This window comes from Mesorhizobium sp. M4B.F.Ca.ET.214.01.1.1 (assembly GCF_004791545.1).
GTDB lineage: Bacteria > Pseudomonadota > Alphaproteobacteria > Rhizobiales > Rhizobiaceae > Mesorhizobium > Mesorhizobium abyssinicae.
Map to the genome: position 1 here is coordinate 115,343 of NZ_SRUX01000004.1, position 113,914 is coordinate 229,256.

The following is a 113,914-nucleotide window of genomic DNA, read 5'->3' on the forward strand; positions in this document are numbered from 1 at the left end:
CTGAGCAGATTCCGAAAGATGTACCGGCTGGTCCGACCTGAGCGAGCCTAGCATCAGCCTTGTGGTCCCGATTGCTCCGCAGCCCACGAAGACCCGGTCGGCCGTGAATCGCTGGATATGGCCGCTCGACAGTTCCCGGGCGTGCACGACGGCCGTGTCGCCATCCTGTTCGACTCGCACCGCGAGCAACCCGCTGCGGTAGTCGATCCTCCCGTTTCGCCGGAAGCGATCGAAGCTGTGCGAGGCCGAGAAGATCAGCGACCGTGGGCACCCGGTCATGCACAGGCCGCAGGGCTGGCATTCGGGGGCAGCGAAGGCGAGCCGGGCGCGGCCTATCGTTATGCCGGTGGAGCGCACTCGCTCGCGGTGCCGGTGGTAATTGGCCAGGACCATCTGTGTCCGCGGCGCCAGCGGCGGAAGCGGGTCCGGGGATCCGATGAGCGGAAACCACTCCTCGAGATCGTCGGACTCTCCAGCGAAAGGAATGTGACCCAGGATCGTCCGATAGTGCTCTTCCATATCCGAGAAGTCGACCGGCCATCCCTTGAACGTGGCGGCGCTGAAGGGCATGATTTGGGCCCCCCAGACATTGCTAAACCCGCCGTAGGCGCTCGATATGACCGCCGGGTTCACTCTGCCCACGGAATGGACGCGGTCGAGCTGGCCCTTGTTGGCAAACGGGAAATCGGATCCGTAGCTTCTCTTTTCAGGCAGCGAGTCGGACTGGACCCGCTTGGGCTGCAGGCTGACCCGGCGGACGTCCTCCTCATCCCAGTCGTCGACACGCAGCCTGGACAGCCTGGCTATTACCTCCTGGGTCTCCGCGTCCAGCACGGTGCCCGGATCGAACACGGTTATCTTCTCGTCCGGTTTTTCGGACAGCGCCAACACGGCGGCGGCTGCAGCCGGACCCGACCCGATGATTAGCGAAGACGGCATCTACTTCCCACGTCTAATACCTTGCGCGGCTGCGTCCAGTATCTGCTTGTTGGCCTGACGCAGCCGGCGCAGGCGGCGCAGCAGCGCGATCCGGCCGGTGACATGGCCTGCCGCGGCAAGACCCACGCCAACGATTATTGCCGCGCATCGCGCCAGCCCGTGGGCGTCGCCCTTGGCCGCTTGCAAAATCTCGCGCGGAACGCCCCTGGTCAGCGCGTGCCAGACGAAGCGGGTCTCGGCACCCAGTGTGGCGGCGTCGCCCATCTGGGCAAAGGCCTCGACTTTCCCCTTGTTGACGAAGAAGCAGCGGCGCCAGAAGTACTTCCAGGTCGGCCGTGAGGCGGGCACAAAGTGGCGGACGGTCGCCGCCGGTTCATAGATGACTGCCTCGCTGCCCTTGATGTGCGCCACGCGGTGGCACATGTCCATGTCGTCGTGATGGTCGGAATGGAACCCTCCCACCTGCTCGAGGAGGGTCCGCCGCACCGACATGTTGGCTCCGATGAGGTGGGCCGAAGGGCCTCGGCTGGTCGGAAGGCCATCGTAAGCACATCCGAACACCCAGTCGAACTGTAGAGGGAACCAGGCCGGGCGGCCAACCTCGAACACCGGAATGGGACGCCCGCCGACGGCGCCGATGCGCGCGTCCTGGTACGGGGCGGTGAGAACCTCGAGCCAGTCCTTGTCGGCCGCCGCATCGTCATCCAGGAACGCCAGGATCTCTCCGGCAGCCGTCTCGGCTGCCGTGTTTCGGGCCGACCCGAGATGCCCGTCCCATTTGTTCTGGATCACCCGTATCGGGGGGGTGGATGCAGCGAAGTCAGCCCATTGGACGGCACAACGGCGGAACAGGGGCTGGTCGACGCATACGATGATCTCGCAGGGCTGCAATGTCTGCTCCTGAGCCGAGGCCACCGACTTCAGCAGCAGTGCCCACCTGTCCGCAGTGTAGGCACAAATAATTACTGAGATCGTAGGGGGGCGGCGTTCGCTGCTGACGCCATCCTCGGACTGCCCGGTTTTCGATCGCGGCTGACCGGTTGTGACAACGTCAGCGCCGCAAGCGAGACCGATATTCGGGTTCCGGACGTGGCCCTCTTGGCCAACGCCAGTCGAAGCATAGGATTGCGCAAGCTTCAGAATACGCATCTAGGATTTCTCCCGACTTGAGCTGCCAGTGTCTGTCCAAACTCTTGGATAAAGGTGCGATGGTCCTGGTTTGAAACGCCAGGCCTCACGCACTGGATCCGGCCTGCCCGGAGGGCGGTTCTCGCCACGGAAGATCACCAGGGCCCGCGTGCGCGGCGGGTCTGGCGGCGCACCGGCGTGACGCAAACCACCTCGCGTTACGCAGTCCGTATTTTGTCCGTTTCCGGTCGACAATCATCCCTCCACGTGACTCCTGTCGCAGGCACAGCGCAAGCGCCCCGAAGGACTACCCCTTCTGACCTCGCACAGGCGAGCGTCGATCGGGCATAGTAGTGCCTGGCCGCTTCCAGCCGCTCGAGTGGGGACCCGTGCTGTCAGCCATCTCCCAAATCAAATGTTCGGCGAGTGTCCGAAACCGCAGCGGGTGGAAACCATCCTCGCGCTGCGGGGCGCGCTGCTGCTTTGTCATCGTGGAGTTGTGAGCTGGCGTCCTTTTGAAATCGGCTGCGAGAACAACAATGCGTATCTGCCTCAATCTCGATCCGTCCCGGCTACTGCGATGGCACCTCTGGCTGGCAGAAGCGCTTGCTGAAGTGCCTGGCAACGAAGTCTCCTGCGCTTTGGTGGCCGGCCGCCGGCCGCTGCCGTTAGTCTGCCGTCTGCTCCTCGAACTCGAAAGACTGGTCTATGGCCTTCGCGGGAAGAGCGCCGTCGACCCGGTAGACGCGGCGCTGCGGCGCCTGCCGCCGCCTCCGGCCGACCGGGTGGATGTGGTGATCGATGTGAGCGGGCTGGGATCGCTCCCGGCGGCGCGGCGCGTGCTCACTCCGGTATTCAACGGCGCACCCGGCGAGATCGGAGTCATGGCGGCCTGGGTGAACAATCAGGATCTTGTCGTCGAGCTGCACGACACGGCTCGCCCGTTGTGGCCGTGGACGGCGCGCCTGGCCAGCGCGGACCATGAAGTGCTGGCAATGAGGCTCGACAGCGCCCTTTCCTGCGCTGTGCCACTAATCCTCAAAGCCCTGCGCGAGGAAACCGGTTCAACTACGCACGGTATCTCCGGTCCACGGAAGGCAGTACCTTCATTTGGCGCGCTTTCGGCTCTGGCAAGGGCGACCGGCACGGTTGCATCGAAGGCGATCGGGGCTTTGGACATTCTGGCGAGGGGCGGTAGGATGTGGGGGATCGGCTGGCGCTTCGATGAGTCGGCGAGCCTGCTCGACAAAGGCGAAGCAGGCTTTCGGGTGCTCACGGGAAATGCCGACAGCTACCTTGCCGACCCGTTCCCGTTCCGGCACCAGGGGCAGGCTTTCATCTTTGTTGAGCAGTTCCTCTACTCGAGGAACCGGGGGTGCATTGCGGTCGTGGCAGTGAACCGGGATGGGACAGCCGGCGCCCCCCGGATCGTTGTGGAGGAACCGCATCACCTCTCGTACCCGTTCGTGTTCGAGCAGGATGGTCAGATCTGGATGATCCCTGAATCGGGGGCGGCCAGGAATGTCAGCCTCTACAGGGCAGTGGAATTTCCCTACCGGTGGACACGGGAGGCCTGCCTCATGGAAGGCATTGAGGGCTACGATACCACGCCGCTCTGCCACGAAGGGGGTTTTTGGTTTTTCGTCAGCCCAAGGCTGTGGAGGTCCACCGCCTGGGATACTCTCAGCCTCTACCATGCCGAGAGCCTGGCCGGGTCTTGGACGCCCCATGCTGCCAATCCCATTGTGATCGATGCCGGGCTCAGCCGCCCCGCCGGCGCCGTAATCCGACACGGCGGACGCGCGATGCGCCCAGTCCAAGACTGCGCGCGCGGCTATGGCGGCGCGGTGACATTCTGTCAGATCGATGCGCTCGGCGCGTCGGAATTTGCCCAGACCCCGGTCGGTCGCATTTGGTCCGGAGCCTTCGGGTGTCACACCTACAACCGCCGGTCCGGCTTGGAGGTGATCGACCTGTTCGGACATGTCCGGGGGTTGCGAGAGGTCACGACCGCTTATCGAGTGCTGGTACCGAACGCGCCGGTCTCCGGAGCGCGCGGAATCTCGGAGCCGTATGGGCAACTCGTTTCCCTGCCGGTCTCACGTCCGGATTAGCCACCCGCTGCAAAAGCGGTCGAGCGCATGGGATAGCCCAAAAGAGCTAATCATCTATTGTCTCTTTCTAACCATCCATCGTCCTTCCATTTCAGATCTTCGCCGGTAATGCTCGTATGCTCGTACAGCAACCAAAGCTTTAGGGGGCCACAAGCGCTCCAATAGGCGCACCAATCTTCTTTCAGCTCATCTTCATATTCGTTGTGGCCGGGGAGTCCGCATATGGTTGGATCAAACACATCCGTGTATGTGGCGCTCATTGGAGATGGCCCCTGCGGCTTGTCGCTGGCCGCGCACTTGCCTGCGCGTGGTGTGGCGCGCTTCCAGCGCGCCCTCTGGGTCCCGTCCTCGACCTCGCAGCACTGCCATGAATGAGCGCCTCGCCAGCAATCTCGCCCACGTCGGTGCCGTATCGCCGGCCGACCCGATTGATTTTGCCCTTCAGCCGGCACTGGCACTGCCTCGGGTGAGCTTCATCGTCCCGACGCTCAATGAAGCCGAGAACCTCCCCTGGCTTCTGCCGCGCATCCCCAACTGGGCGCATGAGGTCATTATCGTGGACGGTCGTTCGACTGACGACACGGTCGCGGTCGCGCGCCGCCTGCGCGAGGACGTGAAGGTCGTCATGGAGCCCCGGCGGGGCAAGGGCGCTGCATTGCAAGCGGGATTCCGGGCCGCCACAGGTGAGATCATCATCATGCTGGACGCCGACGGCTCCATGGTCCCGGAGGAGGCGATCGTCTTTGTCAGTGCGCTGATGGCTGGCGCAGATCTCGTTAAGGGTTCACGGTTTATCCAGGGCGCCGGCACCGACGACATGTCGCTATTCCGGATGTTCGGCAACAGGGGGCTGACCCTGTTCGTGCGGTTGCTCTATGGCGGTTGGTTCTCCGATCTATGCTACGGATACATAGCCTTCTGGACCAAGCACCTCGGCACGCTGAATTGCGACTGCGATGGGTTCGAGATAGAGACCCTCATCAACGTACGGGCCTTGAAGAGCCATCTCAACATCGTCGAGGTGCCGAGTTTCGAGGCTCCGCGCATCAGCGGTGTGAGCCATCTGCGCGCCCTCCCGGACGGCTGGCGCGTCCTCAAGACCATCCTGCGTGAGAGGGTGCACCAACAGCGGGGCGCGACAGCCCGTGCTGAGGGCGGGTAAGCCTGATGCGAATCTTGATGGTTGCCGCTCGCTGCTACCCCTTTATGGGCGGAACCGAAACTCACATCCAGGAGGTCGGTCCCCGCTTGGTGGCGCGTGGCCACGCGGTCGACGTGCTCACGACCGATCCCTCGGGGGAGCTGCCAGTCGAGGAGGAGGTGCGCGGCATGCATGTGCAGCGCGTACCGGCCTGGCCAAGGGAGCTGGATCTCTATGTGGCGCCGGGCATTTACACAGCGATCCGGCGCGGGACTTGGGATCTGATCCACTTCCAGGGCTACAGTTCTTTCGTGGTGCCGATCGGACTGCTCGCGGCCGTCCGCGGGCACGTGCCGTTCGTCCTGACCTTCCACAGCGGCGGGCATTCCTCCCGGTTGCGCAACGCAGTGCGCAGCACCCAGCACATGCTGCTCCGGCCGCTGGTCGCCCGGGCGGCGCGCCTGATCGGCGTCTCCGAATTCGAAGCCGACTTCTTCAGCGGGAGGATGGGCGTGCCGCGGGAGCGGTTTGTCGTCATCCCGAACGGCGCCGCAATGCCGGCTCCGAGCCCAGGCGTCAAGGTCGATCCGCACCTGATCGTCTCGGGCGGCAGGCTGGAGCGCTACAAGGGCCATCACCGGGCGATCGCGGCCTTGCCCGAACTGATCCGCCGGTTACCGGACGTGCGACTGCACATCGTCGGTACAGGCCCGTACGAGGGAGAATTGCGGCGCTTTGTCGGGACGCTCGGCCTCGAGAAGCGGGTCACGATTGCGGGTATTCCCGGGTCACAGCGGCAGAGAATGGCAGACCTCCTGGCAAGTGCCGGGCTATTCGTGCTGTTCAGCGAATACGAAGCCCACCCGGTCGCCGTGATGGAAGCCCTGTCGCTGCGCCGTCCGGTCCTCGTCACCGACACGTCCGGTCTGCGGGAACTGGCCGCCAATGGCCTGTGCCGGGCGATTGCGTGCAACGCCGGTCCGGCGGAGCTGGCCGTCGCCATGGCCGAGGAACTGGAGGCCCATCGGGAGGTCCCGGATTTGGCGCTGCCCGACTGGGATGCCTGCGCGCAAGCGCTGAGCGACGTCTATCGTGATGTGCTGAGCAGCCGATCCACGGTCCGCTTGCCACCCGGACGCGTGACATCGTGGCCTCCCGCGACGATGGCATGATGCTGATGATGGCGGCTCATTTCACCGCGGGAACCAGGATTAGCCCGCTCAAGGCCGGGATACGGTTCATCTCGGCCATTATCGGTCCCGACCTTCGCGGCGGCAGCGCCGATGCCCCGCCGCAACGGGCTAGCTGCGGATGGATCGCGATTCTGGGCCTGACGGTCGCCACGGCTCTGCTCCTGGTCGTGGCCGGGCACGGAGCCGGGCGCCGGGGTTATGAGATGGCGCCGCTGCTCTTCTGCTCCGGTGTCATCCTCCTGGTCGTTCCGACCAGCCTCCGCATCGCCTGGCCGACGACAGCCCGGGGGGAGCGTCTGTGCCTCCTGTTCCTGCTTAGCGAAGCCTTGTTCTACTGCAAGAAGGTCTATTCCCCGACGAGCTTCAGCGGTTACGACGAGTACCTGCACTGGATCGCAACCCAGGATCTGATCACGGCCCGCCGTCTGTTCCTGTCCAATCCGCTTTTCCCGATTGGGCCAACGTATCCCGCCCTGGAGATCCTGACGACGGCGATCGTCGATCTGACGGGACTGTCCTTGGTTGTGGCGGGGACGCTCTTGCTTGTCATCCTCAAGGGCACGTTCATCGGTGCCCTGTTTCTGTTCCTCGAAAGCATCACCGGATCGCCGCGTATCTCGGCAATCGCCTGTCTGGTCTATATGGGCTGCTCAACCTTCTTCCTGTTCGACTCAAGTTTCTCCTACCAGAGCCTCGGCATCGTGCTTTGCGTGCTGACGTTTGCGGTCGAAGCAGCCCCTAATAATCTCGTCGGGCTATCGAGGCTGAAGTCGCTCGGGCTGGTTGGCTTGCTGTTGGCAAGCCTCGCGGTCACGCATCACCTCTCGGCCGCCTTCGCCGCCATCTATTTTGGAGCGCTGGCGGGCCTCGAGGCTTTGCGCCGGCACGACCCCCTGCGGTTCGAGGCCAGGATCGTCGTGAGCTTCACGGCGATCCTGGCCATCGCTCTGCCGTTCCTGTGGATGCAGTGGCGTGGCATCCCTCTCGCAGCCTATCTCGGCCCGGTTATCGGGGCCGGCCTCAACGCATTGCTCGCGAAGATCCTGGGCGCGGCCAGCCCAATGTCGGAACACCTCGGAGCGCCGGATAAGGCCCTCTACTTGCGGCTGACTACCTTGACGGCACTCCTGCTGTTGGCACTCGGCCTGGCAACGGGCTTCTTCCGGTCGTTGGCCATGGCGGCTCCGAGTGGTGGGCGGTCGGATTGGCGTCCGATTCAGGAGATTTTCCAACGCCGCTGGCGCGACAGTCGGCTCGTGCTCCTCACCTTGCTGGCCTTCGGGCTCCCCGTCTCAGTCGCCTTCCGACTGACCTCCGCCGGATGGGAAATCGGCAACCGCATGGCAACGTTCGTGTTCATCGGCGTCGGGCTGGTCGTCGCGGTGAGCATTGTCCACTTCTGGCAAGGCCGCACACCGCGCGGGTGGCGCCGCATCGCGCCGGCCCTCGCTGTAGCGGTTATCGTCCTGGGCGGCGTCGCAAGCGCTGCGATCAATCCGATCCATGGGCGCTACAGGGTGGCGGCAGATCAGGAATCAATCGAGCCCATGGGGATCGAAACGGCACGCTGGGTTAGGGAATGGCTCGGTGCCGGCAACCGCTTCACATCCGACCGCATCAACCGCCTTCTCCTTGCGGCCTACGGCCGGCAGGACGTCAGGGTCAGGATCAAAACGGGCGTCGATGCCGCGCGCATATTCGAGGCCGAGAATTTGGGGGCCGACGAGTTTTGGGCCTTGGCGGGGAGCGACATCGATTTCCTGCTGGTGGACCTGCGCCTGACCACGGCTCCGCCGGTGCTCGGCTCTAACTTTCAGCCGTGGCAACGGCACCAGGAAAAGCCGCTCTCGGGTGCAGCGCTGCTCAAGTTCAATCATATCCAGGGCGTCGCCCGCATCTACGACAACGGCTGGATCATGATCTATGACGTGAGGGGATTGCATGGGAATCCCTAGCAAGCGGGACCTTTGGGTCGCCTTTCTGTGGGCAGCAGCGACGGTGGCGGCCGTAGCGCTCAGCGACAATGTGTTCCTGCGTACCCTCCTGGGCGCGCCCATGGTGTTCCTCGTCTCGGGCCACTCGATTCTGCGGGCCATTGGCGTCCGGACCACCTCAGTGTTGCAACACCTCGCTTACGCGGTCGGGGCAAGCTTCGCCGCCGGCATCGCCGGGGGGTTTGCCCTCAACGCCGCAGACTACCTTACGCCGCTCGGCTGGGCGGCGTGGTTCTGGGCCGTGACAGCCGCCGCGGCACTGGTGGCCGCCATCCGCCGCGACACTCCCGACCTGCCAGCTTGGCCGGCTCGCACGCGGTTCCGGCTTTGGCAGGGGGCCGCGATCCTGTTGGCAATGTTTGTGGCAACCGGAGCCTATGCGCTGGCCGTCAGCGACGAAGCGGCCTACCGGGAATTCAAATACACCGAGTTCTGGTTGTTGCCGTCGATCAGTGGCGAGTCCGGCCGGATCACCGTCGGCATCAGGAGCGCCGAGACACAACCTCAAAACTTCGACGTCGAAATCACTCTTGATGGGCAACCGTTGGCGGTTCTCCGATCGATCGCCATCGCGCCGGGCGACACCTGGACGCGAGAAGTCCCGGTGCCGGCCCTGGCGACTCGCCAGACCGCCGAAGCCCGGCTCTATCGACCGGGGGACAACCGACTCTATCGCAGCGTTTCGACGCTGGTGCCGCGCATCTGAAACGAGGCTCGATCATGCGCATCCTGCTGCTATCGCAGTTCTATCCTCCGGTGATCGGCGGAGAGGAGCGGCACGTCCGCAATCTGGGCGCAGCGCTGGCGCGGCGGGGCCATCAGGTCAGCGTCGGGACCTTGATGCATCCTGGATCGCCCGAAACCGAACTGGACGGCGAGGTACGCGTCCATCGCCTGCGCGGCACGCTCCAGCGTCTGTCGGGCCTCCACGCCGATCCCGATCGCCGCCACGCACCGCCCTTCCCGGATCCCCATCTGGTGCTTGCCCTGCAGCGGCTGGTCGCCCGGGAGCAGCCGGACATCGTTCACGCCCATAACTGGATCTACGCGTCCTTCCTGCCGCTCAAAGGTCTGAGCGGGGCACGCCTCGTGGTTACGCTCCACGATTACGGCCTTGTCTGCGCCAAAAAGAATTTCATGCACTTGGGCGCCCAACTCTGCAGCGGCCCGGCGACGGCAAAGTGCCTGCCCTGTGCCACACGGCATTACGGAGCGGTGAAGGCAACCGCGACTACCTTGGGTAACTGGGCGACGAGCTTTGCCGCTCGGCGCGTGGTGGACCGCTTCATCGCGGTGAGCCACGCGGTCGCCGGTCACACCGGACTCACCCAAGGCCGCGCCCCCTACGACGTCATCCCCAACTTCGTGCCCGACGATGTCGAAGTGCTCGGCCCGGAAGATGCCTGCCTGCAGGGGCTTCCCGAGGATGGATTCATCCTGTTCGTCGGCGACCTGACACGCCTCAAGGGCATTGAAGTTCTCCTGCAAGCCTATGCCAGCCTGAAGCGGGCGCCGCAACTGGTGCTGGTCGGGCGCCGGGTCGCCGATACGCCAACCGAATTTCCGCCGAACGTTCGAATATTCAACATGTGGCCGCATTCCGCCATCATGCATGCATGGCGGCGCTCACTGTTCGGCGTGCTGCCGTCGGTGGGGCCAGAAGCCTGCGCGACAGTGATCATGGAAGCGATGGCGTCCGGAAAGGCAGTTGTTGCAACCGACATCGGCGGCATGCCGGATATCGTCAATCATGGCGAAACAGGCCTTCTCGTGCCGAGCGGCGACGCGCACGCCCTCGCCAGCGCGATGCAGACACTTCTCGATGACCGCGCCTTGCTCGCCCGCCTGGAGGCGACAGGCCTCGCCAGGATCGAGCGCCTCAAGGCCGGAGCGGTCGTGACCCGTATCGAGCAGGTGTACCGGGACGTCCTGCGCCCAGCCCCCGGAAGGTCCGCGGTGCCGGCACAGCAAGGTTCGGGATAGCAATGATGTCGGTAGACCAATCCGGGGCGGCCATTGCTCGCGTGCGCCGAGAGCTTCGAAAGAGCGCCGCGTTCGTGATGAATTCCGGCGCCATGGCAACCGGAACGGTTGCAGCGGCCGGTCTCGGATTCGTCTATTGGTGGCTCGCGGCGCGGCTGTTTCCACCGGAGGTGATCGGCAACACCTCTGCTCTACTGTCCGTGATGGGACTTATCGGCACGCTGGGGGAGGCGGGGCTCGGAACGATGCTGGTGGGCGAGATCGTCCGGAATCCCGGCAGGGAGCGCGGCCTGGTGGCCGCAGCACTGTGCTTCGGGCTGGCGCTGGGGGTCGGGCTGGCCTTCTTGTTCGTCTTCGGGCACGCGTATTTCAGCAGCTCTACCGAGCTGATCGGCGGCTGGTTCGTGGGCGTTGCGTTCGTCCTCGGCTGCGGTCTGACCGTTTTCGCCATCTTGGCCGACCAGGCGTTCCTGGGCAACCTGCGCGCCACCGGCAGGATGATCCGGCAAGTGCTTTTCTGCACGTTGAAGCTGATGTTCATCGCCACCGCCGCGATTGGCGGCTACACCTCCCATACCGCGCTTATTCTGAGCTGGGTGGCCGGACTTCTGGCGTCCATCATCGGCGTGGACCTGTTGACCCGGGGCGGTGCGCGTCGCCTCGTTGGGCCTCCCGATTTCCAGCTGCTCCGCACGCTGCGGGGCAAGGTCTTCGACCACTACGTGCTCGACGTGGCCTTGCAGGCTCCCGGCATCATCATGCCCTACGTCGTGCTCGTTCTCCTGTCTCCGGCCATCAATGCCGCTTTCGTATCCCTATGGATGCTGGTCACCATCGCCTCGTTGATTCCCGCGGCCATGGCCACGGTCCTGTTCCCCGTGGTGAGAGCGAGCCCGAAACAATCCAGACACGACATCCTTCTATCGGTGATGGCGTCATTGCTCTTTTCGCTGGTCTGCGCCGTTTTCATCTTCACCTATTCACAGAAGATCCTTGCGGTCTTCAATCCGGCCTATGCTGAGATCGCCGGTTCGAGCCTGCGCTTCCTTGGCTTCAGCCTGCTGGGAACAACGCTTAAATTTCATGCCTGCACGCTGGCGCGGTTGGGCGACAGGATGCGCAAGGCATCTCGCTGGTTCGCGCTTGGCGGATTGCTGGAGCTGGGCTTGGTGATAGCTGGAGCGAGGCTCGGTGGACTTGAAGGCCTAGTCCTGGGCTGGACGCTCGCCACCAGCATCGAGGGCGTGTGCGCGGCCCTGACTTTGGCCTTCGCAATAAAATTTGATTCTGCCGCAGGCCCCGTGCACGAAGAGTCGCCCCCGTCGCCGCTCCAGACTTGAAAGACGGGATCGCGTTGTCAGGACCCGCTTGAGATGCTCGAACGCGCAAGCCTGAGCGCCGCGGCCGAAGCCTCAATTGCCGAAAGTGATGTCATGACGCTGCCGGCGCGAAGGGCTGCGGTCCGCAAGCAGCTCGATGTGATGCTGGATGGCGTCAAGTCGGTGCGCGCCGCGCTTGAGGATTTCTATGCCAAGGCGCTGCCGAGGCGGCCATGGAAGTCGCGATGAAATTCTCGGACGCTGATGCGCGATTCCTCCGTCACTCAGAAGTACGATGAAGGGGAAGAAACAGCACATCGGCAGATTTGGTACCGGTTGTTCTGGCCTCAATCTCGGATTGGCTTGCCTTTCGGCGCCCGGTCCGGGTCAGCCAGTATGCCTCGTATCCGTTATCCGACAAGAGGCGCAGGACTACCAAAACCGACGCCCCGAACTTGTTCAATCCCTGGTCGGAAAGTTCGACGAACAGGGCCGGCCGGGCGAACCTCAGGATCTCGATCATGCCCTGAAGCGCCAGCAGTTCGGCGCCCTGCACATCGATTTTCACGAGCGCCGGGCGCCGGGGTCCCTTGTCCGCGAGCAGCCCGTCGAGCGTCACGGCGGTGACCGGCACGCCGGTGCCGTTCCGGGAAAGCTTGTGGTCGGACGGGTAAAGCGGGTTGATTTCGAGAAAGGTCGTGCCGGGCTCAGCGGCGGCGACCACCCTCAGCGCCTCAACGCGGCCAAGGAAACCCGCGCGCTCGAGCGCGGAAATCAGGCCGCTGTAATTCTGATCCTCCGGCTCGATGGCGATCACTTTTCCGCCATCGCCGACCCATTCAGCAAAACGGAGCGTGAAGAAGCCGACATTGGCGCCGACATCGATGACCAGCGATCCGCCTGGCACGAATTCCCTGAGCTGATCGATCGGGCCTGCTTCAAAATACCTTTTGTAGAGGGGATAAAGCGCAAGATAGGCGCGGTGGAAAATCGGAAGACCCTGCAGGCCGAGCTTGGCGGTCAGCACATACAGCTTGATAGCCGAATCTCTTAGTAAAGCTATGAGCATTCAGGAACCATCCAATGACACCGATGCAGGATTTGTTGGCTGTGGCTTGTCGAGGGGCCCGCTCGGAGAGAGGGGGCCCGCTCGGACGGCGGCATCGCAACGATCATCGTTCAGTTCTGCAAACTTTATCACTCGATCAAGGTCTGATCGCGGGGATAAAGAGGTACCACTCGAGGATCAGCATCGACACGCCGCCCCAAGACCACCTGGCTGGATAATGCCGCCACCGCCACAAGCAGGAGGTTTCCCAACTACAAACATCATCAGGAGCATTTCCTCCCATCACCGGCTGGCGTGGCACAGCTCGGAAAACCATTGCTTGGTCCCGGCGAACAGCTTCGCTGAGTGCGCTTCCGAGCGGAGCCCAGTGACCAAAAAAACGCGGTCTGGTTCGCCCGCAAATGAGGCATGTGGCGACATTCAACGGCGACCGACGGACGGACCGCTACGTTTATGGCTTCCTCACAACGGCGCCGAACGAGCCGTTTCATCCCAAGGCTATGCCGTGATCACACCGCGGATGAGGAGTGCGACGCTTGGATGTGCCGTGCGACATGGGATGAGGCGAAGGCGTTGCAGCGGTCGGATAATGCGCGGCGAAGACCAAGAGGGTAGGGCAGTAGCGTTAAAGCGACTGATACCTCTATAACCTCGTGCCCTATGGTCGCATCGAGGCCCACCTGCCGCGCCGCAATATAGTCGGGGTATCCTCTCATTGTCGACTATCCAGTCCTTGTCGTTTCGCTTTAAGATTGGCTGTGACATCGATGAGCGGTGGCGACCATTGCAATCGCATCTTGGTCAAGCCCTCGTTACGAGAGGGCAATATGAAGAGTATATCGAAGTACATTTCTGTCACAACGCTCATGATCGTCTCGTGCGACACCAGTGGTGGAGGCGGTGGGTCGTCGCTGCCACCGCCAACTGGGTACACTACCAGTCAGCTGATATTCGAGGACACCTTCGCCGGGCATTCGCTCGACTCCACGAAGTGGATACCGGCGATCGCGGACCAGAACGGTATCTGGCAGCAGAGCGTGCCATCGCCGTACTCCGCGATGAACGCTGGTGGGTTCGACGCCGAGTACTTCGACCCGGCTCAGATCAGCACTGGCCCATCAGGCTTGAAGATCGTTGCGACGAGAAGCAACCGGTTCGCCGGGTACGCGTGGAAGTCCGGCGCTATCTGCACGCACGGCAAGTTTTCGTTTGCCGGTGGCTACGCCCAGATACGCATGAAGCAACCGGACGTCAGCACTGGCGGATGGCCAGGCTTCTGGCATCTCGAGGGCGGGGCCGAGATCGACACGCAGGAGGGCGGGTTCCTCCACGGCTCCGGGTCGGCCAACGGAGTGCTGGCAAAGTCGGCCAACCGAGTGCTGGCAAACGCTTTGTTGGCTGCCACCAACGAGCAGCGGTTCTTCGATGCTGGTGTGGACCTGTCGGCCGACTACCACGTCTGGGGCATGGAGTACAAACCGGGCGTGTCGATCAAGTTCTTTTTCGATGGTGTGCTCAAGCGAACCGTCACTACGAACGTGCCGACCGGTGCCATGACCCTGCTCATCAGTCTGAGTATTGCCAACAGCAGCGCGTCTGGCTGGCACACGGCCTACGACAGTTCGACCCCGGCAACGCTCGAACTGGAGGTGACCGACGTTCAGGTCTACCGCCTGAGCATGAACTGACAGCATTGTGGGGTGACGACACGAAAGTGAGCGTTACGCACCGCACGATAGAACGGAGCAGGAAACTAAGAGGCGAGCAGCGAGACGGGCCGGCGCAGCGGCCGCAAGCCGTCGGTGGGCGCCGGATCGGCGCCCCAGGCGTGACGTCGTAGTCCGCTCCTGGCGGGGCCTGCATCGACAGGCGCTCATGACAATGACCGCTTATCCTTTCCTCCAGCGCCGCCTGAGTGCGGGTGGGGGAAAAAAGAACAGCCGAAAGACCCCATCAGCCAACCCTACCCGCCGTTCCGAAGAGCCCTTAACGCGGCCATCTTACAATCAACGCCAGGGAGCGATGTCCTCACTGCCGCATTGGGCTCACGACAACGATGCGACCACCTCCAGCATTACCTCCGTGGCGCCGCCGCTGATGGATATGGCGCGGGCGTCACGCGCCATGCGCTCGATCGGGCTCTCGCGCATGAGGCCCATGGCGCCGTGGAACTGCACGCAGGTGTACATGACCTCGTTGACGAGTTCGCCGCAGATGGCCTTCACCATCGAGACCTCGCGCAGGCAATCTTCGTCCGCCGCCATGCGCCAAGCGGTGGCATAGAGAAACTGGCGGCTCGCCTCTACTTTCGCAGACAGCATCGCGAGGCGTTCACGGATCGCCTGCATGTCCCATAGCACGCCCCCGAATGCGCGGCGCGCTTTTACCCAGGCGAGGGTCATATCGATCGCCGCATCGGCCGCGCCTATCGCCATGCCGCCGAGGACAAGGCGCTCGTTCTGGAGGTTGCTGATGATGGAGTAGAAGCCCTGTCCCTCCGCGCCAAGCACGTTCTCGGCGGGGACAAGGCAACCGTCGAAGACGAGCTCGGCAGTGTCGGATGAGCGCCAGCCGTGCTTGTCCATCTCGCGGGCAACGCTAAAGCCAGGCGTGCCCTTCTCGACGAGGAACATCGTGATCCCGTGCATTCCCGCCGAGGGATCGGTCTTGGCGGCGACGCAGTAGAGATCCGCGTGGACGCCGTTCGTGATGTAGAGCTTCGTGCCGTCGAGGACGTAAAAGTCCCCCTCTCGGCGGGCACGCGTGCGGATTTCCTTCACATCCGAGCCCGCATCTGGCTCAGTGATGGCGAGCGCGGTGATCACCTCGCCGCTGACAATGCCTGGCATCCAGCGGGTCCGCTGGGCTTTGGTCCCATCGCGAAAGACATGCACGGAAGCCATGTCGGTATGGACCAGTGTCGCGTCGGCGAAGCCGCCATAGGTCGAGCGCCCGAGTTCCTCGGCGAAGATCGTCGATGCGACCGCGTCCATCTCCGCACCACCGTACTCGGCCGGGTAGCGGATGCCGAGGAAGCCGAGTTCGCCCATGCGTCGCAGGATCGGACGGGGAATGAACCCGTCTTCCTCCCAGCGATCTGCAACGGGTTTGATCTCCTCCTCGACGAACCGGCGCACCTGGTCACGTAAGAGTTCGTACTCCCCCGCCGCCCAAGGCAGGCCCGGCCCGCGCCCCGGTTCCCATCCTTTGTCCATCGTCTTCATCCGCTCTGCCATGCCAGCGCAAGAACTTCCGTGGGATTGGTCCCCCAGCCATTCGGAGGCCTTGCGGCAAGCTAGAATTCGATTTCCTCTCTCGGTCCTTCCGAGACTAAAGGGGCTCTCGACTCGGCCACCCAATGCATTCCGTCGATCACTTCCGCCAGTCCGGTCACGGTCGGGCGCTCGAAGAGGTTGCGAAGCTGCACGTCGACGCCGAAGGTCTCTCGCATGCGCGCCACCGCCCGCATCACCAGGAGCGAGTGCACGCCCAGGCCGAAGAAGTTGTCGTCACGGCCGATCGACTCGACCTTCAGAAGATCGCACCACAGCGCGGCCAGCCTCTTTTCGGTCTCCGTCGAGGGGGCAGCGAAATCTTGTGCAGGCTGGATGTTTTTCGCCGTCGGCTCGGGAAGCGCCGAGCGGTCGATCTTGCCGTTGGATGTGAGCGGCATCCGTTCGAGGCGAACATAGTGCGTCGGAATCATGGACTCCAGGAGTTGCTCGGCGAGGTGGGCGCGCAGCTCCGCCACCGTCAGGGGTTTCGACGATACATAGTAGGCCACAAGCCGTGCGATGCCGTCTGTCGCTGGTGTCACCACCGTGGCGGCGATGGCAGCGACAGCGCATTCCTGGACGTGCGGGTGCTTCAGAAGACGAGCTTCAATCTCGCCCAGTTCGACACGCGCGCCACCAACCTTCACCTGATGATCGGCGCGGCCGAGAAAGTCCAGGCGCCCTTCCGAATTCCAGCGGGCGAGATCGCCCGTCTTGTACAGCCGCAGCCTCGAAAACCCATCTTGGGGATCGGCGACCGTGAGGAAACGTGCGTCGGTGAGGTCGGGGCGATTGAAATAACCTCTTGCGAGACCGTCGCCGGCGATGAACATCTCGCCGATAATGCCGGAGGCGGTGGGCTGATGTGCGTTGTCGAGGACATAGATGCCTGCATTGGCGGCCGGGACGCCGATCGGCACCGATGCGGAATGATCCCGGTCGATGTCGAAACGGTGGATCATGCAGCCCACAGTGGCTTCGGTTGGTCCGTACTCGTTGTAGATCTCGACAGGACCGGGGATGGCCTTCGTGATAGAGCGAGCCAATTCGGTCTTGAAGTCCTCGCCACCCACGATGAACTTGCGCAGCCTTGTGGTCTCGAGATTGCGGTCGCGGACCATCGCGAGGTGCGCCGGCGTCAGCTTCATGATGTCGACGGCATTGTCGTCGATGACCTTGAGCACGACCATGCTCTGGATTCCGGGATCACCCAGATAGACCACGATTCGGCCGCCGGTGATGAGTGGCGTGAAGAGCGTTGTGACGGTCAGGTCGAAGGCCAGGGATGAGAAAAGGGGCCATGCGAGACGTTCACCGGAACTGTACACCCGAGCGGCCCACCAGATATAGTTCACCAGGTTCCGGTGCTCGATCACGACGCCCTTAGGCGTGCCGGTCGAGCCGGAGGTGAAGATGATATAGGCGGCGCCGTCCGGAGTGGCCGCGGACGGCCGGGCCGAGTCCGGCTGATTCAAAATCGATCCGAAATCGGCGTCGAGCACGAAAATGTCGGCAATGTTCGGGGAAATGACCGACTGCAGGCGCGTCTGAGTGATCGCCACCGGCGCCCGCCCGTCGGTCCCGTCGGCAATGTCCTTCAGGATTGTCGCGAGACGCCCCTTCGGTGTTGCCGCGTCCACCGGCACATAGGCTGCGCCTGACTTCAAGACGCCTAAGATCGCGACGACGACTTCAATGGAGTGCTCCATGAACACAACGGCAATCCGACCCGGTCCCACGCCGATCGAGCTCAGATGCGTGGCCATCTGGTCAGATCGTTCGTCGAGTTGCCGGTACGTCAGCGTTGCGTCGCCGAAGCGGATCGCTTCAGCGTCAGGACTGCGCGTCGCCTGGTCGCGGAAGAGATCAATGATCGTCCTGTCCGACGGGTAAGGCGCTGCCGTGGCGTTGTACTCGACAACCAGCGCCCGACGATCGGGACCTTTCAACAAGGGGCGCGCAACGCCCTCCGCCGCGATAGGTAGGACTTCATTCATGAGATACGCTCCCCATTGCAGAAATCAAAAATCAATCACGTCAATCGCTCAGCCTTTCGGGTTGCCTTGCGATAAAGCTCTGCGATGGCAGATGCGTCCGGCTCCTCCAGCATATGGCTATCGTTGCAGTCGTCGGGCCCGAAATAAAACTCGGCTTGGGGCATCACTCGAAGCCATTGGCGCGGTGCCGCACCCGATCGCATCCAGGCCTTGTTTGGAAGGAATATGCATACTCGACCCGAATACGGGGTGGGGATGTACCGCCGCAAAGCCGTGATCGCCGTGGATTTGAGTCGAGCTCTGCTCGCTAGCACCGGATCTGACGTGACAGGCTCTTTGCTTTTGCGGACGGGGAGCACTAGGGCGCCGACGCGCCCGCCAAGGTTCCGGAGACGCCTGCCGAAATACCGGAGACGAGCGCCGAATGTCGGCAGCTTTGCTATCTCTCGCAGGGACGAATCGGCGGTGCGACTGGCAAAGAAATACAGCTGATGCAGCAATTGCTTAAAGATGATGGGATGAAGGGGGCCAAAGAGCGCCATGCACGGGACCTCCGCTCCGCGTTGATGCAGGATTTTCGCCAGCTCGAGAGCGGTTGCGGCGCCGGAGCAGTAGCCGGCGATGATGTACGGACCGGTGGGCTGATATGCGACGATCTGGCGGGCGAAATACTCGGCGATATCTTCGACGCGTTCCATCGGTTCGCTCTGCCCGTCGAAGCCAGACGGTTGGAGTGCGTAGAACGGTTGATCGCCACCCAGGTGCTTCGACAGGTCCGAGAATGAGAAGGGCGCCCCGATATGCCCGGGCACGGCATAAATGGGCGTGCGTGTTCCGCGAGACTGCAGGGGAATGATTGCTGGCTGTTGCCGGGCTGCCGCAGTGGCCATGTTCAGAAACGCGATGATTTCGCCCTTCCGGTCACGCAACTGGTCGGAAGACTCGGCAGTCAGTGCGCCAGCTGGCGCGTTGCACCGCAGCCGGCCGCCCTCTACCCAGACCTTGATGTCCTTGACCGCGAGGTCTGCGAGAAGCTCTGGGATCTGCATCACGTCCGCCGACATAGGGCCTCTCGAGTTGGTTGACCTCATCGCTCATCCGCATTGCATCGTAAGTGAATGATGGCATCGCGGGCACTTCAATTTCGGACTACCAATTCTGGACTACTACCGTCCCCACGTAGCCAGGTTTCGGCACGAAGCTATGGACAGCCCAATCCCTTTCAACCCAGGAAAGGGGCTGTCCTAAGCCGCACCCCAGAGCCTTGGAGATAGCCTCCAGCCGGGTCCAGCGCCGGAGGAAACCTTCCAACCGGTCTTCCGGACCGAGGGCGGTGTAGGACCCATACTCGGAGGCGGAGAAGCAGAGCGCTGCGATCTCGTCCGCTTCGGGCACGGGGAGAACGGCCTCGATGTCCACCCCGATATCCTGCCTGGTCGAGAGGGCGACGACCGCGAGATCTCCGGATCGTGAGACGCTGAAGCGCAGATCGCGAGCAGGCATGCGGTGCGAGAGGTGTGGCTTGCCTTGGCGTCCATATTCCAGTTCGACGTCGGACGGCGCGATTCCCAGCCTGGAAGCGAGGATCCGGCGCAGCTGCCCACGGGTCGCGACAAAGCGGCGGCGGTCCCGCTCCAGCCTCAACCCCTCGGCGCGCCGGCGTTCCTCTTCGCTGAGCCAAATGCCTATCTCGCGGATGACGATCTGCTCAGCATCGAGGATGAACGCCAGGAGCTGCAAACCATCATTCTCGAGAATCGGCACTATGATCTCGGATCCCAGCTTGGCCGAGACAGCAGGAAAACGGTTCGCGCCCAATGCGCCATGGCGATCGTCCCCGCCCGCGCCAGGAAATTGTATCAAGTTGAGCTCAGGGCAGCAGTCAGAAGACATAGGTGGATGCCGATCGCTTGGAGCGCTCACGCGCACAAGTGCAACTCTTTCCAAACGGGAGCCGAAAGGCCCCTGTTCAACGACTTGATATGCTGCCTCTAGATCTATGGCTCCAGCGGTAGGGGTCGAACCTACAAGCCTCGCGGCGTCGCATTAACTGTGCGGTGCGTCTACCAATTCCGCCACGCTGAAACATAGATTAGAGAGCCTATCGCGCGAACAGGTGCTCTGATACCGAGTTGAACCGGATACGCGCTGTGCTTCAAACAGCCGCTCTTTCATGTTCGTAGCTACGGTCCCCAGCACCCGCCTGGCACCGCGCAGCTTTGCCTCGATGCGGCGCTCCGGACCGTCCCTGCCTATTGCGATCCACTTCAAAGGATGTTCCGCATTGGCCAGGCGGGACTTGTGCCCCGAGAAGCCTGCCAGAAAATCGTAGCCGCACTCCCCGCGCCCGATGCTGTCCTCGATGGCCAGAACATGGCTGACAAGCCCGGGCTTGAGCCGGCCGTCGCGCTCATAGAGAAAACCGCTTTGGTAGTTGTAGACACGGCCGTCATGCACGAAATTGTAGAGGATCCCGATTGTCTGGTCCCCAGCCAAAGTCCGTGAGATGCGGACGGCCCCGGTGGGAACTCCGCGTGCAATGAGCTCCTCGTGAAATCGACGGAAGCTCGGATGGGCGAAGGCTCCCTTGCGTCCCCACCGCACCTGATGAAGCTCGGCGAGCAAATCAAACGCGGCGAGCGCCTCCGATGTGGCTTCCATGGTCCGGAACGAAATGGGGCCGCGTTCAGCATACAGCCGCATGGCGCGGCTTACCGCTTGCCGAGTATTGCGGCCCAATGTGGCGCGGAAATTTCCGCCTTTCTGGCGGACTTTGGCGAAATCGATCCACCGCGCCATATCGTCCGCCCTCACATCGGCAAGCAGCCCGGCTCGGCCCGCGGTGCGACAGGCGGCCAACTCAAAGTCCGGATCAATTCCGGAGAGCACCAATTGGTCAGAGTGGCGCAAGTGATGCGCCAGGGCCTCAAGGCACGCCAACCTCGTGGCATCGGCCAGGGATCGCTCCGCAAGAATATTGTTGTACTCGATGAATAATCGATCGAAACGAACGTCTCCGGTTTCATTGAGTAGCCAACGCGCCCGCGCATGCAGCCCGAAACTCCAGGTCTTGCGCCGGCAAATAATCGCCAATCCAACGGTCCTGCTTGACGTCCGAGCGACCAGAACATGTGGTTGCGCGCCGCGCGGCAGATGACGTAGCCAAGTACCGATCCAGAGCCAGGACAGGTAGAATGAGTGACTTGCCCGCGCTTCGAGCTCCGTCCAAATGGTCTCGAGCCTCGCGATGTCCCGCATCGTCTCCACTGTCACGTCAATAGCTGTATCCTGGCTCATGGCCGGTTCTACTGAAGTTTGTGGCAATGATGCCAAGGATATCCCCATTGCGCCCTGCTGCTCAGCCATGGAGTACTCGGAGTCTGTCTTGTTTGGCGAAGTCTCGTATCGCCAGCGCGAGAAGTGAAGTCCCTATTCCTGACTACTCAAGGCGGGCACTGCGCGGTCAGCACCTCCATCTTTGGAAGCGCTCGCGGCGACCGGCGAGCTCGCGGCGGTCGGCGACGAGCCCAAAACCGTCAGTTCCTCTTCGCCCACGAGGATATTGACGAGGTCGCCTGGCTGCAACAGGGTCATGCCGACCGACTTGATGCTGACCGGCCCGGATGCCGATTGCCGCACGATTTGATAGGTTACGCTGCTCGCGTCCGTCGCCAACTGGGCGCTGCTCCCCGGCAACGCGTAGAGGACGCCTTCGCTGGAGTTCAACTCGCGCAAATTGGTCGCGATCTGGCTCTCCGTGGACTCGATCTCAACCTCCAGATCGTTCGCAAGGTCGGCCCGGGTCCTTAGCGCCTCGGCCTCAAGTGAGGCGAGGCGCTGCTTGGCCATCGCGTACTGGTTGAGGGCGTCCTGCCGACGCTGTTCCGCGTCGGAGAGTTCGCTCCGGACCTGATCCATCACCGTCATGCTGACGACGTTGCGGTCCACGAGCGTGCGCATGCTGTTGACGCGGTCCTGGCGCAGCTTGACGAGTTCGTCGAGCGACTCCATGTGCCCATACGTGGTAACATCCTGCTTTGCCGCCTCCAGCGCACCCCTAATCGTGCGCTCGCGCTCTTTGCGGGCGGTGGCAATGGCCTTGCGCCGGTCGCTCTGCTCGTTGACGAGGTTGGCGGCTTCGGTCTCGCCAGCCAACTCCAGCAACTGGCGCGGGATCTTGGGTTCCGTACCGTCGCGCTCGGCTTTCAGAACCGCCGTGCGGGCGAGCAACTTCGACATTTGATCGATCGCCCCGCTCCGCTTCTGGGTTTCGCGCACGGCTTCGATCTTCTGCCACGGCTGGCTGTCGCCCCGGTCGAGTCCGCCGGCCAGCGCGATGGCGTGCAGGATCGTCATGCCGGGCGCGTACTTAAACGAGCCTGGATTCTTGACCGGCCCCAGTACGTAGATGGGCGAGCGCTCCAGTGGCAGGATGTCGACCAACCCCTTGCGGCCCAGCAATTGGCCGAAGATTTCCGCTGAGTCAGCCTGTACTTGTCGCGTCGACCGATTGGCGACCGGAATGGAGCCAAGCAAGGGCACGGAAATCGTGCCGTCCTCTTGGACAACATACTCGCCGCTCAGTTCCGGACGCTGCACGATGCCGCGCAGGGCAGAGGCCGAGGACCCGTCCCCCCATTTGTCTTCCTCGACGTCGACGCGCTCGTAGAACACAACCTTGAGACGATCGCCGACGCTGAACAGACTTCCGGTTGGCAGGTCTGGCGCCGTGCTGACCGCTTTGGGGCGCGCGGCACTGGTGGGGACGGCAGGTACGACGCTCCCTTCGACCAAAGTCGCCTTCGGCGCATCCGGTCCCGACACGATTGCGCGGGAAGGTTCGGAGGTGGTTTGAACCGGTTGATCTTGGGGTTCATCTTTCCAGCTGTCGATAGCAGCTGACGCCTTCTGCACAAGGGCTCCGGAGACATCCCCAACCCTCTGCGCCAACGCTTCGGAGACAGCCCCGGCCTTCTGCACCAGCGCAACCGAGACATCCTCGACCTTCTGTGTCACGCCTCCGGAAGCAACCTGGATGGCCTCCCAGTGTCTGACTGCGCCTCCTCCCAGGACGGTGACTCCGGAGAGCCCAACGACAAGCAGGATGGCCTTCACTCCCATGCGGCCAGCCGCCGGTGACAAGGGAGAGACAGGTTCGGAATTGTCATCTTTGGCCATGGCGCGTGGCTTTCACCTTTTCAATGGTGGCAATCCCCTCCCGAACTGGTCGAGGCACGGGTCGTCGACGAGCAAGGCTCTCTGTTATCGTGATCCTTCACCGCCTGCGGCACAACTATCCCTTTGTGGGCACTCCTTCCGGATAAGCACCACTTTTGGCGAACTCGTCCAATGAGCAGATTGCTGCGAGGGATCACTCCTGCCGCTTATGGGCCGCGGCTCCCGCTCGGCACGCGGCAGCCGCACCGTGGGAAAACCAAGCCCGGCAAGCACTGCCGCGCGTCGAAAACCGCGATGGTGCAGGTCCGCTGCCCGCTCTATATGCCCTGTGCCAAGCCACTGGTTTCAGAAACCCGGGCAGGCTCGACAAGCGGCCCTACGCCTAATGAGGGTATTTTGGGGTAGGGTTTCCCTAGCGTACCTTCAAAAAATGGGCGGTTGGCGCATCGAGCGCTTACCCGACGTGTTGGGGAAGTTACGATGACAAAACAATCTTGTATGACAGTGCTTGTCGGGCCAAGCGAGTTACTCCGAGAAGGCCTTAGTAGAATCCTCGATGAAGCAAAATTTCGTATCATTTTCTCCGTGGCTTGCGTTCACGATCTTCTGCAGAAGCCACTACCCCAACACAGGCCCATCCTGCTCGTCATGGATGTCGGCGGTACCGATGCAGATGCTGAATTCGCACAAATTACTGATTTTAAAGCGATTTATCCGAACAGCCACGTCGTTGCGCTAGCCGACCACTCTCGATCGAGCGATATAGTTTCAGCTTTTCGTGCGGGGGCTGACGCATATTTGACAAAGGCCGCTGCTGCCGACACTTTCGTCAAAGCGCTCGAATTGGTTATGCTTGGTCAGACGGTTCTACCGGTGGAACCCTCGTCGTTTATTCGAGATATCAGGCAAGACGTGAAATATGATGCGTTGACTAATGATTTGACCGGCGTGGATATAAAAATTGAGAATGTAGAACGAGAACTATCAATTTTATCAACCAGGGAAAAATGTATTCTGCGCTGCTTAATCGAAGGGGAGTCTAACAAGACAATCGCGCGCGAGATTAGAATTGCCGAAGCTACGGTGAAAGTGCATGTCAAAGCAATCCTTCGCAAGATTCGGGTTCGCAACCGTACGCAGGCTGCGGTTTGGGCGATGAACCATGGTGTGCTCACTCCCGCGTCGTCAGGCAACGAAAAGATGGAAACTCAGCCCTCTCGCTATCCGCAAGATCTATTTGAAGCACAAAAGGGGTACCGCTTTATCGAGAACGCTCATCCCGTGTAACCCGCTATATTCGGGTTGATGCATTCCCCCTCAAAAAGATGCGGTGGAGACGGATCGCGATGGTGCGCATTTAACCCTCTCCAGGTTCGATGCCAGCGGAGGTCAACCAACTGGCCTGGAATGTCTTCCGCGATCATCTATGCTCGAATTGGGACGGCAACCTCCGCCAGCCGAATGCATACGTGCCGCTCACGGCCAGCGTGCGGGAACGCAAGATCGGACGCAGCGCGCCAAGGACTGGCTCGACCGCCAGACCTTCGTCGGGCTTGCGAGATTGCGCGACGCAGCCGAGCATTTCGCCGGGGCTTTCACGCTTCGGAAAGCCAGAATTCTTTGCGGGTTTCGCGCCAGAAACTAACAGTGGATCATGGAGTGAAAGGGCTTTGAACGTATCCGGCGATCTGCTAACAAACTTGCCTGTCGTCGTCCGGCGAAACAGTCATTTACAGGTAAGATAGGCACGGAATCAGCGATCCAAGCCAACGTATTTTTGCCGATGCGTTCTGAGGGAATTGACTAAGGTGGGCCAAGCTGCACTTGCACCTGGATTTTCGCTCAACGAAGCTCGAATCGGAACGGTCGAGGGGGGAGAATCCGGCCTTCTTGTTTGGAAATTTGGCCAGTTGGTTGCTGTCCTCACCCGGATCGACGAGGAAGCCTATTCCACGAAGGGAAAATGGTTCCTCGAGACGGGCTTCGGATTGCTGAGCGGGCAGCACAAGAACTTCGACACGATCGAGGAAGCCGTAAGCTGGGTCGGCAAGTACACCTTCCCTAGCGCCGCCAACTCTGCAGATTGATCGGCGGATTCCAAAACACCAGGCCTCCAGGCTCTCAGGAGCCCTCAAGACTCCGGCGCAATGTCAGCCGCGGCCGAGCTCGGCGTGCGGCCCACGGACGTTACCCGTAGCGTTCCGGGGTCAGATGATTTTTGAGCTGGACGCGCGGACGCTCCGTTCCAGCGGCAACCCTGCATGTCGGCTCAGGGTCCACTGGAACGGGAGGTTGTTCTATCCAACACGGTCACTTCTCGGCCAGCGTTCCTTCCGCGAAGAGATCGTTGACCTTGTAGGCGACTTCCGTGCGGTTGGTCGCCTTCAGTTTCTTCATGATATTTCGGATATGCACCTTCACGGTGCTTTCGCGCAGGTTCAGTTCGTAGGCGATGATCTTGTTCGCCTTACCGCGCCGGAGCGCCTGCGCTACTTCGGCCTGCCTGAGCGTGAACATTCCGGTAAAAGGCTGCGTGTCGCGGCTGCCTGAATCTATCAGATGCCGCATGGAGAGAACGCTGCTCGCCGGAACGAAGATGCCTCCGGCTGCCGCAAGGTTGATCGCCTCGACGCAGACATCGATCCCCACGGAGGTCGGAATGTAACCTCGCGCGCCGCATTCGAGAGCCGTCAGGATCTGTGTCAGCTCTTCGTTGTCGGCCAGGATGACCAAGGGGATTGATTTGAACTCGGACGATATGTGCCTGATCTCGTCCGCTATACCACGATCGGTGACCTTCCGGCCGCCGAGGTTGAAGAGTATGGCGACAAGCGGAGGGGCCGAGCCCTTCTTCGTACGCCATTCTTCGATTGAACCCATGGCGGCGACCGCCATGCCGAGTTCGTGCTCTACAAGGGCCGATGCTAGACACTCGCGGTCTAAGGCCCTGCCATCCAAGATGAGCAGGCATTCCCTGCTGGAGGCATTTTCGGTTCCGTTGGCTGGAACTCGCGGCTGATTGGCCGAAGCATAATTAGACAGTCCTACTGCGGTACTCATACTACCCACCCTTTCCCACACCGAGCCGCCTTCCGGCGGCCGACATAAACTCCTTGTCCTCTAGATTTGGAAGGTGATCCCCAACCCTACGCCAAAAGTTGACGCTCTTTTGCCCTAAGCCCTGGCGTCCTTGGCAGTTTCCCGGTTTGCCCCCGAAGAAACGGCTTGGGTAGTTTAGAACCAAATTATTAGGGGTCTCTAACATAGGTTAATTTTTAGTAAATTTCTGGTCGAAAGGCCTGCGCTGAGATGGGCTCTCGATGCATCGCAATTTGCTGCAAAAGGGGAGACATGGTCAGCCCGATGCACTGTGGCCTGGCGCCACGGGGAGGCAAGCCACGAGAATAAGACTAGGCCGTAGCGGGAGAGAAACCCTACCGCAGGTACTCATTGTCGAACCCGGCAACCTTGACCAGATTCTTGCGGTTGAGGATTTCCACATGGCCTGCCTTGAAAGAGACGAGATCGGCCTTGCGAAGTTCGCTCAATGTCCGGTTCACATGAACCGTGGTCATTCCGAGGATGTCTGCCAGCTCGTGCTGAGTGAGGGGGCACTCGTATCTGCCATGGGCAGATAGGCCAACGGAGGACAGCCTCTCTTCCAATTCGAGCAGGAAATGAGCAGTGCGGCTCATCGCATTGCGCCGCCCGACATTCACCAGATGTTCGGCAAGGATGGCATTCAGGCGAGCGAGCGAGCAAGCGATCTTGTTGCCGAAGCTGCCCCCCGACAGAATGCGCTCGACGAGCACCTTCCTGGAAACCTCATGAACCGCCAGTTCCGTTATCGACGCCAGCGATGCGAAACGGGGTCCGTCGACGGAACGGAAGCCGACAACGTCTCCCCACAGCGGAGTGTCGATGATCTGCCGTTCTCCGTCCAGCAGCCCGCGGTAGAGCAGGGCCCAACCCGATTTCACGATGAATATTGTGTCGTCGTCATCATCCTGGCGGCACAGGACCGAGTGGGGTTTGTAGATCTTGGCGGTGCCGAGAAAATCATTGTTCGCCCACTCGTTCTTGGACGATGTTTCCCCCGAATGATGTGACCCTATGAACTGCGACAGCGTCTGCATGGAGACCCGCGAGTTTGTTTCAATTTATGCACAACCTACAATAGTTGCTTTCAAAAGGCCAGCTGTACACAACTTTGTGTGTTCTGGCCTTGCCGATGCATCGTGCCCCACCCGCCGCGCAAATCAGCCAATTGCATCAACGCTGCGCCGAACTTCAAAGTTCCGCATCCGGCATGGATGCGGGTCGAAAATGACTTTTTCCGCTTTGGCGATTGCGCGGCCCATCCGAGGAAGGCGGTGACTACCCGGCGCGCGGGCGCCGCGCGGCGAACACGCCGCGGCCTGTTCCCGGATAAGTTGAGAGGCAAGCGGGCTCCGCCTTAGGGCAGGCGTCGATGGCATCGACGGGACAGCAGGGTCACCTCGTCCGCCGGCTTCGCGGACGCCGCCCGTGAAGTCCAAGTCTCAGGCGTTTCCTTTGGGATTGGCGTCACGCAGCCACTGCGTCTCCAGGGCCGTTCCGTCGGCCCGGATCACCGTTTCGAAGGCGTCGATCAGTCTTTTGGCGGCTCTGCTTGCAATGTGTGACTCCGGGTATCTGGCCTTCACCTCCCGGGCGCGGTCGTAGACTTCCTTGAGCTGCCGGAGTTGCTTGGCTCGCAGCGCACCCTGCATGACCTGGCCGGTCATATCGTTTCTCCTCCTCCTCTCGGAACGCGAAGCAACCCGTCGACCGCCCGTGTGCTTGTGTCCTCCCAGCCGGCATCCAGCCAGCAAGGCAGCTTACATCGTGCCGAGGTCTCCAGCACATTGACCCCGCTTAAGCTTTAGTACGTATCGTCAGCCCGGCCGTGCGCAGGCTCATTCGGAAGGAGTATCGGCTGCCATCCTACTGCCGTGGGATGTCCAGCTACGTCCTTTGGCTTCCTTGTCCGGGCCCCTGGTCTGCCGAAGTAGGGGGGTGTGAAACACAGGCAGCCTGACGACATCCAACCCGCGACTTGTGCGAGAAAGGCCGAGCGACCATGCAGGTCTCGATTCCGGGACTGACAGGGTGCGCTGCCATCTTGATTGTCGCTTACTATTCCCGCGGCATGTTGGTCATCGGACTGATTGCATCCATGGCATTCGGCGCCACGGCTGCCATGATCCTTACGGCGCTCGAACGCGGCCCTGGCCGGCATAGTGGCGAGCTCGGTGTCGGCCGGCGGCGCCGGTCCAGGCATTCTCTTCTTCATAGCATTTGCTGTCGTTGCCACCGCGAGGGTTCGCGCCCGGCGCGCGATGGCTGCATTTGAACAGACTTGGCATCGGCTGGTCACGCAGCCAATATGAGCGGCTCGCCGACGGCGAAAATGGTGCGAAATTCGATCGCAGACGGCAGGGCAGGAGCGAGCCTCGATCATGCCAGCAATCGCGCCGGCACGCCGAGCAAGGACCGACCTCGGCAAGCCTCTGGTCGTTTGTACTCTGGCGCCATGTTATGACGCCGTTACGAGGCGCAGGGCATCGCCGGCGCGCAGGCCGCGCCGGAGCTTACTTGCGCCCGTCCTTGCGGGCCGACGCCTGCTAGACCAGCGAGGTCCAGCTGTTGCTCGAGGCGAGGTGGCAATAGAGCATTCCCAGCGCGCCCGATTTCCTGAGGTCGAAGAAGGCCTCGTCGCTCAGTTTGTTGAACGCGACCTCGTCGATCACCTGGAAATCGGTGAGGTTCAGCACCTCGCCGCCCTCCAGTGTCACCTTGCTCTGGCGCGGCGCGAACAGGCCGTGCGCGTCGATCTTCTCGATCATGGCCCGCGTCGCGTTGAAGTCGGGCTGGAACTGGTTGCAGAAGGCCAGCGCCTGCCGGGTCGCCTCGGTCGGCTTGGTGCCGTTGAAGAAGGGCGCGATCTGGCCGCCATCCTCGCGGAACGGCGCCAGCAGCTGGTCGATGACGCGCTCGCTGGCGCGGTCGATGCCGGCCGGCCGTCTTGGTCTCGTCGGCGAGGATGAAGGGATAGCGCCGCACATAGGCCGGAATGTAGTGCGGCTCGCTCCAGCGGCCGTCGGCATCGACGAACAGGTTCTCGTTCTGGCGCACGCCGGTGATGATCACTGGCGCCTTGGCGACGCCGATGAAGACGATCGGATAGGAGCGCATCGCCGCCGGCATTTCCGAGGCCACCACGGGGATGGCATGGGCGGACAGGGCGAAGGAGAAGTCGGCACGCGCCGTCAGCCCGAGCGAGCCGTGCCGTATCGGGTTGAGCGCCTCGGGCTTCGAATAGAACAGCGGCAGCCCGGTATCCGCCGCGGCCGGTGCCGTCTGCGTCTTCAAATCACTCATCCGTATCCTCCTCTGGCGCCATCTGGGTTTAGAGCAATTCCAGGAAAAGTGTGTAACGGTTTTCCGTCCGGGATTGCGGCAAGGCAAGAAATAGAACGGCTCAACGTTTCCGCCAAACGATGAACCGCTCCGGTGACCCGCAAGCCGGTGACCATTCCGATCTCGCTGGCCGGCTTCACCGCCGCGATCGACAAGCTCGCAGCCGTGAAGTGATCAGGGAAGCCCGAACGGCTCCGAGTGCAATTGACCCCACCGCGATGATCGAGGCCGCTTGCGAAGAGTGGAGCGAACGGCGTCGATCGACTAGCTTCATGGTCCTCGGTCGCTTTCGAGCGAGCGCATCACGGAGGATCGGATGGTGACGGGTGGCTGTCTTTGCCGGCGGCGTGCGTTACGAGATCGCGGGCGAGCTCTTCCAGCCGATCGCATGCCACTGCTCGCAATGCGCGCGCACCAGCGGCAATTTTGCCGTCATGACGGCATGCCGGTCGTCGGATATCAGGCTGCTGACCTCGTCGACGTTCAGCTGGTACCGCTCGTCGCCCAAGGTCGAGCGCGGCTTCTGCTCGCGCTGCGGCGGCAACCTGTTCTGGAAGGCGGAACCCGGCGCCGAGACCTATGTCACGGCCGGCACCCTCGACCGGCCGACCGGCCTTCGCCTTGGCGAGCACATCTTCGTCGGCTCGAAATCCGACTTCTACGAGCTGACCCTGCCCCAGAAGCATGAATGGTAGGTTGCAAGAGCCTATCGTTCCCGGAAGCCGCGATTGAATGAGTCGCGAACCGAGGCCAGTGTCCGGCGGCTATTTTTCCCGCATCGCCCGGCGGAAGTTCTGCGTGATCGGCTCGGCGATGTAGGAAAGCACGGTGCGGGCGCCTGTCCGGATCATCGTCTCGCTCGACATGCCGGGCAGCAGCTTGCGGCCCTCCAACTTCGCGAGTTCGGTCTTGTCGATCAACACGGTCGCCGCGAAATACGGTGCCCCGCTGCGCTCCTCCGTCATGCGGTCGGCCGACACGACCTCGACGACGCCGTCGAGCGGCGGCAGGTTGTAGCGGGCGAAAGCCGGGAAGCTGACGCGCGCGGGCTGTCCGGGGGCGATCGTCTCGACATCCTCCGGTTTGACCATCGCCTCGACCACGAGCTGTTGCCCGAGCGGCACGACTGTCATCATTGTCTCGCCGGGTTTCACGACACCGCCGGCCGTGTGGACCTTCAGATCCATGACGATCCCGTCGACCGGTGCGACGACATTGGTGCGGGCAAGCACGTCCCTGGCGGAACGCTCCCCCTGTCTGAGGTCGAACAACTCCGCCTCGACCTTGCTCAACTCCTCGACAGCCTCGTTCAGCCGCACAGTGTTGAGGTTCAGGGTCTGCATGTCGATCTCGGCCATGGCGCTTTTGGCGCGCGCGATCGCCGCGACGTTGGTGGCGCGCTCGCCTTCGATCTCGCGTTGTTGCTGCCTGAGCGACAGATTCCGTTCGCGGGTGGTCAGCCCCTTCTTGAGCAGGCCCTCAAGGTCCTTGGTCTCGGCCTCGAGCGCCTCGATCTGCCTGTCCTCGGTGGCGACAAGCTCCTGCAGTCCCGTTATCTCTTCCTCGGTCTGGTGACGGCGCTGGGCGAGAATTCCCCGCTCGTCCTCGAGATTATGATGCTTGGCCGCGAACACGTCGCGCTGCGCGGCCACCGCGTCCCTCGCGGCGGTAGTGGGATTGGCGAGCAGCGTCGGATCGAACTCGATCTCGGCCTTGCCGTCGCGCTCGGCCCGCAGACGCGCCGCCAGCGCCTCTCGCGTCGCTATCCGGTTCTGGACCAGGTCGAGCTGCGCCTTCGCCTGCGTGTCGTCGAGCCGGAGGAGGACCTTGCCCGCCTTGACGATATCGCCGTTGGCGGCGTTCAGGTCCGCGATGATGCCGCCCTCAAGGTGCTGGATGAGCTTGCGGTCGCCGGCGACCTTGATAACGCCCGGCGCCACCGCGGCGCTGTCCAACGGTGCCAGCGCCGCCCAGCCCCCGGCGACGCCGAAGAACAGGAACATGATCGCGAACCCGGTGGATGTCACGCCGGCGAGACGCAGTGGCACCGGCTCCAGCCGCGACGGTGGCGGCGCGGGTAACTCGACGACGTTCATATCCGCCCCCGTGTCCTTGGTTGCGCGGCACCGGCCTCACCCTCTCGAACGCTGCCCTGTCGCGCGGGAACGAGGTTGAGGCTCGGACGCAATTTTCGTTCCGCGTATCGGCGCGCCGGAGGTGGGGCGCTGTCCTGGTTCGCCGGCACGGCCTGGTTCGCCCCTATGGCCTGGTTCGCTATGGCCGGCACCTGACTGATCTGTCGGATGCGCGCGGCGAGTTCGCCGAAGACATAATCGCGCGGACCGTAGAGGTCCTGCTGGCCCCGGTTGAGCACCAGGATCTTGTCGACCTTCTCCAACATGTTCGATCGGTGCGCGATCAGGATAATGGTCGTGCCCGCCGCCTTGACGGCGCCCAGGGCAGCGACCAGGGCATCCTCTCCCTCGCGATCGAGGTTGGAATTGGGCTCGTCCAGGATGAGCAGCGGCGGGTCGCCGTAGAGCGCGCGCGCCAGCCCGATGCGTTGGCGCTGCCCGCCTGACAGCACCGCTCCGGATTCGCCGATCTCGGTGGCGTAGCCTTTCGGCAGCCCTTTGATCAGTTCGTGGACTCCCGCCAGTTGCGCGGCCTTGACCACGTTGTTGAACACCGTCGGGTTGAGCTGCGCGAAGCGGCAGATGTTCTCGGAAATGGTGCCGGCGAAGAGCTCGATGTCCTGCGGCAGGTAACCGACATAATGGCCGCGGTCCTCCGCCGCCCATTGGGCGACATCCATGCCGTCGAGCAGCGCGCGCCCGCCGGATGGACGCCAGGCGCCGGCCAGTATGCGCGCCAGGCTCGTCTTGCCGGCCGCGCTCGGGCCGATCAGCGCCATTGCCTCGCCTGGATTGAGCCGGAAGCTGATGCCTTTCAGGATAGGTTCGCCGCCCGGTCGGCCAAGCACGAGATTGTCGGCCTCGAACTTGCCTTTCGGCCGAGGCAGCGGCAGCACCGGCGTGGCCTCAGGATGTTGTCCGGCAACCGCGGTGAGGCGCCGGTAGGCGGCGCGTGCTCCGACCGTCGCCTTCCATGTGCCGATCGCCTGCTCGACCGGGGACAGAGCGCGACCCATCAGGATCGAGGCGGCGATCATGATGCCGGGCGAAGCCTCGTTGCGAACCACCAGGTAGGCGCCAAGGCCGAGTATCGCCATCTGCAGGGCCAGCCGGTGACAGCGCGCGATGGCCGAGATGACGCCGCCGCGGTTGGCGGCGAGAACCTGTCCCTTGTTTGCCTCGTCCTGCTGCTCCTTCCAGCCTTCAAGCAGCGGCTTCAGCATGCCCATCGCCTGCACGACCTCGGCGTTGCGGATGGCCGCCTCGGCCTGCACGTAGGCCCGCGACTGCGCGTTTGCCGCCTCGGTCAGCGGCTTCCGCGTGAGGTATTCGTTGAGCAATGCCAGCCCAAACAGCAGGATTCCACCGACCAGGGCCAGCCAGCCCAGCCAGGGGTGCATCAGGAATATCGCGGCGAAGAACAGCGGCGCCCAGGGCGCGTCGAGGATCGGGAAGATGCTCGGGCTGGTGAAAAAATTCCGCACCTGATCCAGGTCGCGCAGCGGACGGGCGTTGGCATGACCGGGCGCCGAAGCGGAATATTCCACCGATGCGGTCAAGAGTACCGGCGCCAACCGTGCATTCATCCACGATCCGACCTTGGCCAGGAGGCGCCCGCGAACCACCTCCAGCCCCGCCATCGCCGCGAGTGCCGCCGCCGCCATCAGCGACAGCATCGCCAACGTCTCCAGGCTGTGGCTGGACAGCACGCGATGGTAAACCTGGAGCATGTAAAGCGCCCCGGTCAGCATCAGCACATTGATGCCGGCGCTGAACCAGATAAGCGGCCGGATGGCGCGTCTGGCCTCTTTCATCACGACCTGCAGCGCAGGGAGCTGTTGGCTGGCTCTCATCATTATTTCTCTGTGCGGGATGACATCGGAGCGTCGTCCACAGCATCGTAAGTGGACACTGCAAGCCGCCGCTTTGCCCGTCGCCTGGTTTTAGTCCAGGGCCTTGATGTCTCGTGAACGACCGGTCCCCCAAGGGGGACCGGATCGCCAGGCTTTGAAGTTCTTGCAGGCTGCGAGGACGCCATTAAATGAAGTCCTGGCTTGCGAGGATGCTCAGGTCTTGCGTGGCAGCATCGCCGTCGAGGTCGGTGTTTGCCAGCGTGAAGTCGAACTGCTGATCGGGAACCGGACCCTCGATGCTCGTCGAGAAGTCGAGGATGCGAACACCCGAGTTGGCACCGGGGACCGTGAACTGAACGTAGGCCGTGTCGAAGGCTTGACCACCATCGTCGTTGATGGTCACGGTCTGATTACCCGAGCGCAAGCCAGTAACGTTGTCGATATTGTGATCGATCAGATTACCGGCATTGTCGTAAAGCCACGATTCTACAGTGATGGCATTGATGTTTCCAATTCCTGCGACCGCAAAGGTTAGATTGTTGATATCAGAACCGTCCGCAGTATGGAAGGTGAAGCCCTCGTTGTTATTAATCTGCGAAGCCTGACCGCCTTTCACCCCGAATCCAACCGCATCGGGGTTAAGATCGTCAGCAGCTACAGTCGGGCCTCCCAGTGGAGCCGTGTTGAACGGCGTAAAGGCATCCTTGGTCGCGTCCGCTGCGGGGTGAGTGTTGAAGATAAGACCGTCAAAGACGATGCTGCCGGTGTTGTCCACCGTGGGTACCGTCAAGGTCTCCTGAGGACCGCCCGACTTGACCGCATTGAAGTTGAGGTCGGACTGCTCACCGTGGGGTGTGAAGAGCACGTCGAAGGTGTACCCCGTGTCCGTCACGTTCAGTTGGTAGAGGTCCGTATCGGTGGCCACGTCGTGGTAAGTCAGCGTGGTTCCGTCGTTGGTGAGGATCTCCGTGATGTCATCGCCTCCGAGATCGGTGTATTCGGTGATGATAACGTGTGAGCCATCGGCTCCGGCAGTAAGGTCGAACGTCCCTGTGTCCTGTTGACCGGCGGCCAATCCGACCTGGAACGGCGAGGTATCACCAGTGATGTCGGTGAACGTCGGCCCGGCGTCCTCGAACACCAGGTGCGTCCCGAGATCCTCGTGGTTGACGACCGTCACCTCGGACGATGATGGGAACGCGACTTCGAGGTTCTCAACGCGTACGCCGGAGGTGCTTACCTTTGTGTCGTAGTAAAATCGAACGTAGATTTGGTCGACGCTATCGGCCGTTTCGATGGTATAATTCTCAAAGACGGCGCTGCCGGAAGGTAAGTTTACGGTGTCGGTGTCGGTAGCAACTACTACTCCATTATCGACAGCCCACCACTCAATGTTCACTTTCTTCACGCCGCCTACGGCCTGGATGTCGAACCTGATGCCGCCGATTTCGTTCGCATCCTGATCAGCAGAAGTCCAGGCCGCGTCTTGAACCAAGAAGCCCTCATTTTGATTCATCTGAGAGGCTTGACCGCCCTTCACACCGAAGCCGATGGCGTCGGGGTTCAGATCATCATTGGTTCCGGGGTTGGTTGGGACTGTCGTTGGATCGGCCACCGTCCCCGGGAAGATGAGTCCATCAAACTTGGCGCTGTGATTGTCAGTGGGATCGGTTGTCGCAACCGTGAGGGTCTCCTGCGGGCTACCTGACGGGATCGACGCGAAGTCGAGTGTCTGAAACGTCGTTACGATCTCGGTGGTCGATACATCCAGTGTGATCTTGCCATCGGCAAACGACAGGATGTCGTCATCGTCAACGTTGAGAGGATCGCTGTGCCCCAGCGGCTCGTATTGAATGAGGTAAATTTGCGCCGAGGACAGGTCGCTCTCGTCCAGCGCAACAGCGAACGCCAGGTCGCCGTTCGGGTCAGCGTCACCATTCGCGTCGGCCTCGCGCCCATAAATGATGCCGCCTTCGTTGTAGAGGAAGATTGCCACACCGTCGACGGTAGAGAGGCCGCTCGCCGTGCCGTCATCGGGGATCGATAGCGCCAGATCGGTCACTCCGGTTGTGTCAAGGAGGGCGTCGTTGACGGCCACCTGCGGGAAGCCTGTTGTGGCGTCGGTACCGCCACTGATATCAGCCACGCCGAGAGTGGTGAGCGTGTTGATCAGCGTCGCGTCGAGTTCTTTATCATTATCATTGGTGACGGTCTGTACGCCGATTTGCTCGTCGAGAACGAGATTGCCGTTAATAGTAGCCATAATCTGCCTCCCAATTGTGATCGAGTTATTCCAGGGTCAGTTGGAATTAGGTCAGGGCGCGCCGAAAATGGTGGATTCGAGAACCAGAACAGAACACGCCTTAACGTAAGCAAGTTCCGGAAGCGTCGAAAACTACGATTGCCCGTCCGCCATGACTTGGATGCTGGCAAACCCCAGTTGCTGAGGATCGATCTGAAATGCGGCCCTCGGAGTCATTGTCCGGCCAAGGCAGAGGGCGCGTCCATTCGCGTTTCGATAGCTTTTCGGTCAATGATCGTCCTGATCGAACGATATATATCCTTCGATATACGGGCGGACGCGGGCCTGAACGCGCTGGGTCTTCGTGTCAAACACGTCGACAGACACTCGCGCGCCGGCGCGATGCGCTTCAGCCTGAAAAGGGGATCAGATCAGGTCTGTGTTGGGACGGTCGCCCTTGCCGTGCGTCGCCCAAGCGAGCTCGGCCCTGCTGCCGAGGTTGAGCTTGGCGTAGACGTGGTGCAAATGCATCTTCACCGTGCCTTCGGACACATGCAACCGCTGGGCGATGGTCTTGTTGCGCAAGCCGCGCGAGACGAGGTCGGCGATTTCGCTCTCGCGCCCCGTGAGCTTCGACAGGGGCTGCGGCTGCGGCCTGGGCATCAACAGATGCTGGACGATCTTGTTGTCGATCCACTTTTTGCCGCTCGCCACCGCGTTCACGCATTCGACGAGAAAGCGGTTGCTGATGCCGTCAAGCACCACGCCATCGGCGTCGAGCGCCTGTATTTCCTTGATATCGAAGCCGCCGTTTTGCTGCAGGATGAAGACAATGCCGAGCGCACGGTGGGTGGCTCTCAGCCGGGAGGAAAGACTGGCCGTCTGCGGGTCCGCTGTGTCCAGGCCGACGATGACAATATCGGGCAGATGGCGCTCCACATGGGGGAGAACGTCAACAGCGCGGTGGCACTCGGCGACAATCTCGTGACCGGCCTTCCGCAACACCCACTCCAGACCGGCGAGATACACCCCCCGCGGGTCCGCGACAACCACTGTCGACATGCGAACACCGTCCGTAAAAAACGCAACGAACTTTGTTTAAACCCCTAGGAAAAAGGAAACCAGAGGTTAGGCTAATTGTCAAGAAGTCCCTAATATAGTTGCGGCTATAACCGTAGTCCAAGGCTGTTCTTGCCCCGGTGCGCCGGACGGTCCGGCAACGCCGATGTTTTGAGCTTCGGCTCTGAATGCTAGCCGAAGCCGCGAATTCTCTCAGTAGCCGACGGTGAAGCGCTGCCGGATGTGCCTCGGCGTCTCGATCTCGTCGGCCATGACGATGGCGTAGTCCTCGAAGGAGATGCTGCTGCCCTTGTCGGAGGAAAGCAGCGTATCCTTGCCGAGCCGGAACGTGCCGGTGCGCTCGCCCGCGGTGAACAGCGCCGACGGCGACAGGAAGGTCCAGTCGAGATCGCCGACCGTCCGCAGCGTGTCGAGGAAGTCGCCGCCCTTCTGCGCCTCGGCCTTGTAGATGGCCGGAAATTCCGGCGTGTCGACCAGGCGCTTGCCAGGCGCGACCTCGAGGCTGCCGGCGCCGCCGACGACAAGGTAGCGCTTGACGCCGGAGGCGCACGCGGCGGCGATCAGCGTGTCGGGATCGCTGGCGGTGAAATGAACCGAACTGACGACGGCGTCATGTCCCTTGATCAGCGCGGCGAGGCCCTCCTTGTCGAAGACGTCGCCCTTGACAGCGGTCACGCCTGGCAGCTTGGCGATCTTGTCCGGGTTGCGGGCGATTGCGGTGATGGTGTGGCCGCGATCGGAGAGTTCTTTCAGGATGCGCGAGCCGGCCTGGCCGGACGCGCCGATGAGGGCGATCTTCATGGCATTTCCTTTCTGCTTGGGGGAGGGCTGGGAGGATCACGCCGCCTGGATATGGGCGACGAGATCGTCGTAGCTGCCGAACAACGCGTTGGCGCTGATCAGGCGCGGCGCCGCGTTGCGGATCACGGCGAGCGCGGGGACGCCATTGGCATGCAGGCGCTGGAACAGCGTGCGGCCATGGCCGACAAGGTCGCGGTGCGCGGCCAGCAACGCCGGCGTCGGCGCCTTCAGCATCTGCGCCGCGTCCGCCATGCCGACGTCGGTCAACACCGCGGCGACACCGTCCACCGTCACGATGTCGCGTCCGCCGACATAGCGGGCATGCTGGATTGCCTTCAGCGCCGCAAGCCGCTGGCGCGGGTCTTCGAGTCCGCCGGCGACGATGCCGAGGGTGGCAGCGCCGGAATCGAGCAGGGTACCGCGAACGTTCAGCACGTTGTCGAGATAAGCCTGGCTGAAGCGCTGTCCGCTCAGCCGCTCGATGCGCTGGTCGTTCGCCCAGGCATGGGCGGCAAAGCCGGCGTCCAGCGGCCGCGCGCCGGCGCCGGAGAAGAGGCCGGTCGGCAGGAGATCGAGCGCGATGCCGCTCTGCTCCAGCCTGTCCAGCATCGGCGTCGCGCCATAGCACCAGCCGCAGAGCGGGTCGAAAAGATAGGTCAGCGTTGCATTGTTCATGGCCGTCTCGTCCGGTGTCTGTCACGGATCTAGATGGCAGTTCGCCCAATTGCGAAAAACAGCGATCAATCGTACAGACTGTCTGACCAGATCAGACAATGGCTTTGCCGATGGCCGAACTTCTGAACCTTAACCGGCTCGTCTATTTCACCACGGTTGTCGAAACCGGGTCCTTCACCGCGGCCGCCGACCGGCTCGACGTCGCCAAGGCGGTGGTCAGCCACCAGGTCGGCAGGCTCGAGCGGGAACTGGGCGCCACGCTGCTGCGGCGCACGACGCGGCGCGTCACGATGACGGAGGAGGGGCGGCTGTTCTACGACCGCGCCGCCATCATCCTGCGCGAGGCGGAAGCCGCCTATGGCGACATCGCGCGCAGCGCCGACAAGCCGACCGGGATGCTGCGGCTGACGGCGCCGCTCGACTATGGCGAGAAGGTCGTGGCGCCGACCATCGCCGCCTATCTCAAGAAATATCCGAGGATGCGGGTCGAGACGATCTTCGACGACGCGGTCAGCAATCTCGTCGACGAGCAGATCGATCTCGGCATCCGCGCCGGCTGGCTGGCCGATTCCAGCAATCTGGCGCGCCGCCTTGGGAGCTTCCGGCAGGTCGTCGTCGCAAGTCCGGAGCTTGCGGCCAGGCTGCCGCCGGATGTGGCCCCCGGCCAGGCGAGGTCGCTGCCCTGGGTCGGCAATGTCCAGCTCCGCGGTATCGGCCAATGGCTGTTCTCGAAAGACGGCGAAACAGTGCTGGCCGAGCTCAACCCGATCGTCAGCTGCGACAAGAGCCCCGGCGTCCATGCCTGCGTGAAGGCCGGCATCGGGCTCGGCATCTTTCCGGACTACAGCGTCGATGACGACATCGCCAAGGGGCGCCTGGTGCGGATGTTCGCCGACTGGAGCCTGCCGACCGGCGGTATCCATGCCGTCTTTCCGCCGGCGCGCTTCAGGCCGGCCAAGGTGCGCGCCTTCGTCGAGCTTCTGGCGGCGGCCGAACGAAAGCGCGCCCGGGGCTCAAAACCGGACTGATGTCTCGACTGGTCAGCCCGGGCGGGGGGAGCAGGTCAGGGGAACCTTTGTCCGGCTGGCGATTTTGGATATGGTGGAACTTCGAACCGGTTAGGAGGGGTATGCGAATGACGACGAAACGCCTTGCGATCCGCGCACTCGTTTTCGCTGTGGCTTGCGGCATGGCCGCCTCGGCCTTCGCCGGAAGCCGCGACCATCGGGCCGAATCCGAACGCTACGTCCCCGCGCATCGCGATATCATCGACATCCTGTTCGCGGGCCCGCACTACTATGACCAGCAATTGTTCACGACGGCGGCCGGAGCCTGCTCGTACCAGCGTGTTGGCCCTGACGCCAATGCGTTGAACAAGATCAACGATCACCACTGCGGTAAATAGGCGGCCGGCCTCAGCGCCCGCCGCTCTCCCTCATCTTGCCGATGATCTCCGCCATCAGCGCCAGGTCGGCGCGTGAATCCGCGAGGTCGGTCAGCGGCTTCGTGCTTTCCATGATATGGCGGTGGAAGGTCTCGAGCTCGTTGGAGAAGGCGTCGCCATAGAGCGGGCCGAAGGCCTTCGTCACCGGACCGAGCGGACCGGCTTCCGTCACCTCCAGCCGCGTCGGGAGGCTGCGGACATAGGGCGTGTCGTAGATGATGCGAACCCGCCTGGTGTTCGAGCGCACCTCGATCATGGCATCGAACAGGCCGAGGTCGTCGACCACCGCGTCATAGAGGCAGGCGAAGTGACCGTAGTCGAAGGTCACGCTGGTGTTGGCGCCGCCATTGGTGCGGTGCGCCGCCACCACGCGCTTCGGCTCGCCGAGCAGCCCGCGCATCGCCGAGATGTGATGCGAGGAGAGCGCCGTCAGCCCGCGATAGGCGCGCACCAGGTCGGCGGAGGCATCCTGCCCCACCACTTCGCGGATCAGCGCGTCGCGTTCCTTCGCACCGCGCGCCAGGATCGCCGGATCGATGTCTGTGGGATAAAGGACGTTCTGGCTCTTCTTGAGGAAGTGCCGGCCCTCCGAGATCAGGTCGAAGATGCGCACATGGATGATGTCGGCGTGGGCCGGCAATTCCTCCCGTGCCGCCAGATAGGCCGGCGCATAGCGGCGCATGTAGCCGACGAACATGGTCTTGCCGTAATCCTTGCTCAGCGCCAGCAATTCGTCGATCTCGCGCACCGTCAGGCAGGCGGGCTTTTCCAGCAAAATGTGCTTGTTGGCCGCGATCGCGGCGCGCACGAAGCGGCTGTGCGTATCGTCGGACGACAGCACGAACACCGCGTCGATATCGGGCGAGGCGATCAGCGCCTCGGCGCTCTCGAACGCCTTGGCGGTCGGATATTCCGAGGTGACGAGCGACACCAGGCTTGGCGAGACGTCATGGACGCCGGCGATCACCCAGCGGTCGCGCTGGTCGGCCAGCACCGGCAAATGGATCGACTGCGCCACCTCGCCAAGCCCAACAAGTCCGACACGGATCACAGCCACGGCAAACTCCCTTGCATTTCCATTCTGTCGCCGGCCACCGAGGCCCGCGTTTGACGTCACGAATGACGGGCGATCACGCCGCGCCGGTGACCAGCGCCACCAGTTCGTTGCCGGTGGTTTCGGAGGCGCGCACCGTCGCCGCCATCCGCCCGGCCCGCATCACCCAGATCTGGTCCGAAAGGCGCCGCACCTGATCGAAATTGTGGCTGACCAGGATGACGCTCACCCCTTGCTCGCGCAGCCGCCGGATCAGCGCCTCGACATTGCCGGTCTCCTGCACGCCGAGTGCGGCCGTCGGTTCGTCCATGACGACGAGCTTGGCGCCGGAGCCGGCGGCGCGGCAGATCGAGATCGCCTGTCTTTGCCCGCCCGACAGGCGCCGCACGCGCTGCGTTACTGAAGGCACGTTGATCGACAGGCGCGACAGCATGGCGCGAGCCTGCGTCTTCATCGCCTTGCGGTCGAGCAGCGCGAACGGGCCGATGCGGCGCACGATCTCGCGGTTGAGGAAGAGGTTCTGCGCCACGGTCAGCTCGTCGATCAGCGCCAGGTTCTGGTGCACCGTCTCGATGCCTGCCTTGCGTGCTTCGTCGGGATTGGAGAAGGGATGCGGCCGGCCGTCGAAGAAGATCTCGCCGCCGTCCGGCGCATGCACGCCGACCAGGCAGCGGATCAACGTCGACTTGCCGGCGCCATTGTCGCCGATGACAGCGGTGACCTCGCCGCGGCGGGCCTGGAAGGCGACATCGGTGAAGGCGCGGATGCCGCCGAAATGCTTGCTTAAGCCGTCGCAGGCGAGGATCGCTTCGGTCGAGGGGGTGTGATGGACGGCGCTCATTTCTGGTACCGCATGATCAGCGCCGCCAGCACCACGATGGCGCCCACGGCGAGCGGTTGATAGAAGGCCGAGACGCTGAGCAGCGTCAGCCCGTTGACCAGCGCGGTGAGCATCAGCGCGCCGATGGCGGGCCCGAGGATGCTGGCGCGGCCGCCGAACAGGCTCACGCCGCCCAGCACCACGGCGGCCACCGAATTGAGGAGCAGGCTGGTGTTGATCAGCGGCTCGGCCGAGCCGATCCGCGCCACCAGGAGCAGCGAGGCGATGCCGGCGCAGAAGCCGGAAATCGTGTAGGCGGCGATCTTCACCCTGCCGGTGCGGATGCCCAGCGCCGAGGCGCTTTCGGCCTGGCCGCCGGTGGCCAGCAGATGCACGCCGAAGCGCGTGTGATAGAGCGCGACATGGGCGACGATGACGGCCGCGATCGCCACCCAGACCGGATAGCCGAACGGTCCGAACGAGCCGGAGGCCAACCGCAGCAGGAAGGTCGAGCCGACCATCGTCGGTTCGCCGCCCGACAGGATGAGGCCGAGGCCGGTGATGCCCGACAGCGCGCCCAGCGTCACCACGAAATCGGGAATTTTCCCGGCGGTGATGAGGACGCCGTTGAGGAAACCCACCGCGCTGGTGGCAAGGACGGCGAGCACGCAGGCCGCGAATATGCCCCAGCCGGCGGCGTTGACCAGGCCGAGGATGATGGCGCCGAGCATGACGGCGGCGGCCAGCGAAAGATCGATGCCGGAGGTCGCGACGACGAAGGTCTGGCCGATCGACAGCACCACCAGGATCGCCGCGGCCAGGAGCAGCGCCTGCAGATTGGCGACGCTGAGGAAGACCGGCTGGGCGATGCCGAAGACGATGACGAGGCCGACCAGGCCGACGACCGAGGCCCAGTCGGCCCAGAAGGAAGGATCCAGGAGGAGAGCCGACAGGGAGGAACGGCTCTCCTCCGCCGCGCCCGCCGTCACTCGAGCGGGCGCGCTTTGTTCAGGTGTGCTCACTTCAACATCTCGCGGAAGGGATCGGGATACTCGCCGCCGGGCGCGGGGAAATTCTTCAGCGACGCTTCCGCATTGTCCTTGTTGATCAAGAGCACCGGCGCCGGAACATTGGCGGGCAGTTCCTTGCCCTTGGCGGCAATGGCGCAGGCCTCGACGCCCATTGCGCCGACGACATAGGGATATTGCGCGACGGTGGCGGTGAGCTCGCCGGCGGCGATCGATTTCAGCGCGTCGACGATGCCGTCGAGGCCGATCACCTTGACGTCCTTGCCCGAGGTCTGCACGGCGCGTTCGACGCCGAGCGCCATGACGTCGTTGGCGGCGAAGAAGCCGGCGAGATCGGGGTGCGCGGCCAGGATGTCGGTGGCCGCGGTCAGCGCCTTCTCGCGATCCCAATCGGCGCTCACCATCACCACCACGTCGAGCTTGCCTTCGACGGCCTGCTTGAAGCCCTTGATGCGCGCGTTGGAGCCGACGTCGCCGACGATGCCGGCGACCAGCGCCACCTTGGAACCTTTCGGCACCAGCTTCAGCATCTCCTCGCCCGCCAGCGCGCCGGCGGCGACGTTGTCGGTGCCGATATAAGTCGAGATGGCAAAGCCTGCCGCCTTGGCTTGTTCGGCGTCGATGGTGCTGTCGATGTTGACGATCGGCTTCTTCTTCTGGGCGACCGGCACCAGCGCCTGCACCAGGTTGGAAACGCTGATCGGGTTGACCAGGTAGCAGTCGAAATCCTGCATCGCCATGGCGGTCAGGCGATCGGCCTGCCCGGTCGCGTCGCCCATGTTGGCGGCCGCCTGCACGGTGACGCCGACGCCGTCGGCCTTGGCCTGGTCCTCGATGCCCTTCTGCATGGTCTGGAAGAACGGATTGTCGAGACCCTTCACGATCGCCCCGACTTTCGGCGCTTCTCCGGCATGCGCCGGTACGGCAAGCGTCGTTGCAAGCAGGCCCGCGCCGAGCGTCAGGCAGTTCAACATGCGCATATGTCTTCCTCCTCCGAATTTTGGTTTACGGTTGGTTGTTCTGCGAACGGAATGCCTGACGGCGCGCAAGCGACCCAGGCGCTCGTGCTGGAGAGGTGCAGGGTGTCTTCCATGTCAGGCATGCTCCTCCCAGAGCGCTGGCCGATGTGCCCTGCCAGCATTTCCGCATGTTTTAGAAAAATTTGACACGCGTCAAGAATTAAAGTGGTGTGCAGCGTGTTTTAATGTGCTGCGGTGCGGTAGGAGACGGCTGCGCCTTCTTGTTTCGTCATCCACGGGCGGAGCGGGAACGAAGCGGACGCGCAGACCCGAGGATCCATGCCGCTCCTTGCATGCGTCGCAGCGGTGCAGAACGTATGATTCTGCAGCGCCCTGTCGTTCGAAAGTCACGGGTGTGGATCCAGGGTCTCCGCGACGTCGCTTCGCTTCTGCTCTCGCCCTGGAATGACGAAGAAGGGTCTGCTCAGGCCCGCGGCGCCAACGCTGGCTCATCCTGCCCGCCGGCGCCGCTCCTGGTCTCGTCGTTCTGCACCATCGCCAGCGCCGTGCCGGGCTCGCCCTCCCACAGGATCAGGCTGGCCGCGCCGACCAGGCCCGCCCGGTCGCCGAGCTCGGCCGGCACGATCGGCACGTCGCGGTAGGCCGGCATGGCGCGCTCCTCGACCGTCGCCCTGATCCCCGGAGCCAAAAGGTCGAAGCCATTGGCGAGGCCGCCACCCATCACGATCAGGTCCGGCGAATAGAGATGCAGAAGATTGGTGAAGCCGATGCCGAGCCATCTGGCTTCCGCCTCGACCAGTTGGCGGGCGGTCGCGTCGCCCGTCCGCGCGGCCTCGACGACATGGCGGGCGGAGATGTCGCCGTCCTTCGCAAGGCGCCGGAGCAGCGATCCGTCGCCGGGCGCTGTCAGCCGCGTCGCCTGGCGCCCGAGCGCCGTGCCGGAGGCGACCGCTTCGAAGCAGCCGACCGCGCCGCAGAAGCAGCGGTCGCCTTCGCCGGTGATTGTCATGTGGCCGATCTCGGCCGCCAGCCCGCGCCTGCCGTGATAGATGTGGCCGTCGGCGACCACGCCGCCGCCGATGCCGGTCGAGACGGTGACGAACACCAGCGATCCGGTGCCGCGGCCGGCGCCGAAGCGCCATTCGCCGAGCGCTGCCGCATTGGCGTCGTTCTCCAGCCGCACCGGCAAGCCGAACTGCCGGCTGAGGATGTCGATCAGCGGCACATTGTGCCAGCCGGCCAGAGTCGGCGGTCCGATGACGATGCCCGCCTTGGGGTCGAGCGGGCCGGGCGCGCACATGCCGATGCCGACGACCTTGGCCTGCGGGTGCTGCTTGAGCAATTTGTCCGCCAGCGTGATGATCTGGCCGATCACCGCCTCCGATCCGGCACCTGCAAGCGTCGGCGCCGAGACGCGGACGATGACGTCGCCGCTGCGCTCGACCAGCGCGCCGCGCAGCTCCGTGCCGCCGAGATCGAAAGCGAGCGCGACCGTGTTCATCACGCGGCGGCCTTCAGCCCGTGCAGCCAGGCCATGCGCTGCGCGAGGTCGGGGTCGCCGAAGGCAAGCGAGCCAAGCACCACCGTGTCGGCGCCGGCGGCGCGCAAGCTGGGCACCGTCTCGTGGCGGATGCCGCCGTCGGCGGCAAGGATGATATCGGCCTCGCGCCCGGCCTTCCTGATCAGCGCGCGCGCCTCGATCAGGCGCGGACAGGCCTGCTCCGACAGGCTCTGGCCCTTGACGCCGATCGACGTGCCGAGAAGCGTCACGAACGCCACCTCTGCCAGGAACGGGACGATTGCCGCGACAGGCGTTTCCAGCCGCAGCACGACGCCGGCCTCGGCGCCGAGTTCACGCGCCAGCCGCACGGCGCGTAGGCCCGCTTCGCCATTCTCGGCGTGGATGGTGACGAGGTCGGCGCCGGCCTCGATGAACTGGCGCGTCTGCGCCTCGACGATCTCGGCCTCGACCATCAGATGCACATGGATCGGCTTCGCCGTCAGCCTGGCGATGCGCGCCACGAGGTCGGGGAAGAACAGGAAGCCGGGGGTGAAGCGGGCATCCGCGACGTCGACGTGATGCAGGTCGGCATAGGCCTCGATGCGCTTCAGGTCGCGCTCCATATTGGCGAGGTCGGCCGACCACAGCGAGAATTCGCCGAGCAGCCTGTTGCGCGGCAGGGCGGCGATTGCGGCGGGGCCGGAGAGGGATTTGCTGGTCATGACGGAATGAGGCTCCGGACTTTCGAGTGGGACTGGAGGAACGTGGTGATCTCAGTGTGCAACTCACTGAAATGCTGCTTGCTGTCGCGGGCCTTGGGTGTGACCTCGGCGAAAACCGCGTTTGGCATCGTGGCGGCAAGCGTGTAGGCGCTCGACAGCGGATGGACAGCGTCCATGGCATTGCCGACGAACAGCGCCGGAATGGCGAGCGCGGCCACTTCGTGTTGCGAAACACCCGGTCCGTCGGCGGCAATATTGGCCAGCACCTGCGCGAAGGCCTTGGCGTCGGGCCGGTCGAAATAGCCGAGCAGCGAGGAAAGATTGTCGGGCGCCTCGTGATAGAGGCGCGTGGCCGTCGCCGTTTGCGCGAAGATCGTCCTCGCCTTGTCGGGCCCATGCTCGAGGATCAGTTCGGCGACCTCGGCTATGGGCTGCATGTTCGGCGGTGCCGCCGCGAAGGTCCAGGCAGGCCGCACCATGACCAGGGCGGCGACGCGTTTCGGATGGCGGCAGGCCAGCCGCAGCGCGATCCCGGCGCCCATCGAGACGCCGCCGGCAATGAAGCGGTCGAGGCCGGCCCGATCGGCGGCCGCGAGAACGTCGTCGGCGAACATGTCGAAGGAAAACGGGCGCCGCTCGCCAAGGCCGGAGCCGCCATGCCCGCGGCATTCCAGCGTGATGCGGCGGAAGCCGGCGGGGAAGGTCTGGGCGACCTGCGCCTCGCCGCCACCCAGCCCATGCTGGAAGACGACCGCCAGACCTTCGCCGGCGTCGGTGAACCGCAGCGTGGCGCCGTCGCGAGAGAGCGTCGCCATCACACCAGCCCCTTCAGGAAACGGGCGACACCGGGCGCTTCCTCGGCGGAAAGCCCATGCGTCACCAGCGGCCCATCGAAGCCGGTGCGCTTCAGCCGGGTGATGAAGTCGGCAAAGTCGACCACGCCGTGGCCGGCCGTGGCGAAGCGGGCGTCGGCGAAACGGTCCTTGGCATGCGCCATGGCGACATGACCGGCCGTGCGTTCGACCGCATCGGCGACGATGGCGCGCGCCTGTGCGGCATCCGCCTGCTCGAAGAGGTTCGCCGGATCGAGCACGACGCGCAGCCGCTTCGAGCCCATCTCGGCGATCAGGCGCGTCGCGTCGGCGGCGGAGGTGACGATGTTGGCCTGCTCGGGCTCGATTCCGAGGTCGACGCCGTGGCGCTCGGCAATCTCGAGCGCCTTCTCCATCTGGCGCGCCATATCGGCCCAGGCCGAGGGGTCGGCATTGTCGGGGTGATGCGCCCACTGGTCGTCGGGGTTGCGTGTTCCGGTGCAGAGCGTCACCAGCGGCGTGGAAAGCCTGGCGGCCGCCTCGATCACCAGCGCCAGCCGGCGCAAGCCGTCGTGGCGCACCGCCTTGTCCGGATGCGCCATGTTGTAGGTGCCCGACAACGCGACAAGGGCCACGCCCGAAGCTTCGGCGGCGGCCTTGATAGTCCGGATTGCCTCGTCGGGGACGGCATCCGGCATCGATGGCAGGCCGGCGCAGGCGAGATTGAACTGGGTGACCGCGAAGCCCGCATCGCGCACGGACGCAAGCACGCCGGCCGGCTCGGTGCCCGGAAAGGTCTTGGCGAACACCCCGACCTGCATCAGACCGCTCCCGTCACGCTGGCGATCTCGACGCGCTCGCCGCTCTCGACCGAGCGGGCGATCGCCACCATGGCGCGGATCGAGGCGAGCCCGTCCTCGACATTGGCGCCGCGCATCGGCTTGCCGTCGAGCACGGTTTCGGCGAGGCCTTCGATCTGGCGCCGGAAGAAGTGGCCGTCGGCGCCGAGCGGCTTGCGCGAGGTCGCGTCCTTCTCGTGGAAGATGTCGACCTCGCTCGCCCGGAAATACCAGGGATTGAAGGTCTTCGCGATCACGGAGCCGTTCTCGCCATAGAGCTGGAAACCTTCGTGCCAGTCCATGCGCACGGCAACGGTGAGATCGAGATGGCCGAGGGCGCCATTGGCGAACTCGGTTTCGACGAACCAGCAATAGGCGCCGAAGCGCTCGTTGAGGCGCGCCCGCACGGCGGTGATCTCGCCGGCGAGGAAGCGCGCCGTGTCGACCAGATGCGAGCCGTGCGCCAGCATGAAATATTGCCTGAGATCGGCTTTCGGGTTGCCGGCCGGCTTCCGCGCCAGCTTGCTGGTCACCGGCAGCGGCTGCACCGCGTCGGTGTTGGTGTAGCGATGCGTGGAATCGCAATACCAGGCCTTCAGCGCCAGGATCTCGCCCATCTCGTCGCGGACGAAATCGCGCGCCGCTTCCAGCGCCGGATCGAAGCGCTTCATGTGCCCGACCTGCAGCACCTTGCCCGAGCGCTTGACCGCTTCGGCCAGCTTCTCGCCTTCCTCGACCGAGACGCCGATCGGCTTTTCGCACAGCACATGCTTGCCGGCCTCCAGCGCCTTGATCGACATCGGCACGTGATAGGCATCCGACGTGGCGACGATCACCGCTTCCAGCGCGGGGTCGGCGAGCATCTCGTCAAAGTCGCCATACATCTTCTGCGGCTCATAGGTCGCGCCCATGCGCCCAAGCAGGTCGGGCGCGGCGTCGCAGATCGCGTAGAGGTCGGCGTTGCTCGCCTTCGCGCAGGATTCCAGATGCGCGAACTGCGCGATCGGCCCGCAGCCGAGCACACCGACACGAAGGCGACGGTCTTGCTTGCGGATCATCGTCTCAGGCTCCGTATCCGCGCATGGTCTGGCGGTTGGTCTTGACCGCGCCGGCTGGATCGGCGGCGGCGGTCTCGGATTCCTCCTCCAGCACCAGCCAACCGTTGAAGTTGGGCGCCGCGCTCGCGATCTCGATCACCTTCGCCGTGTCGCAGACACCCTTGCCGAGCATCGCCCAGGTGCCGCCGGCGTCGACGTCCTTCAGGTGCACGTAGCGGATGCGGTCACGGTAGGTGGTGAGCGTGTCGGCCATGTCCTTGTGGCCGCGCAATATGTGCCCGGTGTCCGGCACCCAGCCGACCAGCGAGGCGTCCAGCAGGGAAAAGATGCGGTCGTAGTCGGCGCGGTCGAAGAGCAGCGTGTTGTGGTGCGAGCTTGGATGCACCGCGACCTGGACGCCGACCTCGCGGCCGATCTCGCCGGCCTTGCTATAGAATTCCGCCGCAATGGCGAACTTGTCGTCGCGCGGCCCGTCGGAGACGACGGTCGCCGAGCCCATCGAGACAAGCGCGCCCGGAAAGGCCGCGGCAAAGTCGATCCAGCGCCTTGCGGTTTCGAGGTCGGCGCCAATCTGGTCCTTCAGCGTGAAGCCGCTCTTTGAACCGAAGGCGAAGGAGACCAGCGTCAGGCCGGTGGCCTTCAGCGCGGCGGCAAATTCCGCCGGCTTGCCGGCGTAGCGGCCGATCATCGTGTCGGTGATCTCGATGCCGGCATAGCCGCCATTGGAAATGGCCTTCAGGAGATCGTCCGGGCCGCCGGCAAAACGGTCTCCGAGCATTTCCCAGGTGAAGGTCTGGCAGCCGACTTTGAGGTCTTTCACGTTCATCCTTTCAATCCTTGATACCGCCCATTCCGTGATGTCGCTTTGCGTCTTCATGGGATGGACGTCTACTTGACCGAGCCCGCGGTCATCCCGGCGAGGAAGTACCTCTGGGCAAGAAGGTAGATGAGCAGGAGCGGCAGCGAGCCGAGCACGCTCATCGCCATCATCTGGTTCCATTCGAAAGCGTGCTGCCCCATCAGCAGCTGGATGCCGATCGGGACCGTGCGCATGGATGTCGACTTCGTCAGCGTCAGCGCGAAGAGGAACTCGTTCCAGCACAACAGGAAGGTATAGACCGAGGTCGCCACGATGCCGGGAAGCGAGATCGGGACGATCACCCGCCAGAGTGCGGTCCAGCTGCTGCCGCCGTCGACGGCGACGGCCTCGTCGAGATCGCGCGGCAAGGTGTTGAGATACCCGGTCATCAGCAGGATCGCGTAGGGCAGCGTGAACACCAGATAGGTCACGATCAGCGCGACATAGGTGTCGAAGATGCCATACGAGACGACTAGCCCGAAGAAGGGGATCAGAAGCGTGATCGGCGGAATCGTCTGCGTGCTGATGATGAGCGTGTTCAGGCTGCCCTTGCCGCGGAAGTTGAAGCGGCTGAACCCATAGGCTGCCAGCAACGCGATCAGCACCGTCAGCACGGTCACTGCTCCGGCAACGAAATAGCTGTTGAAGAAGAAGCGCAGTTTTACTGGGTCGCCAAGGATGGCCGCATACGCTTCCAGCGTGAAGGCCTTCGGCAGGATGGTTGGCGGCAGGGCAAAGATTTCGGTATTCGATTTGAACGAACTGGTCAGCATCCAGTAGATCGGGAAAGCCGCGAAAAACAGCCCGGCGGCAAGCGCGACATGCAGCGCGACGGTGATCAGTCGATCTTTCGGTGTGTGCCTTTTCCTCATGGTGACTACCGAGCCTTCTGATAACGGATGTAGAACAGCGTCAGGCCAAGAGAGATCAGCAGGATGATCACGGCGCTCGCCGCCGCCTGGGACAGGTTGTAGCTCGAGAACGCCAGCTTGTAGGTGTAGGTGCTCAGCACCTCGGTCGAGTAGATCGGACCGCCGCCCGTCGTTATCCAGATCAACGGGAAGACCTGCATGGTCCAGATGAAATCGAGCAGCGAGATGCTGATGATGATCGGCATCAGCTGCGGAATGGTGATGAAGATCAGCTTCTGGTAGGCCTTCGCGCCGTCGATGTCGGCGGCCTCGTAGAAATCCTTGGGAATGCCCTGCAGGCCCGCGAGCAGGCTGACCATGAAAAGCGGGTACCCCGCCCAGATATTGGCGAAGGTGACGGCGTGCAGCGCCGTCTCGGGCGAGGAAAACCACTCGACCTTGGAACCGATGATGCCCAATTGCATGAGGATGCTGTTCACGACGCCGTTGGGCTCGAGCAGCAGGCGCCAGATCACCGCGATGATCACGGCGGTGAACAGCCAGGGCAGGATGTAGAGCACGCGCAGGATATTGCGCAGCGTCGGATTGATGCGGTCGCTGTTCAGCATGAGCGCGAAGATCATGCCGATGGTCATGTGGAAGACGACGCTCATGCAGGTGAAGTAGAGCGTGTGCCACAGCGAAGCCCAGAACACGGGATCGGCAAAGATCGCCTGGTAGTGTTTCAGTCCGGCAAAGGAAGGGTCGCGCCGCAGCACCGCGCTGTTCTGGAACGAATAGCCAATCACCGTCACCATCGGCAGCAGCATCAGCAGGCTGATGATGATGAGCGAGGGCGACAGATAGAGATAGGGTGCGACCGCTCGTTTCAGCCGATGGTGGGAGCGCTTCTGCGGGGTCATATGCCAACCTTGGGATACGCCTTCAAGAGAAGGGGAGCTTCGGAAACGGGTCCGTCCGCATTGCCGATGCGTTGTTGCCGGGAGGCCTGCCCGAAGTCAGGCCGCCCGGTAGAGATCGCAAAACAGGCCGATCAGAATTTCGCCATCCAGCCCTTTTGAGCGTTGGCCGCGGCTTCTTCCGGAGATTGTTCGCCGGCGAGCATCTTCTGGGCTTGCACGTCGAACTGGGTCATCAGGTCTTCCGCCACCGGCAGGCCCGTGAACTCATTGGCAAGATAGCCGGTCTTGAAGATTTCGAAAGCCTTGCCGAATGCCTTGTCGGAGGTCACGAAATCTGGCTTGGCGTTGACGTTGCCGGGGAAGGCGTTGGCAAGCGACACGAGCTTGGCGTTCACCTTTTCGCTCATCAGATACTGGACGAGTTTCCAGGCCTCTTCCTGATGTTTCGAGCCCGCGGAGATGCCGATGCCCCAGGAGGCGTATGGCAGGCCGCGCTTGCCGTCGTAGTTTTCCACGACCGGGACCGGGATCAGGTCGAAGTTCAGATTGGGATTGCGTTTGCGGATGAGGTTCACATGCGCGAGCGAGTCGATCATCATCCCGACCCGGTCGTTGACGAATTCCTCGACCTTTTCCTGTTCGGTTTTGGTGGCGATGCCGGGCGAGATGGTGCCCGCGTCATTAAGCGATTTGACGAAGGTCAGCATATCCACCACCGGCTTGGCCTCGAGAGCGGGCTTGCCGTCCGCCATCATCGATTGACCCGACGCCCAGACCCACGACATCATGTCGTTCTGGACACCGGACGGCGTCTGCAGCGACAGCGGCAACACCCAGCCATACTGGTTCTTGTCGGCCTGGGTCATCTTCTTGGCGGCTTCGAGGAACTCCGCGCGGGTCGACGGCAGCTTGGTGACGCCCGCCTTGGCGGCGAGGTCCAAATTCACGAAGACCGGATAGACGAACGAAGCCACGGGAAACATCACCGCTTTGCCGTCCACCTTGATGATGTCCGCGACCTGGGCTTTGTCGAAGCCGCTCGCATCCATCATCGGGTTCATGTCGGCCAGCGCGTTCTGCGCGTTCAGATTGTTGACCCAGGCGCCGTCGAGACCAACGACGTCGCTAAGCGTTCCCGTCGCAGCACCAACCGAGATCTGGTCTCGCGTGGTCGCATAGGGGCCGCTGACCAGCGTCACCTTGATCCCGGGATTCGCGGCCTCGAATTCGTCCATGATTTTCCGCAGCGAGCCGGCGGGCAGCTCAGGCTCCCACCATTGGGTGAACTCCAGCGTCGTGTCCGCCATGGCGCCGGTTGCGCCAAGCAACCATGCGGCCGCGGCCATTTTCAGCACCGCGGGTCTTATCCGAAACGTCATTTTCTCCTCCTTCTTTAAGATCGGCTGCACAATGCGGACGATCGTCTGGTTTATTCAGAAGTCTTCATTCGCGGGCGCCTCGCTCTCGCCCGCCGGCTCTGCCGCAATTCTTCAGATCGCCAGATGCGTCTCGGGATCGAAGAAATGGAGCTTGCTGTCATCCAGGGCCAACCGGATTTCCGAGCCGGAGCGGACTGCGCTGTCCGGTTCGAATTTCGCCACCGCGTTCGACGTCAGGCCGTAATCCTCCACCGCGTCCGGGTCGCCGGAGTCCACCCGGACCGCGTCGATGTTCAGATGGACGATATGTTCCGACCCGAGTTCCTCGATCGAGGTCACCTTTGCCGGTATCGTCTGATACTTGCGGCCGGATTCGAGGCTGCTGTCATAGAGATGCTCCGGGCGGATCCCGAACACGACCTTGCGCCCCGCATACGACCTCAAGCCCGGCCTGCGCACGAAGGCTGCATCCTGCAGCCGGACGCCGAAGGTGCCGGACGTCAGTTCGTCGCCCGTCAGGGTCGCCTCGAAAAGGTTCATCGAAGGAGAACCGATGAAGCCGGCAACGAAGGCGTTCACCGGCGATTCATAGAGCCGCTTGGGTGTGTCGACCTGCTGCAGCACGCCGCCCTTCAACACCGCGACCCTGTCACCCATCGTCATCGCTTCGGTCTGGTCGTGGGTCACGTATATGGTCGTGACGCCGAGCTGCTTTTGCAGGCTGGTGATTTCCGCGCGCATCTGGACACGCAGTTTCGCGTCCAGATTGGAAAGGGGTTCGTCCATGAGAAAGGCGGCCGGCTCGCGCACCATGGCGCGGCCCATGGCAACCCTTTGACGCTGTCCGCCTGAAAGGTTCGCGGGTTTGCTGTCCAGCAGCGACGTCAGCTGCAGGGTCTTGGCGATCTCGTCCACGCGCTTCCTGCGCTCGGCCTTCGGCTTGCCCGCCAGCCGCATCGAAAAGGCGATGTTTTCGAACACTGTCATGTGCGGGTAGAGCGCATAGCTCTGGAAGACCATGGCAATGTCGCGGTCCTTGGGCGGCATGTCGACGACGTCGACGCCGCCGATCCGAAGGCTGCCGCTGGTGACGTCCTCCAGCCCCGCGATCATTCGCAACGCGGTGGATTTACCGCAGCCGGACGGGCCGACGAGGATCAGGAACTCGCCGTCCTCGACCGACAGGTTCAATTGGTCGATGGCGTGAAAATTGTTCCCGTAGGTCTTGCAGATATTCTCAAGAATGACTTCTGCCATCTTCCTCCTCCACAAGTCTCAGTTCGACCGCTGACGGAGCGTTCGCAGAGGTCAGAAGTTTCGTGACCTGGTCGTTGGTGGGCAGCGCTTCGCGCCCGCCACGTCCCGTTACGGACAGGGCTGCGGCCGCGGCCGCGAACGCGACCCGGCCTGCGGTGTCGGCCCCGCGCGTCAATGCATGGGCATAGGCGCCATGAAAGCAGTCACCGGCGCCGGTCGAGTCGACGACGTCAACCCGGTGCGGGGGCAGGTGCCAGAGCCCTGTCTCGTCGCGCCCGCGATAGTAGACGCCCCTGCCGCCATCGGTCAGAACCACGGCGGACCGCGACGGCAACCATAGCGCATCGAGCATCTCGGCCGGCGATCGGCGGCCCGTGGCAGTCCGCGCAAAGCCGAGGGGAAGAATGAGATGGTCGCAGAGCGCGATCAGCCTCTGGGTGTCCGGGCCGCTGCTCCATTCGATATCGCCGAGGATCGCAAGGCCGAGATCGCGAGCCCGGGCCACGACATCCAGCGACCGGATCGCGTAGCTATCGACGATCAGGACGGCTGCCCGGCTGAGGATATCGTCCGGAAAGTCCGGCGTGGTGCCCAGCATCGCTTCGTCGTCATAGGCGATGAACCGTTCCCCGTCCGAGCCGACTGTGATGCGCGAGCGCACCGGGCGCGCGTCCGGGTGGCGCGGTGCGAATGCGGTTTCAACGCCGCTCGCAACGAGATCGCACAGCACGGCGTCGTCCGCGGCACTGCCCAGCCATCCGACAAACCCGGCGGTTCCGCCGAGCCGCGCGACGGCGGCCAGCGCCGTCGCGACATTTCCGCCGAAAGCCCGGGCACTTTGCAGAACCTTTCCCTTGCCCGCCGACAACGGCTGATCGACATAGACGATGTCGTCGATCGCAATAGCGCCGAAGCCGAGGATCGAGGGGACGGCGGGCATGGTTCAGGCACCCGCCTTCGCCAGGGCGTCTTTTGCCGACAGGCCGTCATGGATGACGCCGCGAAAGGCAAGCGCCGCCTTCTGCGGATCGCCATGCCCCCAGAGATTGCGGCCGACCACGGCACCGCGCGCGCCGGCACGGATGGCGTCCGCCGTCTGCTGAAGCGCGCCGAGCAGCGTATCGGTCTTCGGACCACCCGCGATCACAACCGGCACCGGGCAGGTCCGGACGGTCTCTCGGAACGACTCGAAATCGCCCGTGTAGCCGATCTTGATCACGTCGACGCCGGACTCGTAGCCGATGCGCGCCGCATAGGCGATCTCGTCGGGGGTGAAGACGATTTTCGCCCCGTCGGTGAAATCGCGAGGGTAGATATGCGCCACCACCGGCATGCCGTAGCGAGCCGCCGCGTTCACCGAATCGGTCAGCCAGCGTATGTACTTGCCCTCGGTCGCGCCGCGCACCGGAATGGCCACTGCCAATGCATCGGCCCCCGCGCGCACCGCATCCTCGGGCGTTGCGATCAGCTCGCTGATGCGATCGTCCGGAGTGAAGCAGCCCGCCTGGATCACCAGGGAAGCCTTGCCCGCATATTGCGGCCACAAATGGCGGGCGGTGCCAGGCTGGATGCTGACATAGTCGGGTTTGCCCGCCATGACGCGCGCCAGCGCCCCCGGCAGGTCGGCAAGGCCGCCTTTGCGCACGTCGCCATAGCCGACGAAGTGGTCGACCGCGCCGCCAAAAAGGTTCCCCGATGGATGCGAGAAGAGGCGCGCAAGGCGCACCTTGGTTCCGAGGCTCATGAGTTCAAAATTCCCCAATCGGTTGTTTTCAAAATCCTGCTGCGTCAGCGTTTTCATATGCTCCATAAAATTTTTACGCGCGTCAAGAATTAAAATGTTGTATAGCGGCTTTCGATTGTGATCCATTGCTTGCGCCAGGGTGCGGCCAAGCCGTGGCCGCGTTGGGAGGTACGATCGAAAATGCACGGAAAATCAAAGACAAAGCTCGGCATCGGTGTCATCGGATGCGGCAACATCTCGATGACCTATCTGCGCAATGCGGCTCTGTTCGGCGGGATGGAGTTGCGCGCCTGTGCCGACATTTCCGCCGACATGGCGGCGCTCCGTGCCAAGGAATACGGCATCCGCGCGCTCGGCGTCGACGCGTTGCTGGCCGACCCGGACATCGACCTTGTCCTCAACCTGACGATACCGGCGGCGCACTTCGACATCTCGTTCTCGGCGCTTTCGGCCGGCAAGCACGTCTTCACCGAAAAGCCGCTGGCAACCTCGGCCGGCGACGGCCGCCGGCTGGTCGCCGAAGCAGCCAGCCGCGGCCTGCTGCTCGGCTCGGCTCCCGACACCTTCCTCGGTGCCGCCGGGCGCCGCGCGCGCCGCCTGATGGATGAGGGCGCCATCGGCCGCGCGGTGACCGGCACCGCCTTCATGATGGGGCGCGGCATGGAGCACTGGCATCCCAATCCGCAATTCTACTACCAGCCCGGCGGCGGCCCGGTCTTCGACATGGGCCCTTACTACCTGACGATGCTGGTCAACCTGCTCGGCCCGGTCGCCAGCGTCATGGCCATGGCGACGCGCGGCCAGGAGGAGCGGCTGATCACCGCCGACGGTCCCTTCAAAAACACCAGCTTCAAGGTCGGCACGCCGACCAACATCCTGTCGCTGCTCGAATTCCGCTCCGGCGCCAGCGTCACCTTCGGCGCCTCCTGGGATGTCTTCAGGCACTCCAACCATCCGATCGAACTGCACGGCACCGAGGGCTCGCTGAGACTCCCCGATCCCGACACGTTCGGCGGCACCGTCTCGCTGTCGGCGCGCGGCGCCGAGTGGAAGGATTTCGAGAGCGACAGCGAGCTCTACGGCGCGCGCAACTGGCCCTATGCCGCGCCCGACCGCGCCAACTACCGCATGCTCGGTGTCGCCGATCTGGTCCGGTCGCTGTCCGAGGGCAGGAGGCCGCGCGCCTCCGGCGAACTGGCGCTGCATGTGCTGGAGATCATGGAGGCGATCCTCGCCTCGGGCGAGCGCCGCGGATCGGTTGCTGTCAATGGCACCGTCGACCAGCCGCCGCTTCTCGCCGAGGACGAGGCGACGAGCCTGCTGGCCTGACGGGAGGCCGCCCGATGACGACATCGCCCTCGACGGCAGCCGGGCTCGATCCGCAAGCCCGCCACGTGCTCGATCTCGGCCGGCAGGCCGCCGCCCCGCCGTTCGAGACCGGCACGCCCGAAGAGGCGCGCCGCGCCTATGACCAGGGCTCTCCGGACCTGCAGGGCGAGCGCGAGCCGGTCGGCCTGGTCGGCGAGCGCACGCTCGCCGGACCCGGCGGATCGCTGGTGGTAAGAATCTATCGCGGGCAGGGGGCTCCGTCCCGGGCTGCTCCCGCGCTGCTCTATCTGCACGGCGGTGGCTGGGTGATCGGCAATCTCGACTCGCATGACGAGATCTGCCGCTGGTTCGCCAACATCGCGGCATGCGTCGTCGTTTCGCCCGCCTACAGGCTGGCGCCGGAGCACAAGTTTCCGGCGGCGGTCGAGGACTGCCGCGCCGCGCTCTCCTTCATGCGGGATGAGGCCGCCGCTCTCGGCATCGATGCTGGGCGCATCGCCGTTGCGGGCGACAGCGCCGGCGGCAATCTCGCCGCCGTGCTCAGCCTGCTCGCGCGGGACGACCGGATTCCGGTGACCGCACAGCTTCTGCTCTACCCCAACACCGATGCCGCGCAGACGGCGGACAGTTACCGACGCTTCGCCGAGGGTTTCGGCCTGACCGCCTCGACCATGGCATGGTTCCGCGACCAATATGTTCGCGACGCCGGCGACATCGACGACTGGCGCGTCTCGCCGCTGAAGACCAAAGGCCTTGCCGGTGCCGCCCCCGCCTTCGTCGCCATCGCCGGCCACGACATCCTCGCCGACGAGGGCGAGGCCTATGCCAGGCGTCTCCATAACGACGGCGTGCCGGTGGTGCTCAAGCGCTGGCCGGGCCAGATCCACGGCTTCGTCTCGATGGGCCGCCACGGCCCGGCATCGCGGCAGGCTGTCGAGGCGGCGGTCGCCGCCTGGCGGAGCTTCGATCCCGGTTGAGTTGGGTCGGGTCTGTCGAGGTTCAGGTCACGCCGACTGGCGCATCACCAGCGTCGCGTCGAGATTGACCTTGGGCGCCACCGCCGTCCCGTCCTCGTTGAGCAGCCCCAGCAGCGTTTCGACGCTGCGCCCGGCCATGGCGGCGAAGTCCTGCGCCATGGTGGTGAGGCCGGGGCAGGTGTAGCGGCTGAGCGGATGATCGTCATGCGCCGCGACCCTGAGGTCGCAGTCCGCCTTGCGGCCGACCTTGATCCCCTTCGAGAAGGCGGCCGCCATCACGCCGAAGGCGAGACGATCGTTGTTGCACAGGATGGTCTTGCCCGGCAGGCCGCCACTGCCGAGCATCCTCTCGGTCTGTTCGTAGCCGATCCGCTCGAAATCCCAAGTGTAGTCCCTGGTATTGCCTATGACGATCGGCTCATGCCCGAGCCGCTTCATCGAGGCGACATAGCTGGCCAGCCGTTCGGGCGAGTTGTGGTTGACATGCGGGATGTCGAAATAGACCGGCGCGTCGCCCGATCGGCAGAGATACTCGACGATCGTCGCGACGCTCTGCGTGTTGTTGTTGCCGACGAAGGGCGTGCCGCCATCGAGATAAGTGTCGAAATAAACGATCGGGATGGCCTGCGTCAGCTTCTCCAGCGTGCGGTGATCGGAGCGCCGCCCGAGCGGCGCGACGAGCGCGCCGGAGACCTTCAAGGACAGGATGGTCCGCGTCGCCTCGACCTCGAGCTCGGTCGAGCCGTGCGAGGAAATGACGATCGGCCAATAGCCTTCGTCGCGCAGCCGAAGCTCGATGCGGCTGACCATTTCCGAATAGAACGGGTCGGTCACCGTCGGCACGACGATGCCGATGCTGCGGGTGCGCTTGCGGTTGAGGTTGCGGGCGAACAGATTCGGCTGATAGTCGGAGGAGCGCAGCGCCTCCTCGATGCGCTTTCTGGTCGCCGGCTTGACGCTGGTCGGATCGTCGAAATATTTCGACAGCGTCGGTCTGGAGACGCCGCAGGAACGGGCGAAATCCTCCATGGTCTTGTGCGTCATCGCCATTCCAACCCTCGCGGCATGGACATCCGAAGAATCCTCGGTTCCATGCGACTGCCCCGGCACCTACTTAGAGCGCGCCGGCGCGCACCTGCAAGGTGAAACTTTACAGACAAGTTTTCAAGTTTCAACGCGTTATGAGAAATTATTGCATGCGTAAATTTTGTGCAGAAGCGTGTGCAGCTTTCAGTGAGGGTAACGCCTAGAGCCGGATGATTTCAGGTCGAATCGACCTGAAATCTGAATCCGGCTCTAAATCAGAGAAATAGAGCATGATGTCGCCCGAAAACCGCTTCACACTTTTCGGCATCATGCTCTAGTAGACCGGCGTCGCCATATGCCGGGGCGCCGGCCATTCCTGGGTGATGCCGGGCTGCACCGGCCGCTCGAGATACGTCGACAGCACCACATAGCTGCGCGTCGAGGTGACGCCCGGCGTTTCGTAAAGCCGTGACAGCAATCCCTCCAGCGCGCGCGTGTCCTCGGTGCGGACCTTGAGCAGCATGCAGGTGTCGCCGGCCACCGTATGGATCTCCTCGACTTCGGGGAATTCGGACACCGCCATCAGCTCCGGCGTCTTGCCCCAGCCCCTGGTGTCGATATGCACGAAGGCGAGCAGCGGCTTCTTCACCGCTCTGGGATCGATGATCGCCGCCGTGGCGCGGATGGCGCCGCTGCGCTTGAGGCGCTTCACCCGCTCATGCGCCGCCGGCGGCGACAGGCCGACGCGATCGCCGAGCTCGGCGTAGCTGATGGTCGCGTCGTCGACCAGGATGCCTAATATCTTTCGGTCGATAGGGTCGATATCGCGGGTAGGCTGCCTGTTCCGCTGAATGCCATCTGTTTCTTCATCCATATCGGAATTCCTCATTGATGCCGAATTAAATACGGCCATTATGAGCATATGTCGAACAGTGATCAATCAGCAATTCTGGTGGCGGCGCCCCGGCCGCCGATCCCGGCGCTCGCCTATCTCCTGACCGGCTGCATCGCCGTCATCGGTTCCAACTCGCTGGTTCTCGGCCCGATCGCGCCCGCCGTGGCGACCTCGTTCGGGACGAGCGTGCCGGCGGTGATGAGCGCGGCCGCTGCCTTTGGCCTCGGCACCTCGGCCAGCGCGCTCTTCCTTGCCCGCTATATCGACCGGGTGGGCGCGCGCCGCATGCTGCAGGGCGCATTGCTGCTGCTGGCGCTGGCCCTGGTCGCCAGCGCGCTGGCACCGACGGTGACGGCGCTGGTCGCGGCCCAGCTGGTCGCCGGCATCGCCGCCGGCGTCGCCATGCCGGCGATCTACGCGAGTTCGGCGGCGATCGCGCCGCCTGGCCGCGAAAGCGGCACCATCGGCGTCGTGCTGACCGGCTGGACGCTCTCCATGGTGGCCGGCGTCTCGCTGTCGGCCGTGCTTGCCGATCTCGTGCACTGGCGCGCCGTCTTCGCCGCCGTCGCGCTCCTGGCCGCGACCGCCGTCGTCGGCCTGACAATGAGTTCGCTGCGCGACAGCAAGAAAAGCGGCCCGGCGCCTTCGCCGCTCGGCGCCCTCGCCGTTCCCGGCATCCTGCCGCTGCTGATCGCCTGCGGCGCCTTCATGACCGCCTTCTACGGCGTCTACGGCTATCTCGGCGATCACCTTCACCAGGGCCTCGGCGAGCCGGTCAGCGCCAATGGCCTGGCGGCACTCGCCTATGGTTTCGGCTTTGGCGCGGCGGCACTGCTCGACGGCGTCATCGACCGCCTCGGCGCCCGGCGCGTCATGCCGTTCGCCTATCTGCTGGTGGCGGCCGTCTATGTCGCCATGGCCACCGCCAGCGGCAGCTTCGGCCTGCTCATGGCGACGATCGCCCTCTGGGGCCTTGCCAACCATTTCGGGCTGAACGTCCTGGTGATGCGCCTGACCGCGCTCGACCCCACGCAGCGCGGCACCATCATGGGCCTGAACAGCTCCGTCACCTATCTCGCCGTCTCCATCGGCACCGCCGGCTTCGGCCCGCTCTATACGAGCCTCGGCTTCGCCAATTGCGCCGTGATCGCGGCCCTGCTGATGCTGGTCGCCGCTTCGGCGGCGGCATGGCGCTCGGCAGGCACTGCCCAGCAGTAAGCTTGCGTCCCTGTTCGGTCCTTCGCTAAGGCTGGCAAATGGAACCGAACTGGACGAAGCGATGAAGACGACGCTTGAGACCACCGCCGATCCTTCGGCGCAGGAACTCGCCTTCCTCGGCGAGCAACTCACGGCCTTCAACGACGCCGATGTCGGCGCCTCGGGCCGAAAGGCGCTCGCCGTCTTCGTTCGCGACGAGGCTGGCAAGGTCGTCGCCGGCATCTCCGGCTACACCGCCTGGGGCTGGCTCTTCGTGCAATGGCTGTGGGTCGACGAGAGCCTGCGCGGCCAGCACATGGCGGGCCAGATGCTGCAGGCGGCCGAACAGGAGGCGGTGGCGCGCGGCTGCCACGGCGCCTGGATCGACACCTTCAATCCCAAGGCGGCGAGGGCCTATGAGCGCCAGGGTTACCAGCGGTTCGGCACGCTGCCCGATTTCCCCATCGGCCGCAGCCGCATCTTCCTGCAGAAGAGCCTGACTGCCGCCTGATCGGCGGTCCGGAATTGCGTCAACCAAAACCTACCCGGCGAGCTTCCCGCCGCGCATCGGCTGCGGCACGCCGGTCGTGCTCGGAAAACTGATCGGCAGGCCGCGCAGCACCCGCACCGCCAGGAACGCAAAACACTCCGCCTCGACCGCGTCGCCCTTCCAGCCCAGCGTCTCGGCTTGCACGGCCTCGACGCCGGAACGGCTGGCGAGCATCGCCATCATCGTCGGGTTGTGGCGGCCGCCGCCGCTGACCACCAGCCGTTTCGGCCGATGCGGCAGAAGGTCGAGCGCCTTGCCGACGGCGGCGGCGGTGAAGGCGGTCAGCAAGGCTGCGCCATCCTCGGCGCCGAGGCCTTCGGCCATCGCGGCGGTGAAGTCGAAACGGTCGAGCGATTTCGGATAGGGCTTGGTCAGATAGGGATGTTGCAGCAGCCTTGCGAGCCGCGCCTCGTCCACCGTGCCGGCGCGCGCCAGCGCGCCGTCGCGATCCATGTCGCCAAGCCCCTTTGCCTTGATGAAATCGTTGAGCGGCGCGTTGGCCGGTCCGGTGTCGAAGGCGACGACATTGTCCTTGCCGTCCCACCAGGTGATGTTGGCGACGCCGCCGAGATTGAGCACCGCCATGTCGCCGTTGGCATCCGCCGCGCGCAGCAGCGCGGTGTGATAGGCGGCCGCCAGTGGCGCGCCCTGTCCGCCGGCGCGCATGTCGGCCGAGCGGAAGTCGTAGGCGACCTTGGTTCCGAGGATAGAGTGCATCAGCTCGCCGTCGCCGAGCTGGCGGGTCTGGCCGAGCCGGCCGGTCTCCGGCGCGCGATGCAGCACCGTCTGGCCGTGGAAGCCGACGACGCCGATATCGGCCATGGTCAGGCCATGGCCTTCGACAAGGTCCTTCACGGCCGCCGATTGCGCGCGCGTCAGCGCCTCCTCGGCCTCGCGGAAGATCGCCGGTTCCGGTCCGGTGAAGTTCCACGCGCGCGCCTTCAGCAGCGTCTCCTCCAGCAGGGTACGGATCGATTGCGAGTAGGGCGCCAGCGCATAGGTGCCGAAATCGGCGATCCGCTCGCCGTCGGTCCTGATCAGCGCGACGTCGATATTGCCGTCAAGCACGGTGCCGGTCATCAGGCCGACGGCCCAGATTGGTTGCATGGGTTGCTAGTCCTCGTTGATCCGATCGCCGACAGCCTGGCGAAGCGCGGCGATTCCGCTGTTGAAATGACGTGTCGGATGGATCCGGTTGGTGAGCAAGGTCCAGGCCCTGCCTTTGTCGAAGTCGATCCACAGCCCGGTGCCGGTGAAGCCGGTATGGCCGATCGTGCCGGGGCTGCAGAGCCCGCCGCCGGACCAGCCTTCGTAAGGGCGTTCCCAGCCATGGGTGCGGGTGGCCGACAGCGGCGCCCGCATCAGCGCGATCGAGGCCGGCGAGGCGCCGGTGCCGTCGAGCAGCCCTTGCGCGAAATCGAGGACCGAGGCAGCCGTGCCGAACAGGCCGGCATGGCCGGCGCCCTCGAGCGCCGAGCAATTGTCGTCATGCACCTCGCCTGAGAGCACGCGGTGGCGCCAGGTGCAGTCTTCCGTCGCCGCCGCCTGGTCCGGCGCGGCCGAGAAGGCGAAGCCCGGACCGGGATCCATGGCGCGGATCCTCTTGCCCGACAGGCGCTCCATCGCGAAGCCGAGCAGGATGAAGTTGATGTCGGAATAGACCGGCATGCCGGCCTGCCATTCGCGCTGCAGGATGAAGGCGCGCAAGAGGTCGGGATCGCGGCCATAGGTGTATATGGGCGCGACGGCCGGAAACGGCGTCTGGTGGCCGAGGCACTGGCGAAACGTTACCTTTCGCTCCCACGCCTTCTCGTCATATTGGCGCAGGTCCGGCAGCGCCGAGATCAACGGCGTGTCGAGGTCGATGACGGCATCCTCCGCCAGCTTGAGAATGCGCGGCGTGGTGAAGATGACCTTGGTCAGGGAGGCGAGATCGAACCAGGTTCCTTCATGCATGGGCCTGGGTTCGGGCACGCGTTGGGCGAGGCCTGTTGCACGCACAACGCGGGCGCCGCCGCGCTCGACAATCCCTAACACGCCGCCCGGAATGCGGCCCTCGTTCACCGCGGTTTCGAGCGGCGCGAAGGCGTGAGTGAAGAGCTCGGCGAGGGCGGTCAATATCGGCCTCCATCGGAGAGGCAGCGATCCGTCCCACACCCCTCTGGCCGGCAGGCCGGAGGGGAGTGCTGTCCCGCCAAGCCTGCGCATCTTTGAGCGCTATCCTTCACCCCTCGATCCTCACTCTGTGATCCGACCCAAACACATCCCACTTTGCTGGCCCCGGTTCAAACCCCAGCGGCCGCACCAGCGACGGCACTTGCCGCGTGTCCAGTTCGAAACGCTGGCGCCGCCGCTCGATGGTCGGCACCGCCGCGATGAGCTTCTTCGTGTAGGCATGCCTGGGCGCCGACAGCACCGACTTCGCATCGCCGATCTCGACGATCTGGCCGGCATAGATCACGGCGATCCGGTGCGCGATGCGTTCCACCACGGCCATGTCGTGCGAGATGAACAGATAGGCCAGGCCAAATTCGCGCTGCAGGTCGACCAGAAGCTCCAGCACCCGAGCCTGTACCGAGACGTCGAGCGCCGAAACCGCTTCGTCGAGCACGACGACGGACGGGTTGAGCATCAACGCGCGCGCTATGCACAGCCTTTGCCGCTGACCGCCGGAGAATTCGTGCGGATAGCGCTCCAGGCTGTTTTCCGGCAGGCCGACGCGCTTCAGCAGCGTCGTCATCCTCGCCCGCGTCTCTGCATTCACGCGGCCGCCGCTGGCGATCACCGGTTCGGCGAGGATGCTCTCGATCGTCAGTCGGGGATTGAGCGAAGCATAGGGGTTCTGGAACACCATCTGGATCGGCAGTGCGCTCTGCCCGGCGGCGGCCTTGCGGACGCTGGCCGAAAAGCTGCCGCGCGTCGAGCGCACCAGGCCTAGCACCGCGCGGGCCGTGGTCGACTTGCCGGAGCCGCTCTCGCCGACAATGGCCAGCGTCTCGCCCGGCATCAGCTCGAAATCGACGCCGTCGACGGCATGCACTGCGCCGGTGGCGCGCCCGAACAGGCCGCTCCTGACCGGATAGCGCACGGCAAGCCCGTCGACCTTGAGCGCCGGCTCGGCGTCAGGCGCCTTCTCGCGCCGCCCGTCCGAACGCGTTGCCTTGCCGCTGGCGAAATGCGGCACGGCGTGCAGCAAATGCTGCGTATAGGCATGCCGCGGATGGTCGAGGATCTGGTTCAGCTCGCCCTGTTCGACGGCCTGTCCGTTCTGCATCACCATCACCTTGTCGGCGATGCCGGCGACGAGGCCGATATCGTGGGTGATGAAGATCATCGACATGTCGGTCTCGCGCTTCAGCTCGGCCAGCAGCGCCATGATCTGCGCCTGCACCGTCACGTCGAGCGCCGTCGTCGGCTCGTCGGCGATCAGCAGGCGCGGATTGCAGGCAAGCGCCGTGGCGATCATCACCCGCTGCAGCATGCCGCCGGAAAGCTGGTTCGGCGTGTATTTCAGCCGCCGCGCCGCATCGGGGATGCGCACCCGGTCGAGCGCATCCTTGGCCGCGGCAATCGCCTGGCGGCCGGTCAGGCCGCGATGCAGGCGGAACGATTCCGCGATCTGCGTGCCGATGCTCAGCACCGGGTTGAGCGAGGTCATCGGCTCCTGGAAGATCATGCCGATCTCGGCGCCGCGGATCTTCGTCAGTTGCGGTTCGGCCGCCCCTGCCAGATCGAGCACGCCGCCGTCGCCGCGCCTCAGCCGGATCGAGCCGCCGGTGATCTTGCCGCCGCCGAAGTCGACGAGCCGGTTGATCGACAGCGCGGTGACCGACTTGCCGGAGCCGCTCTCACCGACGATGGCGAGCGTTTGGCCGTCGGCGAGATCGAAGCTCACGCCACGGACAACTTCATTGGCCTCGGCCTTGCGGCCGAAACCGACGCTGAGATCGGATACGGAAAGCAGCGGGATCACGCGATCGCCCTCCGCATCTTCGGATCGAGAATGTCGCGCAAGGCGTCGCCCAAGAGGTTGAAGCCGAGGATGCTGATCATGATGGCGATGCCCGGGAAGATCATCAGCCACGGCGCCGTTTCCATAAGATTGCGGCTGTCGCTCAGCATCAGCCCGAGCGAGGCGGCGGGCGGCTGCGTGCCGAGGCCGAGGAAGCTCAAGCCCGCTTCGGTGAGCAGCGCCCAGGCCAGCGCCAGCGTGACCTGGACGGTCAGCGGCGCGACCAGATTGAGCAACAGGTGCCTGGTCAGGATGTAGCCCGAGCTGCTGCCGAAGGTGCGCGCGGCATCGACGAATTCGCGCGCCTTGAGCGACAGCGCCGGGCCGCGCACCACGCGCGTGAAGATCGGCGTGTAGACGATGCCGATGGCAAGCACGCTGGTCCAGGTGCCGGGGCCGGCGACGGCGACGATGAGCAGTGCCAAGAGGATCGCCGGGAAGGCGAGCAGCACGTCCATGATCCGCATCAGCAGGCCGTCCCAGCGTCGCCCGAACCAGGCCGCCGCCAGGCCGAGGACGGTGCCGGCGAGCGTGGCGAAAGCCACCGAGAAGAAGGCGACGGTGAAGGACTGGCCGATGCCCGTCATCAGCCGGCTCGCGACGTCGCGGCCGAACAGGTCGGTGCCCATCCAGTAGGCGGCGCTTGGCGCATGCAGCCGGTCGACACGGTACTGTGTCAGCGGATTGTGCGGCGTCAGCCCAAACAGGCCAAGCATGGCAAGCAGCAGATAGAGCCCGACGATGAAACCGCCGATGCGGCCGCTGGTATGGGCGAAGATGGCTTTGAGGATGCGCATCAATTTTCCCCCAGTCGGATGCGCGGATCGAGCGCGGCATAGGCGAGGTCGACCAGGAGATTGACGATCATGAAGTTGAAGGCGATGAACAGCACGCATCCCTGCACCAGCGCGTAGTCGCGCTGCAGGATCGCGTCCAGCACCAGCCGTCCGAGGCCGGGCAGCGCATAGATCTGCTCGACGATGACGGCGCCGCCGAGGAGATAGCCGAATTCGATGCCGCTCAGCGTCACCACCGGGATCAGCGCATTGGGCAAGGCATGGCGCCAGATGACGCTGCGCGCCGAGGCGCCCTTGCTGCGGGCGGTGCGCACATAGTCGTCGCTCAAGACGTCGAGCATGGCCGAGCGCGATATACGGGTGACCGAGGCGGCGAAGGCGAAGCCGAGCGTGATGGCGGGCAGGATCAACTGGCCGAGATTGCGCAGCGGATCCTGCCACAGCGGCGCGAACTCGCCCATCGCCGGCAGCACGCCGAAACCGGCCGACAGCGTGTAGATGATCAGCAGCGCCAGCACGAAATTCGGCGTCGACTGGCCGATCATGGCGGCGATGCGCACGCCGAGGTCGGAGAGTTTCTCGTTGCGCGTGGCGGCGAAGACGCCGGCGGGCACGCCGACCACAAGCGCGATCAGCATCGACAGTAGCGCCAGCTCGAGCGTCAGCGGGAAGCGCTCGAGGATGACATCGAGCACCGGCCTGCCATAGGTCGTCGAAATGCCGAGATCGCCGTGCAGCAAGCCGAGCAGCCAGCGCCCGTACTGGACGAACCAGGGTTGGTCGATGCCGAAATAGGCGGCGAGCGCAGCGCGCTGCTGCGGCGTCAAAAGCCCCGCCTCGGTGCCCAGCATCGCCGTGATCGCGTCACCCGGAACCATCCGGATGGCGACGAACACGACGATGGAGACGCCGATCAAAACGAGAGGAAACACCGCCAGGCGTCTGAGCAGATAGGTCACGCGAAGAACACCTCTCGCCCGCTCGCTTCGGCCGCTACTGCTGGATCGTGACCTTGCTCAGGCTGAACAGCGTGCCGGTTGGCGTTGGCACGAATCCCGCGACATTCTTCTGCTGCGCCGTGTAGCTGTAGGAGGTGTAGAGCCAGATCCACGGCGAAACCTCGGCGATGTGCTTTTCGAACTCGGCGAAGATGGCCTTGCGCTTTTCCGGATCGGTCTCGGCGCGGCCCTTCTGCATCTGGCTGTCCAGCGTGTCGTCGATGTAATTGGCCACCTTCTGCAGATTGCCGGCCTTGGTCCAGTAGCGGTTGTACATTGTGTAGGGGTCGGCCCTGCCGCCATTGAGCGCCACCGCCATGTCGAAATCGCCCTTCAGCCAGGCGTCGACATAGACGTTGAGCTCCATCATCTTGATGTCGAGCTTGACGCCGATCTCGGCCAGCTGCGACTGGATGACCTGAGCTTCCGCCGCCGCCGTCGGCGGCTCGCCGTTGGCGCCGATCACGGTCGCCGAAAAGCCGTCGGCAAAGCCGGCTTCGGCCATCAGCTTCTTCGCCTTCTCGACGTCGCGCTTGTAGCAGAACAGCTGGCCGGGATCGGTGGCCATCGAGGGAATGGTCAGCGGCCCGGTCACCTTGCCCTCGCCGAGCGAGGCGGTGTCCAGCACCTCCTGCCGGTCGATGGCGCAGGAGATCGCCTGCCGCACCTTCAGCTCGGTCATCGGCTTGCGCGACGGGTTGAGCTGCAGCACGTGATAGGCAAGCACCGGCACGCGGTTGAGCTGCAGGCTGGCTTCCTTCGGCACCAGCGTGGCGACCAGCGGGTCGTTGAGCAGCGCGAAGTCGATCTGCTTGGTGCGCATCGCCGCCAGGATCGCCGTCTCGTCCGGCAGCACGCTGATCTCGATGCCGTCGACGCCGGTGGCGCCGCCGGCCCAGTCCTTGTTGGCGCTGAGCACTTCCTTGGCATTCGGATCCCATTTGTCGAGCTTGAACGGGCCGGAGCCGATCGCCTTGGTGCCGATCGAGCCGGCGGCGATCTCGCTGGCCGGAACGATGGCCGCGTTTACGTCGCTCATCGCCGTCAGCAGCGGCACGTCCGGCTGCGACAGGTGGAAGACGACGCTCGCCGGATCGGGCGTGTCGATGCTGGCGATCGACAGGAAATTGGCGCGGGCAGCCGCCCCGGTCTTCTCGTCGAGGATGCGCTCGAACGAGGCCTTCACGTCGGCCGAGGTGACGGCGGCGCCGTTCTGGAACTTGGCTTTCGGGTTGAGCTTGAAGCTCAGTTCCTTGCCGTCGGCCGAGAACTGCCAGCTATCGGCGATCGCCGGCACGATCTTCAGGCTGGCATCGACCCTGACCAGCGGTTCATAGACCAGCTCCAAGAGCCTCAGGGACGAAAAGGCGGTCTGCTTGTGCGGGTCGAGCCCGGTGGCATCCTGCGCCCAGGCCATGTGCAGCGTCGCGGCACTTGCCTCCAACGGCGCGGCGGCGATGCCGACCAGCGCAGCAAGCGCCATGCCCGAAACCAGTTTCCTCGTCAGATGCTTGACCATTGTCGTCTCCCATTTCGTTCGACCTTGCTTTGCAATTCCGCGGACCGCTTCAAAGGGGCAGGCGCCCCGGACTGTCGGCCCAGTTTTCTCGTGCGGCTTCACGCCGTCTTTTCGCTGATCGCCTTGCGCAGGAACCCTCCCGCCTTGCCGAGCGCCTCGCGCGCATCTTCCACGCCCATGCCGGTAATCACCATCAGGATCGCCAGCTTCACGTCCTTGCCCGTCGCCTCCAGCGCCTGCCGTGCCTGCTGCGCCGTGCAGCCGGTCGTCTGCATGATGATGCGGACGGCCCGCGCCACCAGCTTCTTGTTGGACGGATTGAGGTCGACCATCAGGTTCTGGTAGCTCTTGCCGATGCGGATCATGCTGGCGGTGGTCAGCATGTTGAGGACCAGCTTCTGCGCGGTGCCCGACTTCAGCCGGGTCGAGCCGGTAAGCACCTCCGGACCGACGACCGGCGAGATGGCGATGTCGGCAATGCCGGCAATGGTCGAGCGCGGATTGCAGGACAGCGCCACCGTCGTCGCGCCCACGTCCTTGGCGTAGTTGAGCCCGCCAATGACGTAGGGCGTGCGGCCGCTGACGGCGATGCCGACCACCACGTCGTCGGCGGTGAGGACGATATCCCGCAGGTCCTCCGCGCCCTGCTTCGGATCGTCCTCGGCGCCTTCGGCGGCGCGCACCAGCGCTTCGGCACCGCCGGCGATGAGGCCGATCACCATATCTTCGGGAACGCCGAAGGTCGGCGGGCATTCGGAGGCGTCGAGGACGCCCAGCCGGCCGCTGGTGCCGGCGCCGATATAGATCAGCCGAGCGCCCTTCTGGAAGGCTTGCACGATCCGGTCGACGGCCATCGCTATCTCCGGGATGACCTTGTCGACGGCGGCGGCGACGCCCTTGTCCTCGTCATTGATCCGGCGCAGCACGTCGGCGGTGGGCAACAGGTCGATGTCCATCGTGCGCGGGTTCCGGTCCTCGGAAACCAACCGCTCCAGCTCGGACATCAAGCCGTGTTCGCTCATCCGCTTGCTTTCAAACGCTGCCTTTTGGCAGGGAATCTGATGCAGCACCGGACGCCGACCAGTGCCGCGGTCGCGGCATTGGCGCTCATATTTGTGGCCGGTTCTGCTTCGTTAACTTTTTAGAATTGAATATTCGCAGTGTCAACGACAGAATGGAATAGAATATTCCTATCGACGAGACGCGTCAGCGACCGGCGAGGGACCTTTTGGCCAGGATGATCGCCCCTGAAACCGCGTCGCCGTCGGCGGGCTTCAGACGCCGGCGCACGTCGGGCGCGAGCCACGGCTCGAGCGGGCTGGACAGGCCCCCGAGCAGCGTCACCCGCGGCGCGCCCTTGTCGAACAGCACCCGCACGAAAGTGTCGACCTGCTCGGCCGCGCTCTGCACGATCCGCCGCCCGGCCGCGTCGCCCTGGTCGGCATGGCGGATCACCATCGGCGCCAGCGCCGCGTAGTCGGTGGCGCTGGCGCGGTCCATCCAGGCGACGGCCTCCATCGGATCGTCCTTGAAGCGCTGCATGACTTCGGCGAGCAGCGCCGTCCGCTCGTAGCGTCCGTCATGGGCGCGCAGGGCAAGCCGCACCGCCTTCAGGCCGAGATCGGCGCCGCTGCCTTCGTCCGAGATCGGAAAACCGTAGCCGCCGACGCGCAGGTCGCGCCCATCGACGAAGCCGAGTCCGATCGAGCCGGTGCCGGCAATGACAATGGCGCCGTCCTGGCCCGAATGCGCGCCAAGGCAGGCCCCGACCCCGTCGCTGACGAAAGCGATGCTGGCGAAAGGATGCGCGATCGCCTTGAGCGCCTCCAGCGCACCCTTGCGGCCGATGCCGGCGAGGCCGATGCCGGCGCGGATCCGGGCGATCTCCGCCGGCCCGAAACCGGCCTCGTCGATCGCCGCGCCGAAGGCCCGCGAGACGGAGCTCCAGGCGGGCTCGATGCCGAGCCGCGTCGTCGCCGGGCCGGACAGGCCTTGCCCGAGAACGGTTCCCGCCTCGTCCTCGATGCGGGCCCGGCAGCCGGTGCCGCCGCCGTCGACGCCGAGGAAGAAATACGGCGAGCCCGCGTCGACGCTCATCTGCTGATCCGCTCGATCTCGGCGCCGCAGAGACGCAGCTTGCGGTCGAGCTGCTCATAGCCGCGGTCGAGATGGTAGACGCGGTTGATGATCGTCTCGCCTTCCGACACCAGCGCCGCCAGCACCAGCGAGACCGAAGCGCGCAGATCCGTCGCCATCACCTGGGCGCCTCGCAGCTTTTCGCCGCCGCGCACCAGCGCCGTCGTGCCCTGCAGCTTGATGTTGGCGCCGAGCCGCGTCAGCTCCGGCACGTGCATGAAACGGTTCTCGAAGATCGTCTCGCGCAACAGCGAGGCGCCGTCGGCACAGCACATCAGCGCCATGAACTGCGCCTGCAGGTCGGTCGGAAATCCCGGATAGGGCTCGGTGGTGACGTCGACCGCCTTGAGCGGTCCGTCGCGCGACACGATCAGCCCACGATCGCCTGGCCAGATTTTCACCCCGGCGGCCTCCAGCAATTGCACCACCGATGCCATGTGCTCCAACCTGGCATGGGTGAGCTCAAGCTGGCCGCCGGTGATGGCCGCCGCGACCGCATAGGTGCCAGCCTCGATGCGATCGGGGATGATGTCATGCGTGGCGGCTCGCCAGCTGGTGCCGCCCTCGATCAGGATGCGGTGCGTGCCGGCGCCCTCGATGCGCGCGCCCATGGCGTTGAGGCAGGCGGCAAGGTCCGCCACTTCCGGCTCGCGCGCCGCGTTGAGGATCTCCGTCTCGCCCTTGGCCGTCGTCGCCGCCATCATCGCCGTTTCGGTCGCGCCGACCGAGGGCGAGCTGAGCACGATGCGCGCGCCCTTGAGGCCGTTCGGCGCCGAGGCGACGATCGATCCGCCTTCGATGCCGATTTCGGCGCCGAGCGCGGCGAGCGCCGCGACATGCATGTCGACCGGCCGGGCACCGATGGCGCAGCCGCCCGGCAGCGACACCCTGGCATGGCCGAAGCGGGCAAGCAGCGGCCCCAGCACCAGGACGGTGGCGCGCATTTTTCTGACCGTATCATAGGACGTTTCCGCCGAAACGGCGGCACCGGTGTCTATCGTCGCCGCGTGCGCGGACCTGGTGACCGCGGCGCCGTGAAGGCCGACGACGCCCAGCATGTTCTCGACGTCGGTGACGGAAGGCAGGTTGGTCAGCTGCAGCGGATAGGGGCTGAGCAGTGCCGCCGCGATCTGCGGCAGCGCCGCGTTCTTGGCGCCCGAGATCGTCACCGCGCCCTCGAGCCGCTTTCCGCCGATGATCCGCAATTTGTCCATGCCGACTCCCGGTTCGATCCGCTTCCATTGACACTCGATCGACCATTCTTGGCTGTCAATTGAAATTGGAATAATTTATTCCATGGCATTGCCAACCGCGATGGGCGGCTGGTGACCAGCGCAAGGGAACTCGATGTCCGTCCTGAAGAAGATCGAGGCCAAGCTCGAGACGATGGCGCAGGGCGATCGCGAGATCGGCCGCTACATCGTCGACAATCCCGACCAGATGCTGCGCCTGTCGACGGCGGCGCTCGCGGCCGAGATCGGCCGCAGCCAGTCGAGCGTCGTCAAGTTCAGCCAGAAGCTCGGCTATGCCAGCTATCAGGAGCTGAAGCTTGCCGTCAGCGAGGCCAAGGCGCAGGAATGGCAGGTGCCGGCCGGCGTCATCCACGGCTCGATCGAGGTCGGCGACAGCCATCAGGTCATCCTCAAGAAGCTGATCGGCAGCAAGCTTCTGTCGATGCAGCAGACCGTTGCCGCCAACAGCGAGCGGATCCTTTCCCGGGCGCTGGACCTGCTCGATGGCGCGCGCCGCATCCATCTGGTCGGCGTCGGCGCCTCCTCGCTGGTGGCACGCGATTTCTCCTACAAGCTGATGAAGCTCGGCCGCAATGTCCTGCACGACAGCGACAGCCACATCCAGATGGCCAATGTCTCGACGCTTGGGCCGGATGACGTGCTGTTCGCGCTCTCCCATTCCGGCGCCAGCATCGAAACCTTGCGCATCGCCGAGCTTGCCCGCAAGCGCGGCACCACCGTGATCGCCGTCACCGGCCTGCACGACAATCCGCTGAGCCGCGTCGCCAACATCCGCCTCTACACCATCGCCGACGAGGAGCGCGCCCGTTCCTCCTCGATCACCGCGCGCGACGCGCAGCTGACCCTGACCGACCTTCTGTTCCTGCTGCTGGTGCAGCGCCAGCCCGACGCCAACGACCATATCCACAACAGCGAGGCGGCGGTCTCGGTGCTGAAGGCGGAACGGTCCTAGGAAGTCGTGCAACCCGGGTTGAGCCAGGCCGTTCGGATTTGCATGCCAGCTTCTTGCGAGGCAGGCCTTTGGTATCCACGTCCTCCTGACGCAGGCACCGGAGCAGGCCTTCTTGCCTCTTGTCGTCGAAGGCGCGACGCTGCAGGCGGAAAGACGTTTGCAAGGAGGACAACATGGCAACCGATGTCGCGGTGATCGCAGGGGCGGGGCAGGGCTTGAGCGCCTCGCTGGCGCGTCTCCTGACCAAGGAAGGCTTTCGGGTGGTGCTGGCCGCGCGCAACACCGGCAAGCTCGCCTCGCTGGTCGAAGAAACCGGCGCTCTGGCCGTGGAAACCGACGTCGCCGATGCTGCGTCGGTGGCCAGGCTGTTCGAGGCCGCCGACAAGGCGGGCCCTCTTGCGCTTGCCGTCTTCAACGCCAGCGGACGCACGCGCGGACCGATCGCCGAGCTCGACCCGGACGCGGTGAAACAGGCGCTGCTGGTGGGCGCCTATGGCGGCTTCCTCGTCGGCCAGCAGGCGGCGCGGCGGCTGCTGGCGCGCGGTTCCGGCTCGATCCTGTTCACCGGCGCCACCGCCAGCCTCAAGGGTTTTTCCGGATCGGCCGGTTTCGCCATGCCGAAATTCGGCCTGCGCGGACTGGCGCAGTCGATGGCGCGCGAGCTCAGCCCAAAGAACATCCACGTTGCGCATTTCATCATCGACGGCCAGATCGAGCCGCCCGGACAGGCGACCGAGCCGGACCGGCCGGATCGCCGCCTCTCGCCGGACGCGATCGCCGAGACCTATCTCGCTGTCCACCGCCAGCACCGCAGCGCCTGGAGCTTCGAGGTCGAGCTCAGGCCCTGGGTCGAGACGTTCTGACTTCCCGATCATGGCCGCGCCGCCGATTCCAGGCGGCGCCTCCCGCCGCTCACCCGCACCCCGGCGGGCGTGCTCGCTGTCGTGAAATCTTTGAGAGAATATTTCCTGCTCTGTTCCTGAGAAGAAAAGCAGTTCTTTGATCGGACGCCCAGCATTGCCGATGCTGTCATCAAGGCTTCGCATTCCGCCAAGCCGAAACGATTTCAGGATCGCAAGGAAAGAACCATGTCCGGACACGGCAACGCTTCAAAAACTCTCTTTACGTCAATCACCAGGCGCGCCGGACTTGCGGCGCTTCTTGCCTCGGCGCTTGCCGTTGTCGGCCTCACAACGCCGACGCCCTCCTTCGCCGAGGACAAGAAGGCGATCAAGGTCGGCATCATCAGCGGCGAGGACGAGGATGTCTGGCGCGTCGTCGTCGCCCAGGCGGCCGAGAAAGGCCTCACCATCGAGACCGTCGTCTTCAACGACTACACCCAGCCGAACGAGGCGCTGGAACGCGGCGAGATCGACGCCAACGCCTTCCAGCACAAGCCCTATCTCGACAACCAGATCAAGACGCAAGGCTATCACATCGTCCCCGTCGGCTATACCGGCGTCTGGCCGATCGGCCTCTATTCGAAGAAATACACCAAGGTCGCCGACCTGCCGGAAGGCGCCGTCATCGGCCTGCCCAACGATCCGTCCAACGAGGGCCGCGCCCTGCATGTGCTGCTGAACGAGGGCGTGATCAAGCTGAAGGACGGCACCGGCATCCTGGCGACCACCGCCGACATTTCGGAAAACCCGAAGAAGGTCGCCATCAAGGAACTCGATGCCGGCATCGTTGGCCGCTCGGTCGAGGATCTCGACGCCGCCGTCGTCAACACCGACTGGGCGTTGAAGAGCGGCCTCGGTCCCGACAACCGCATTGCCCAGGAGCCGGTGGCCGACAATCCCTACCGCAACTTCATCGCCGTCAAGGTCGGCAGCGAGAACGAACCCTGGGTGAAGACGCTGGTCGCGTCCTACCAGAACGAAACGGTGAAGGCCGAATTCGACAAGGTCTACAAGGGCACCGGCATCAGCGCCTATTGATCGGCGCCTGGCTTGCAGCAGCAGGCGGCCCGCTGTTCGGCGGGCCGCCATCGCGTTTGCGGATCGCTGAAACGGAAACAAAGATGAACCAGCATGTCACGGCCGAAGTGGCCGATCCGGCGCACAGCCCTCCGGCAGATCGGGAAGATGTCGTCCGCCTCGTCGACCTGAAGCGGCGCTTTGGCGCGACGCCGGCGCTCGACGGCGTCTCGCTGGCGGTGCGCAAGGGCGAGATACTGGGCATTATCGGCCGCAGCGGCGCCGGCAAGTCGACGCTGATCCGCTGCCTGAACGGGCTGGAGCGCCCGGATACCGGCGAGGTCGTCATCGAGGGCCGCGAGATCGGCCGGCTCGGCGAGCGCGAACTGCAGCCGCTGCGCCGCCGCATCGGCATGATCTTCCAGCATTTTAATCTGCTCTCGGCCAAGACCGTCGAGGACAATGTGGCGCTGCCGCTCAAGATCGAGGGCCGGCCCAGGGCCGAGCGTCTGGCGCGCGCGACTGAACTGCTGGAACTCGTCGGCCTGTCGGAGAAAGCAAAAGCCTATCCGGCCGCGCTGTCGGGCGGCCAGAAGCAGCGCGTCGGCATCGCCCGGGCGCTCGCCGCGCGCCCCGCGCTGTTGTTGTCCGACGAGGCGACCTCGGCGCTCGACCCGGAGACGACGCGCTCGATCCTCGCGCTGCTCAAGGACATCAACCGGCGGCTCGGCCTCACCATCCTGCTCATCACCCACGAGATGGAGGTGATCCGCTCGATCGCCGACCGCGTCGCGGTGATCGATGCCGGGCGGATCGTCGAGGAAGGCCCTGTCTGGTCGGTCTTCGCCGATCCGAGGTCCGAGATCACCAGGAGCCTGCTCGGCGGCATCCGGCCGCAGCTGCCTGATGAGATCGCCAGCCGGCTCGCTCCGGCAGGCGGCGGCGAGACGATCCTGAGGATCGATGTCGCGGGCGAGGCCGCGCGCGGCCCGCTGCTGTCGGACCTCGCCACTGCGGTGCCGGGACCGTTTCGCCTCGTCCATGGCGGCATCGATCATGTCCAGCAGCAGCCCGTCGGCACGCTGTTCCTCGCCGTGCCCGGCAACGATGCAAAGCATCTGTTGGAAGTCATTGCGTTCCTGAAGACCCGCGAGGCGCGGGTGGAGGTGCTTGGCCATGTCGCCGGTTCTGTTTGAGCTTCTCATCCGTTCGATCTGGGAAACGGTGCTGATGACCGGTGCCTCCGGCCTCATCTCGCTGGTCTTCGGCCTGCCGCTCGGCCTGGCGCTGGTCGCCACCGATCGCGGCGGCATCGCCGAAAGCCTGTGGGTGAACCGCGCCCTCGCTGCGGTCATCAACGGCTTCCGCTCCGTTCCCTTTATCATCCTGCTCGTCGCCTTGATCCCGGTCACGCGGCTGATCGTCGGCACCTCGATCGGCACCTGGGCGGCTATCGTGCCGCTGTCGATCGCCGCCACGCCCTACTACGCGCGCATCGCCGAAGTGTCGCTGCGCGAGGTGGACCACGGACTGATCGAGGCGGCGCGCGCCATGGGCGGCAACCGCTGGACGATCATCCGCGAGGTGCTGGTGCCGGAGGCGCTGCCGGGCATCGTCGCCGGCTTCACGGTGACCCTGGTGACGCTCGCCGGCGCCTCGGCCATGGCCGGCGCCATCGGCGCGGGCGGGCTTGGCGATCTCGCCATCCGCTACGGCTACCAGCGCTTCGAGACCAGCGTCATGGTCGCCGTGGTCATCGTCCTGATCATCCTTGTCTGCGGCATCCAGTGGGCGGGCGACCGGCTGGTCGCCAGGCTGGATCGACGCTGATGATGGCAGGGCCGGAAGTTCTTTGCCCGCCGACAGCGGAATGCAGCGCCGGCTTTGCGTCATTCGCGCCGAGATTGGATCGTGCGTTGCTTGGGTCAGGGCCGCGCGCATGGCATCGTGGGGTGGGGTCGCACACTGCCGCGAAAGGAGCCTGACCATGGCCAGAATCATTCCCGTGCTCGATCTCGACCGCCTCGACCAGGGCGCCTCGGAACGGCGGACCTTTCTGTTCGACCTGCGCACGGCCGCGCGCGACGTGGGCTTCTTCTATCTCTCCGGCCACGGCATATCGGCTTCTGAAATCTCCGACGTGCTCGATGCCTCGCGGCGGTTCTTCGCCTTGCCGGAGGCCGACAAGCTGGCGATCGAAATGGTCAAATCCTCGCAGTTCCGCGGCTATACGCGCGCCGGCGGCGAGCTGACCAAGGGCAAGGCCGACTGGCGCGAGCAGCTCGACATCGGCGTCGAGCGGCCGACGATCGCGCAGGGGCCGGGCATTCCGGCCTGGACGCGGCTGCAGGGGCCGAACCAGTGGCCGCACGCCCTGCCGGAGCTGAAACCGGCGCTGCTTGCCTGGCAGAGCAAGGCGACCCAGGTGGCGATCCGCCTTCTCAAGGCCTTCGCGCTCTCGCTCGACCAGCCGGAAGACGCCTTCGATGCGATCTATCGCGACGAACCCAACCATCGCATGAAGATCGTGCGCTATCCCGGCCGCGACGCCACCGGCGACGACCAGGGCGTCGGCGCGCACAAGGACGGCGGCTTCCTGACGCTGCTGCTGCAGGACGAGAACAAGGGGCTGCAGGTCGAGTACAACGGCAATTGGGTGAATGTCGACCCGATCCCGCAGACGCTGGTGGTCAACATCGGCGAGCTGCTCGAACTGGCCTCGAACGGCTATCTGCGGGCAACGGTCCATCGCGTGGTGACGCCGCCGCCCGGTGTCGAGCGCATTTCGGTGCCGTTCTTCTTCAGCGCCCGGCTCGACGCGACGATCCCGCTGCTCGACCTGCCCGAGGACCTGGCGGCGGAGGCGCGCGGTCCGGCAAGCGACCCCGACAATCCGCTGTTTCGCGACGTCGGGACCAATGTGCTGAAGAGCCGCCTGCGTTCCCACCCGGATGTGGCGCGCCGGCACTATGCCGATCTGCTGGAGGCGGCAGCGGCTGGCTGAGGCCGCGGTCCTGCTTGCGCGATATTATTTCGCGGTTCGGCTGATATTTGGAATTCTGTTCGTCGCAAACTTGCCGGTCAAAGCCCACATAGGACTCATCGTTCGGCGTTCTCCTCCCATTGCGCCGAACGGTGTTCCCCTCTGAAGGTTTGACCTTCATTTCTGGCCGGGCTGCATTCGCGTCCGGCCTTTTTTCTTTCGGGATGGGCGCTGTCAGGCGAAGGCGATGCGGATGGTTCCGTACGGGCCGAAATCGGCGGCTATCTGGTCGCCGTGCCGGCATTCCACCGGCCGGATGAAGGAGCCGGACAGCACCACCTCTCCGGCGGAGATGCGCATGCCGTACTGATGCAGACGGTTGGCGAGCCAGGCGATGCCTTTCGCCGGATGGTCGAGCACGCCGGCGCCAAGCCCGGTCTCCTCGACCTCGCCATTGCGCGACACGATGGCGCCGATCCAGCGCAGGTCGGCCTCGCGCGGCCCGGCCCAGCGGCCGCCGACGACGATGCCGGCATTGGCGGCATTGTCCGAGATGGTGTCGAAGAAGGTGCGGATCCTGCCGGTCTCCTTGTTCATCCGCTCGATGCGGGTGTCGAGGATCTCCAGCGCCGGCGTGATATGGTCGGTGGCGTCGAGCACGTCGTCGACAGACACGTCCGGGCCGGCGAGCGGCGCCTTCATGACGAAGGCGATCTCGGCCTCGATCCGCGGCTGGATGAAGCGGCCGGCCGGAACCGTGGCGCCGTCCTCGAAGAACATGTCGTCGAACAGAATGCCCGAGTCTGGAATGTCGATGCTGAGCGCCGACTGCATCGCCTTCGAGGTCAGGCCGATCTTCCAGCCCTTGATCGCCAGCCCCGACGCCACCTTGCGCTTCACCAGCGCCGCTTGCACCCGGTAGGCGTCGTCCATGGTCGCTTGCGGAAAGTCGAGGCTGAGCAGCCTGATCTGCCGGCGCTCGCGCTCGGCCTCGAACAGCCTCGCCGCGGCATCCTCGACCTGCGCTTCCGTCATCATCGGCCAGCTCCTTCGTCGACCACGCCGTTGCGGAGCAGGCCGATGCCGTCGGCCTCGACCTCGATGACGTCGCCCGGCTTCAGCCAGATCGGAGGGTCGAAGCGGGCGCCGGCGCCGGTCGGCGTGCCGGTGACGATGATGTCGCCGGTCACCAACGTGGTGAAGGTCGAGATGTAGGCGATGATCTTGCGGAAGGAAAAGATCATGCGGCCAGTGCGGTCCTGCTGGCGGACCTCGCCATTGACGCGCGTGGTGAGCGAGATGTCGGCGATCTGCGCCTCGTCGGTGAACGGCACCAGCCACGGGCCGATCGAACCGGAACGGTCGAAATTCTTGCCTTGCGTGACGTTGAACTTGGCGTGGCGCACCCAGTCGCGGAGCGTGCCCTCGTTGCACAGCGACAGCGCCGCGATATGGCCGAGCGCTTCGGCCTCGGCGATCCGCCTTCCGGCCTTGCCGATGACGATGACGATCTCGCCCTCATAGTCGAGCTGCGGCGATTCCGGCGGCCGCACCAGCGGCGCGCTATGGCCGACGAAGGAACGCGGGAAGCGGATGAACAGCGACGGGTTGGAGGGCGCGGCCTGTCCGTCCTTGTACTCCTCGTTGCGGTCCGGAAAATTGACGCCGACGCAGATGATTTTTTCCGGGGAGGGGATCGGGATCTCGTAGGCGATGTCCTCAACCTTGAAGTCGGGCGCGAAGGCATCCGCCTCCTCCGCCAGCCGGCGCAACGCGCCGGCCTCGATCACCTCGCGCAGCGTCGGCCATTGGGTGTGGCGCGCCGAAAGGTCGACGATGCCCTTGTCGGTGATCGCGCCGTAGCGCGTCTTGCCGCCGACGGTGAAAGTGGCGAGGCGCGCCGCGCTCATGCTGAAACTCCGCACACAGTTAGGGCGCCACGATTGGCGACGCCGCCAGATCGGACAGACGCGGCTTCACCCCGGCAAAGACGCTGCCTTCCTCGAACCAGCTCTTCGGCGCCGGCGCGCCCCAAAGCGTCTGGCGCTGCGGATCCTTGAGGTCCCATTTGATCGGCTCCAGATCGGGGTCGACCGTCTGGTAGTCGGAGCAATAGATCTCGATGCGATGGTTGTCCGGATCGCGGATGTACAGAAAGAACGCGTTGGAAATGCCGTGCCGGCCGGGGCCTCGCTCGATGTTCGGCAGCCAGCCGGTGGTGGCCATCAGGTCGAGCAGGTCGATGATGTTGAGCGGCGTCGGCACCCAGAAGGCGACGTGATGCAGGCGCGGGCCGAGGCCGTTGGTGAAGGCGATGTCGTGCACGCCGCCCTTGCGATGCGTCCAGGCGGCCCACAGCCTGCCGGTCTCGCCATCCTCGGTGTATTCGGTCACGCGGAAGCCGAGCTCGTTGTAGAACGCGACCGATTGATCGACGTTCGGCGAGAAGCAGTTGAAATGGTCGATGCGCAGCGGCTTCACGCCCTTGTAGAGCGCGTATTTCTGATGGATCGGCGGCAGCCGCTCCATCTTCGAATAGAACTCGAGCGGGATGCCGTGCGGATCGCGGGTGCGGAAGGTGCGCGACTGGTAAGGGCGCTCCACCCACTCCACCGGTAGGCCCTTGCCGTCGAAGAAATGCGCGGCCTTGTCGAGGTCCTCATCGGAAAAGACCTTGAAGCCGAGGTCGCGCGCTTCCGCGACCGGGCCTTTCCTGAGCACGATGCAGTGATGGCCGCGTTCTTCCAGCGCGCGCAGATAGATCGCGTCGCTGGTCTCGTCGGTCACCTGCAGGCCGAGCGTGTCGACATAGAACGCGCGGGACTTCGCCAGATCCGTGACGGCGAGCTCGACGTGGCTGAGCCGTACGATGTTGAAAGCCGGGTAGAGGTTGGGTTGGGGCAGGGGCATCTTTGGGTCTCCGGTCAGCCGCCGAGCTTCTGGATCGAATGCGGCGCCGTGGCGAACGCGATGTTCTTGGTTTCCATGTAGAAATCGAACGACCAGTCGCCGCCGTCGCGGCCGATCCCCGAACTTTTCACGCCGCCGAACGGCGTCGGCAAATGCCGCACATTCTCGGAGTTGACCCAGATCATGCCGGCCTCGAGCGCGTCGGTGAAGCGGAAGGCGCGGGTGACCTCGGAAGTCCAGAGATAGCCGGTCAGGCCGTATTGCGTGTCGTTGGCAAGCGCCAGAGCCTCCGCCTCGTCCTTGAACGAGATCGCGGTCAGCACCGGCCCGAAGATCTCCTCCTGGGCGATGCGCATTGTGTTGGTGGCGCCGGTAAACAGCGTCGGGCTGACATAGCAGCCGCCGCCCGGGCCGTTGAACTTGCCGCCGCCGGCGGCGACGACCGCGCCTTCCGACTTGCCGATATCGATATAGGACAGGACCTTTTCCTCATGCACCGGATGGATCAGCGGACCGACCACGGTTTCGGGATCGAGCGGATGGCCGACCCTGATGCGCTTGGCCTTCTCCGCCACCAGCGCCGTGAACTTGTCGTAGATGCCTTCCTCGACCAGCAGGCGCGACGATGAGGTGCAGCGCTCGCCGTTGAGCGAATAGATCATGAAGACCGCGGCGTCGGCGGCGCGTTCGAGATCGGCGTCGGCGAAGACGATCACCGGGTTCTTGCCGCCAAGCTCGAAATGCACGCGCTTCAGCGTTTCAGCGCCCTGGCGCATGATCATCGAGCCGGTGCGGCTTTCGCCGACGAAGCCGATCGCCTTGATGTCGGGGTGCTCGGTCAGCGCGCGGCCGGCGTCCTCGCCGAAGCCGTTGACGAGGTTCCAGACGCCCTTGGGCAGGCCGGCCTCCTCGGCGATCTCGACCAGCAGGCGCGCGGTCAGCGGCGACAGTTCCGCCGGCTTGTGGACGATGGTGCAGCCGGCGGCCAGCGCCGGCGCGATCTTCCAGGTCGACAGCATGAACGGCGTGTTCCACGGGGTGATCACGCCAACCGGACCGATCGGCGCGCGCGTCGTCATGTTGACCTGGTTCGGCGCGCGGATGGTCTGGCCGTCGCGGGCTTCGGGCGCGCGGTCGCCATAGAAGCGGAAGTTCTCGGCGCCGCGCAGCGCCGCCTTGGCCATGAACTTCAGCGACTGACCGGTGTCCATGCATTCGACGAAGGCGATCTCCTCGGCGCGCGCGACGATGGCGTCGGCGATCCTGTGCAGCAGCTTCTTGCGGGTATCGCCCGATATCGCCGCCCACTCCTTGAAGGCGGCCTTCGCCGCCTTGGCGGCACGGTCGATGTCGGCGGCCTTGCCGCGCGCCACCGTGGCGATCGGCTTCAGATCGATCGGCGAGATCGTCCCATAGGTCGAGCCGTCGGCGGAAGGCACCGCCTCCCCGCCGATCTGGTTGAGCACGCCGTGCTTCCTGAAGCGTTCCAGATAAGCCTCGGCCTTGCGCAGATTGTCGTCCAGTGCCGCCATGGGTCTTTCCTGTTTTCTAGCGCTCAGTCACTTGCCGCGAAGCCGCGGGTGGATGGCGTTCTTCTTCCAGCTGAGTTCGGCGTCGATTTCGCGGATTTCCAGGGAGAGCGCGAAATGCGGCGTCGCGAACAGCGTCGCCAGATGCTCGGACACCGCCGCGAAGATCGCTTCGCCTGCGCTCTTCTTTTCCGCCGCGCTGCGGCCCTTGCCGATACGGAAGTTCATGTCGATGAAGCCGTTCTCGGGCAGGCGGTCGGCGATCGCATAGGCCTCGGCGCGGAAGGCGCGCACCCGGACGGCACCTTGTTCGAACAGGCCGGTTTCGAGGATGGTCCGCGAGACCAGCTCGCAGAGCGCGCCCATGTCGACCTTCGCGTCGAGATTCGCGGAATATTCGATCGCCATATGGGGCAAAGGTTCCTCCACCTTTTAATTAACATGTGAATTACATCTTGACGATCGAATGTCAAGCGTCGTTCTCTGTGTCCCGGCGGCGGGATTGCCGCTCCCGACAAAATCGCGGATATAGCTGCGATCGGGGTGCTAATATTTACTGCGACTCGTACTGGATTGGATTTTTCGGAGACCTGATTTTGCTACCACCGAGCACTCGTCGCTCCCTGCCGATGGCTCTGCTTCGCGCTCGCGAGGTGATCATGGCGCATTTCCGGCCGATGCTTGCCCGCCACGACATCACCGAGCAGCAATGGCGCGTGCTGCGGGTGCTTGCCGAGACCGGTCCGCTGGAAGCGACCGAACTCGCCAACCGCGCCTCGATCCTGCCGCCCAGCCTCACCCGCATCATCAAGGCGATGGAAGAGCGCGAATTCATCACCCGCAACAAGGTCAAGGACGACGGCCGCCGCGCGCTGCTCGCCATCAGCCCGGCCGGCCTTGCGCTGATCGAGGACCTGGCACCGGAGCGCATCGCCATCTACGACGCGATCGAAAAGCGCTACGGCGCCGAACAGCACGAGCGCCTGCTCGACATGCTGGAAGGCCTGATCCAATCGGAGTCGACGGAGGGGTGAAGGTCGCGCGGGACTTCCCTTCTCCCACAACAAGGGGAGAAGGGAAGGCACCGCCGCTCCTCACCCTCCGAAACTGCCGACAGCGCTCGGCTGCATGTAGTTGCGGCCGACATAGAGCAGCGCCGCCTCGTCGCTGCCGTGGCGGATGTCGACGACGCGGCCGAACATCACATTGTGCGTGCCGACCTTGTTCACCGCGCCGATCTCGCAATCGAAGCTGACGATGGCGTCGAGCAGCGCCGGCATGCCGGACGGCAGTGTCTGCCAGCGCGCGGCTTGATAGCGCTCGGCCATGTCGCGGATCGCGCCGGCGAACTTTCCCGCCAGATGCATGTGCGACTGGGTGAGAACGTTGACGCAAAAGCGCTGGTTGGCGAGGAACAGGCCGGTCTGCGCCGAGCGCTCGTTCATGCACACCAGCAGCGTCGGCGGATCGTCCGAAACGCTGCACATGGCGGTGGCGGTGAATCCGCCGCGCCCCGCCGGGCCGTCCGTGGTGACGATGTTGACCGGCGCGCAGACCCGCGCCATGGCGTCACGGAATTCCAGCCTCGAGACCTGCGCCTCCATGGCCGGCCTCCTCAACTCGCCGCAGCTGAGAGCGGCGGCAGCCAGGTGTCGCCGGTCCAGCCTTTCTCGTCATAGTCGGCCATGCATTGGTCGACCAGCTCCTCCATCTGCTTCAGCCGGCCGCCGCGCTCGGCGCCCTTCAGCACCTGCAGCCGCACCTCTTCCGGCGCACCGGCATAGTTGAGCTCGTAGAGCGCGTGGCGGCCGCCGAATTCGGTGCCGGTTGCGTCCCACAACAGCTTCATGATCTTGATGCGCTCGACATGGCCCATGTCGTTGGAGCCGCGCACATATTGCGCCAGGTAGCGGTCGATCTCCGGATTGTCGAAATCCCTGGCCGAGGACGGCAGGTAGATCAGCCCCGAGGCGATCACCCGGCGCACCGTGTCGATGACGCGCGGATAGGCCTCCGACATGAAGGTGCGGTAGGAAAGCGCCGCTTCCAGATTGGGCAGCACCGCGCCGCTGGCCCACGGGATCGGATTGTGCGCCATCGCGTTGGAAAAGCTCCAGAACATGTGGCGCAGCGCGATCACCTCGCCGAGCGCCGCCTGGTTGCCGCGGAAGGCATCGCCGCCGGTGGCGCGCAGGGCCTTGGCGAGCAGGCCGCAGAGGAAGTCGAGCTTGACGGTGAAGCGCGTGCAGCCCTGGAAGCAGTAGCCGTGCATGAAGCCCGACGCCGGATGGAAGGACAGGATCTTCTGCGCGTCGCGCAGCACCAGCACGTCCTCCCAGGGGATGAAGACGTTGTCCAGCACCAGGATCGCGTCGTTCTCGTCGAAGCGCGACGACAAAGGATAGTCGAAGGGCTGGCCGACCGTATTGGCGGTCTGCTCGTAGGAGACGCGGCAGAACATCTTTATGCCCGGCGCGTTCATCGGCACGATGAACATCACCGACAGCGACGGGTCCTCGGTGACCGTCGCCGAGCTTTGCGCCAGGAAATTGTAGTGGGTCAGCGCCGACGACGTCGCCACCACCTTGGCGCCCGACACCCAGATGCCGGCATCGTTCTCCTTGGTGATGTGCACGAACACGTCCTTCACGGCCTCGGCCGGCTTGTGGCGGTCGATCGGCGGATTGACGATGGCGTGGTTCATGAACAGGACCGCTTCCTGGGCGCGTTTGTGCCAGGCCAGCGCATTGTCCTTGAACGGGCCGTACCACTCGGCATTGGCGCCGAGCGTGTTCATCAGCGCCGCCTTGTAATCGGGCGTGCGCCCCATCCAGCCATAGGACATGCGCGACCAGTCGGCGATCGCGGTCTGCTGCTGGGCGAGGTCGGCGGCGGAATGGGCGACGCGGAAATATTTATGCGTATAGCCGCCCGAGCCGGTATCGGTCGGCGCGGTCAGCGCCGCCTGCCGGTTGGGGTCGTGCAAGGCGTCGTAAAGCCGGGCCAGCGAACGCGCCGAATTGCGCATCGCCGGATGGCTGGTGACATCGGCGACCCGCTCGCCATTGATATAAACCTCGCGCCCGTCGCGCAGGCTCGCGAGATATTCGGCGCCTGTGAACGGCCGTTTCGTGTCGGCCCGGAAATCTTCCGATCGCATCATGATCCTCCCTTTGATTGGTGGAGAGTAGCCGCAAGCCGCGCGATGGTTTATGGACGAAAGCGATAAATCACTTGGACTTTTTCGGGCCGCCATGAGCCAGACCGCCATTCCCGAATTCTTCGTCTACGGCGAGCCGGCACGGGCGCTCGACGTCGGTTTCCTGCATGTCGAGACGGTGCAGGCGCGCGCTTCCGTGCATCGCGGCCAGGTTCTGGCGCACAAACATCCGCAAATGGCGCAGATCACCTTCTGGACGGGTGGCAGCGGCACCTATCGGATCGAGGACAAGACCTGGAGTTTTTCCGCTCCCACCGTGAGCTTCATGCCGAGCGGCGTGGTGCATGGCTTCGACATCGAACCAGGCACCGATGCCATCGTCGTCTCGGTCGCCGATGCCGCACTCGCGGTGCTCGGCGAGCAGTCCGCGCTGCAGCTCGACCAGCCGGTTTTCGTCACGGGGCGCGGCGAGGGCGCGCTGTGGGAGAGATTGGGTAATACGGTCAGGATGATCCAGGCGGAATATGCCGACAGGCTGCCCGGTGTCGAAAGAATCCTGCCGCCGCTGATCGCGGTGGCGCTGTCGGGCATCGCCCGCCTCGATGCGCAATCGCATGCCATCGCGGTGCCGGCGGCGGTGGCGCTCGGCGGGCGGCTCAGGCGGCTGATCGACCAGCACTTCCGCGAGGACTGGCCGGTGGAGCGCTATGTCGAGGAACTCGGCACCACCCGCCACCTGCTCGACAAGGCCGCGCGCCAGGTGCTCGGCGCGGGCGTGCGCGAGGCGATCGGCGACCGGCGCCTGGTCGAAGCCAAGCGCCTGCTGCTCTTCACCATCCGGACGGTCGAGGACATCGCCTACGAGACCGGCTTCAATGATCCGGCCTACTTTTCTCGCTTCTTTCGACAGGCGGTTGGGGTGTCGCCGGCGGCTTGGCGGAGACAAAGAGTGAGTAGTGAGTAGTAGGTAGTAAACGGAGCGAGGATTGAACAAATGTTCGAACCGAAATTCTACTCATACTCACTACTCATACTCACTACTCACTACTCACTACTCACTACTCACTACTCACTACTCACTACTCACTTACTCACGCCGCAGCAGCCAACCCCGCATCCAGCGCCTCGCCGATCTTCGCCACATCGGCCGCCGAGATGACCAGCGGCGGCGACAGGATGATGGTGTTGCCGGAGACGCGCAGCATGACGCCGGCCTGGTAGGCGGCTTCGGCCACCACGGCCAATGTCTTCTTGTCGCCCGGCTTCTTGGCGGCGCGGTCCGACACCAATTCGAGCGCCGCCATCAGGCCCTGGTAGCGAACGTCGCCGACCAGCTGATGCTTCGCCTTCAGCGCCTCCAGAACCTTGCCGAGCTCGACACCGCGCACCGCCGCGTTCTCGTTGACGGCGAGCCGTTTTGTCTCGGCGAGCGCCGCCAGCCCGGCCGCGCAGCCAACCGGGTGGCCGGAATAGGTGTAGCCGTGGCCAATGGCGCCGAAGCTCGTCTTGTCGGCCTCGAACACGTCGGCGACCTTGGCGCCGATCAGCGCAGCACCGAGCGGGAAGTAGCCGGACGTGATCGCCTTGGCGATGGTCATGAAGTCGGGTTTCGTGCCGGAGAGCCGCGAGCCGGACCACGCACCGGTGCGGCCGAACCCGGTCACCACCTCGTCGGCGATCAGAAGGATGTCGTGGCGGTCGCAGATCGCGCGCACCAGCGGCATGAAGCTTTCATGCGGAACGATGACGCCGCCGGCGCCGAGCACCGGCTCCATGATGAAGGCGGCGATGGTGTCGGCGCCCTGGAAGGCGATCTCGTCCTCGATCGCCCGCGCGCAGAGCTTCGCCAGCTTCGCCGGGTCGGTCTCGTCGAACGGGTTCCGGTAGGTCCACGGCGCCGGCGTGTGGAAGACGCCGGGCAAGAGCGGCTCGTAGTTGCGGCGGAAATTGGCGTTGCCGTTGACCGAGGCGCCACCGAAATGCGTGCCGTGATAGCCCTTCTTCAGCGCCAGGAATTTCGTCCGGTCGCCTTGGCCTCTTATCTTCCAGTATTGGCGCGCGAGCCGCAGCGCCGTCTCCACCGAATCCGATCCGCCCGAGGTGAAGAAGGCGCGCACCATGCCCTCCGGCGCGAACCAGTCGGTGAGCTCGTAGGCGAGCTCGATCGACGGACCGGTCGAGGTGCCGCGAAAGCCGGAATAGTAGGGGAGCGCATCGAGCTGCGCGGCCATCGCTTGCTTGATCGGGTCGCAGCTGTAGCCGAGGTTGACGTTCCACAGGCCACCGACCGCATCGAGCACGGTGCGTCCCTCGGCATCGGTGACCGAGACGCCGTCGCCCTTCATGATGATCTTCGGCGGCGTCGCCCGCATCTCGGCCGGATGCGCCATCGGATGCCAGATCGGCTTGGCGTTGTTCTCGGTGAGGAAGTTGATGTCACGCATCGGTGGGAACTCCGGTTTCCGATTGGGAGAGGGCAAGGCCGAAATGGCCAAGCGCCTCGGCATAGCTCTGCGCCGGCCGGGCGACGTCGAAATGCACAGTCAGCATGCCGGCGGCGATGGCGCCGTCGATGTTGCGCTGCTGGTCGTCGACGAACACGCACGCGCCGAGTGGCAGCTCCAGCGCCTCGCCGACCATCGCATAGGCGCGGCGGTCTGGCTTGAGGACGTGCGTGTAGGTGGCGTCGACGATCGTCTCGAACAGCGACAGCAGCGGCAGCCGCTGGCGGAAGCTCGTGCCGTAGAAGAGGTCCAGCTCGTTGGAGAGGATGGCCAGCCTGACGCCGGCCGCATGCGCCGTCCGGATCGCCTGCTCGGCCTCCGGCCGCACCACCGCTTGCGGGTCGGCGCCGCGCGCCCGCTGCACGAAGGTCGACATGTCCCGCCAGTCCTCGCCGACCAGCTGGCCGACCTCGCGCGTGCGCGTCCTCCAGTAGTCGCGCTCGCTGATCTCGTCCGCCTGCATGGCCCGCCACAAAGGATCGGAGGCCGGGTCGAACGGGCCGCGCCAGGCAAGCGTGCCTGGCGCCAGGCCCAGCGCCCGTTCGGTCAGCGCATGCGTCTCGAACAGCGTGCGGGTGACGACGCCGCCGAAATCGAGCACCAGCGCCTTTGGCGAAGGACGGCTCATGCGGCGTGCCCACGGCCGGGCGGAACGATGCCCTCGGCGACCCAGCGGTCGAAGATCTCCAGCGCCTTGGCGCAGAAAGCGGCGTCATTGATGTGTTCGGCGATCTCGTGCAGCTCGGCATTGGCAGGGACGCTGGCACGCATCTCCTCGACAAAGGCCGACAGCGCCTCTGGCTCATGCAGCGGCTCGCCTTCCTGGTCCCATTGCTGGATGCCGCCGGCGGGCAGGATGAAGGCGGTCGGGCCGGTCGCCGCGGCGAGCTTCTCGCCGATGGCGCGCGCGATCTCCTTGCGGGTCGAGGCGTCCGAGGTCACCGAGGCGAGCAACCGGTTGTGCGCATGGTAGGGCCGCTCGATGAAACGCGACGGCACCGTTTGCCAGGTCGGGAAATCCACCATGTCGATGGCGCCGGGCGCGACGATCTGCGGGATACCTTGCCGGCCCGCATTCTCCAGCCGGTCGGTGCCGGAATTCACCACCGAGCCGGTGAGCTGGTTGGCGAGTTCCTGCAGGCTGAAATCCATCACCGCGACAAAACCCTTTTGCGCCGCGATTGCCTCCAGCGCCCGTCCGCCCATGCCGGTGGTGTGGAAGACGATCACCTCGTAGCCGCGCTTTTCCAGCTCCGGCTTCAGCCTCACCATATAGTGCAGGCAGCTTTTGCCGAGCGAACTCATGCCGATCCGCGGCTTTGCCGCGTCCGGCTTGACGACGGCCTGCGCGGCACCCACCACCGCGCCGCAGGCCTGCGACAGCACCGCCTTGCAGGCGCTGTTGAGGCCATAGAGCCCGCCGGCCCAAAGGATCATCATCAGGTCTGTGGCGATCCGCTCGGGCGGCAGGAGATGCGAATAGGCGATCGTCGAGACGACGAATTTCGGCACGCCGAGCGGCAGCGCCAGCGCCACGTCGAGCGCAAGGTCGGTGCCCATCGAGCCGCCGAGCGCGATGACGCCGTCGATCTCGCTTTTGTCGTGGAGCGCGCGCGCCAGCCGCGAGGCGCCGAGCGCCATCAGCGTCATCGCCGAGTTCTCGTCGCCGCTGGCGATGATCGCCTCGATCGTCGTGTCGGCGGCTCTGGCCACCGCTTGCCTGTCATAGGCCGGCCGGTAGGGCGGGTCGCCGAGCACGCTGACATCCATCATCACCGCGACACCGCCGACGGCCTCGATGCGCTCGCGCATGAACAGAAGCTCGTCGGCCTTGGTGTCGCCGGTGCCGATAACCAGGATACGGCGTGTCTCCTCCACAGTCAGTTCTCCCTGCAATGTCGTTGTTGTCATGCCTGCTTGCGGCCCGGCAGGCGGCCGAAGAGCCGCTCGCTGATGCCGCGCGCCGCCGCGGCGACGCTGGCGCCGTGGCGCTCGATATCGCCTTTCTGGATCCGCACCCGGGGCGCCGCGACCGCGATGGCGCCGATGGCCAGGCCGTCGGCGCCGAGGATCGGTGCCGCGACGCTGAGCACGCCTTCCTCATAGCCTTGCGAGCCGGTCGAATGGCCGCGCGCGCGGGCGGCGGCGATATGTTCGGCGAGCGTTTCGGCGTCGCCGATCGTGTGGGGCGTGAAGGCCGGCAGCGGTCCCGCGAGGACGCCGGCGCGGACATGCTCCTCGGTGAACGCCAGGAAGGCAATTCCCGACGCCGTCGCATGCAGCGGCAGCACCTCGCCAAGTTGCACGCTGACGCGGTTGGCCTTGGCCGATTCGATGACATGGACCGAGATCAGGCCGCGCTTCGAATATTCCGACAGATGCACGGTCTCGCCGGTCTCGGCCGCCAGCTGCTCGACCACCGGCACCGCCATGCGCAGGAACGGAAACTGCGCCTCGCGCAACAGCGCCAGCCGCGCGATGCCGGCCCCCAGGCGATAGAGCCGCGTGGTCTCGTCCTGCTCCACCAGCCCGTGCTCGATGAGCGAGACCAGCAGCCGGCGCGTCGTAGCCTTGTCGAAGCCGGCGCGCCTGGCGAGATCGGCAAGCGCCGCCTCGGGCGCGCCGCGACCGAGCTTTTCCAGCAGCGAAACGGCTTTGCCTACCGTGCCCATGCAGGTCTGATCCTCCATCAGATACTTAACGTGCGAATTAACTTGACAGCAAGTCGATTCCTTTGCAAGTCTATATTCGAAATGTCGTTGCAAATAGTGAAACGATCATGGCCCGGCAGAAGGCCACGGCATTTCAGGGACACTTGGTTTCCGCGAGCGCGGATCTGGAGGGAAAGATGACCACAATTGAAGCCGGCGAAGCGAACCGGCTAAGGAAGAACAGCCTTGGCGTCGGCGCCATCACCTTCATGGTGATCTCGGCCGCGGCGCCGCTCACGGCTGTGGCGGGTGGCACGCCGCTCGGCATGCTGATGGGCAACGGCGCCGGCTTTGCCGGCACCTATCTCATCGTCACGGTCCTGTTGCTCTTGTTCGCTGTCGGTTACGTCGCCATGTCGCGCCACGTCGGCAATGCGGGCGCCTTCTATGCCTATGCGGCACGCGGGCTCGGCGGGCTGGCAGGCGGCGCGACGGCGCTGATCGCCATCCTGTCCTACAACGCCATGCAGATCGGCGTCATGGGCCTGCTCGGTGCCGCGACCGCCGGCCTGTTCGCCGGCTGGGGCATCGCTCTGCCCTGGTGGGCGTGGAGCTTCATCGCCATCGCCATCGTCGCCGTGCTCGGCTACCGGCAGGTCGACCTGTCGGCCAAGATCCTGACCGTGCTGGTGCTTGCCGAATATGTCGTGGTGCTGATCCTCGACCTGACGATCCTCAAGACGGGCGGCGACAGCGGCCTGTCGGCGGCGCCGTTCAGCTGGAGCCAGATCACCAGCGGCGCGCCGGCGATCGCCATCCTGTTCTGCTTTGCCGCCTTCATCGGCTTCGAGGCGACCACCATCTATGCCGAGGAGGCGCGCGACCCCAAGGTCACCATTCCGCGTGCCACCTATTTCTCCGTCATCCTGATCGGCCTCTTCTACATGGTCACCGCCTGGCTGATGGCGGTCGGCGCCGGCGTCGACAAGCTGCTGCCGGACTTGCAGGGCCTGCAGGATCCGACCACCTTCCTGTTCGGCCTGTCCGACCGCTATTCCGGGACGGCGCTCACCCACGCCATGAGCATCCTGTTCGTGTCGAGCCTGTTCGCCGGGGTGCTGGCGTTCCACAACGCAGTCGCCCGCTACATCTATGTCGCCGGCCGCGAGAAGCTGCTGCCGCAGACCATCGGCGTGACCCATTCGGCGCACCAGAGCCCGCATGTCGCTTCGGTCATCCAGACCGTGCTTGCCGCTGTTGTCGTCGGGCTCTTTGCGGTGCTCGGGCTCGATCCGGTGCTGGCGCTGTTTTCGTGGCTGACCAATGTCGCGACGCTGGGCGTCATCGTGATGATGGCGGTGGCCTCGCTGGCCGTGGTGATGTACTTCCGCGCCAATCCGTCCACCCAGGAAAACGCGCTGAAGACAACCGTGCTGCCGGGGCTGACCTTCATCGCCTTCGTCATCATCATCTATCTGATCGTCATCAATTTCGGCAGCCTGTCGGGTGCTGGCGGCTTCCTCGGCGTGTTCCTGCCGTCGCTGGTGCTGATTGCCGCCGTGGTCGGCCTGTTGCTGGCGAGTGCATTGAAGGGCCGCGATCCGGTCGCCTTCGACAATCTCGGTGTGCCGCTGAAGGATTGAGACAGACAAGGGGCGGCGCCTGGCGCCGCCCCTTCCATCGCAAAGGGAGTGACGGCATTGAGCTTTGCCGACGAGATCACCGTCGAGGCGTTGGAAGCCGATCCTTACCCGATCTATGCCGAACTGAGGCGCAGCGCCCCGGTCGCCTATGTTCCGGCGGTCAACCTCTGGTTCGTCACCCGCTGGAAGGATGTCGAGACCGTCGCCAAGTCGCCCGACATCTTCTCGGCGGTGGTCGGCACCTCGCCGGTCGAACGCTCCTTCGGCAAGCCGACCATCCTGACCACCGACGGCGAGACGCACAGGGAATTGCGGCAGGGCGTCGATCCAAAATATCGGCCGCGCACCGTCGCCTCCTTTGCCGGCGACCTCGTGTGCTCTATCGCCGGGCCCTTTCTCGACCAGATCGCCGAACAGGGCACGGCGGAACTGATGGCAGACTATTTCGAGCCGGTGTCGACGCTCAGCCTGGCGCGCTCGCTCGGCCTCGACGACATCGACATGCCGACCCTGCGGCGCTGGTTCTATGGCCTCGCCCAAGGCGCCATCAATTTCGAGAACGACCCGAAGCGGCAGGAGATCGCCGATGCGATCAGCGCCGAGGTCGGCGCCGCCATCCTGCCGACGCTTGAGCGGCTCGCCCGCGAGCCAGACGACTCGGCGCTTTCGCACATGCTGCATGACTGCATGCCGGATGGGAAAACCCGTCCGATCGATTTCCTGATGCCGAGCATCAAGGTCATCCTGCTCGGCGGCATGCAGGAGCCCGGCCATGGCGCCGGCTCGATCCTTGCCGGCCTGCTCGCCCATCCAGAACAGCTGCGGCAAGTGCTCGACGATCTTGACACCTTCGTGCCGAAGGCCGTCGACGAGGGCCTGCGCTGGGTGGCGCCGATCGGCACCCAGACGCGCCAGACGACACGCGCGGTGGAGATCGGAGGAGCCGTGATCCCCGCGGGGGCGCCGGTCGCGGCGCTGGTTTCCTCGGCCAGCCGCGACGAAAGCCGCTTCACCGACCCCGATCGTTTCGACATCCATCGCGACGAAGGCAACCACGCCGCCTTCGGCTTCGGCCATCATTTCTGTTCCGGCCGCTTTTTCGCGCGCGAGCAAATGTGCCTGGCGCTACGGTTGTTGCTCGAGCGCTTCCCGGACCTGAAACTGGTGCCCGGGAAGGAGCCGATCTTCCGCGGCTGGGAGTTCCGCGCGCCTACCACTCTCAATGTCGCTTTCGGAGCCGCTGCCCAATGATCAGCCAGACCACCATCGACACGCTGCGCAAGGCCGAGGTCGGCGCGCGAAATCTGTTCATCGATGGCGTCCAGACGGCAGCCGCGACCGGCGCCACCTTGCCGGTGATCTCGCCGATCGACGGACGTCCCTTCGCCAGCATCGCCGACGGCAATGCCGCCGATGTCGATCGCGCGGTGCTCGCTGCCCGCAAGGCCTTCGAGAAGGGGTCCTGGTCGCGCGCGGCTCCCGCCTTTCGCAAGAAGGTGCTGACGAGGCTCGCCGAACTGGTCGAGAAGCACGCCGACGAACTCGCCGTGCTCGGCGTGCGCGACAACGGCACCGAGATCGGCATGGCCTACAAGGCCGAGCCGCTGTCGGCGGCCGGCACCATCCGCTACTACGCCGAGGCGATCGACAAGATCTATGGCGAGATCGCGCCGACTGCCGACAATGTGCTGGGCCTGATCCACACGGAACCGCTCGGCGTCGTCGGCGTCATCGTGCCGTGGAATTTCCCACTGATGATCGGCGCCTGGAAGATCGCGCCGGCGCTCGCCGCCGGCAACTCGATCGTCGTCAAGCCGCCGGAAATCGCTTCGCTGACGCTGCTGCGGCTGGCCGAGCTTGCTGCCGAGGCCGGGTTGCCGGAAGGCGTTTTCAATGTCGTCACCGGTCGCGGCGCGGTGGCCGGCGAGGCGCTCGGCCTGCACATGGATGTCGACGCGATTGCCTTCACAGGTTCCGGTCCGGTCGGCCGCCGCCTGCTCGACTATTCGGCGCGCTCCAATTTGAAGCGCGTCTTCCTCGAGCTCGGCGGCAAGTCGCCCAACATCGTCTTTGCCGACGCGCCGGACCTGAAGCAGGCAGCGACCGTGTCGGCCAACGGCATCTTCCGCAATTCCGGCCAGGTCTGCGTCGCCGGTTCGCGCCTGCTCGTCCAGGCGTCGATCTACGATCGCTTCATGGACGAGCTCCTCAAGGCAACCGCCAGGCTGAAGGTCGGCGATCCGCTCGATCTCGGCAGCGACATCGGCGCGGTGTCGAGCGCAGAGCAACTCGACAAGAACCTCGGTTTCGTCACCAAGGCGGCGGAGGAGGGCGCCCGCCTCGTCACCGGCGGCGAGCGCATCCTGACCGAGACCGGCGGCAGCTACATGGCGCCGACCATCTTCGAGAACGTGACGCGGGACATGCAAATCGCCCGCGAGGAAGTGTTCGGGCCCGTGCTCGGCGTCATGCGCTTCGACACCGAGGAGGAAGCGGTGAGCCTTGCCAACTCCACCGTCTACGGGCTGGCTTCCGCCGTGTGGACATCGAACCTGTCGACCGCGCACCGCATGGTGCGCGCCATCAATGCCGGCGTCGTCCATGTCAACACCTATGGCGGCGCCGACATCACCGTGCCGCTCGGCGGCGTCAAGCAGTCCGGCTTCGGCCGCGACAAGTCGCTGCACGCCGTCGAGAAATACACCGACCTGAAGACCGCCTGGATCGCGCTCGGCTGACGGCGGTCTAACGCTGCTGGATCAGTGTCCGCGCCGCATCCGCTCCCGCCGAAAGGATGCGATCCGACAACTCCGTGCCTTCGACCGCGCGGGCCAGTTGCAGCGCGCCGATGAGCGTCGCAAAGACGCCCAGCGCCACGCCTTCCGGATCCTTGCCCGGCGGCAAAGCGGCGGACACCTGGCTCACCAGTGACAGGAAGCGCTCGGTATAGACCTGGCGGGTTTCAGGCGGCTGGCGCGCTATCTCCGGCAGCAGCGCGGCGGACGCGCAGCCCTTGTCCGGATTGTCCCGATGCGCGGCCGACAGATATGCCCCTATGGCCATTTCGGGACCGCCCGAAGCCAACAACTCCTGCATTTGCTGCGACTGGGTATCGAGGGCCGCCGCCACGCTTTCGCGGACAAGTTCCGCCTTCGACTGAAAGTGCGGATAGAAGGCGCCGTTCGTCAGCCCGGCGTCGCTCATGATGGTCGCCAGTCCGGACGCGGCGATGCCGTCGCTTCGAAAGCGTTCGGCGGCGACTTCCATGATCCGGCCGCGTGAGGCGTCCTTCCGGCCCTTTTCATAGCGCATGGCTGCACGTCCTTTCGGCTATTGCATTATGATCATAATGTGTTATTATACTCGTAATTTAATGGGCTGGAAAGAGCCGGCCTTGGTGATCTTGGAGTATGACATGAGCGCGAATTCCGGAAAGACCGCTATCGTGACCGGAGCCTCGTCGGGCATCGGCTGGGCCAGCGCCGAGGCCTTGGCCCAGGCGGGGTTCACCGTTTTCGGGACGAGCCGCCGCGCGGCCGGCAACGGCCCGGAAGGGGTGACCATGCTGGCCTGCGACGTGACCGACGGCGATGCCGTCGCGGCGCTCATATCGACGGTGCTCTCGCGCACCGGCCGGATCGACGTGCTGGTCAACAATGCCGGCGTCGGCATGCTTGGCGGCGCCGAGGAATTCTCGATCGCGCAGGTACAGGGCTTGTTCGACGTCAATCTGTTTGGCGTCGTGCGTATGACCAACGCGGTATTGCCGTCGATGCGGCGGCATGGCGAAGGGCGCATCATCAACATCGGCTCGATATTGGGTCTCGTGCCGGCGCCGTATTCGGCCCACTATTCGGCGGCCAAGCACGCGATCGAGGGCTATTCGGAATCGCTCGATCACGAGGTTCGTGCCTTCAACATTCGCGTCTCCGTCATCGAGCCGGCATTCGTGCGCACCGTCTTCGACCAGAACGGGATCGAGCCGGATTCCCCGTTGCAGGAATATGATCGGGCGCGCGCCGGGGTCGACGCCCTGCTTCGCGATGTGATGCCGAAGGCCGACCGGCCGGAAGTGGTGGCGGATGTGATCGTCAAGGCCGCGACCGATGCCCGTCCGCGGCGGCGCTACACCGCCGGCAAGGCCGCGCGGCAGGTCAGCATGCTGCGCCGCTTTGTCCCCGCCGAGATGTTCGACAAGAGCTTGCGCAAGCAGTTCCGCTTGCCGGTCTGATCAGGCGCAGGGCAGGGGGATGCTCACCGTGCGGCACACCAAAACCACTTTCAGGAAGTTACTGCCATGAAGGCATTCGTTGTCGACAAATATAACAAGAAGGGCATCCTGCGGCTGGCCGAGATGCCGGAGCTGAAGCTCGGGGACAGCGATGTCCTGGTCGAGATCCATGCGGCGGCGGTGAACCTTCTCGATTCCAAGGTCAGGACCGGAGAGTTCAAGCTCATCCTGCCCTATAGCCGGCCCTTCATCCTCGGCCACGACGTGGCCGGCAAGGTCATCCGCGTGGGATCGAAAGTTCGCAGGTTCAAACCTGGCGACGAGGTCTATGCGCGGCCGCGCGATGGGCGGATCGGGGCATTCGCCGAGTTCATCGCCATCGATGAAGCCGACGTCGCCTTGAAGCCCAGCAATCTCAGCATGGAGGAGGCGGCCTCGATCCCCCTGGTCGGTCTGACCGCCTGGCAGGTGCTCGTTGAACGGGCAAAGCTGAGCAAAGGACAGAAGGTCTTCATCCAGGCCGGCTCCGGCGGCGTCGGCATATTCGCGATCCAGCTGGCAAAGCATCTCGGCGCGACCGTTGCGACGACGGCGAGCGCAAAAAGCGCTGCCCTGGTCAAGGGCCTCGGCGCCGATGTCGTCGTCGACTACCGGAAAGACGACTTCGAAAAAATCCTGTCGGGCTACGATATCGTTGTGAACAGCCAGGACGCCCAAACGCTCGAAAAGTCGCTCACTGTGCTCAAACCCGGCGGCAAGCTCATCTCGATCTCCGGCCCGCCGGATCCCGAATTCGCCAGGGAAAAGGGGTTGAACCTGGTGCTGAGGACGCTCCTGCGCCTTCTAAGCCGCGCCATTCGGTCCAAAGCCAGGCGCCGTGGCGTGAGCTTTTCGTTCCTGTTCATGTGGGCGCAGGGCGACCAGTTGGGCAAGATCACCGCCCTCATCGAATCCGGCGCGATCCGCCCGGTTGTCGATCGGATCTTTCCCTTCGAAGCGACCAACGAGGCTCTGGCCTACGTCGAAACGGGACGCGCCAAGGGCAAGGTCGTCATCAAGGTCAGATAGCGGCATCCTGGGCGTGCGCGGCTTTTGGAGCGCGATGCGCTCAGACGGCGATTTGAAGCGTCCCGTAGCGCTTTACTTCGGCCTCGATCTCCCTGACCAGCGTCTCCAGCGCGGGGTTTCGGGGGCTGCGCGCGCGCCTGACAATATAAGCCAGGTCTGGAGGCTTGGGGAATTTGTGGTCGACTATCTCCATATCGGGCTGCAGGTGCCGCTGACTCAAGAGTGCGACGCCGAGCCCGGCGGTCACGCCTGCAATGATCCCGGCTGCGCTGGAGCATTCGAACACGGTCTCGAACACCGTGCCCTCGTCCTGCCCGACGTCCATGCCCCAGCGCCGGAAGAAGCAGTCTTCATCGAAGGACAGGAATGGGACCGGCTTCCCGTTCGACAGAGCCAGGTCGCGCGATTTCACCCAATGCAGCGTCTCGCGAAACAGGAGGATATCGGCGGGCCGGACCTCGTGCTGGAACACCTGGATGATGGCGGCATCAAGAGCTCCTTGGCTGAGCTGCTCCTGCAGGACGAGGCTCATGCGCACATGCGTGCGGACGCTCACCTCCGGGTAGAGCCGGCGAAACCGGCCAAGAATGCGCGAAAGGTCGGTGCAGGTCGTATCCTCGGTCATTCCCAGCGCAATCTTGCCCTGCAACGTGCTTTTCGACAGGCTCAGGACCGCCTCGTCATGGATGCCCAGAATGCGCCGCGCATAACCAAGCAAATCCAGTCCGGCCGTGGTAAACATCGGCGCGTTTGCCTTCCGAGCGAGGATTTCGCAGTCGAGGCTCGCTTCCAGTCTCCTGATCTTGTGGCTGACCGCCGACTGCGACAAGCCGAGGATCTCGGCAGCGCGCGTGACGCCGCCATGCTTCTCGATCGCGACCAGTGCGCGCAAGGCGTCGACATCCAGGCGGCGGCTCATCACTCCAGCCATGACAATCCTCAATCGAAACCAATGCGATACGCCGATTTCTGATCCGGCGACGCTTTTCAGGCAAGCCAGTATGCTGATTTAGCGGCTATTTCATGATCGTATCGAAATTTGTCATATGCAAACGTGCGTGCTTGTCGCCAATAGTCAGCGCCAAAATTGGCCGTGATCCGCTTCTCGGAGCTACGGGCGCCTGACCAAAGAGATCCCATGACGCTCCTGCACAGCAAAGCCCATCGCCTCGTGTGGCCAATGATGGCGACGGCCCTGGTGGTAAGCTGGAGTTCTGGCTTCGTCGGCATCCGCTACACCAGCGAGAATGCCGATGTCATGCTGGTCCTGTTCTGGCGGACCCTGATGTCGGGATTGATTCTTTTGCCATTTGCTCTGCTGATCGGGCCGCGCATAGGCGCACGTGCCCTGGTCGAGCAGATGGTCTTCGGCGTGGCGATGATGTTCCTCTATCTGGGCGGATTCGCGCTTGCCATCGGTCAGCGCGTGCCGACCGGCCTTGTCGCGCTGATTTCCGATCTTGTCCCTCTCGCCATCGCAGCCTTGTCGCAGCCGGTTCTGGGGCAGCGATTGACCGGGCGACAATGGATCGGAACGGCTCTCGGAGTGACAGGCGTGCTCGTCGTCTCGCTGGACAGCCTGGAGCCTCGGGACGGCCCCGGCCTGGGCCTATGTGTTGACAGTCGCTTCCATGATGGTTCTGGCGCTGGCAACGGTGGTGCAGAAGCGGATGGGGACGATCAATATGCCCATCCATCAGAGCCTATGCATTCAATGCCTGACGGCGGCGATCCTTTTCGCCGCCTGCGCCGAAAGGAATGGCGGGCTGATGCCGCCCCTCGATGCCCGATTCGGGTTTGGCATCGCCTGGCTGGTGCTGTTTTCGACCTTCTTTTGCTACAGCACCTATTATGTGAGCCTGCGCCTCTACACGGCCTCGCAGGTCAGCAGTGTGATCTATCTCAGCCCACCGGTGACGATGCTCTGGGGCTGGTCGATGTTCGGCGAGCCGCTTTCGACGGCGATGTTCGTTGGCCTTGCGGTGACACTGTTCGGTGTCTGGTTCACGTCGTCGCGCAGCGCAGCGTGGAAGGACCTGGAGCTCGGTCAGCAGCATATCGGATGATCAGTCGATGACGGCTCGTGCGATCACGCCAGTGTCGATCCAATCATGGACATCAAGGAGGTGAACCTATGAAGCTCACGGATTTCAAAGCCCTGACCTTCGATTGCTACGGCACGCTTATAGACTGGGAATCCGGCATGATCGACGGCCTGAAGCCGTTGACCGAACGGGCTGGCCGCGGCTTGAGCCGGAACGAGATTCTGGAGGCGCACGCCCGGCACGAATCCAGTCAGCAGAAATGGACACCGGGGAAACGCTACCGCGACCTCCTGCCGATCGTTTACAAGCGACTTGCGGAGGAATGGGGTGTCATCGTCACCCGCGAGGAATGTGTGGCGTATGGCGAAAGCGTGAAGGATTGGCCGGCTTTTAGCGACTCCGCACAGGCCTTGCAGTATCTCAAAAGGCACTACAAGCTGGTCATCCTCTCCAACGTCGACAACAAGAGCTTTTCGTTTAGCAACAAGAAGCTCGGCGTGGATTTCGATGCGATCTATACGGCGGAGGATATCGGCTCCTACAAGCCTTCCGACCGGAACTTCGACTATATGCTCGAAAAGCTCGGGACAATCGGGCTCGAGAAGCGACAGATCCTGCACACGGCGGAAAGCATGTTCCACGATCACGCTCCCGCCAACCGGTTCGGCCTGACATCGTGCTGGATCTATCGCCGGCATGCGGATCAGGGCTTCGGTGCCACGATGAACCCCGGCGACGTACCGACGGTGGATTTCCGCTTCGACAGCATGGCCGATCTGGTGAAGGCGCATGCTGAAGAATTGCGGCGTGGCTGATAGCTGAGCCGCCGGGCCGCTATTGCGTGACACCGCGCCCGCAGAAGCGGTCGTTCGACAATGTCCAATTTTGACCAAGGCCGTCGTTCGTTATGACCCGCAAAGGCCACGCCGCCAGCCTCTTCACCCCAGCAAATTGCGCGCCGTGCGCATGAAGATCCTCGATCCGATCGGGATCAGGTCGTCCGGAAAATCATAGTCCGGATTGTGCAGCGCCGGGTAGCGCTCGCCGGCGCCGAGGAAGAACATCGCCGACTTGGCGCTGTGGCCGAACAGGCCGAAATCCTCCGAGGCGCGCATCGGCAGGGCTTCTTCGCCGTGCACGACGCTCTCTTCGTCGAGGGCGCGGCGCAGGTGCTCCACCGCGTCCGGTGCGTTGATGCTGGCGACGAAGATCTCGTGGTAGTCGGAGCTTACGGCAAGGCCATGCCGGCCGGCGATTTCCGCGGCCAGCGCTTCCGCCGCGGCGCAGAGATCCGCCATGCGCTCGTCGCGCCGGGTGCGCAGCGTCGCCCAGACTTCTGCATGAGCGGGCGCGATGCCGAACACGGCTTCGCCCATCTCGGCATGGGTGACGGTCACCATGGAAAAATCGTCGTCGGCGAAGCTGCCGCGCCCGAGCGCCGGCAGCGCCGGCATCAGCTCGCTGATCGCCAGCATCGGCGAGACGCCGGTCTCCGGCATCGAGGAATGCGCGGTCTTGCCCTCCAGCACGATGCGCATGCCGCGCGAGGCGCAGTTGACCACGCCGCTCTTCAGCCGCACCTCGCCGAACGGCACGCCGGGCAGATTGTGCAGCGAGAAGGCGAAATCCGGCGCGATCTCGCCGAAGCGCGGATCGGCGACGACGCCGGCCGCGCCATTGCCGGTCTCTTCCGCCGGCTGGAACATCAGCACGACGCGGCCGCTTGCCGGCCGCTCGCGCCCGAGCTGACGGCCGAGCGCGGCCAGGATCGCGGTGTGTCCGTCATGGCCGCACATATGCGACTTGCCCGGCACCTGCGAGGCATGCGGCACGCCGGACAGTTCCTCGATCGGCAGCGCATCGAGTTCGGAGCGGAACAGCACGGTCGGGCCGGCCCGGCCGCTGTCGTAGACCGCCGCGACGCCGTGCCCGCCCAATCCGGTCAGCACCTTGTCCGGCCGCGTATCGGCGAGGAAGGAGACGACTTCCTTTGCCGTTTTCTCCTCCTCGTTCGAAATCTCCGGCTGCCGGTGCAGCTTGCGCCGCCACGCGGTCAGCTCGACAATATCCCGATTGGTCAGGGTCATGCTTCTTGGCCTCCGATGACGACTTGCTAGCGACAAATGGCCGTGCCCGCCACGGCCATCGTCCGGGCTTGGGCGGGGCCAGGCCTGGCCACCGGCCTTACTTCACCCGGTTGGGGCACAGCGCCTTGAACTGCTCCAGCGTATAGTCGTAGCCGGAAGCGCCGGAGCCATCGAGCACCACATTGTCATCAATCGATGTGATCAGATAGTCCGTCGTCACATCGGTGCCCTCATTGCGGCCCTGGAACAGCATGTTGGCGCCATAGAAGGTGGTGAACTTGCCGGTCTTGCAGTTGGCGGTGATCTCGAAGTGCAGGGGCGACTTCATTTCCGCGTCGATGCAATCCTTGGAGAAATCGTGGCCATATTCACGGCAGAAGACGCCCGCCTTCCGCCTGTTGTGTTTGGCCACGATGCTGGCGTGTGTGGAGCCGATGCCGGTCTTTTTCACGATGGTGAGTTCCATCCCCACCCTGGCGCCGTAGGCTATCGTACTCGCCTGCGCCGCTGTCGCCAAGATCAAGGCGGGCAGAACAACCACCAGATGTCGCATGGAAACTCCTCTCTTTGACCGAGAGGTTTCACGCCGGCGATCGTCGGGTCAAGCCCCTGCGGGGGCTCGCCGTTTCCCAGCAACGCCGAGCCGCTCTATCTTGTCGTCTGGCGCAAATCCGGGCGGCCGACGGCCCGTCCGGACCGGCGTAAGCCTGTTTGGGACTGCATTTTGCGCCGCCTGGCCCAATCGCCGCCAATGCGGAAGAGGATGGCCATTATGAGGAGACCCTTTATAACGGTCGCTGAGATTTGCCATATCCAAGGGGAGACGATGCGTTACATACGTCCGCTTTCAATCGAAGATGCCGTCGGCCAGTTGGCCGGATCGGCCGGCACCGCCGCCATCCTTGCCGGGGGCAGCGACCTGCTGGTGAGGATGAAGGGCGGCTTCATCGAACCCGACCTGATCGTCGACATCAAGGCCATCGAGGGCCTGAGCGAAATCAAGGAGACGGCCGAAGGCTTCAGCATCGGCGCCGCGGTGCCCTGCGCCGTGCTCGGCGAGAGCGCTTCGCTCAAGAAGGCATGGCCGGGCGTCGTCGAGGCGGCGAACCTCATCGGCTCCAAGCAGGTGCAGGGACGCTGCACCATCGTCGGCAACCTCTGCAACGCCTCGCCCGCCGCAGACAGCGTGCCGGCGCTGGTGGCTGCCGGCGCCAAGGCACTCGTCGCCGGACCTTCGGGCAAGCGCACGATTGCCGTCGAGGCGGTGCCGACCGGGCCGGGTCGGACCTCGCTCGCCAAGGGCGAGATCGTCGAGGCGATCCTGCTCGACAAGCGGGCGCCGCGCTCGGGCGATGCCTATCTGCGCTTCATTCCGCGCACCGAGATGGACATCGCCGTGGTCAGCGCCGGCGTCAACCTGACGCTCGACGAGCAAGGCGTCGTCAAATCGGCCCGCGTCGCGCTGGGCGCAGCGGCGCCGACGGTGCTTTTGGTCGACGAGGCCGCCGAGGCCCTTATCGGCAGGAAGCTCGACGAAGCAGCACTCGAGCGCCTGGCCAAGGTCTGCGCGGGCGCCTGCCGCCCCATCGACGACAAGCGCGGCACCATCGAGTTCAGACGGAAAGTTGCGGGCGTGCTGGCCAGGAGAGCCGCCACGACCGCCTATGCGCGTGCAGGAGGCAAGTGATGGCTGGCGTAGCGGTTTCAACAACAATCAACGGCGATCACGTCGAGTATCTTTGCCAGCCGGACGAGACGCTGCTCGACGTGCTGCGCGACCGGCTCGGCCTGACCGGTGCCAAGGAAGGCTGCGGCACCGGCGACTGCGGCGCCTGCTCGATCATCCTCGACGACCGGCTGGTCTGCTCCTGTCTGGTGCTCGGCGCCGAGGCCGAAGGCCGGCGCATCGAGACCGTCGAGGGCATGGCGCATGGCGAAAAACTGCATCCGCTGCAGCAGAAATTCCTCGAGCACGCCGCCCTGCAATGCGGCATCTGCACGCCGGGTTTCCTGATCGCGGCGAAAGACCTGTTGGCGAAAAACCCCGACCCGACCGAGGAGGAGATCCGCTTCGGCCTGGCCGGGAACCTGTGCCGCTGCACCGGCTACGACAAGATCGTGCGCGCCGTCCAGGACGCGGCGAACGTGATGAAGGGAGCCTGAGATGAATTTCGATCCGCGCTATTCCGGACGCAATTTCTCCTCCGTCGGCACGCGCCCGATCCGCCCCGACGGCGTCGACAAGGTGACCGGCCGCGCCCGCTACGGCGCCGACTTCAACATGGCCGGCCAGCTCGTCGGACGCGTGCTCAGAAGCCCGCATGCCCACGCGATCATCCGGAAGATCGACACCTCGAAGGCGGAGAAGCTCGCCGGCGTCAAGGCGGTGATCACCGCGAAAGACCTGCCCGACCTCACCGACGGCGATGCCGGCATGTACGACATTCTCGACAACTGCATGGCGCGCGCCAAGGCGCTCTATGACGGCCATGCGGTGGCCGCCGTCGCCGCCGTCGATGCGCGCACCGCCAGGCAGGCGCTGAAGCTGATCGCGGTCGACTACGAGGTGCTGCCGCATGTCACCGATGTCGACGAGGCGATGAAGCACACCGCGCCGCTGATCAACGACACGATCTTCACCGAAGGCCTCGAGGAAAAGCCGGTAAAGCCGTCCAACGTCACCAAGCGCAGCCAGTTTGGCCATGGCGACGTCCATCAGGGCTTTGGCCACGCCGACTTCATCGTCGAGCGCTCCTTCAAGACCGAGCAGACGCACCAGGGCTATATCGAGCCGCATGCCTGCGTGGCGAGCGTTTCGTCCGACGGCACCGCCGACCTCTGGGTCTGCACGCAAGGCCATTTCGTCTATCGTCAGCACTGCGCGCAACTGCTCGGCATGGAAGCCTCGAAGCTGCGCGTCACCTCGTCCGAGATCGGCGGCGGCTTCGGCGGCAAGACCCATGTCTGGGCCGAGCCGGTGGCGCTTGCCTTGTCCAGAAAGGCCGGACGGCCGGTGAAACTGGTGATGACCCGCGACGAGGTGTTCCGCGCCTCGGGTCCGACCAGCGCCACCTCGATCGACGTCAAGATCGGCGCCCGCAAGGACGGCACCATCACCGCCGCCGAAGCGACGCTGCGCTACACGAGCGGCCCCTATGCCGGCACGTGGGCCGAGATCGGCGCCATGACCGCCTTCGCCTGCTACAAGCTCGAGAACGTCAAGACCGTCGGCTACGAGGTGCTGGTCAACCGGCCGAAGACCGCGGCCTATCGCGCGCCTTCCGCGCCGATGGCGGCCTTCGCGGTGGAAAGCGCCGTCGACGAGCTCGCCAAGGAGGTCGGCATCGACCCGGTCGAGTTCCGCATCAGGAACGCCGCGCAGGAAGGCACGCGCTCGTCCTACGGCCCGGTCTACGGCCCGATCGGCATCGGGCCTACGCTTGAGGCAGCGAAGAACCATCCGCACATGAAGGCGCCGCTGAAGGAAAACCAGGGCAGGGGCATGGCCTGCGGCTTCTGGTTCAACTTCGGCGGCCAGACCTGCACCGACCTGAACATCGGCATGGACGGCTCGGTCTCGCTCGCCGTCGGCACCGTCGATGTCGGCGGCTCCCGCGCCTCGCTGTCGCTGGTGGCGGCGGAGGAGCTCGGCATCGACTATTCGCAGGTCAAGGCGATCGTCGCCGACACCTCCAGCCTCGGTTACAACGACATGACCGACGGCAGCCGCGGCACCTTCTCCTCCTCGATGGCGACCATCTCGGCCGCCCGCAACGCGATCAAGATCCTCAGGGAACGCGCCGCGCAGATGTGGGACATCTCGGTCGACGACGTCGCCTGGGAACAGGGCCACGCCGTCGCCAAGGGTGACAATCACGGCAATCTCGGAAAACTGTCGCTGAAGGAGATCGCGGCCAGGTCGGGTACGACCGGCGGGCCGATCGCCGGCCACAGCGAACTCGTCGCCGACGGCGCCGGCGTCTCCTTCGCCACCCATATCTGCGACATCGAGGTCGACCCCGAGACCGGCTTCACCAAAGTGATCCGCTACACGGTGGTGCAGGACGCCGGCAAGGCGGTGCACCCGACCTATGTCGAGGGCCAGTACCAGGGGGGTGCTGCGCAAGGCATCGGCTGGGCGCTCAACGAGGAGTATATCTACGGCAAGGACGGGCGGCTGCAGAACGCCGGCTTCCTCGACTACCGCATCCCGGTCTGCTCCGACCTGCCGATGATCGACACGCAGATCCTCGAGATTCCCAACCCCAACCACCCCTATGGCGTGCGCGGCGTCGGCGAGACCTCGATCGTGCCGCCGCTGGCGGCGATCGCCAACGCGGTGTCGAACGCCGCCGGCGTGCGCATGACCCACATCCCGATGTCGCCGCCGCGGATTCTCGCGGCGATCGAGGCGGAGCGGGAAGGCTGAGAACGTGATGTCGAAAAGCGCGAAGCGGTTTTCGGCTGACGCCACGGTCCAATGAGGTTCTGACTATGGTCGAAGTCACGCTCTGGGGCGCGCTCGGCCAGGTCGCTGGCGGCAAGAGCAAGGTCGAGGTCGAGGCCAAGGACATCAGGGAGCTGTTCCGCAAGCTGGCGGAACAGTATCCCGGCATCGAGCCCTGGATCGATCGCGGGATCGCGGTGGCGATCGATGGGACGATCTATCGGGATACGTGGAGTAAGGAGCTGCCGCCGGGGGCGGAGATATTTCTGCTGCCGCGGTTGGCGGGGGGGTGAGTGGACAATGGGATCACAACGTCCATATCCAGAGCCCGCTACGATGCAGGCTCGATAGTGCCGCTTTTCTGTGCCCGCGCGTGATCAGGAGCTTCCGTTCGCTAATGTCCGATTCTGACCCGAAGCCCACGTCCATCCTACGGCCGCTTGCGTTGGGCCGCATCAGAAGCTGATGGTCTCAGTATACAGCCGGTGCGAGACAGCATGTGTGCCGCCCATCACAAAGAGGTACAAGAGCGACACCAATCGGAACTCGTGCATCTGTTGCTGGTCCAAGAGACGAACCGAGGACGCACAAATCGGCCCAAGCCAACAGGATTCCGGCTTGTGGCCCGGGTATTTGTCTGACATGTTCCCCGTTTCGGAGTTTCTCATCGGTCTATGGGGCGTAAGGATGGCAAAGGACTCTTCGAGTGCCGCTTCTTCGGCAAATAAAGCGGACGCAAATCTGTTAGGCAACGTAAGCGAAAACGGGCTGAACTTCATGGCCGCCCAAAGCCGCGAGGGCGGGGCCGGCGGTGACGCTCCAGGTGTCGACAAGATACGCGATCTTTTGTTCGGCAACCAGATGCAGGACTATGACCGCCGCTTCTCCAAGCTTGAAGAGCGGTTCCTGCAGCGCTTCAAGGATGTCGAATCCGAAGCCAAGCGCAATCTTGAAACCTACGAGTCAAATGCGAAGAAGCAGGTTGACTCGCTGGCGACGCAGTTGCGGAACGAAAAAGATGCGCGAGCCGAGGCCGACAAGGAGATCGACCGCAATCTTCGCGATCAGAATCAGGCGCTTGAAAAGCAGGTGCGCGCGTTGTCTGATCAATTGAGCGAGCTCGAGCGCGAAATAGCGGATCGCATGAACAGAAGCGACCATTTGCTGCGCGAGGAAATCAAGCAAAAGAACGAAAGCGCTCAAATGCTGATGGAGAAGATCTTTTCCGATCTCAGCAACGTCAAGACCGACCGAAATCTTTTGGCCGGCCTGTTTGTCGAGGTCGCAAAATGTCTGAATCAGGATCCCGTTGGCAGCAAGAGCAACTCGGAGCGTAGCTGGAAAGCGAGTTGATCGGAACTTGACGTCGAGCGTCGACCCAATCAGCCTTCCCCAAAGACCAGCTTCGAACGATACCGGGATTGATCGCGAGGCTCTGGCCCGCCTTTTGGTGGAAATTGCCCGGAACGTCGATCCGGACAACCATGCGCTTTACGAAGGAGTTCCAGCCGCCGATCATCGGTTGGAAAGGCTTCGCCAGCTGCTCGTCGGCGGCGAAATCTCGGAACTTTCACGCGTTACGCACCTGCTCGACGAGCCTGAGCAGCTTGCAGCCGCTGTAGGGAACGTTCTCCCCGACGCAACCGCGCGCGCGTCTCATATGCAACTCGGCGAGGCCCTCGCACCGGCCGTAGAAAGGGCCGCGCAGCGGTCCATCCAGAAGAACCCGCACATACTGACGGATATATTGTATCCGGTGTTTCTGCCGGCCATTCGCAAGTCGATCGGCGAAAAGATCGACCAGACCTTCCAGTCCCTGAATGAATCTTTAAGGCATATATTTACCTGGCATGGCCTCAAGTGGAGATTTGAGGCTTGGAGAACCGGAACAAGCTTCTCCGAAGTCGTTCTCAAGCATTCTCTCGTCTATCGCGTGGAGCATGTCTTTCTGATCAGCCGCAGATCTGGGCTTTTGATCGCGCATGTAACCGCCGAAAACGCCACCAGCGAAGACCCTCAACTGATTTCCTCGATGCTCAGCGCAATTCAGGATTTCGTGAAGGACTCGTTCAACGAGAAAGAGAACAGCGGCCTGGACACCATCCGGTTCGGCGAGCTTCGTCTCTGGTCGGAAGTCGGACCGTTTGCGACGCTGGTTGCGGTGATCCGGGGAAACCCGCCGGAGGAATTGCATGACGTAATTCGCGATGCATTGCTCCGAATCCACGATGAATCCTCGCAGGCTTTAGAGGAGTTTGACGGCGACACATCGCAGTTGCCCGGCGTGGAGACGCAGTTGCAGACCTGCGTCGAGCTGCAGCATACGGATTCGAAAGAGGGATTCCCGTGGCTGGTGGTGACGGCAGCCCTGCTGATTGTGACTGCGGCAGGCGCCTGGTTCTTTCTTTCCTGGCAAGCGGGGCAGCGCTGGCAGACCTATCTGTCGCGACTGGCGACCCAGCCGGGGATCGTCGTTTCCGAGCAGAAAATTGGTGGCGGCCAGTTCTATATTGCCGGACTGAGAGACCCGCTCGCCGTTGACCCGCAGTCGCTGTTGCCGGGAACGGAGGTCGATCCCGCCCGCGTTCATTCAGACTGGCAGTTCTATCAGAGCCTTGAGCCGGAATTCGTGCTGAAGCGGCTGACGGCGTCGCTGGCGCCGCCGGGTTCGGTACGGCTTTCGGTCGTCGACGGTCGCATCGTCGCCGAGGGTGAGGCTACCACCACGTGGATCAACCGGGCGCGGACCGCCGCCCAGCAGCTTTCGGCAGGCGGCCCGGTCTTCGACATCTCGGGGGTCCGCGATGTGAGCGCCGAGGAGCGCTGGCAGGCCTATGTGTCGCGACTGGCGACCCAGCCCGGCATCATCGTCGCCGATCAGACTGTGCGCGATGGCCAATTCTATATTGCCGGTCTGAGAGACCCGCTTGCCACCGACCCGCATTCGCTGTTGGCCGAGACGCAGGTCGATCCCGCGCGCGTTCATGCAAGCTGGCAATTCTACCAGAGTCTTGAGCCGCAGTTCGTGCTGAAGCGGCTGACGGCGTCGCTGGCGCCGCCGGATTCGGTGCGGCTTTCCGTAGTCGATGATCGCATCGTTGCGGCGGGTGAGGCCACCACCGCGTGGATCAACCGGGCGCGGACCGCCGCCCAGCAGCTTTCAGCCGGCGGCCCGGTCTTCGACATCTCCGGTGTCCGTGATGTGAGCCCCGAGGAGCGCTGGCAGGCCTATGTGTCGCGACTGGAGAAGCAGCCCGGCATCATCGTCGCCCAACAGAATGTGCGCGATGGCCAATTCTATATTACCGGCCTGAGAGACCCGCTTGCCGTCGACCCGCAGTTGCTGCTGGCCGGGACGCAGGTCGATCCCGCTCGCGTTCATGCAAGCTGGCAATTCTATCAGAGCCTTGAGCCGGTGTTCGTGTTGAAGCGGCTGACGGCGTCGCTGTATCCGCCGGATACCGTGCGCCTTTCGATCGTCAATGACCGCATCGTTGCCGAGGGTGAGGCTCCCGACACCTGGATAGATCGGGCGCGCGCGGCGGCACGACAGCTTTCGGTAGGCGGACCGAAGTTCGACATTTCCAAGGTTCGTGATGTGAGCCCCGATGCACGCGCGGCGGAGCATTGGCAGTATTATGTGTCGCGACTTGAGGCTCAACCGGGAATCATCGTCGCCCAACAAACGGAGAGGGGCGGACATTTCTACATTTCCGGTCTGAGAGACCCGCTTGCCGCCGACCCGCAAGCTCTGCTGTCCGGAACGGGGGTTGATCCTGCCCGCGTTCATTCACAGTGGCAATTCTATCAGAGTCTTGATCCGAAGTTCGTGGTGAAGCGGCTGACGGCGTCGCTGTCCCCGCCGAAATCGGTTCAGCTTTCGATCATCCAGGGTCGCATCGTTGTCGTGGGCGAGGCTCCTGCCGGCTGGATCGGCCGGGCACAGGCCGCCGCCGACCAACTTTCGGCGGACGGAGTGATTCTGGATGTCTCGCAGTTGCGCGAGCTGAACCTTGCCGAACTTAATCATTTGAGAGAGGCCATCCAGACGACCGATATTTTCTTCTCTTCCGGCAAGGTTGTGCCGGGACCGGAGCAGGCGCCGGTGCTTGACAGATTGGCTGATCAGTTGAAGGAATTCGCCGAAAATGCCCGCAAGGCAGGCGTGACAGCGCGGTTCATGTTGACCGGCCATTCGGACACAACGGGCCGTGAGACGGCCAACGCGTCGATCAGCGCCGCCCGCGCCGAGACGGTTCGCGCGCTTCTCAACAAGCGCGGCGTCGCTCCGGAACTGCTGCAGGTCCGGGGCGCGGGCACCTTTGAGCCGGCGGTGCCCGAAAATGAAAATAGTCGAACTGGGAACTCCACCAATCGCCGGGTTTCGGTTACGGTCAGCCTGGAGTAGTGCGGGGCCCAGGATGCTGCAAAAAAAGATCTGCATGTTGGGCGGGTTCGCTGTCGGCAAAACGAGCCTGGTGCGCAGGTTCGTGCAAAGCATCTTCTCGGAAAACTACCTGACCACGGTGGGCGTGAAGATCGACAAGAAAAGCGTCGCGTTTCCGGACAAGACCGTGGATCTGATTTTGTGGGATTTGGCCGGCGAAGACGATATCGGCTCATTCCGCGTCAGCTATGTGCGAGGTGCGACCGGGCTCGTACTTGTCGTCGACGGAACCCGGCCCGCTACTCTTGCCGTGGCGCTTACGCTGCGCGAGCGCGTCGAGGCCGAATTCGGTGCCATGCCGTTTGTATTGCTGTTCAACAAATCCGATCTGACCGATCGCTGGGCAATACCGGATGGTGAGATTGACGAACTGAAGCAACGCGGATGGCAAATCTATCTGACAAGCGCGCTTTCGGGCGAACATGTCGACGATGCGTTTCGTCAGCTTGCCTCGATGGTCGCCAAGTAGACCATGGCTAGGTTGCCGAAAGAAGTCAGAAGCTGGATATACGATTTCTTCTCTAAGGAGCGTTCTGCGGCATATCTAAAAATCGACGCCCGGCAATGCATAGAAGCGAAGGGCGGCAACCTTGGATATTACGGGCTTTTGTCGCTTCGCACTGGCGAGCCCGTTGCCGATCAACTCGAAATCATGGAAGGGCTGCTGCCTTGCCCAGAGCTTCCATTCCATTTGCCCATGATGGAACTGCCCGGCGGGCGTGTCGCGGACCTTCATTTCTTTGACGACAGCGGCTCGGTGTGGCTGCTCTTTCTCGACGCCACGCCCGAACGCGACCATCAGCAGCGGCTTCAGCAGAAGGCTTATGAAATGACGCTCCTGCAGGAGAGGGAGCGTGAACTCAATGCGAAGCTGCAATCGACGAACGAGGCGTTAAGGGAGAGCCAGGAGGGTTTGTCGCGCGAATACCGCCGTGCCGAATCCCTGCTCCTCAACATTCTTCCGGCGTCGATCGCGGAGCGGCTGAAAGCGGACGAGCAAATTGCAGACAACCACGCGGAGGTCAGTGTGCTTTTTGCCGACATCGTCGGCTTTACCGAAAGAGCGCGGAGCGTCGGAGCCGCGACGACGATCGCTATCCTGAATTACTTCTTCAGGGCGGCCGATCTGCTCTCGGAACAATACGGCTGCGAAAAGATCAAAACCATCGGCGATTGTGTCATGGCGGTCGCTGGCCTGCCGGTCGCGCGATCCGATCATGCGCAAGCCATTGCGAATTATGCGCTTGAGCTGCGGGAGGCGGCCAGGCGAGAGCGCTTCGCAGGCGAAGCGCTACGTCTCAGAATTGGAATTCACTCCGGACCGATCGTGGCGGGCGTCATAGGCAAAAGGCGGTTTGTCTATGACCTGTGGGGCGACACCGTTAATCTCGCCGCGCGCATTCAAAAGGCCGCGGAGCCCGATGAAATCCGTATTTCTGATGCAACCCACCAATTGCTCGGACCGGATTTTGCTTGCGAGCCGCTCGGGGAAACGGAATTGCGTGGCACAGGTCTGGTGCGAATGTGGCGGCTCCCGGCCTGATTTGCCGCTTGGGACCACGACCACGGCGGATGCGGGCCTGGCGACGATGCCTGACAGCCGCCGCATGCAACCTTTGCGGGCCGGCGGAAAGGGAAACGATCCCAGGCTCTTAAGTTTCCACCAAATGGCTTGCCGAGGTGGGCTGCAACAGGCCGGGGAACGGCCCGATCCTGGCCGGGCGATGCCCGGACTGGAAGAGGTTGCTGTGGAGGTTGGCAATCCACTGTTTGCCTTCCGTCGTCAGCTCCAGATAGCGGATCGCGTCGGCGATGTAAGGCTCGACTTGCAGTGTGAAGAAATCGGTAAAGAGGGCGCCGAGATCGGCGGCGGTCCTGCAGCCGAGCTTTTCCACCATCCCGATCTCAGAGAACTCCGCAAACAGCGCCGGCAGCTTGCGGTGGTAAAAGGGATCAGCGAGCTGGCCGATCAGGTCCGCGGCCCTGACCAGCGCAGGCTCGGTGTTGGTGACCTGGTAGGCCGGATCGGTCGGCACCGGAAAGCGTGTCATCTCTATCGCCTCGACGATGCGCTCCTCGTTGATGAACTTCGAGGAAGCAAAACGTTGCCGCGCGTAGATCTTGGCGCGGTCGATATGATAGGGCGCAAGCACCGCGTCGGAGGCGCCGCGCGGTGGCGTATAGCGGTCGCCGGCCTCGTTAATGACGAAGCTGTCCTCGGTGTCGCCCTCGCACACGCCGTGCACCATGCCGATATCGTGGACAAGCAGCGCGCAGGTATAATGCAGCCAGTCATCGGGGGTCAGGGATTCCGAAAGTAGCCGGCCGCGAATGATCTGCTGGCCAGCGAGCGTAACCATCAGCGTATGCTCGATGTTGTGATAGAGCGCGTTCGAATTGCCGATGCGCTCCAGGACAAGGCGGGCCGCCCCGCCCAGGTAGCTCGCATATTCCGGATTGCGATGCGAGAAATACTGGAGGTAGAGTTCCGACAGATAGTCGCCGAGCCGGTCGGCCATGATGGAGATTGGATTGAGCATGACAATCGTTCCTGACCGCCTTGAAGCGCGGCAAGCCGCGTCCTGCGGCGGCCACCCTAGCACGGTTCCGGCACAGATTTCATAGGACCAAGGCCCCAAGGCAGCGGCGACTGCCGAATGTTGCCGGGGGGCGGAGATTTTCCTGCTGCCGAGGCTGTCAGGGAGGATAGGCAGACCGGCGATCGCCTCGCATGGTCGGTGATCAGGCTCGCGACAAGGCCCTTGCTTCCGCTTTCACAGTTTTCGCGTTGGGTTAGATCCGGTGCGGGGCGTCGCCTCCA

Annotated in this window: 103 protein-coding genes, 1 tRNA gene and 3 pseudogenes (1 of these 107 only partly in view); 42 read left to right on the top strand and 65 right to left on the bottom strand. The window is 64.2% G+C overall.

Annotated features, from left to right (window positions below; genetic code table 11):
* Window positions 1–939, bottom strand: partial view of a GMC oxidoreductase gene (locus EN857_RS09795; RefSeq protein WP_127309823.1) — the 5' portion only. The gene continues 681 nt to the left of window position 1, outside the view; the window shows 939 of its 1,620 coding nt (coding positions 1–939); it begins with the start codon at window positions 937–939; the stop codon falls past the left edge of the window.
* Window positions 940–2,088 carry a glycosyltransferase gene (locus EN857_RS09800; protein WP_127309824.1) on the bottom strand — a complete coding sequence of 383 codons (1,149 nt, stop codon included), beginning with the start codon at window positions 2,086–2,088 and terminating at the stop codon, window positions 940–942.
* A gap of 518 nt (window positions 2,089–2,606) precedes the next feature.
* On the opposite strand from EN857_RS09800, the gene EN857_RS09805 reads away from it, so the two are divergent.
* The gene (locus tag EN857_RS09805; protein WP_127309825.1) at window positions 2,607–4,181 is read left to right on the top strand and encodes a hypothetical protein; all 1,575 of its coding nucleotides are present in this window, start codon (window positions 2,607–2,609) and stop codon (window positions 4,179–4,181) included.
* Between the two features lie 50 nt (window positions 4,182–4,231).
* Here the strand turns inward: EN857_RS09805 and EN857_RS09810 are convergent, their stop codons facing one another.
* Entirely contained in the window at window positions 4,232–4,441 is a 210-nt protein-coding gene (locus EN857_RS09810; protein ID WP_127309826.1) for a hypothetical protein, read from the bottom strand.
* 107 nt (window positions 4,442–4,548) lie between these two features.
* Here EN857_RS09810 and EN857_RS09815 point away from each other — a divergent pair, with 107 nt between their 5' ends.
* Genes EN857_RS09815 through EN857_RS09845 form a run of 7 tightly spaced genes read left to right on the top strand, consistent with a single transcriptional unit; the run spans window position 4,549 to window position 12,060 of the window.
* Complete coding sequence (locus tag EN857_RS09815) at window positions 4,549–5,343, top strand: glycosyltransferase family 2 protein (protein ID WP_127309827.1); 795 nt, start codon at window positions 4,549–4,551, stop codon at window positions 5,341–5,343.
* Window positions 5,344–5,348: 5 nt separating this feature from the next.
* Complete coding sequence (locus tag EN857_RS09820) at window positions 5,349–6,494, top strand: glycosyltransferase family 4 protein (RefSeq protein WP_127309828.1); 1,146 nt, start codon at window positions 5,349–5,351, stop codon at window positions 6,492–6,494.
* A complete protein-coding gene (locus tag EN857_RS09825) occupies window positions 6,491–8,470 on the top strand; it encodes a hypothetical protein (protein ID WP_127309829.1) in 1,980 nt (659 codons plus the stop codon). Before EN857_RS09820 ends, EN857_RS09825 begins: the two co-directional genes overlap by 4 nt.
* Window positions 8,457–9,215 (top strand): hypothetical protein, encoded by a 759-nt coding sequence (locus tag EN857_RS09830; RefSeq protein WP_128346496.1) that lies wholly within the window; start codon window positions 8,457–8,459, stop codon window positions 9,213–9,215. The genes EN857_RS09825 and EN857_RS09830 overlap by 14 nt, the downstream gene beginning before the upstream one ends.
* A gap of 14 nt (window positions 9,216–9,229) precedes the next feature.
* A complete protein-coding gene (locus tag EN857_RS09835; protein WP_127309831.1) occupies window positions 9,230–10,492 on the top strand; it encodes a glycosyltransferase family 4 protein in 1,263 nt (420 codons plus the stop codon).
* 5 nt (window positions 10,493–10,497) lie between these two features.
* Window positions 10,498–11,832, top strand: a complete 1,335-nt coding sequence (locus tag EN857_RS09840; protein WP_135908909.1) for a hypothetical protein — start codon at window positions 10,498–10,500, stop codon at window positions 11,830–11,832.
* Between the two features lie 33 nt (window positions 11,833–11,865).
* A complete protein-coding gene (locus tag EN857_RS09845) occupies window positions 11,866–12,060 on the top strand; it encodes a hypothetical protein (protein WP_127311949.1) in 195 nt (64 codons plus the stop codon).
* A gap of 31 nt (window positions 12,061–12,091) precedes the next feature.
* On the opposite strand, the gene EN857_RS09850 is transcribed toward EN857_RS09845, so the two are convergent.
* Window positions 12,092–12,880 carry an FkbM family methyltransferase gene (locus EN857_RS09850; RefSeq protein ID WP_127283936.1) on the bottom strand — a complete coding sequence of 263 codons (789 nt, stop codon included), beginning with the start codon at window positions 12,878–12,880 and terminating at the stop codon, window positions 12,092–12,094.
* 827 nt (window positions 12,881–13,707) lie between these two features.
* Here EN857_RS09850 and EN857_RS09860 point away from each other — a divergent pair.
* Entirely contained in the window at window positions 13,708–14,568 is an 861-nt protein-coding gene (locus EN857_RS09860) for a glycoside hydrolase family 16 protein (protein WP_187331226.1), read from the top strand.
* Between the two features lie 154 nt (window positions 14,569–14,722).
* Window positions 14,723–14,857 (top strand): annotated as a pseudogene (locus EN857_RS35525) (IS701 family transposase); the annotation flags it as partial.
* Between the two features lie 68 nt (window positions 14,858–14,925).
* On the opposite strand, the gene EN857_RS09865 reads toward EN857_RS35525, so the two are convergent.
* From EN857_RS09865 to EN857_RS09895, 7 genes are all read right to left on the bottom strand, one after another.
* The gene (locus tag EN857_RS09865; protein WP_127283938.1) at window positions 14,926–16,104 is read right to left on the bottom strand and encodes an acyl-CoA dehydrogenase family protein; all 1,179 of its coding nucleotides are present in this window, start codon (window positions 16,102–16,104) and stop codon (window positions 14,926–14,928) included.
* A gap of 71 nt (window positions 16,105–16,175) precedes the next feature.
* A complete protein-coding gene (locus EN857_RS09870) occupies window positions 16,176–18,152 on the bottom strand; it encodes a non-ribosomal peptide synthetase (protein WP_127310750.1) in 1,977 nt (658 codons plus the stop codon).
* 35 nt (window positions 18,153–18,187) lie between these two features.
* On the bottom strand, window positions 18,188–19,216 hold the full coding sequence (locus tag EN857_RS09875; protein ID WP_245478335.1) for a thioesterase domain-containing protein: 1,029 nt from the start codon (window positions 19,214–19,216) through the stop codon (window positions 18,188–18,190).
* An 85-nt stretch (window positions 19,217–19,301) separates the two neighbouring features.
* A complete protein-coding gene (locus tag EN857_RS09880; RefSeq protein ID WP_245494497.1) occupies window positions 19,302–20,015 on the bottom strand; it encodes a 4'-phosphopantetheinyl transferase superfamily protein in 714 nt (237 codons plus the stop codon).
* A gap of 137 nt (window positions 20,016–20,152) precedes the next feature.
* Window positions 20,153–20,237 (bottom strand) — tRNA-Asn (locus EN857_RS09885).
* Window positions 20,199–21,518, bottom strand: a complete 1,320-nt coding sequence (locus tag EN857_RS09890; protein ID WP_245478337.1) for a GNAT family N-acetyltransferase — start codon at window positions 21,516–21,518, stop codon at window positions 20,199–20,201. Before EN857_RS09890 ends, EN857_RS09885 begins: the two co-directional genes overlap by 39 nt.
* Before the next feature lie 63 nt (window positions 21,519–21,581).
* Window positions 21,582–23,330 carry a polysaccharide biosynthesis/export family protein gene (locus EN857_RS09895; protein WP_127310752.1) on the bottom strand — a complete coding sequence of 583 codons (1,749 nt, stop codon included), beginning with the start codon at window positions 23,328–23,330 and terminating at the stop codon, window positions 21,582–21,584.
* Window positions 23,331–23,810: 480 nt separating this feature from the next.
* Between EN857_RS09895 and EN857_RS09900 the strand changes: the two genes are divergently transcribed.
* Together EN857_RS09900 and EN857_RS09910 are read left to right on the top strand one after the other, a co-directional pair.
* A complete protein-coding gene (locus EN857_RS09900) occupies window positions 23,811–24,617 on the top strand; it encodes a response regulator transcription factor (protein WP_127310753.1) in 807 nt (268 codons plus the stop codon).
* Window positions 24,618–25,138: 521 nt separating this feature from the next.
* Window positions 25,139–25,417 (top strand): hypothetical protein, encoded by a 279-nt coding sequence (locus EN857_RS09910; protein ID WP_187331225.1) that lies wholly within the window; start codon window positions 25,139–25,141, stop codon window positions 25,415–25,417.
* Window positions 25,418–25,640: 223 nt separating this feature from the next.
* Here EN857_RS09910 and EN857_RS09915 read toward each other — a convergent pair whose 3' ends face one another.
* From EN857_RS09915 to EN857_RS36140, 5 genes and pseudogenes are all read right to left on the bottom strand, one after another.
* Complete coding sequence (locus EN857_RS09915) at window positions 25,641–26,297, bottom strand: response regulator transcription factor (protein ID WP_245478124.1); 657 nt, start codon at window positions 26,295–26,297, stop codon at window positions 25,641–25,643.
* 467 nt (window positions 26,298–26,764) lie between these two features.
* On the bottom strand, window positions 26,765–27,466 hold the full coding sequence (locus EN857_RS09920) for a Crp/Fnr family transcriptional regulator (protein WP_127309023.1): 702 nt from the start codon (window positions 27,464–27,466) through the stop codon (window positions 26,765–26,767).
* Between the two features lie 405 nt (window positions 27,467–27,871).
* Window positions 27,872–28,096 carry a hypothetical protein gene (locus EN857_RS09925; RefSeq protein WP_127309024.1) on the bottom strand — a complete coding sequence of 75 codons (225 nt, stop codon included), beginning with the start codon at window positions 28,094–28,096 and terminating at the stop codon, window positions 27,872–27,874.
* Between the two features lie 879 nt (window positions 28,097–28,975).
* Window positions 28,976–29,458, bottom strand: coding sequence for a SapC family protein (locus tag EN857_RS36135; protein WP_348627049.1), 483 nt, complete (start codon window positions 29,456–29,458; stop codon window positions 28,976–28,978).
* Window positions 29,442–29,732, bottom strand: a pseudogene (locus EN857_RS36140) (SapC family protein); the annotation flags it as partial. The pseudogene EN857_RS36140 and the gene EN857_RS36135, both read right to left, overlap by 17 nt.
* A gap of 365 nt (window positions 29,733–30,097) precedes the next feature.
* Here EN857_RS36140 and EN857_RS09940 point away from each other — a divergent pair.
* A complete protein-coding gene (locus tag EN857_RS09940) occupies window positions 30,098–30,466 on the top strand; it encodes a GFA family protein (protein WP_210212279.1) in 369 nt (122 codons plus the stop codon).
* Window positions 30,467–30,535: 69 nt separating this feature from the next.
* Here EN857_RS09940 and EN857_RS09945 read toward each other — a convergent pair whose 3' ends face one another.
* The 6 genes from EN857_RS09945 to EN857_RS09970 form a co-directional block, all read right to left on the bottom strand.
* Window positions 30,536–31,867 carry an HlyD family type I secretion periplasmic adaptor subunit gene (locus tag EN857_RS09945; protein WP_127309025.1) on the bottom strand — a complete coding sequence of 444 codons (1,332 nt, stop codon included), beginning with the start codon at window positions 31,865–31,867 and terminating at the stop codon, window positions 30,536–30,538.
* Window positions 31,864–33,720, bottom strand: coding sequence for a type I secretion system permease/ATPase (locus tag EN857_RS09950; RefSeq protein ID WP_245478123.1), 1,857 nt, complete (start codon window positions 33,718–33,720; stop codon window positions 31,864–31,866). Before EN857_RS09950 ends, EN857_RS09945 begins: the two co-directional genes overlap by 4 nt.
* A gap of 223 nt (window positions 33,721–33,943) precedes the next feature.
* Window positions 33,944–36,022: a hypothetical protein gene (locus tag EN857_RS09955; RefSeq protein WP_127309026.1), complete on the bottom strand. Its 2,079-nt coding sequence runs from the start codon at window positions 36,020–36,022 to the stop codon at window positions 33,944–33,946.
* A 405-nt stretch (window positions 36,023–36,427) separates the two neighbouring features.
* Window positions 36,428–37,063, bottom strand: a complete 636-nt coding sequence (locus EN857_RS09960) for a response regulator transcription factor (RefSeq protein ID WP_127309027.1) — start codon at window positions 37,061–37,063, stop codon at window positions 36,428–36,430.
* A 210-nt stretch (window positions 37,064–37,273) separates the two neighbouring features.
* Window positions 37,274–37,882, bottom strand: a complete 609-nt coding sequence (locus tag EN857_RS09965; protein ID WP_127309028.1) for an NAD(P)-dependent oxidoreductase — start codon at window positions 37,880–37,882, stop codon at window positions 37,274–37,276.
* Between the two features lie 36 nt (window positions 37,883–37,918).
* A complete protein-coding gene (locus tag EN857_RS09970) occupies window positions 37,919–38,557 on the bottom strand; it encodes a DsbA family protein (protein ID WP_127309029.1) in 639 nt (212 codons plus the stop codon).
* A 110-nt stretch (window positions 38,558–38,667) separates the two neighbouring features.
* On the opposite strand from EN857_RS09970, the gene EN857_RS09975 reads away from it, so the two are divergent.
* Together EN857_RS09975 and EN857_RS09980 are read left to right on the top strand one after the other, a co-directional pair.
* The gene (locus EN857_RS09975) at window positions 38,668–39,585 is read left to right on the top strand and encodes a LysR family transcriptional regulator (protein ID WP_127309030.1); all 918 of its coding nucleotides are present in this window, start codon (window positions 38,668–38,670) and stop codon (window positions 39,583–39,585) included.
* A 107-nt stretch (window positions 39,586–39,692) separates the two neighbouring features.
* Window positions 39,693–39,962 (top strand): hypothetical protein, encoded by a 270-nt coding sequence (locus EN857_RS09980; RefSeq protein ID WP_127309031.1) that lies wholly within the window; start codon window positions 39,693–39,695, stop codon window positions 39,960–39,962.
* A 10-nt stretch (window positions 39,963–39,972) separates the two neighbouring features.
* On the opposite strand, the gene EN857_RS09985 is transcribed toward EN857_RS09980, so the two are convergent.
* From EN857_RS09985 to EN857_RS10060, 16 genes are all read right to left on the bottom strand, one after another.
* The gene (locus EN857_RS09985) at window positions 39,973–41,058 is read right to left on the bottom strand and encodes a Gfo/Idh/MocA family oxidoreductase (protein WP_127309032.1); all 1,086 of its coding nucleotides are present in this window, start codon (window positions 41,056–41,058) and stop codon (window positions 39,973–39,975) included.
* 73 nt (window positions 41,059–41,131) lie between these two features.
* Complete coding sequence (locus EN857_RS09990; RefSeq protein ID WP_127393439.1) at window positions 41,132–41,896, bottom strand: ATP-binding cassette domain-containing protein; 765 nt, start codon at window positions 41,894–41,896, stop codon at window positions 41,132–41,134.
* Entirely contained in the window at window positions 41,893–42,897 is a 1,005-nt protein-coding gene (locus EN857_RS09995; RefSeq protein ID WP_127309034.1) for an ABC transporter permease, read from the bottom strand. Before EN857_RS09995 ends, EN857_RS09990 begins: the two co-directional genes overlap by 4 nt.
* Window positions 42,894–43,883, bottom strand: a complete 990-nt coding sequence (locus EN857_RS10000; RefSeq protein ID WP_127282943.1) for a substrate-binding domain-containing protein — start codon at window positions 43,881–43,883, stop codon at window positions 42,894–42,896. The genes EN857_RS09995 and EN857_RS10000 overlap by 4 nt, the downstream gene beginning before the upstream one ends.
* Before the next feature lie 463 nt (window positions 43,884–44,346).
* The gene (locus EN857_RS10005) at window positions 44,347–45,384 is read right to left on the bottom strand and encodes an ROK family protein (RefSeq protein WP_127309035.1); all 1,038 of its coding nucleotides are present in this window, start codon (window positions 45,382–45,384) and stop codon (window positions 44,347–44,349) included.
* Window positions 45,384–46,106 (bottom strand): ribulose-phosphate 3-epimerase, encoded by a 723-nt coding sequence (locus tag EN857_RS10010; RefSeq protein ID WP_127309036.1) that lies wholly within the window; start codon window positions 46,104–46,106, stop codon window positions 45,384–45,386. Before EN857_RS10010 ends, EN857_RS10005 begins: the two co-directional genes overlap by 1 nt.
* The gene (locus EN857_RS10015) at window positions 46,103–46,921 is read right to left on the bottom strand and encodes an alpha/beta fold hydrolase (RefSeq protein ID WP_127309037.1); all 819 of its coding nucleotides are present in this window, start codon (window positions 46,919–46,921) and stop codon (window positions 46,103–46,105) included. The genes EN857_RS10010 and EN857_RS10015 overlap by 4 nt, the downstream gene beginning before the upstream one ends.
* Entirely contained in the window at window positions 46,921–47,739 is an 819-nt protein-coding gene (locus EN857_RS10020) for a sugar phosphate isomerase/epimerase (protein ID WP_127309038.1), read from the bottom strand. The genes EN857_RS10015 and EN857_RS10020 overlap by 1 nt, the downstream gene beginning before the upstream one ends.
* Window positions 47,739–48,815, bottom strand: a complete 1,077-nt coding sequence (locus EN857_RS10025) for a Gfo/Idh/MocA family oxidoreductase (protein ID WP_127309039.1) — start codon at window positions 48,813–48,815, stop codon at window positions 47,739–47,741. The genes EN857_RS10020 and EN857_RS10025 overlap by 1 nt, the downstream gene beginning before the upstream one ends.
* A 4-nt stretch (window positions 48,816–48,819) precedes the next feature.
* A complete protein-coding gene (locus EN857_RS10030) occupies window positions 48,820–49,641 on the bottom strand; it encodes a sugar phosphate isomerase/epimerase (RefSeq protein ID WP_127309040.1) in 822 nt (273 codons plus the stop codon).
* A gap of 62 nt (window positions 49,642–49,703) precedes the next feature.
* Window positions 49,704–50,546, bottom strand: coding sequence for a carbohydrate ABC transporter permease (locus tag EN857_RS10035; RefSeq protein ID WP_127309041.1), 843 nt, complete (start codon window positions 50,544–50,546; stop codon window positions 49,704–49,706).
* Window positions 50,547–50,551: 5 nt separating this feature from the next.
* On the bottom strand, window positions 50,552–51,448 hold the full coding sequence (locus tag EN857_RS10040; RefSeq protein WP_127309042.1) for a sugar ABC transporter permease: 897 nt from the start codon (window positions 51,446–51,448) through the stop codon (window positions 50,552–50,554).
* A gap of 131 nt (window positions 51,449–51,579) precedes the next feature.
* Window positions 51,580–52,827: a sugar ABC transporter substrate-binding protein gene (locus EN857_RS10045; RefSeq protein ID WP_127391400.1), complete on the bottom strand. Its 1,248-nt coding sequence runs from the start codon at window positions 52,825–52,827 to the stop codon at window positions 51,580–51,582.
* Between the two features lie 111 nt (window positions 52,828–52,938).
* A complete protein-coding gene (locus EN857_RS10050) occupies window positions 52,939–54,084 on the bottom strand; it encodes an ABC transporter ATP-binding protein (RefSeq protein ID WP_127309044.1) in 1,146 nt (381 codons plus the stop codon).
* A complete protein-coding gene (locus EN857_RS10055; protein WP_127309045.1) occupies window positions 54,065–55,024 on the bottom strand; it encodes a PfkB family carbohydrate kinase in 960 nt (319 codons plus the stop codon). The genes EN857_RS10050 and EN857_RS10055 overlap by 20 nt, the downstream gene beginning before the upstream one ends.
* Window positions 55,025–55,027: 3 nt before the next feature.
* Entirely contained in the window at window positions 55,028–55,828 is an 801-nt protein-coding gene (locus tag EN857_RS10060; protein WP_127309046.1) for a class I fructose-bisphosphate aldolase, read from the bottom strand.
* Between the two features lie 180 nt (window positions 55,829–56,008).
* On the opposite strand from EN857_RS10060, the gene EN857_RS10065 reads away from it, so the two are divergent.
* Window positions 56,009–57,157, top strand: coding sequence for a Gfo/Idh/MocA family oxidoreductase (locus EN857_RS10065; protein ID WP_127391399.1), 1,149 nt, complete (start codon window positions 56,009–56,011; stop codon window positions 57,155–57,157).
* Between the two features lie 14 nt (window positions 57,158–57,171).
* The gene (locus tag EN857_RS10070) at window positions 57,172–58,134 is read left to right on the top strand and encodes an alpha/beta hydrolase (RefSeq protein ID WP_127282929.1); all 963 of its coding nucleotides are present in this window, start codon (window positions 57,172–57,174) and stop codon (window positions 58,132–58,134) included.
* Window positions 58,135–58,161: 27 nt separating this feature from the next.
* Here the strand turns inward: EN857_RS10070 and EN857_RS10075 are convergent, their stop codons facing one another.
* Window positions 58,162–59,184: a LacI family DNA-binding transcriptional regulator gene (locus tag EN857_RS10075; protein WP_127310598.1), complete on the bottom strand. Its 1,023-nt coding sequence runs from the start codon at window positions 59,182–59,184 to the stop codon at window positions 58,162–58,164.
* Between the two features lie 310 nt (window positions 59,185–59,494).
* On the bottom strand, window positions 59,495–60,034 hold the full coding sequence (locus EN857_RS10080; RefSeq protein ID WP_127310597.1) for an Lrp/AsnC family transcriptional regulator: 540 nt from the start codon (window positions 60,032–60,034) through the stop codon (window positions 59,495–59,497).
* Window positions 60,035–60,082: 48 nt separating this feature from the next.
* Between EN857_RS10080 and EN857_RS10085 the strand changes: the two genes are divergently transcribed.
* Both EN857_RS10085 and EN857_RS10090 read left to right on the top strand, forming a co-directional pair.
* A complete protein-coding gene (locus EN857_RS10085) occupies window positions 60,083–61,273 on the top strand; it encodes an MFS transporter (protein WP_127310596.1) in 1,191 nt (396 codons plus the stop codon).
* Window positions 61,274–61,334: 61 nt separating this feature from the next.
* Entirely contained in the window at window positions 61,335–61,763 is a 429-nt protein-coding gene (locus EN857_RS10090; protein ID WP_127310595.1) for a GNAT family N-acetyltransferase, read from the top strand.
* Window positions 61,764–61,793: 30 nt separating this feature from the next.
* Here the strand turns inward: EN857_RS10090 and EN857_RS10095 are convergent, their stop codons facing one another.
* The 9 genes from EN857_RS10095 to murA all read right to left on the bottom strand — a co-directional run bounded on the left by EN857_RS10095 (window position 61,794) and on the right by murA (window position 72,478).
* Window positions 61,794–62,909, bottom strand: a complete 1,116-nt coding sequence (locus EN857_RS10095; protein WP_127391398.1) for an anhydro-N-acetylmuramic acid kinase — start codon at window positions 62,907–62,909, stop codon at window positions 61,794–61,796.
* 6 nt (window positions 62,910–62,915) lie between these two features.
* A complete protein-coding gene (locus EN857_RS10100) occupies window positions 62,916–63,920 on the bottom strand; it encodes a serine hydrolase (RefSeq protein WP_245478318.1) in 1,005 nt (334 codons plus the stop codon).
* A gap of 106 nt (window positions 63,921–64,026) precedes the next feature.
* Window positions 64,027–65,775, bottom strand: coding sequence for an ABC transporter ATP-binding protein (locus tag EN857_RS10105; RefSeq protein WP_127391397.1), 1,749 nt, complete (start codon window positions 65,773–65,775; stop codon window positions 64,027–64,029).
* Window positions 65,772–66,611, bottom strand: a complete 840-nt coding sequence (locus tag EN857_RS10110; protein WP_127391396.1) for an ABC transporter permease — start codon at window positions 66,609–66,611, stop codon at window positions 65,772–65,774. The genes EN857_RS10105 and EN857_RS10110 overlap by 4 nt, the downstream gene beginning before the upstream one ends.
* On the bottom strand, window positions 66,611–67,570 hold the full coding sequence (locus tag EN857_RS10115) for an ABC transporter permease (RefSeq protein WP_128346173.1): 960 nt from the start codon (window positions 67,568–67,570) through the stop codon (window positions 66,611–66,613). Before EN857_RS10115 ends, EN857_RS10110 begins: the two co-directional genes overlap by 1 nt.
* Window positions 67,571–67,604: 34 nt before the next feature.
* Window positions 67,605–69,128, bottom strand: coding sequence for an ABC transporter substrate-binding protein (locus EN857_RS10120; protein WP_127394188.1), 1,524 nt, complete (start codon window positions 69,126–69,128; stop codon window positions 67,605–67,607).
* 98 nt (window positions 69,129–69,226) lie between these two features.
* The gene (gene murQ, locus EN857_RS10125) at window positions 69,227–70,150 is read right to left on the bottom strand and encodes an N-acetylmuramic acid 6-phosphate etherase (RefSeq protein WP_128346998.1); all 924 of its coding nucleotides are present in this window, start codon (window positions 70,148–70,150) and stop codon (window positions 69,227–69,229) included.
* A 184-nt stretch (window positions 70,151–70,334) separates the two neighbouring features.
* Complete coding sequence (locus EN857_RS10130) at window positions 70,335–71,225, bottom strand: N-acetylglucosamine kinase (RefSeq protein WP_127394305.1); 891 nt, start codon at window positions 71,223–71,225, stop codon at window positions 70,335–70,337.
* Window positions 71,222–72,478: a UDP-N-acetylglucosamine 1-carboxyvinyltransferase gene (murA, locus tag EN857_RS10135; RefSeq protein WP_135858497.1), complete on the bottom strand. Its 1,257-nt coding sequence runs from the start codon at window positions 72,476–72,478 to the stop codon at window positions 71,222–71,224. The genes EN857_RS10130 and murA overlap by 4 nt, the downstream gene beginning before the upstream one ends.
* 133 nt (window positions 72,479–72,611) lie before the next feature.
* Between murA and EN857_RS10140 the strand changes: the two genes are divergently transcribed.
* The 6 genes from EN857_RS10140 (at window position 72,612) to EN857_RS10165 (ending at window position 78,392) form a co-directional block, all read left to right on the top strand.
* The gene (locus EN857_RS10140) at window positions 72,612–73,469 is read left to right on the top strand and encodes a MurR/RpiR family transcriptional regulator (protein WP_127393917.1); all 858 of its coding nucleotides are present in this window, start codon (window positions 72,612–72,614) and stop codon (window positions 73,467–73,469) included.
* A gap of 173 nt (window positions 73,470–73,642) precedes the next feature.
* Window positions 73,643–74,332: an SDR family NAD(P)-dependent oxidoreductase gene (locus EN857_RS10145; protein ID WP_127393916.1), complete on the top strand. Its 690-nt coding sequence runs from the start codon at window positions 73,643–73,645 to the stop codon at window positions 74,330–74,332.
* Window positions 74,333–74,557: 225 nt separating this feature from the next.
* Window positions 74,558–75,409 carry a MetQ/NlpA family lipoprotein gene (locus EN857_RS10150; RefSeq protein ID WP_127393915.1) on the top strand — a complete coding sequence of 284 codons (852 nt, stop codon included), beginning with the start codon at window positions 74,558–74,560 and terminating at the stop codon, window positions 75,407–75,409.
* 83 nt (window positions 75,410–75,492) lie between these two features.
* Entirely contained in the window at window positions 75,493–76,584 is a 1,092-nt protein-coding gene (locus tag EN857_RS10155) for a methionine ABC transporter ATP-binding protein (RefSeq protein ID WP_135858500.1), read from the top strand.
* The gene (locus tag EN857_RS10160; RefSeq protein WP_127394220.1) at window positions 76,565–77,218 is read left to right on the top strand and encodes a methionine ABC transporter permease; all 654 of its coding nucleotides are present in this window, start codon (window positions 76,565–76,567) and stop codon (window positions 77,216–77,218) included. Before EN857_RS10155 ends, EN857_RS10160 begins: the two co-directional genes overlap by 20 nt.
* A 157-nt stretch (window positions 77,219–77,375) precedes the next feature.
* Entirely contained in the window at window positions 77,376–78,392 is a 1,017-nt protein-coding gene (locus EN857_RS10165) for an isopenicillin N synthase family oxygenase (RefSeq protein ID WP_128346436.1), read from the top strand.
* A 213-nt stretch (window positions 78,393–78,605) separates the two neighbouring features.
* On the opposite strand, the gene hpaH is transcribed toward EN857_RS10165, so the two are convergent.
* From hpaH to EN857_RS10190, 5 genes are read right to left on the bottom strand one after another with little or no spacing between them, the layout of a single operon-like run.
* Complete coding sequence (gene hpaH, locus EN857_RS10170) at window positions 78,606–79,409, bottom strand: 2-oxo-hept-4-ene-1,7-dioate hydratase (protein ID WP_187331223.1); 804 nt, start codon at window positions 79,407–79,409, stop codon at window positions 78,606–78,608.
* Window positions 79,406–80,281, bottom strand: coding sequence for a fumarylacetoacetate hydrolase family protein (locus EN857_RS10175; RefSeq protein WP_135858502.1), 876 nt, complete (start codon window positions 80,279–80,281; stop codon window positions 79,406–79,408). The genes hpaH and EN857_RS10175 overlap by 4 nt, the downstream gene beginning before the upstream one ends.
* A 19-nt stretch (window positions 80,282–80,300) precedes the next feature.
* Window positions 80,301–81,281 carry a 3,4-dihydroxyphenylacetate 2,3-dioxygenase gene (hpaD, locus tag EN857_RS10180; protein ID WP_127393933.1) on the bottom strand — a complete coding sequence of 327 codons (981 nt, stop codon included), beginning with the start codon at window positions 81,279–81,281 and terminating at the stop codon, window positions 80,301–80,303.
* Window positions 81,282–81,295: 14 nt separating this feature from the next.
* The gene (gene hpaE / locus EN857_RS10185) at window positions 81,296–82,813 is read right to left on the bottom strand and encodes a 5-carboxymethyl-2-hydroxymuconate semialdehyde dehydrogenase (protein ID WP_128346437.1); all 1,518 of its coding nucleotides are present in this window, start codon (window positions 82,811–82,813) and stop codon (window positions 81,296–81,298) included.
* A gap of 27 nt (window positions 82,814–82,840) precedes the next feature.
* Window positions 82,841–83,227 carry a 5-carboxymethyl-2-hydroxymuconate Delta-isomerase gene (locus EN857_RS10190; protein WP_127392545.1) on the bottom strand — a complete coding sequence of 129 codons (387 nt, stop codon included), beginning with the start codon at window positions 83,225–83,227 and terminating at the stop codon, window positions 82,841–82,843.
* Window positions 83,228–83,439: 212 nt separating this feature from the next.
* Between EN857_RS10190 and hpaR the strand changes: the two genes are divergently transcribed.
* Complete coding sequence (gene hpaR / locus EN857_RS10195; protein WP_245478510.1) at window positions 83,440–83,844, top strand: homoprotocatechuate degradation operon regulator HpaR; 405 nt, start codon at window positions 83,440–83,442, stop codon at window positions 83,842–83,844.
* 60 nt (window positions 83,845–83,904) lie between these two features.
* On the opposite strand, the gene EN857_RS10200 is transcribed toward hpaR, so the two are convergent.
* Window positions 83,905–84,414 (bottom strand): flavin reductase, encoded by a 510-nt coding sequence (locus EN857_RS10200; protein WP_127286813.1) that lies wholly within the window; start codon window positions 84,412–84,414, stop codon window positions 83,905–83,907.
* Between the two features lie 11 nt (window positions 84,415–84,425).
* Window positions 84,426–85,970, bottom strand: coding sequence for a 4-hydroxyphenylacetate 3-hydroxylase N-terminal domain-containing protein (locus EN857_RS10205; RefSeq protein ID WP_127286815.1), 1,545 nt, complete (start codon window positions 85,968–85,970; stop codon window positions 84,426–84,428).
* Window positions 85,971–86,064: 94 nt separating this feature from the next.
* On the opposite strand from EN857_RS10205, the gene EN857_RS10210 reads away from it, so the two are divergent.
* On the top strand, window positions 86,065–86,934 hold the full coding sequence (locus EN857_RS10210) for a helix-turn-helix domain-containing protein (RefSeq protein ID WP_127286814.1): 870 nt from the start codon (window positions 86,065–86,067) through the stop codon (window positions 86,932–86,934).
* 127 nt (window positions 86,935–87,061) lie between these two features.
* On the opposite strand, the gene EN857_RS10215 is transcribed toward EN857_RS10210, so the two are convergent.
* The 4 genes from EN857_RS10215 to EN857_RS10230 are packed head-to-tail and all read right to left on the bottom strand — an operon-like array spanning window position 87,062 to window position 91,146.
* Entirely contained in the window at window positions 87,062–88,414 is a 1,353-nt protein-coding gene (locus EN857_RS10215; RefSeq protein WP_127392546.1) for an aminotransferase class III-fold pyridoxal phosphate-dependent enzyme, read from the bottom strand.
* Window positions 88,407–89,102, bottom strand: coding sequence for an HAD-IA family hydrolase (locus EN857_RS10220; RefSeq protein WP_127392547.1), 696 nt, complete (start codon window positions 89,100–89,102; stop codon window positions 88,407–88,409). The genes EN857_RS10215 and EN857_RS10220 overlap by 8 nt, the downstream gene beginning before the upstream one ends.
* The gene (locus EN857_RS10225) at window positions 89,099–90,385 is read right to left on the bottom strand and encodes a Tm-1-like ATP-binding domain-containing protein (RefSeq protein WP_127392548.1); all 1,287 of its coding nucleotides are present in this window, start codon (window positions 90,383–90,385) and stop codon (window positions 89,099–89,101) included. Before EN857_RS10225 ends, EN857_RS10220 begins: the two co-directional genes overlap by 4 nt.
* Window positions 90,382–91,146 carry an IclR family transcriptional regulator gene (locus tag EN857_RS10230; protein WP_127392549.1) on the bottom strand — a complete coding sequence of 255 codons (765 nt, stop codon included), beginning with the start codon at window positions 91,144–91,146 and terminating at the stop codon, window positions 90,382–90,384. Before EN857_RS10230 ends, EN857_RS10225 begins: the two co-directional genes overlap by 4 nt.
* 176 nt (window positions 91,147–91,322) lie before the next feature.
* On the opposite strand from EN857_RS10230, the gene EN857_RS10235 reads away from it, so the two are divergent.
* The 3 genes from EN857_RS10235 to EN857_RS10245 are packed head-to-tail and all read left to right on the top strand — an operon-like array spanning window position 91,323 to window position 95,506.
* Window positions 91,323–92,768: an APC family permease gene (locus EN857_RS10235; protein WP_127392550.1), complete on the top strand. Its 1,446-nt coding sequence runs from the start codon at window positions 91,323–91,325 to the stop codon at window positions 92,766–92,768.
* A 48-nt stretch (window positions 92,769–92,816) separates the two neighbouring features.
* Window positions 92,817–94,019 carry a cytochrome P450 gene (locus EN857_RS10240; RefSeq protein ID WP_245511287.1) on the top strand — a complete coding sequence of 401 codons (1,203 nt, stop codon included), beginning with the start codon at window positions 92,817–92,819 and terminating at the stop codon, window positions 94,017–94,019.
* Window positions 94,016–95,506 (top strand): aldehyde dehydrogenase, encoded by a 1,491-nt coding sequence (locus EN857_RS10245; RefSeq protein WP_127394023.1) that lies wholly within the window; start codon window positions 94,016–94,018, stop codon window positions 95,504–95,506. Before EN857_RS10240 ends, EN857_RS10245 begins: the two co-directional genes overlap by 4 nt.
* A 7-nt stretch (window positions 95,507–95,513) precedes the next feature.
* Here the strand turns inward: EN857_RS10245 and EN857_RS10250 are convergent, their stop codons facing one another.
* Window positions 95,514–96,080, bottom strand: a complete 567-nt coding sequence (locus tag EN857_RS10250; protein ID WP_127394021.1) for a TetR/AcrR family transcriptional regulator — start codon at window positions 96,078–96,080, stop codon at window positions 95,514–95,516.
* A gap of 103 nt (window positions 96,081–96,183) precedes the next feature.
* Between EN857_RS10250 and EN857_RS10255 the strand changes: the two genes are divergently transcribed.
* Together EN857_RS10255 and EN857_RS10260 are read left to right on the top strand one after the other, a co-directional pair.
* Window positions 96,184–96,999 carry an oxidoreductase gene (locus EN857_RS10255; RefSeq protein ID WP_127394022.1) on the top strand — a complete coding sequence of 272 codons (816 nt, stop codon included), beginning with the start codon at window positions 96,184–96,186 and terminating at the stop codon, window positions 96,997–96,999.
* A gap of 66 nt (window positions 97,000–97,065) precedes the next feature.
* Entirely contained in the window at window positions 97,066–98,067 is a 1,002-nt protein-coding gene (locus EN857_RS10260) for an NADP-dependent oxidoreductase (protein WP_128346482.1), read from the top strand.
* Between the two features lie 40 nt (window positions 98,068–98,107).
* Here the strand turns inward: EN857_RS10260 and EN857_RS10265 are convergent, their stop codons facing one another.
* Window positions 98,108–98,998 carry a LysR family transcriptional regulator gene (locus EN857_RS10265; RefSeq protein ID WP_127284984.1) on the bottom strand — a complete coding sequence of 297 codons (891 nt, stop codon included), beginning with the start codon at window positions 98,996–98,998 and terminating at the stop codon, window positions 98,108–98,110.
* Between the two features lie 207 nt (window positions 98,999–99,205).
* On the opposite strand from EN857_RS10265, the pseudogene EN857_RS10270 reads away from it, so the two are divergent.
* Both EN857_RS10270 and EN857_RS10275 read left to right on the top strand, forming a co-directional pair.
* Window positions 99,206–100,133 (top strand): annotated as a pseudogene (locus EN857_RS10270) (DMT family transporter).
* A gap of 68 nt (window positions 100,134–100,201) precedes the next feature.
* A complete protein-coding gene (locus tag EN857_RS10275) occupies window positions 100,202–100,927 on the top strand; it encodes a haloacid dehalogenase type II (RefSeq protein ID WP_127393504.1) in 726 nt (241 codons plus the stop codon).
* A gap of 123 nt (window positions 100,928–101,050) precedes the next feature.
* On the opposite strand, the gene EN857_RS10280 is transcribed toward EN857_RS10275, so the two are convergent.
* Window positions 101,051–102,199 carry an amidohydrolase gene (locus EN857_RS10280; protein WP_127393505.1) on the bottom strand — a complete coding sequence of 383 codons (1,149 nt, stop codon included), beginning with the start codon at window positions 102,197–102,199 and terminating at the stop codon, window positions 101,051–101,053.
* A 97-nt stretch (window positions 102,200–102,296) separates the two neighbouring features.
* Window positions 102,297–102,752 carry a hypothetical protein gene (locus EN857_RS10285; protein ID WP_127393506.1) on the bottom strand — a complete coding sequence of 152 codons (456 nt, stop codon included), beginning with the start codon at window positions 102,750–102,752 and terminating at the stop codon, window positions 102,297–102,299.
* Between the two features lie 273 nt (window positions 102,753–103,025).
* Here EN857_RS10285 and EN857_RS10290 point away from each other — a divergent pair, with 273 nt between their 5' ends.
* The 8 genes from EN857_RS10290 (at window position 103,026) to EN857_RS10325 (ending at window position 112,636) form a co-directional block, all read left to right on the top strand.
* Window positions 103,026–103,886, top strand: a complete 861-nt coding sequence (locus EN857_RS10290) for a xanthine dehydrogenase family protein subunit M (protein ID WP_135858504.1) — start codon at window positions 103,026–103,028, stop codon at window positions 103,884–103,886.
* Complete coding sequence (locus EN857_RS10295) at window positions 103,886–104,362, top strand: (2Fe-2S)-binding protein (protein ID WP_127394218.1); 477 nt, start codon at window positions 103,886–103,888, stop codon at window positions 104,360–104,362. The genes EN857_RS10290 and EN857_RS10295 overlap by 1 nt, the downstream gene beginning before the upstream one ends.
* Window position 104,363: 1 nt before the next feature.
* Window positions 104,364–106,628, top strand: coding sequence for a xanthine dehydrogenase family protein molybdopterin-binding subunit (locus EN857_RS10300; protein ID WP_128346795.1), 2,265 nt, complete (start codon window positions 104,364–104,366; stop codon window positions 106,626–106,628).
* Between the two features lie 65 nt (window positions 106,629–106,693).
* Window positions 106,694–106,939, top strand: a complete 246-nt coding sequence (locus tag EN857_RS10305) for a MoaD/ThiS family protein (protein WP_127394193.1) — start codon at window positions 106,694–106,696, stop codon at window positions 106,937–106,939.
* A gap of 394 nt (window positions 106,940–107,333) precedes the next feature.
* The gene (locus EN857_RS10310) at window positions 107,334–107,999 is read left to right on the top strand and encodes a hypothetical protein (protein WP_127284993.1); all 666 of its coding nucleotides are present in this window, start codon (window positions 107,334–107,336) and stop codon (window positions 107,997–107,999) included.
* A 7-nt stretch (window positions 108,000–108,006) separates the two neighbouring features.
* Entirely contained in the window at window positions 108,007–111,054 is a 3,048-nt protein-coding gene (locus EN857_RS10315) for an OmpA family protein (RefSeq protein ID WP_135858506.1), read from the top strand.
* Between the two features lie 13 nt (window positions 111,055–111,067).
* Entirely contained in the window at window positions 111,068–111,562 is a 495-nt protein-coding gene (locus EN857_RS10320) for a Rab family GTPase (protein ID WP_126056366.1), read from the top strand.
* Window positions 111,563–111,565: 3 nt separating this feature from the next.
* Entirely contained in the window at window positions 111,566–112,636 is a 1,071-nt protein-coding gene (locus EN857_RS10325; RefSeq protein WP_127286609.1) for an adenylate/guanylate cyclase domain-containing protein, read from the top strand.
* A 109-nt stretch (window positions 112,637–112,745) separates the two neighbouring features.
* Here the strand turns inward: EN857_RS10325 and EN857_RS10330 are convergent, their stop codons facing one another.
* Window positions 112,746–113,612 carry a metal-dependent phosphohydrolase gene (locus tag EN857_RS10330; RefSeq protein ID WP_245494800.1) on the bottom strand — a complete coding sequence of 289 codons (867 nt, stop codon included), beginning with the start codon at window positions 113,610–113,612 and terminating at the stop codon, window positions 112,746–112,748.
* Window positions 113,613–113,914 lie beyond the last annotated feature (302 nt).

Bases quoted from the DNA above. Each gene is read 5' to 3' on its own strand.
- EN857_RS09800 (WP_127309824.1), bottom strand. From the start codon at position 2,088: ATGCGTATTCTGAAGCTTGCGCAATCCTATGCTTCGACTGGCGTTGGC.
- EN857_RS09805 (WP_127309825.1), top strand. From the start codon at position 2,607: ATGCGTATCTGCCTCAATCTCGATCCGTCCCGGCTACTGCGATGGCAC.
- EN857_RS09810 (WP_127309826.1), bottom strand. From the start codon at position 4,441: ATGAGCGCCACATACACGGATGTGTTTGATCCAACCATATGCGGACTC.
- EN857_RS09815 (WP_127309827.1), top strand. From the start codon at position 4,549: ATGAATGAGCGCCTCGCCAGCAATCTCGCCCACGTCGGTGCCGTATCG.
- EN857_RS09820 (WP_127309828.1), top strand. From the start codon at position 5,349: ATGCGAATCTTGATGGTTGCCGCTCGCTGCTACCCCTTTATGGGCGGA.
- EN857_RS09825 (WP_127309829.1), top strand. From the start codon at position 6,491: ATGATGCTGATGATGGCGGCTCATTTCACCGCGGGAACCAGGATTAGC.
- EN857_RS09830 (WP_128346496.1), top strand. From the start codon at position 8,457: ATGGGAATCCCTAGCAAGCGGGACCTTTGGGTCGCCTTTCTGTGGGCA.
- EN857_RS09835 (WP_127309831.1), top strand. From the start codon at position 9,230: ATGCGCATCCTGCTGCTATCGCAGTTCTATCCTCCGGTGATCGGCGGA.
- EN857_RS09840 (WP_135908909.1), top strand. From the start codon at position 10,498: ATGTCGGTAGACCAATCCGGGGCGGCCATTGCTCGCGTGCGCCGAGAG.
- EN857_RS09845 (WP_127311949.1), top strand. From the start codon at position 11,866: ATGCTCGAACGCGCAAGCCTGAGCGCCGCGGCCGAAGCCTCAATTGCC.
- EN857_RS09850 (WP_127283936.1), bottom strand. From the start codon at position 12,880: ATGCTCATAGCTTTACTAAGAGATTCGGCTATCAAGCTGTATGTGCTG.
- EN857_RS09860 (WP_187331226.1), top strand. From the start codon at position 13,708: ATGAAGAGTATATCGAAGTACATTTCTGTCACAACGCTCATGATCGTC.
- EN857_RS09865 (WP_127283938.1), bottom strand. From the start codon at position 16,104: ATGAAGACGATGGACAAAGGATGGGAACCGGGGCGCGGGCCGGGCCTG.
- EN857_RS09870 (WP_127310750.1), bottom strand. From the start codon at position 18,152: ATGAATGAAGTCCTACCTATCGCGGCGGAGGGCGTTGCGCGCCCCTTG.
- EN857_RS09875 (WP_245478335.1), bottom strand. From the start codon at position 19,216: ATGTCGGCGGACGTGATGCAGATCCCAGAGCTTCTCGCAGACCTCGCG.
- EN857_RS09890 (WP_245478337.1), bottom strand. From the start codon at position 21,518: ATGGCTGAGCAGCAGGGCGCAATGGGGATATCCTTGGCATCATTGCCA.
- EN857_RS09895 (WP_127310752.1), bottom strand. From the start codon at position 23,330: ATGGCCAAAGATGACAATTCCGAACCTGTCTCTCCCTTGTCACCGGCG.
- EN857_RS09900 (WP_127310753.1), top strand. From the start codon at position 23,811: ATGACAAAACAATCTTGTATGACAGTGCTTGTCGGGCCAAGCGAGTTA.
- EN857_RS09920 (WP_127309023.1), bottom strand. From the start codon at position 27,466: ATGCAGACGCTGTCGCAGTTCATAGGGTCACATCATTCGGGGGAAACA.
- EN857_RS09925 (WP_127309024.1), bottom strand. From the start codon at position 28,096: ATGACCGGCCAGGTCATGCAGGGTGCGCTGCGAGCCAAGCAACTCCGG.
- EN857_RS36135 (WP_348627049.1), bottom strand. From the start codon at position 29,458: ATGCCGACGGCCGCTGGAGCGAGCCGCACTACATTCCGGCCTATGTGC.
- EN857_RS09945 (WP_127309025.1), bottom strand. From the start codon at position 31,867: ATGAACGTCGTCGAGTTACCCGCGCCGCCACCGTCGCGGCTGGAGCCG.
- EN857_RS09950 (WP_245478123.1), bottom strand. From the start codon at position 33,720: ATGAAAGAGGCCAGACGCGCCATCCGGCCGCTTATCTGGTTCAGCGCC.
- EN857_RS09955 (WP_127309026.1), bottom strand. From the start codon at position 36,022: ATGGCTACTATTAACGGCAATCTCGTTCTCGACGAGCAAATCGGCGTA.
- EN857_RS09960 (WP_127309027.1), bottom strand. From the start codon at position 37,063: ATGTCGACAGTGGTTGTCGCGGACCCGCGGGGGGTGTATCTCGCCGGT.
- EN857_RS09965 (WP_127309028.1), bottom strand. From the start codon at position 37,882: ATGAAGATCGCCCTCATCGGCGCGTCCGGCCAGGCCGGCTCGCGCATC.
- EN857_RS09970 (WP_127309029.1), bottom strand. From the start codon at position 38,557: ATGAACAATGCAACGCTGACCTATCTTTTCGACCCGCTCTGCGGCTGG.
- EN857_RS09975 (WP_127309030.1), top strand. From the start codon at position 38,668: ATGGCCGAACTTCTGAACCTTAACCGGCTCGTCTATTTCACCACGGTT.
- EN857_RS09980 (WP_127309031.1), top strand. From the start codon at position 39,693: ATGACGACGAAACGCCTTGCGATCCGCGCACTCGTTTTCGCTGTGGCT.
- EN857_RS09990 (WP_127393439.1), bottom strand. From the start codon at position 41,896: ATGAGCGCCGTCCATCACACCCCCTCGACCGAAGCGATCCTCGCCTGC.
- EN857_RS10000 (WP_127282943.1), bottom strand. From the start codon at position 43,883: ATGCGCATGTTGAACTGCCTGACGCTCGGCGCGGGCCTGCTTGCAACG.
- EN857_RS10005 (WP_127309035.1), bottom strand. From the start codon at position 45,384: ATGAACACGGTCGCGCTCGCTTTCGATCTCGGCGGCACGGAGCTGCGC.
- EN857_RS10010 (WP_127309036.1), bottom strand. From the start codon at position 46,106: ATGACCAGCAAATCCCTCTCCGGCCCCGCCGCAATCGCCGCCCTGCCG.
- EN857_RS10015 (WP_127309037.1), bottom strand. From the start codon at position 46,921: ATGGCGACGCTCTCTCGCGACGGCGCCACGCTGCGGTTCACCGACGCC.
- EN857_RS10020 (WP_127309038.1), bottom strand. From the start codon at position 47,739: ATGCAGGTCGGGGTGTTCGCCAAGACCTTTCCGGGCACCGAGCCGGCC.
- EN857_RS10025 (WP_127309039.1), bottom strand. From the start codon at position 48,815: ATGATCCGCAAGCAAGACCGTCGCCTTCGTGTCGGTGTGCTCGGCTGC.
- EN857_RS10030 (WP_127309040.1), bottom strand. From the start codon at position 49,641: ATGAACGTGAAAGACCTCAAAGTCGGCTGCCAGACCTTCACCTGGGAA.
- EN857_RS10035 (WP_127309041.1), bottom strand. From the start codon at position 50,546: ATGAGGAAAAGGCACACACCGAAAGATCGACTGATCACCGTCGCGCTG.
- EN857_RS10040 (WP_127309042.1), bottom strand. From the start codon at position 51,448: ATGACCCCGCAGAAGCGCTCCCACCATCGGCTGAAACGAGCGGTCGCA.
- EN857_RS10045 (WP_127391400.1), bottom strand. From the start codon at position 52,827: ATGACGTTTCGGATAAGACCCGCGGTGCTGAAAATGGCCGCGGCCGCA.
- EN857_RS10050 (WP_127309044.1), bottom strand. From the start codon at position 54,084: ATGGCAGAAGTCATTCTTGAGAATATCTGCAAGACCTACGGGAACAAT.
- EN857_RS10055 (WP_127309045.1), bottom strand. From the start codon at position 55,024: ATGCCCGCCGTCCCCTCGATCCTCGGCTTCGGCGCTATTGCGATCGAC.
- EN857_RS10060 (WP_127309046.1), bottom strand. From the start codon at position 55,828: ATGAGCCTCGGAACCAAGGTGCGCCTTGCGCGCCTCTTCTCGCATCCA.
- EN857_RS10065 (WP_127391399.1), top strand. From the start codon at position 56,009: ATGCACGGAAAATCAAAGACAAAGCTCGGCATCGGTGTCATCGGATGC.
- EN857_RS10070 (WP_127282929.1), top strand. From the start codon at position 57,172: ATGACGACATCGCCCTCGACGGCAGCCGGGCTCGATCCGCAAGCCCGC.
- EN857_RS10075 (WP_127310598.1), bottom strand. From the start codon at position 59,184: ATGGCGATGACGCACAAGACCATGGAGGATTTCGCCCGTTCCTGCGGC.
- EN857_RS10080 (WP_127310597.1), bottom strand. From the start codon at position 60,034: ATGGATGAAGAAACAGATGGCATTCAGCGGAACAGGCAGCCTACCCGC.
- EN857_RS10085 (WP_127310596.1), top strand. From the start codon at position 60,083: ATGTCGAACAGTGATCAATCAGCAATTCTGGTGGCGGCGCCCCGGCCG.
- EN857_RS10090 (WP_127310595.1), top strand. From the start codon at position 61,335: ATGAAGACGACGCTTGAGACCACCGCCGATCCTTCGGCGCAGGAACTC.
- EN857_RS10095 (WP_127391398.1), bottom strand. From the start codon at position 62,909: ATGCAACCAATCTGGGCCGTCGGCCTGATGACCGGCACCGTGCTTGAC.
- EN857_RS10110 (WP_127391396.1), bottom strand. From the start codon at position 66,611: ATGCGCATCCTCAAAGCCATCTTCGCCCATACCAGCGGCCGCATCGGC.
- EN857_RS10120 (WP_127394188.1), bottom strand. From the start codon at position 69,128: ATGGTCAAGCATCTGACGAGGAAACTGGTTTCGGGCATGGCGCTTGCT.
- murQ (WP_128346998.1), bottom strand. From the start codon at position 70,150: ATGAGCGAACACGGCTTGATGTCCGAGCTGGAGCGGTTGGTTTCCGAG.
- EN857_RS10130 (WP_127394305.1), bottom strand. From the start codon at position 71,225: ATGAGCGTCGACGCGGGCTCGCCGTATTTCTTCCTCGGCGTCGACGGC.
- murA (WP_135858497.1), bottom strand. From the start codon at position 72,478: ATGGACAAATTGCGGATCATCGGCGGAAAGCGGCTCGAGGGCGCGGTG.
- EN857_RS10140 (WP_127393917.1), top strand. From the start codon at position 72,612: ATGTCCGTCCTGAAGAAGATCGAGGCCAAGCTCGAGACGATGGCGCAG.
- EN857_RS10145 (WP_127393916.1), top strand. From the start codon at position 73,643: ATGGCAACCGATGTCGCGGTGATCGCAGGGGCGGGGCAGGGCTTGAGC.
- EN857_RS10150 (WP_127393915.1), top strand. From the start codon at position 74,558: ATGTCCGGACACGGCAACGCTTCAAAAACTCTCTTTACGTCAATCACC.
- EN857_RS10155 (WP_135858500.1), top strand. From the start codon at position 75,493: ATGAACCAGCATGTCACGGCCGAAGTGGCCGATCCGGCGCACAGCCCT.
- EN857_RS10160 (WP_127394220.1), top strand. From the start codon at position 76,565: ATGTCGCCGGTTCTGTTTGAGCTTCTCATCCGTTCGATCTGGGAAACG.
- EN857_RS10165 (WP_128346436.1), top strand. From the start codon at position 77,376: ATGGCCAGAATCATTCCCGTGCTCGATCTCGACCGCCTCGACCAGGGC.
- hpaH (WP_187331223.1), bottom strand. From the start codon at position 79,409: ATGATGACGGAAGCGCAGGTCGAGGATGCCGCGGCGAGGCTGTTCGAG.
- EN857_RS10175 (WP_135858502.1), bottom strand. From the start codon at position 80,281: ATGAGCGCGGCGCGCCTCGCCACTTTCACCGTCGGCGGCAAGACGCGC.
- hpaD (WP_127393933.1), bottom strand. From the start codon at position 81,281: ATGCCCCTGCCCCAACCCAACCTCTACCCGGCTTTCAACATCGTACGG.
- hpaE (WP_128346437.1), bottom strand. From the start codon at position 82,813: ATGGCGGCACTGGACGACAATCTGCGCAAGGCCGAGGCTTATCTGGAA.
- hpaR (WP_245478510.1), top strand. From the start codon at position 83,440: ATGGCTCTGCTTCGCGCTCGCGAGGTGATCATGGCGCATTTCCGGCCG.
- EN857_RS10200 (WP_127286813.1), bottom strand. From the start codon at position 84,414: ATGGAGGCGCAGGTCTCGAGGCTGGAATTCCGTGACGCCATGGCGCGG.
- EN857_RS10205 (WP_127286815.1), bottom strand. From the start codon at position 85,970: ATGCGATCGGAAGATTTCCGGGCCGACACGAAACGGCCGTTCACAGGC.
- EN857_RS10210 (WP_127286814.1), top strand. From the start codon at position 86,065: ATGAGCCAGACCGCCATTCCCGAATTCTTCGTCTACGGCGAGCCGGCA.
- EN857_RS10215 (WP_127392546.1), bottom strand. From the start codon at position 88,414: ATGCGTGACATCAACTTCCTCACCGAGAACAACGCCAAGCCGATCTGG.
- EN857_RS10220 (WP_127392547.1), bottom strand. From the start codon at position 89,102: ATGAGCCGTCCTTCGCCAAAGGCGCTGGTGCTCGATTTCGGCGGCGTC.
- EN857_RS10225 (WP_127392548.1), bottom strand. From the start codon at position 90,385: ATGACAACAACGACATTGCAGGGAGAACTGACTGTGGAGGAGACACGC.
- EN857_RS10230 (WP_127392549.1), bottom strand. From the start codon at position 91,146: ATGGGCACGGTAGGCAAAGCCGTTTCGCTGCTGGAAAAGCTCGGTCGC.
- EN857_RS10235 (WP_127392550.1), top strand. From the start codon at position 91,323: ATGACCACAATTGAAGCCGGCGAAGCGAACCGGCTAAGGAAGAACAGC.
- EN857_RS10245 (WP_127394023.1), top strand. From the start codon at position 94,016: ATGATCAGCCAGACCACCATCGACACGCTGCGCAAGGCCGAGGTCGGC.
- EN857_RS10250 (WP_127394021.1), bottom strand. From the start codon at position 96,080: ATGCGCTATGAAAAGGGCCGGAAGGACGCCTCACGCGGCCGGATCATG.
- EN857_RS10255 (WP_127394022.1), top strand. From the start codon at position 96,184: ATGAGCGCGAATTCCGGAAAGACCGCTATCGTGACCGGAGCCTCGTCG.
- EN857_RS10260 (WP_128346482.1), top strand. From the start codon at position 97,066: ATGAAGGCATTCGTTGTCGACAAATATAACAAGAAGGGCATCCTGCGG.
- EN857_RS10265 (WP_127284984.1), bottom strand. From the start codon at position 98,998: ATGGCTGGAGTGATGAGCCGCCGCCTGGATGTCGACGCCTTGCGCGCA.
- EN857_RS10275 (WP_127393504.1), top strand. From the start codon at position 100,202: ATGAAGCTCACGGATTTCAAAGCCCTGACCTTCGATTGCTACGGCACG.
- EN857_RS10280 (WP_127393505.1), bottom strand. From the start codon at position 102,199: ATGACCCTGACCAATCGGGATATTGTCGAGCTGACCGCGTGGCGGCGC.
- EN857_RS10285 (WP_127393506.1), bottom strand. From the start codon at position 102,752: ATGCGACATCTGGTGGTTGTTCTGCCCGCCTTGATCTTGGCGACAGCG.
- EN857_RS10290 (WP_135858504.1), top strand. From the start codon at position 103,026: ATGCGTTACATACGTCCGCTTTCAATCGAAGATGCCGTCGGCCAGTTG.
- EN857_RS10295 (WP_127394218.1), top strand. From the start codon at position 103,886: ATGGCTGGCGTAGCGGTTTCAACAACAATCAACGGCGATCACGTCGAG.
- EN857_RS10300 (WP_128346795.1), top strand. From the start codon at position 104,364: ATGAATTTCGATCCGCGCTATTCCGGACGCAATTTCTCCTCCGTCGGC.
- EN857_RS10305 (WP_127394193.1), top strand. From the start codon at position 106,694: ATGGTCGAAGTCACGCTCTGGGGCGCGCTCGGCCAGGTCGCTGGCGGC.
- EN857_RS10310 (WP_127284993.1), top strand. From the start codon at position 107,334: ATGGCAAAGGACTCTTCGAGTGCCGCTTCTTCGGCAAATAAAGCGGAC.
- EN857_RS10320 (WP_126056366.1), top strand. From the start codon at position 111,068: ATGCTGCAAAAAAAGATCTGCATGTTGGGCGGGTTCGCTGTCGGCAAA.
- EN857_RS10325 (WP_127286609.1), top strand. From the start codon at position 111,566: ATGGCTAGGTTGCCGAAAGAAGTCAGAAGCTGGATATACGATTTCTTC.
- EN857_RS10330 (WP_245494800.1), bottom strand. From the start codon at position 113,612: ATGGCCGACCGGCTCGGCGACTATCTGTCGGAACTCTACCTCCAGTAT.